111 protein-coding genes and 1 pseudogene (2 of these 112 running past the window's edge) are annotated in these 113,638 nt (G+C 70.9%); 81 read left to right on the plus strand and 31 right to left on the minus strand.

Translation table 11 applies throughout. From position 1 onward, the window contains the following. Both BLV39_RS19020 and cofC read right to left on the minus strand, forming a co-directional pair. On the minus strand, positions 1 to 1,639 hold the 5' portion of the coding sequence (locus BLV39_RS19020) for an RNA degradosome polyphosphate kinase (RefSeq protein WP_090794060.1). Its footprint begins 674 nt before the window's first position; the window shows 1,639 of its 2,313 coding nt (coding positions 1-1,639); its start codon is at positions 1,637 to 1,639; its stop codon lies beyond the left edge, outside the window. 276 nt (positions 1,640 to 1,915) lie between these two features. Further along, positions 1,916 to 2,539: pseudogene (gene cofC / locus BLV39_RS19025) on the minus strand (2-phospho-L-lactate guanylyltransferase); the annotation flags it as partial. A 117-nt stretch (positions 2,540 to 2,656) separates the two neighbouring features. On the opposite strand from cofC, the gene BLV39_RS19030 reads away from it, so the two are divergent. From BLV39_RS19030 to BLV39_RS19040, 3 genes are read left to right on the plus strand one after another with little or no spacing between them, the layout of a single operon-like run. Continuing rightward, on the plus strand, positions 2,657 to 3,424 hold the full coding sequence (locus BLV39_RS19030) for a lysophospholipid acyltransferase family protein (protein WP_090794066.1): 768 nt from the start codon (positions 2,657 to 2,659) through the stop codon (positions 3,422 to 3,424). Continuing rightward, positions 3,421 to 4,416, plus strand: coding sequence for an NAD(P)H-dependent glycerol-3-phosphate dehydrogenase (locus BLV39_RS19035; RefSeq protein WP_090794070.1), 996 nt, complete (start codon positions 3,421 to 3,423; stop codon positions 4,414 to 4,416). Before BLV39_RS19030 ends, BLV39_RS19035 begins: the two co-directional genes overlap by 4 nt. Position 4,417: 1 nt before the next feature. Further along, positions 4,418 to 5,527 (plus strand): cystathionine gamma-lyase, encoded by a 1,110-nt coding sequence (locus BLV39_RS19040; RefSeq protein ID WP_090794073.1) that lies wholly within the window; start codon positions 4,418 to 4,420, stop codon positions 5,525 to 5,527. Between the two features lie 3 nt (positions 5,528 to 5,530). Here the strand turns inward: BLV39_RS19040 and BLV39_RS19045 are convergent, their stop codons facing one another. Continuing rightward, complete coding sequence (locus BLV39_RS19045) at positions 5,531 to 5,791, minus strand: hypothetical protein (RefSeq protein ID WP_373315392.1); 261 nt, start codon at positions 5,789 to 5,791, stop codon at positions 5,531 to 5,533. Positions 5,792 to 5,818: 27 nt separating this feature from the next. Between BLV39_RS19045 and BLV39_RS19050 the strand changes: the two genes are divergently transcribed. Continuing rightward, the gene (locus BLV39_RS19050) at positions 5,819 to 6,922 is read left to right on the plus strand and encodes a D-alanine--D-alanine ligase family protein (RefSeq protein WP_090797537.1); all 1,104 of its coding nucleotides are present in this window, start codon (positions 5,819 to 5,821) and stop codon (positions 6,920 to 6,922) included. Here the strand turns inward: BLV39_RS19050 and BLV39_RS19055 are convergent. From BLV39_RS19055 to BLV39_RS19070, 4 genes are all read right to left on the minus strand, one after another. Then, on the minus strand, positions 6,919 to 7,359 hold the full coding sequence (locus BLV39_RS19055) for an HIT family protein (RefSeq protein WP_090794078.1): 441 nt from the start codon (positions 7,357 to 7,359) through the stop codon (positions 6,919 to 6,921). The two genes, BLV39_RS19050 and BLV39_RS19055, sit on opposite strands and share 4 nt — an antisense overlap. Positions 7,360 to 7,370: 11 nt before the next feature. Next, positions 7,371 to 9,551, minus strand: coding sequence for an ATP-dependent DNA helicase RecG (gene recG, locus BLV39_RS19060; RefSeq protein WP_090794081.1), 2,181 nt, complete (start codon positions 9,549 to 9,551; stop codon positions 7,371 to 7,373). Then, positions 9,548 to 11,143, minus strand: a complete 1,596-nt coding sequence (locus tag BLV39_RS19065; protein WP_090794084.1) for a DAK2 domain-containing protein — start codon at positions 11,141 to 11,143, stop codon at positions 9,548 to 9,550. Before BLV39_RS19065 ends, recG begins: the two co-directional genes overlap by 4 nt. 169 nt (positions 11,144 to 11,312) lie before the next feature. After that, complete coding sequence (locus tag BLV39_RS19070) at positions 11,313 to 12,242, minus strand: NAD-dependent epimerase/dehydratase family protein (RefSeq protein WP_090794087.1); 930 nt, start codon at positions 12,240 to 12,242, stop codon at positions 11,313 to 11,315. 152 nt (positions 12,243 to 12,394) lie between these two features. Here BLV39_RS19070 and rpmB point away from each other — a divergent pair, with 152 nt between their 5' ends. Next, positions 12,395 to 12,586 (plus strand): 50S ribosomal protein L28, encoded by a 192-nt coding sequence (gene rpmB, locus BLV39_RS19075; protein WP_089254979.1) that lies wholly within the window; start codon positions 12,395 to 12,397, stop codon positions 12,584 to 12,586. A gap of 58 nt (positions 12,587 to 12,644) precedes the next feature. Here the strand turns inward: rpmB and BLV39_RS19080 are convergent, their stop codons facing one another. The 4 genes from BLV39_RS19080 to BLV39_RS19095 all read right to left on the minus strand — a co-directional run bounded on the left by BLV39_RS19080 (position 12,645) and on the right by BLV39_RS19095 (position 15,710). Next, positions 12,645 to 13,091, minus strand: a complete 447-nt coding sequence (locus tag BLV39_RS19080) for a GNAT family N-acetyltransferase (RefSeq protein WP_373315396.1) — start codon at positions 13,089 to 13,091, stop codon at positions 12,645 to 12,647. A 73-nt stretch (positions 13,092 to 13,164) separates the two neighbouring features. Then, positions 13,165 to 14,202, minus strand: coding sequence for a hypothetical protein (locus BLV39_RS19085; RefSeq protein ID WP_090794090.1), 1,038 nt, complete (start codon positions 14,200 to 14,202; stop codon positions 13,165 to 13,167). Continuing rightward, positions 14,199 to 14,729 carry an RNA polymerase sigma factor gene (locus BLV39_RS19090; RefSeq protein WP_090794093.1) on the minus strand — a complete coding sequence of 177 codons (531 nt, stop codon included), beginning with the start codon at positions 14,727 to 14,729 and terminating at the stop codon, positions 14,199 to 14,201. The genes BLV39_RS19085 and BLV39_RS19090 overlap by 4 nt, the downstream gene beginning before the upstream one ends. A 39-nt stretch (positions 14,730 to 14,768) precedes the next feature. Continuing rightward, complete coding sequence (locus BLV39_RS19095) at positions 14,769 to 15,710, minus strand: thiamine-phosphate kinase (protein WP_239083839.1); 942 nt, start codon at positions 15,708 to 15,710, stop codon at positions 14,769 to 14,771. A gap of 79 nt (positions 15,711 to 15,789) precedes the next feature. Between BLV39_RS19095 and BLV39_RS19100 the strand changes: the two genes are divergently transcribed. From BLV39_RS19100 to BLV39_RS19115, 4 genes are all read left to right on the plus strand, one after another. Continuing rightward, positions 15,790 to 16,023 (plus strand): Lrp/AsnC ligand binding domain-containing protein, encoded by a 234-nt coding sequence (locus BLV39_RS19100; RefSeq protein ID WP_089254975.1) that lies wholly within the window; start codon positions 15,790 to 15,792, stop codon positions 16,021 to 16,023. Beyond that, positions 16,024 to 16,587: a DUF3515 family protein gene (locus BLV39_RS19105; RefSeq protein ID WP_090794099.1), complete on the plus strand. Its 564-nt coding sequence runs from the start codon at positions 16,024 to 16,026 to the stop codon at positions 16,585 to 16,587. It begins immediately after the preceding gene. A gap of 61 nt (positions 16,588 to 16,648) precedes the next feature. Further along, positions 16,649 to 16,879 carry a hypothetical protein gene (locus BLV39_RS19110; RefSeq protein ID WP_090794102.1) on the plus strand — a complete coding sequence of 77 codons (231 nt, stop codon included), beginning with the start codon at positions 16,649 to 16,651 and terminating at the stop codon, positions 16,877 to 16,879. Between the two features lie 291 nt (positions 16,880 to 17,170). After that, the gene (locus BLV39_RS19115) at positions 17,171 to 17,716 is read left to right on the plus strand and encodes a hypothetical protein (RefSeq protein WP_090794107.1); all 546 of its coding nucleotides are present in this window, start codon (positions 17,171 to 17,173) and stop codon (positions 17,714 to 17,716) included. Between the two features lie 14 nt (positions 17,717 to 17,730). Here BLV39_RS19115 and BLV39_RS19120 read toward each other — a convergent pair whose 3' ends face one another. Both BLV39_RS19120 and BLV39_RS19125 read right to left on the minus strand, forming a co-directional pair. Then, entirely contained in the window at positions 17,731 to 18,354 is a 624-nt protein-coding gene (locus BLV39_RS19120) for a YceI family protein (RefSeq protein WP_090794110.1), read from the minus strand. Between the two features lie 186 nt (positions 18,355 to 18,540). Continuing rightward, on the minus strand, positions 18,541 to 19,608 hold the full coding sequence (locus BLV39_RS19125; RefSeq protein ID WP_143049811.1) for an LPXTG cell wall anchor domain-containing protein: 1,068 nt from the start codon (positions 19,606 to 19,608) through the stop codon (positions 18,541 to 18,543). 308 nt (positions 19,609 to 19,916) lie between these two features. Here BLV39_RS19125 and rsmD point away from each other — a divergent pair, with 308 nt between their 5' ends. The 10 genes from rsmD to BLV39_RS43045 all read left to right on the plus strand — a co-directional run bounded on the left by rsmD (position 19,917) and on the right by BLV39_RS43045 (position 27,090). After that, complete coding sequence (rsmD, locus tag BLV39_RS19130; protein ID WP_090794116.1) at positions 19,917 to 20,480, plus strand: 16S rRNA (guanine(966)-N(2))-methyltransferase RsmD; 564 nt, start codon at positions 19,917 to 19,919, stop codon at positions 20,478 to 20,480. After that, the gene (gene coaD, locus BLV39_RS19135; protein ID WP_090794119.1) at positions 20,477 to 20,965 is read left to right on the plus strand and encodes a pantetheine-phosphate adenylyltransferase; all 489 of its coding nucleotides are present in this window, start codon (positions 20,477 to 20,479) and stop codon (positions 20,963 to 20,965) included. The genes rsmD and coaD overlap by 4 nt, the downstream gene beginning before the upstream one ends. A gap of 160 nt (positions 20,966 to 21,125) precedes the next feature. After that, positions 21,126 to 21,623, plus strand: coding sequence for an SPFH domain-containing protein (locus BLV39_RS19140; protein WP_089254969.1), 498 nt, complete (start codon positions 21,126 to 21,128; stop codon positions 21,621 to 21,623). Between the two features lie 80 nt (positions 21,624 to 21,703). Then, positions 21,704 to 22,267: a YceD family protein gene (locus BLV39_RS19145; RefSeq protein WP_090794122.1), complete on the plus strand. Its 564-nt coding sequence runs from the start codon at positions 21,704 to 21,706 to the stop codon at positions 22,265 to 22,267. Positions 22,268 to 22,272: 5 nt separating this feature from the next. Then, a complete protein-coding gene (rpmF, locus tag BLV39_RS19150; protein WP_090794126.1) occupies positions 22,273 to 22,446 on the plus strand; it encodes a 50S ribosomal protein L32 in 174 nt (57 codons plus the stop codon). Between the two features lie 22 nt (positions 22,447 to 22,468). After that, entirely contained in the window at positions 22,469 to 23,470 is a 1,002-nt protein-coding gene (locus tag BLV39_RS19155) for a phosphate acyltransferase PlsX (protein WP_373315395.1), read from the plus strand. Continuing rightward, positions 23,467 to 24,213, plus strand: coding sequence for a ribonuclease III (gene rnc, locus BLV39_RS19160; protein ID WP_090794132.1), 747 nt, complete (start codon positions 23,467 to 23,469; stop codon positions 24,211 to 24,213). Before BLV39_RS19155 ends, rnc begins: the two co-directional genes overlap by 4 nt. Positions 24,214 to 24,222: 9 nt before the next feature. Further along, a complete protein-coding gene (mutM, locus tag BLV39_RS19165) occupies positions 24,223 to 25,083 on the plus strand; it encodes a bifunctional DNA-formamidopyrimidine glycosylase/DNA-(apurinic or apyrimidinic site) lyase (RefSeq protein WP_090794136.1) in 861 nt (286 codons plus the stop codon). 119 nt (positions 25,084 to 25,202) lie between these two features. Beyond that, complete coding sequence (locus BLV39_RS19170; protein WP_090797539.1) at positions 25,203 to 26,168, plus strand: S1C family serine protease; 966 nt, start codon at positions 25,203 to 25,205, stop codon at positions 26,166 to 26,168. Between the two features lie 109 nt (positions 26,169 to 26,277). Continuing rightward, positions 26,278 to 27,090, plus strand: a complete 813-nt coding sequence (locus BLV39_RS43045) for a hypothetical protein (protein WP_176984976.1) — start codon at positions 26,278 to 26,280, stop codon at positions 27,088 to 27,090. A gap of 42 nt (positions 27,091 to 27,132) precedes the next feature. Here BLV39_RS43045 and BLV39_RS19180 read toward each other — a convergent pair whose 3' ends face one another. From BLV39_RS19180 to BLV39_RS19195, 4 genes are all read right to left on the minus strand, one after another. Then, complete coding sequence (locus BLV39_RS19180) at positions 27,133 to 27,828, minus strand: spherulation-specific family 4 protein (RefSeq protein WP_090794144.1); 696 nt, start codon at positions 27,826 to 27,828, stop codon at positions 27,133 to 27,135. Beyond that, a complete protein-coding gene (locus tag BLV39_RS19185) occupies positions 27,825 to 29,222 on the minus strand; it encodes a hypothetical protein (RefSeq protein WP_090794148.1) in 1,398 nt (465 codons plus the stop codon). The genes BLV39_RS19180 and BLV39_RS19185 overlap by 4 nt, the downstream gene beginning before the upstream one ends. Continuing rightward, positions 29,219 to 30,652 carry a GT4 family glycosyltransferase PelF gene (pelF, locus tag BLV39_RS19190; protein WP_176984977.1) on the minus strand — a complete coding sequence of 478 codons (1,434 nt, stop codon included), beginning with the start codon at positions 30,650 to 30,652 and terminating at the stop codon, positions 29,219 to 29,221. The genes BLV39_RS19185 and pelF overlap by 4 nt, the downstream gene beginning before the upstream one ends. A 97-nt stretch (positions 30,653 to 30,749) precedes the next feature. Then, complete coding sequence (locus BLV39_RS19195) at positions 30,750 to 31,553, minus strand: CAP domain-containing protein (protein WP_176984978.1); 804 nt, start codon at positions 31,551 to 31,553, stop codon at positions 30,750 to 30,752. A 267-nt stretch (positions 31,554 to 31,820) separates the two neighbouring features. Between BLV39_RS19195 and BLV39_RS19200 the strand changes: the two genes are divergently transcribed. The 5 genes from BLV39_RS19200 (at position 31,821) to BLV39_RS19220 (ending at position 37,344) form a co-directional block, all read left to right on the plus strand. After that, positions 31,821 to 32,015: a hypothetical protein gene (locus BLV39_RS19200; RefSeq protein WP_089254960.1), complete on the plus strand. Its 195-nt coding sequence runs from the start codon at positions 31,821 to 31,823 to the stop codon at positions 32,013 to 32,015. Positions 32,016 to 32,481: 466 nt separating this feature from the next. Beyond that, the gene (gene smc / locus BLV39_RS19205) at positions 32,482 to 36,060 is read left to right on the plus strand and encodes a chromosome segregation protein SMC (protein ID WP_090794160.1); all 3,579 of its coding nucleotides are present in this window, start codon (positions 32,482 to 32,484) and stop codon (positions 36,058 to 36,060) included. Then, positions 36,057 to 36,680: an HAD family hydrolase gene (locus BLV39_RS19210; protein WP_090794164.1), complete on the plus strand. Its 624-nt coding sequence runs from the start codon at positions 36,057 to 36,059 to the stop codon at positions 36,678 to 36,680. The genes smc and BLV39_RS19210 overlap by 4 nt, the downstream gene beginning before the upstream one ends. A gap of 44 nt (positions 36,681 to 36,724) precedes the next feature. Continuing rightward, positions 36,725 to 37,003 (plus strand): hypothetical protein, encoded by a 279-nt coding sequence (locus BLV39_RS19215; RefSeq protein ID WP_143049812.1) that lies wholly within the window; start codon positions 36,725 to 36,727, stop codon positions 37,001 to 37,003. Next, positions 37,000 to 37,344: a type II toxin-antitoxin system PemK/MazF family toxin gene (locus BLV39_RS19220; RefSeq protein ID WP_090794170.1), complete on the plus strand. Its 345-nt coding sequence runs from the start codon at positions 37,000 to 37,002 to the stop codon at positions 37,342 to 37,344. Before BLV39_RS19215 ends, BLV39_RS19220 begins: the two co-directional genes overlap by 4 nt. 6 nt (positions 37,345 to 37,350) lie before the next feature. Here BLV39_RS19220 and BLV39_RS19225 read toward each other — a convergent pair whose 3' ends face one another. Together BLV39_RS19225 and BLV39_RS19230 are read right to left on the minus strand one after the other, a co-directional pair. After that, positions 37,351 to 37,866 carry a DinB family protein gene (locus tag BLV39_RS19225; RefSeq protein WP_090794173.1) on the minus strand — a complete coding sequence of 172 codons (516 nt, stop codon included), beginning with the start codon at positions 37,864 to 37,866 and terminating at the stop codon, positions 37,351 to 37,353. 7 nt (positions 37,867 to 37,873) lie between these two features. Beyond that, positions 37,874 to 39,652 (minus strand): alkaline phosphatase D family protein, encoded by a 1,779-nt coding sequence (locus tag BLV39_RS19230; RefSeq protein WP_090794176.1) that lies wholly within the window; start codon positions 39,650 to 39,652, stop codon positions 37,874 to 37,876. Between the two features lie 136 nt (positions 39,653 to 39,788). Between BLV39_RS19230 and ftsY the strand changes: the two genes are divergently transcribed. The 9 genes from ftsY to BLV39_RS19275 all read left to right on the plus strand — a co-directional run bounded on the left by ftsY (position 39,789) and on the right by BLV39_RS19275 (position 49,560). Continuing rightward, positions 39,789 to 40,934 carry a signal recognition particle-docking protein FtsY gene (ftsY, locus tag BLV39_RS19235; protein WP_090794178.1) on the plus strand — a complete coding sequence of 382 codons (1,146 nt, stop codon included), beginning with the start codon at positions 39,789 to 39,791 and terminating at the stop codon, positions 40,932 to 40,934. Positions 40,935 to 40,940: 6 nt separating this feature from the next. Continuing rightward, entirely contained in the window at positions 40,941 to 41,771 is an 831-nt protein-coding gene (locus BLV39_RS19240) for a phosphotransferase (protein ID WP_176984979.1), read from the plus strand. A 157-nt stretch (positions 41,772 to 41,928) separates the two neighbouring features. Then, positions 41,929 to 43,302 (plus strand): ammonium transporter, encoded by a 1,374-nt coding sequence (locus BLV39_RS19245; protein ID WP_090794181.1) that lies wholly within the window; start codon positions 41,929 to 41,931, stop codon positions 43,300 to 43,302. A 26-nt stretch (positions 43,303 to 43,328) separates the two neighbouring features. Then, a complete protein-coding gene (locus tag BLV39_RS19250; protein WP_176984980.1) occupies positions 43,329 to 43,667 on the plus strand; it encodes a P-II family nitrogen regulator in 339 nt (112 codons plus the stop codon). 5 nt (positions 43,668 to 43,672) lie between these two features. Beyond that, the gene (locus BLV39_RS19255) at positions 43,673 to 45,919 is read left to right on the plus strand and encodes a [protein-PII] uridylyltransferase (RefSeq protein ID WP_090794184.1); all 2,247 of its coding nucleotides are present in this window, start codon (positions 43,673 to 43,675) and stop codon (positions 45,917 to 45,919) included. A 77-nt stretch (positions 45,920 to 45,996) separates the two neighbouring features. Further along, positions 45,997 to 46,887: an ABC transporter ATP-binding protein gene (locus BLV39_RS19260; RefSeq protein ID WP_090794186.1), complete on the plus strand. Its 891-nt coding sequence runs from the start codon at positions 45,997 to 45,999 to the stop codon at positions 46,885 to 46,887. Beyond that, a complete protein-coding gene (locus BLV39_RS19265; protein WP_090794188.1) occupies positions 46,877 to 47,698 on the plus strand; it encodes an ABC transporter permease in 822 nt (273 codons plus the stop codon). The genes BLV39_RS19260 and BLV39_RS19265 overlap by 11 nt, the downstream gene beginning before the upstream one ends. A gap of 15 nt (positions 47,699 to 47,713) precedes the next feature. Next, on the plus strand, positions 47,714 to 48,886 hold the full coding sequence (locus BLV39_RS19270; protein WP_090794190.1) for a sensor histidine kinase: 1,173 nt from the start codon (positions 47,714 to 47,716) through the stop codon (positions 48,884 to 48,886). Between the two features lie 5 nt (positions 48,887 to 48,891). Next, a complete protein-coding gene (locus BLV39_RS19275) occupies positions 48,892 to 49,560 on the plus strand; it encodes a response regulator transcription factor (protein WP_239083838.1) in 669 nt (222 codons plus the stop codon). Between the two features lie 408 nt (positions 49,561 to 49,968). Here the strand turns inward: BLV39_RS19275 and BLV39_RS19280 are convergent, their stop codons facing one another. Then, positions 49,969 to 50,916: a prenyltransferase/squalene oxidase repeat-containing protein gene (locus tag BLV39_RS19280; RefSeq protein WP_090794194.1), complete on the minus strand. Its 948-nt coding sequence runs from the start codon at positions 50,914 to 50,916 to the stop codon at positions 49,969 to 49,971. A 541-nt stretch (positions 50,917 to 51,457) separates the two neighbouring features. Here BLV39_RS19280 and ffh point away from each other — a divergent pair. From ffh to BLV39_RS19300, 4 genes are all read left to right on the plus strand, one after another. Then, on the plus strand, positions 51,458 to 53,020 hold the full coding sequence (gene ffh / locus BLV39_RS19285; protein ID WP_090794196.1) for a signal recognition particle protein: 1,563 nt from the start codon (positions 51,458 to 51,460) through the stop codon (positions 53,018 to 53,020). A 70-nt stretch (positions 53,021 to 53,090) separates the two neighbouring features. Then, complete coding sequence (locus tag BLV39_RS19290; protein WP_090797543.1) at positions 53,091 to 53,681, plus strand: Uma2 family endonuclease; 591 nt, start codon at positions 53,091 to 53,093, stop codon at positions 53,679 to 53,681. Positions 53,682 to 53,732: 51 nt separating this feature from the next. Next, entirely contained in the window at positions 53,733 to 54,161 is a 429-nt protein-coding gene (locus BLV39_RS19295; RefSeq protein ID WP_090794198.1) for a VOC family protein, read from the plus strand. Continuing rightward, positions 54,158 to 55,240, plus strand: coding sequence for an amidohydrolase family protein (locus tag BLV39_RS19300; RefSeq protein ID WP_239083844.1), 1,083 nt, complete (start codon positions 54,158 to 54,160; stop codon positions 55,238 to 55,240). Before BLV39_RS19295 ends, BLV39_RS19300 begins: the two co-directional genes overlap by 4 nt. 164 nt (positions 55,241 to 55,404) lie before the next feature. Here the strand turns inward: BLV39_RS19300 and BLV39_RS19305 are convergent, their stop codons facing one another. After that, positions 55,405 to 55,791, minus strand: coding sequence for a carboxymuconolactone decarboxylase family protein (locus tag BLV39_RS19305; protein ID WP_090794200.1), 387 nt, complete (start codon positions 55,789 to 55,791; stop codon positions 55,405 to 55,407). A gap of 336 nt (positions 55,792 to 56,127) precedes the next feature. On the opposite strand from BLV39_RS19305, the gene proS reads away from it, so the two are divergent. The 7 genes from proS to trmD all read left to right on the plus strand — a co-directional run bounded on the left by proS (position 56,128) and on the right by trmD (position 61,186). Next, a complete protein-coding gene (gene proS, locus BLV39_RS19310; RefSeq protein ID WP_090794202.1) occupies positions 56,128 to 57,534 on the plus strand; it encodes a proline--tRNA ligase in 1,407 nt (468 codons plus the stop codon). Next, positions 57,534 to 58,184 (plus strand): ribonuclease FAU-1 family protein, encoded by a 651-nt coding sequence (locus BLV39_RS19315; RefSeq protein ID WP_090794203.1) that lies wholly within the window; start codon positions 57,534 to 57,536, stop codon positions 58,182 to 58,184. Before proS ends, BLV39_RS19315 begins: the two co-directional genes overlap by 1 nt. 38 nt (positions 58,185 to 58,222) lie before the next feature. Next, positions 58,223 to 58,870 (plus strand): ribonuclease FAU-1 family protein, encoded by a 648-nt coding sequence (locus tag BLV39_RS19320; protein WP_090794205.1) that lies wholly within the window; start codon positions 58,223 to 58,225, stop codon positions 58,868 to 58,870. 292 nt (positions 58,871 to 59,162) lie between these two features. Further along, positions 59,163 to 59,690 carry a 30S ribosomal protein S16 gene (gene rpsP / locus BLV39_RS19325; RefSeq protein WP_090794207.1) on the plus strand — a complete coding sequence of 176 codons (528 nt, stop codon included), beginning with the start codon at positions 59,163 to 59,165 and terminating at the stop codon, positions 59,688 to 59,690. Then, positions 59,665 to 59,925, plus strand: coding sequence for an RNA-binding protein (locus tag BLV39_RS19330; protein WP_176984981.1), 261 nt, complete (start codon positions 59,665 to 59,667; stop codon positions 59,923 to 59,925). Before rpsP ends, BLV39_RS19330 begins: the two co-directional genes overlap by 26 nt. Next, entirely contained in the window at positions 59,925 to 60,455 is a 531-nt protein-coding gene (gene rimM, locus BLV39_RS19335; RefSeq protein WP_090794211.1) for a ribosome maturation factor RimM, read from the plus strand. Before BLV39_RS19330 ends, rimM begins: the two co-directional genes overlap by 1 nt. Continuing rightward, the gene (trmD, locus tag BLV39_RS19340) at positions 60,455 to 61,186 is read left to right on the plus strand and encodes a tRNA (guanosine(37)-N1)-methyltransferase TrmD (RefSeq protein WP_090794215.1); all 732 of its coding nucleotides are present in this window, start codon (positions 60,455 to 60,457) and stop codon (positions 61,184 to 61,186) included. Before rimM ends, trmD begins: the two co-directional genes overlap by 1 nt. 7 nt (positions 61,187 to 61,193) lie before the next feature. Here the strand turns inward: trmD and BLV39_RS19345 are convergent, their stop codons facing one another. After that, on the minus strand, positions 61,194 to 61,802 hold the full coding sequence (locus BLV39_RS19345; RefSeq protein WP_090794218.1) for a TetR/AcrR family transcriptional regulator: 609 nt from the start codon (positions 61,800 to 61,802) through the stop codon (positions 61,194 to 61,196). Between the two features lie 104 nt (positions 61,803 to 61,906). On the opposite strand from BLV39_RS19345, the gene BLV39_RS19350 reads away from it, so the two are divergent. From BLV39_RS19350 to BLV39_RS19385, 8 genes are all read left to right on the plus strand, one after another. Then, on the plus strand, positions 61,907 to 62,872 hold the full coding sequence (locus tag BLV39_RS19350) for an NADP-dependent oxidoreductase (RefSeq protein ID WP_090794221.1): 966 nt from the start codon (positions 61,907 to 61,909) through the stop codon (positions 62,870 to 62,872). 1,003 nt (positions 62,873 to 63,875) lie between these two features. Continuing rightward, positions 63,876 to 64,232: a 50S ribosomal protein L19 gene (gene rplS / locus BLV39_RS19355; RefSeq protein ID WP_090794224.1), complete on the plus strand. Its 357-nt coding sequence runs from the start codon at positions 63,876 to 63,878 to the stop codon at positions 64,230 to 64,232. A gap of 206 nt (positions 64,233 to 64,438) precedes the next feature. Further along, positions 64,439 to 65,281: a signal peptidase I gene (lepB, locus tag BLV39_RS19360; RefSeq protein WP_373315391.1), complete on the plus strand. Its 843-nt coding sequence runs from the start codon at positions 64,439 to 64,441 to the stop codon at positions 65,279 to 65,281. Then, positions 65,278 to 65,931, plus strand: a complete 654-nt coding sequence (lepB, locus tag BLV39_RS19365; protein WP_090794230.1) for a signal peptidase I — start codon at positions 65,278 to 65,280, stop codon at positions 65,929 to 65,931. Before lepB (BLV39_RS19360) ends, lepB (BLV39_RS19365) begins: the two co-directional genes overlap by 4 nt. Before the next feature lie 85 nt (positions 65,932 to 66,016). Continuing rightward, positions 66,017 to 66,475: an NUDIX hydrolase gene (locus BLV39_RS19370; RefSeq protein ID WP_090794234.1), complete on the plus strand. Its 459-nt coding sequence runs from the start codon at positions 66,017 to 66,019 to the stop codon at positions 66,473 to 66,475. 6 nt (positions 66,476 to 66,481) lie between these two features. Further along, positions 66,482 to 67,261, plus strand: a complete 780-nt coding sequence (locus tag BLV39_RS19375; protein WP_090794237.1) for a ribonuclease HII — start codon at positions 66,482 to 66,484, stop codon at positions 67,259 to 67,261. A 298-nt stretch (positions 67,262 to 67,559) separates the two neighbouring features. Further along, positions 67,560 to 67,883 carry a DUF2469 domain-containing protein gene (locus tag BLV39_RS19380; RefSeq protein WP_011905215.1) on the plus strand — a complete coding sequence of 108 codons (324 nt, stop codon included), beginning with the start codon at positions 67,560 to 67,562 and terminating at the stop codon, positions 67,881 to 67,883. A 315-nt stretch (positions 67,884 to 68,198) separates the two neighbouring features. Beyond that, positions 68,199 to 68,783, plus strand: coding sequence for a murein hydrolase activator EnvC family protein (locus BLV39_RS19385; protein WP_090797547.1), 585 nt, complete (start codon positions 68,199 to 68,201; stop codon positions 68,781 to 68,783). Positions 68,784 to 68,790: 7 nt separating this feature from the next. Here BLV39_RS19385 and BLV39_RS19390 read toward each other — a convergent pair whose 3' ends face one another. After that, on the minus strand, positions 68,791 to 69,966 hold the full coding sequence (locus BLV39_RS19390; RefSeq protein ID WP_090794242.1) for an aminotransferase class V-fold PLP-dependent enzyme: 1,176 nt from the start codon (positions 69,964 to 69,966) through the stop codon (positions 68,791 to 68,793). A gap of 72 nt (positions 69,967 to 70,038) precedes the next feature. Here BLV39_RS19390 and BLV39_RS19395 point away from each other — a divergent pair, with 72 nt between their 5' ends. Then, positions 70,039 to 70,536: an NUDIX domain-containing protein gene (locus BLV39_RS19395; RefSeq protein ID WP_090794245.1), complete on the plus strand. Its 498-nt coding sequence runs from the start codon at positions 70,039 to 70,041 to the stop codon at positions 70,534 to 70,536. A gap of 31 nt (positions 70,537 to 70,567) precedes the next feature. Here BLV39_RS19395 and BLV39_RS19400 read toward each other — a convergent pair whose 3' ends face one another. After that, the gene (locus BLV39_RS19400) at positions 70,568 to 71,500 is read right to left on the minus strand and encodes a tyrosine recombinase XerC (protein WP_090797549.1); all 933 of its coding nucleotides are present in this window, start codon (positions 71,498 to 71,500) and stop codon (positions 70,568 to 70,570) included. Between the two features lie 65 nt (positions 71,501 to 71,565). Next, positions 71,566 to 72,414 (minus strand): hypothetical protein, encoded by an 849-nt coding sequence (locus tag BLV39_RS19405; RefSeq protein ID WP_090794248.1) that lies wholly within the window; start codon positions 72,412 to 72,414, stop codon positions 71,566 to 71,568. Between the two features lie 190 nt (positions 72,415 to 72,604). Between BLV39_RS19405 and BLV39_RS19410 the strand changes: the two genes are divergently transcribed. The 10 genes from BLV39_RS19410 to BLV39_RS19455 all read left to right on the plus strand — a co-directional run bounded on the left by BLV39_RS19410 (position 72,605) and on the right by BLV39_RS19455 (position 83,774). Continuing rightward, on the plus strand, positions 72,605 to 72,964 hold the full coding sequence (locus tag BLV39_RS19410; RefSeq protein WP_090794251.1) for a YraN family protein: 360 nt from the start codon (positions 72,605 to 72,607) through the stop codon (positions 72,962 to 72,964). Positions 72,965 to 73,058: 94 nt separating this feature from the next. Further along, on the plus strand, positions 73,059 to 74,591 hold the full coding sequence (locus tag BLV39_RS19415) for a YifB family Mg chelatase-like AAA ATPase (RefSeq protein WP_090794254.1): 1,533 nt from the start codon (positions 73,059 to 73,061) through the stop codon (positions 74,589 to 74,591). Continuing rightward, positions 74,584 to 75,771, plus strand: a complete 1,188-nt coding sequence (gene dprA / locus BLV39_RS19420; RefSeq protein WP_090794257.1) for a DNA-processing protein DprA — start codon at positions 74,584 to 74,586, stop codon at positions 75,769 to 75,771. Before BLV39_RS19415 ends, dprA begins: the two co-directional genes overlap by 8 nt. Before the next feature lie 704 nt (positions 75,772 to 76,475). Then, positions 76,476 to 77,363, plus strand: coding sequence for a 30S ribosomal protein S2 (gene rpsB / locus BLV39_RS19425; RefSeq protein WP_090794260.1), 888 nt, complete (start codon positions 76,476 to 76,478; stop codon positions 77,361 to 77,363). A gap of 72 nt (positions 77,364 to 77,435) precedes the next feature. Then, on the plus strand, positions 77,436 to 78,272 hold the full coding sequence (gene tsf, locus BLV39_RS19430; protein ID WP_090794264.1) for a translation elongation factor Ts: 837 nt from the start codon (positions 77,436 to 77,438) through the stop codon (positions 78,270 to 78,272). Positions 78,273 to 78,444: 172 nt separating this feature from the next. Beyond that, the gene (gene pyrH, locus BLV39_RS19435) at positions 78,445 to 79,215 is read left to right on the plus strand and encodes a UMP kinase (protein WP_089254563.1); all 771 of its coding nucleotides are present in this window, start codon (positions 78,445 to 78,447) and stop codon (positions 79,213 to 79,215) included. A 31-nt stretch (positions 79,216 to 79,246) separates the two neighbouring features. After that, on the plus strand, positions 79,247 to 79,804 hold the full coding sequence (frr, locus tag BLV39_RS19440) for a ribosome recycling factor (RefSeq protein WP_090794266.1): 558 nt from the start codon (positions 79,247 to 79,249) through the stop codon (positions 79,802 to 79,804). 116 nt (positions 79,805 to 79,920) lie between these two features. Beyond that, positions 79,921 to 81,069 carry a phosphatidate cytidylyltransferase gene (locus BLV39_RS19445; RefSeq protein WP_239083837.1) on the plus strand — a complete coding sequence of 383 codons (1,149 nt, stop codon included), beginning with the start codon at positions 79,921 to 79,923 and terminating at the stop codon, positions 81,067 to 81,069. 361 nt (positions 81,070 to 81,430) lie between these two features. Further along, on the plus strand, positions 81,431 to 82,549 hold the full coding sequence (gene rlmN, locus BLV39_RS19450; RefSeq protein ID WP_090794269.1) for a dual-specificity RNA methyltransferase RlmN: 1,119 nt from the start codon (positions 81,431 to 81,433) through the stop codon (positions 82,547 to 82,549). 43 nt (positions 82,550 to 82,592) lie between these two features. Next, positions 82,593 to 83,774: a DivIVA domain-containing protein gene (locus tag BLV39_RS19455; protein WP_090794274.1), complete on the plus strand. Its 1,182-nt coding sequence runs from the start codon at positions 82,593 to 82,595 to the stop codon at positions 83,772 to 83,774. A 741-nt stretch (positions 83,775 to 84,515) separates the two neighbouring features. Here the strand turns inward: BLV39_RS19455 and BLV39_RS19460 are convergent. Then, positions 84,516 to 84,740, minus strand: a complete 225-nt coding sequence (locus BLV39_RS19460; RefSeq protein WP_089254568.1) for a hypothetical protein — start codon at positions 84,738 to 84,740, stop codon at positions 84,516 to 84,518. Positions 84,741 to 84,873: 133 nt separating this feature from the next. On the opposite strand from BLV39_RS19460, the gene BLV39_RS19465 reads away from it, so the two are divergent. Then, a complete protein-coding gene (locus BLV39_RS19465) occupies positions 84,874 to 86,472 on the plus strand; it encodes a Rieske 2Fe-2S domain-containing protein (protein WP_090794278.1) in 1,599 nt (532 codons plus the stop codon). 339 nt (positions 86,473 to 86,811) lie between these two features. Here the strand turns inward: BLV39_RS19465 and BLV39_RS19470 are convergent, their stop codons facing one another. Beyond that, positions 86,812 to 87,300: a GyrI-like domain-containing protein gene (locus BLV39_RS19470; RefSeq protein ID WP_090794282.1), complete on the minus strand. Its 489-nt coding sequence runs from the start codon at positions 87,298 to 87,300 to the stop codon at positions 86,812 to 86,814. An 88-nt stretch (positions 87,301 to 87,388) separates the two neighbouring features. After that, positions 87,389 to 88,102, minus strand: coding sequence for a TetR/AcrR family transcriptional regulator (locus BLV39_RS19475; RefSeq protein WP_176984982.1), 714 nt, complete (start codon positions 88,100 to 88,102; stop codon positions 87,389 to 87,391). 100 nt (positions 88,103 to 88,202) lie between these two features. Here BLV39_RS19475 and BLV39_RS19480 point away from each other — a divergent pair, with 100 nt between their 5' ends. Beyond that, on the plus strand, positions 88,203 to 90,380 hold the full coding sequence (locus BLV39_RS19480) for an MMPL family transporter (RefSeq protein WP_090794289.1): 2,178 nt from the start codon (positions 88,203 to 88,205) through the stop codon (positions 90,378 to 90,380). Between the two features lie 185 nt (positions 90,381 to 90,565). Here the strand turns inward: BLV39_RS19480 and BLV39_RS19485 are convergent, their stop codons facing one another. After that, the gene (locus BLV39_RS19485; protein WP_090794292.1) at positions 90,566 to 91,411 is read right to left on the minus strand and encodes a YhjD/YihY/BrkB family envelope integrity protein; all 846 of its coding nucleotides are present in this window, start codon (positions 91,409 to 91,411) and stop codon (positions 90,566 to 90,568) included. A 50-nt stretch (positions 91,412 to 91,461) separates the two neighbouring features. On the opposite strand from BLV39_RS19485, the gene BLV39_RS19490 reads away from it, so the two are divergent. The 5 genes from BLV39_RS19490 to ispG all read left to right on the plus strand — a co-directional run bounded on the left by BLV39_RS19490 (position 91,462) and on the right by ispG (position 96,289). After that, the gene (locus BLV39_RS19490) at positions 91,462 to 91,998 is read left to right on the plus strand and encodes a GNAT family N-acetyltransferase (protein ID WP_090794295.1); all 537 of its coding nucleotides are present in this window, start codon (positions 91,462 to 91,464) and stop codon (positions 91,996 to 91,998) included. Between the two features lie 82 nt (positions 91,999 to 92,080). Then, the gene (locus BLV39_RS19495) at positions 92,081 to 92,605 is read left to right on the plus strand and encodes a YcxB family protein (protein ID WP_176984983.1); all 525 of its coding nucleotides are present in this window, start codon (positions 92,081 to 92,083) and stop codon (positions 92,603 to 92,605) included. A 47-nt stretch (positions 92,606 to 92,652) separates the two neighbouring features. Continuing rightward, positions 92,653 to 93,846 carry a 1-deoxy-D-xylulose-5-phosphate reductoisomerase gene (gene dxr / locus BLV39_RS19500; protein ID WP_218137088.1) on the plus strand — a complete coding sequence of 398 codons (1,194 nt, stop codon included), beginning with the start codon at positions 92,653 to 92,655 and terminating at the stop codon, positions 93,844 to 93,846. After that, positions 93,846 to 95,081 carry a M50 family metallopeptidase gene (locus BLV39_RS19505; protein ID WP_090794304.1) on the plus strand — a complete coding sequence of 412 codons (1,236 nt, stop codon included), beginning with the start codon at positions 93,846 to 93,848 and terminating at the stop codon, positions 95,079 to 95,081. The genes dxr and BLV39_RS19505 overlap by 1 nt, the downstream gene beginning before the upstream one ends. A 35-nt stretch (positions 95,082 to 95,116) precedes the next feature. Next, positions 95,117 to 96,289 (plus strand): flavodoxin-dependent (E)-4-hydroxy-3-methylbut-2-enyl-diphosphate synthase, encoded by a 1,173-nt coding sequence (gene ispG / locus BLV39_RS19510; RefSeq protein WP_090794308.1) that lies wholly within the window; start codon positions 95,117 to 95,119, stop codon positions 96,287 to 96,289. 109 nt (positions 96,290 to 96,398) lie between these two features. Here ispG and BLV39_RS19515 read toward each other — a convergent pair whose 3' ends face one another. After that, positions 96,399 to 97,010: a PadR family transcriptional regulator gene (locus BLV39_RS19515; RefSeq protein WP_090794312.1), complete on the minus strand. Its 612-nt coding sequence runs from the start codon at positions 97,008 to 97,010 to the stop codon at positions 96,399 to 96,401. Positions 97,011 to 97,165: 155 nt separating this feature from the next. Between BLV39_RS19515 and BLV39_RS19520 the strand changes: the two genes are divergently transcribed. From BLV39_RS19520 to BLV39_RS19540, 5 genes are all read left to right on the plus strand, one after another. Next, entirely contained in the window at positions 97,166 to 98,005 is an 840-nt protein-coding gene (locus BLV39_RS19520; protein WP_090794316.1) for a GNAT family N-acetyltransferase, read from the plus strand. A gap of 102 nt (positions 98,006 to 98,107) precedes the next feature. Then, the gene (locus BLV39_RS19525) at positions 98,108 to 98,623 is read left to right on the plus strand and encodes a patatin-like phospholipase domain-containing protein (protein ID WP_176984984.1); all 516 of its coding nucleotides are present in this window, start codon (positions 98,108 to 98,110) and stop codon (positions 98,621 to 98,623) included. Between the two features lie 92 nt (positions 98,624 to 98,715). Beyond that, the gene (locus BLV39_RS19530) at positions 98,716 to 99,531 is read left to right on the plus strand and encodes an SAM-dependent methyltransferase (RefSeq protein ID WP_090794319.1); all 816 of its coding nucleotides are present in this window, start codon (positions 98,716 to 98,718) and stop codon (positions 99,529 to 99,531) included. A gap of 2 nt (positions 99,532 to 99,533) precedes the next feature. After that, positions 99,534 to 101,684: a putative bifunctional diguanylate cyclase/phosphodiesterase gene (locus BLV39_RS19535; protein WP_090794322.1), complete on the plus strand. Its 2,151-nt coding sequence runs from the start codon at positions 99,534 to 99,536 to the stop codon at positions 101,682 to 101,684. Between the two features lie 220 nt (positions 101,685 to 101,904). After that, a complete protein-coding gene (locus tag BLV39_RS19540; protein ID WP_090794324.1) occupies positions 101,905 to 103,203 on the plus strand; it encodes an MFS transporter in 1,299 nt (432 codons plus the stop codon). Positions 103,204 to 103,779: 576 nt separating this feature from the next. On the opposite strand, the gene BLV39_RS19545 is transcribed toward BLV39_RS19540, so the two are convergent. Then, positions 103,780 to 106,185, minus strand: a complete 2,406-nt coding sequence (locus tag BLV39_RS19545) for a GcvT family protein (RefSeq protein ID WP_090794327.1) — start codon at positions 106,183 to 106,185, stop codon at positions 103,780 to 103,782. Positions 106,186 to 106,320: 135 nt separating this feature from the next. Between BLV39_RS19545 and BLV39_RS19550 the strand changes: the two genes are divergently transcribed. The 6 genes from BLV39_RS19550 to BLV39_RS19575 form a co-directional block, all read left to right on the plus strand. Beyond that, entirely contained in the window at positions 106,321 to 107,265 is a 945-nt protein-coding gene (locus BLV39_RS19550) for a choline/ethanolamine kinase family protein (protein WP_090794330.1), read from the plus strand. Between the two features lie 21 nt (positions 107,266 to 107,286). Next, positions 107,287 to 108,861 carry an amino acid permease gene (locus tag BLV39_RS19555; protein ID WP_090794333.1) on the plus strand — a complete coding sequence of 525 codons (1,575 nt, stop codon included), beginning with the start codon at positions 107,287 to 107,289 and terminating at the stop codon, positions 108,859 to 108,861. A 533-nt stretch (positions 108,862 to 109,394) separates the two neighbouring features. Continuing rightward, entirely contained in the window at positions 109,395 to 110,066 is a 672-nt protein-coding gene (locus BLV39_RS44245) for a FadR/GntR family transcriptional regulator (protein WP_204082859.1), read from the plus strand. 65 nt (positions 110,067 to 110,131) lie between these two features. Next, on the plus strand, positions 110,132 to 111,499 hold the full coding sequence (locus BLV39_RS19565) for a glutamine synthetase family protein (RefSeq protein WP_090794340.1): 1,368 nt from the start codon (positions 110,132 to 110,134) through the stop codon (positions 111,497 to 111,499). Positions 111,500 to 111,512: 13 nt separating this feature from the next. Next, positions 111,513 to 112,868 carry an aldehyde dehydrogenase family protein gene (locus BLV39_RS19570; RefSeq protein ID WP_090794344.1) on the plus strand — a complete coding sequence of 452 codons (1,356 nt, stop codon included), beginning with the start codon at positions 111,513 to 111,515 and terminating at the stop codon, positions 112,866 to 112,868. A 23-nt stretch (positions 112,869 to 112,891) separates the two neighbouring features. Then, a protein-coding gene (locus BLV39_RS19575) for a 3-oxoacyl-ACP reductase (RefSeq protein WP_090794348.1) crosses the window boundary here: on the plus strand, positions 112,892 to 113,638 show its 5' portion. Its footprint extends 18 nt past the window's final position; the window shows 747 of its 765 coding nt (coding positions 1-747); it begins with the start codon at positions 112,892 to 112,894; its stop codon lies beyond the right edge, outside the window.

The following is a 113,638-nucleotide window of genomic DNA, read 5'->3' on the forward strand; positions in this document are numbered from 1 at the left end:
ACCTCGCGGTCTTCGGGTGGTAGTTGCCGGTGCCGATGTGGCAGTAGCGACGGATCTGGTTGCCCTCCTGGCGCACCACCAGGGCCGTCTTGCAGTGCGTCTTGAGCCCGACCAGCCCGTAGACCACGTGGCAGCCGGCGCGTTCGAGCATCCGGGCCCAGCCGATGTTGGCCACCTCGTCGAACCGCGCCTTGACCTCGACCAGCACCACCACCTGCTTGCCGGCGGTCGCGGCGTCGATCAGCGCGTCCACGATCGGTGAGTCACCGCTGGTGCGGTAGAGCGTCTGCTTGATGGCCAGCACGTTCGGGTCGGCCGCGGCCTGCTCGATGAACCGCTGCACGCTGGTCGAGAACGAGTGGTACGGGTGGTGCACCAGGACGTCGCCGTCGCGCAGCACGGAGAACACGCTGCGCGGCACCTCACCCTCGACCAGCCGCGGGTGGGTGGCCGGCACGAACGGCCGGTCCTTGAGGTTGGGACGGTCGACGTCGCCGTAGATCTGCCACAGCGACGCGAGGTCGAGCAGGCCGCGCACCCGCAGCACGTCGCTGGCCTCCATGTCGAGCTCGCGGACCAGCAGGTCGAGCACGTGGTCGGAGATCGACGCCGCCACCTCGAGGCGCACCGGTGGACCGAACCGGCGCCGGGCCAGCTCGCGCTCCAGCGCCTGCAACAGGTCTTCGTCGCGGTCCTCGTCGACCTCGACGTCGGCGTTGCGGGTCACCCGGAACAGGTGGCACTCGACCACCTGCATGCCGGAGAAGAGCTGGCTCAGGTGAGTGGAGATGAGCTCCTCGACCGGCAGAAACCGGTTGGTGCGGCCGATCCGGACGAACCTCGGCACGTTGTTGGGCACCTTGACCCGGGCGAACAGCACCTGGCCGCCGTCGGGGTCCTTCACCGAGACGGCGAGGCTCAAGGACCGATTGGAGATGTACGGAAACGGGTGCGCCGGGTCGACCGCGAGCGGGGTCAGCACCGGGAACACATGGTCGCGGAAGTAGGTGCGCATCTGCTCGCGCTCGTCGGCGGCGAGATCATCCCATTGGAGCAGCTCGATCCCCTCGGCGCTGAGCTTGGGCAGCACCTCGTCGACGAAGCAGGCCGCCTGCCGCGCGACCAGGTCGGCGGTCTTCTCGGCGACGAACTCGAGTTGGGTGCGCAGGGGCATCTGGTCGCCACCGCGGACCGGCAGGCCGGCCTGGAGACGACGCTTGAGGCCGGCGACCCGGACCATGTAGAACTCGTCGAGGTTGCTGGCGAAGATGGCGAGGAACTTGGCCCGCTCCAGCAGCGGTGTCGACGGGTCCTCGGCGAGGGCCAGCACCCGGGCGTTGAAGTCGAGCCAGGACAGCTCGCGGTTGAGGAAGCGATCCTCGGGCAGCGGGTCCGAGCCCAGCGGCGGCACGTCGTCCGGCGGAGGGCCGTCCACGTGGTCGTTGGCGGTCGGCGGGGCCGGGTTCTCCGGCGCCGGCCCGTGGCCGGCGCGGGGTGCGCCCCGGCCGTGCGGAGCGGGCGCGCTGCGGGTCTCGGTGGGGCCGGCGGTCGGCAGGTACGCCGGGGACACCAGGGCGGCAGGTTCACTTGACGCGGTGATCTGGAGGAACCGCCCGTCGGTTCCCCGCGGTCGTGGCATGCGTCGGCCGGGAGGTGTCTGGGTCACCCCATCATCATTACCTGATCGAGCTGAACGTGAAATGCACTTCAGTCGACTGGTGGCGGCTCAGGGCATCGTGGGGATGGTGAGGCGGGTCACCACTCCCGACGGGTCCTGTTCGATGCTCACGCGCTGGCCCAGGCGGAGCAGGCGCAACCCCGAGGCGTCGAACGCGGCCGCGGGGTAGCTGAGCTGGCTGCCGTCGTCGAGCAGCACCGTGCCGGAGCGGCTGTCCGGGTCATAAGTGGCGACGGTGCCCTGCATGCCAGCACCGTAGCCCACGAGGCGCGCGGTGTGCGGTCCCAGACCGAGGGCGGCCGCCGCGGCGAGATCGGCGGCCGTGTCCACGTCGCGGCGCAGGGTGGGCCAGCGCCCGTCCAGGGGCACCGCGCCCGACGCCGCGTGTGCCGCGGCGGACCCAGGACCGAAGCGCGGATCCAGCGGTACGCCCGGCGGCGCGGTCAGCAGGACGGTGCCGGTGCCGGGGGAGTCGGCGGCGTACCGCCGGAGGGTGCCCGCTGCCCTCAGTGCCTCCGTGAGCTCCCGCTGGTCCAGCGCGGGCAGGTCGGCCTGCAGCGCGGCTATCGGGCGCCCTGCCGCCGCTGCCGCGCCCCGCGCGAACGCGGGGTTGAGCCCACCGCCGGCCGGCTCGGGCACCGTGCGGACGCCCAGCGCCGTCAGCGCGGCCGCGGCGCCCGCGTCGCCGGTGACCGCGACCACCTCGGCGACCTCGGGGGAGGCCAGCGCCGCGGTCGCGGTGTCCAGCGCCAGCGCCAGGGCGAGGGCCTCGTGCGGGACACCAGCCAGCGCGCCGCGCAGGCGGCTTTTGCCAGCGGCGGGCGGCTTGACCGCCAGCACCACCGCCCAGATCCCACGCACCCGCCTATGGTGCCAGGCACGCTGGCTGTCCCTGGCTGGCCCTCCGCGCCCCGGAGCAGGCATGATTTCGCTGCGGGCCGCGCTGGCGGGCGCGGTCGGCGGCGTCGAGGAGGCACGGTGGCACGGCGGAGGCTCGGGTTCTGGCGACGGTTCGTGGTCGCCCTGGTCAAGCCGGTCCTGACCGGCTGGACCAAGCGCACCTGGACCGGGATGGAGCACATCCCGACCACCGGCGGCGCGATCATCGTGGCCAACCACCTGTCGCACGCCGACCCGGTGGTCATCGGGCACTACGTCTACGACTCCGGCCGGTGGCCGAGCTTCCTGGCCAAGGCCAGCGTGTTCCGGGTGCCGGTGGTCGGCTACATCATCAGCCGCTGCCAGCAGATCCCGGTCGAGCGCGGCTCGGTCGACGCCGCCCGGTCGCTGGACACCCTGGTCACGGCCGTCAAGGACGGCAGCAGCGTGATCATCTACCCCGAGGGCACCACCACCAAGGAGCCGGACCTCTGGCCGATGAAGGGCAAGACCGGCGCCGCCCGGCTGGCCCTGATCACCGGCGCACCGGTGATCCCGGTCGTGATGGACGGCCCGCAGGCGCTGTTCGACCCGCGTACCGGCAAGGTCGGCCTCAAGGCCCGGATCCCGGTGCGGGTCAACGCCGGCGCGCCCATCGACCTGAGTCAGTGGGCCGGCGCGGCGCCCACCCGGCAGACCCTCGACGCGATGACCGAGACGATCATGCTGCACCTGCGCGACATGCTCGCTGACCTGCGCGGCGTGACCGATCCGCCGCCCCTGTGGTCGCCGCCGCGCAAGCCGGCCGCCCGCACCGCGACGCAGGACGCGCCCGCCGACACCGCGACGGGTGGTGACCCCGCATGAGTCACGTCGCTGTCCTCGGCGCCGGCTCGTGGGGCACCGCGTTCGCCAAGGTCCTCGGCGACGCCGGCCGGGACGTGACCATCTGGTCGCGCCGGGAGACCGTCGCCGCGGGCATCCGGGAGACCGGACGCAACCCCCACTACTTCCCCGACGTGCGCCTGCCGGAGCGGGTCACCGCCACCGCCGACGCCGGCAAGGCGATCGCCGGCGCGGAGATCGTGGTGCTCGCCGTGCCCTCGCAGACGCTCCGCGGAAACCTCGCCGACTGGCGGCCCTTCCTCGAGTCCGACGCGACCCTGGTGTCGCTGATGAAGGGCATCGAGCTCGGCACCACCAAGCGGATGAGCGAAGTGGTGATAGAGGCCGCCAACGTCCCGGCCGACCGGGTCGTCGTGGTCTCCGGCCCCAACCTGGCCCCGGAGATCGCCGCCGGGCAGCCGGCGGCGACCGTGGCGGCCGGCATCGACCTGCGCCGCGCGACGCTGGTGCAGGACGCGATCACGACGCCCTACATGCGTCCGTACACCAACGACGACGTGGTCGGCGCCGAGCTTGGCGGCGCCGTGAAGAACGTGATCGCGCTGGCCTACGGCATCGCCGAGGCGATGGGCCTCGGCGACAACATCAAGGCCACGCTGATCACCCGCGGCCTGGCGGAGACGGCCCGGCTCGGCGTGGCGCTCGGCGCGGACCCGCTGACCTTCGCGGGCCTGTCGGGGCTCGGCGACCTGGTCGGCACCTGCCACTCGCCGTACTCGCGCAACCGGACGTTCGGCGAGCGGCTCGGCCGGGGCGAGACGGTGGAGCAGGCGCAGGCGGCGGTCGGGCAGACCGCCGAGGGTGTCAAGAGCTGCCTCGCGATCCGGGACCTGGCCCGCAAGAACAACGTGGAGATGCCGATCACCGAGCAGGTGGAGCGGGTCTGCCACGAGGGCGCCGACCCGCGGGAGGCGCTGACCATCCTGATGACCCGCACCACGAAAGCCGAGTGAATTGAGCGAGTACGGCGACGGCACGCGGTCCGTGCACGCGGGGCTGCCGCCGGCGGTCCCCGGTGAGCCCTTCCTGCCCGGGCCGGTGTTCGCGGCCCCGTACCACCTTGATCCGGCGGTCGGTCCGGCCGCGTCGCCCAACGGCTACGGCCGGCCCGACAACCGCACCCGGCGGCTGCTGGAGGCGGCGATCGGCGAGCTGGAGGGCGGTCCGACGCTGGCCTTCGCCAGTGGCCAGGCCGCGGTGACCGCGGTGCTGCTGTCGATCCTGCGGCCCGGCGACACCGTGGTGCTGCCGTCCGACGGCTACTACCCGGTGCGCGGCTTCGCCACCTCGACGCTCGCGGAGCTAGGCGTCACGGCCGTGTTCGCGCCGACCGCCGGCCCGCACCCGGACTACACCGGCGTGCGTCTGGTGCTGGTGGAAACGCCGGCCAACCCCGGCCTGGACGTCTGCGACGTCGCGGCACTCGCCGACCGTGCGCACGCCGCCGGTGCGCTGCTGGCCGTCGACAACACCGCGGCGACCCCGCTGGGTCAGCGCCCGCTCGACCTGGGCGCGGACCTCTCGCTGGCGTCGGGCACCAAGGCGCTGACCGGGCACTCCGACCTGCTGCTCGGCTATGTGGCGACCCGTTCGCCGCAGTTGCTGGAGTCGCTGACCGGGTGGCGCAACACGACCGGCTCGATCCCGGGCGCGTTCGACGCGTGGCTCGCCCACCGCTCACTGTTCACTCTGGACCTGCGGCTGGCCCGCCAGTCCGCCAACGCCGCCGCGGTGGTCGAGGCGCTGGCCGGGCGCACGGACGTGACCGCGCTGCGCTGGCCGGGCCGACCGGGTGACCCGGCGCACGAGGTGGCGTCCCGGCAGATGCGCCGGATCCCCGGCATCGTCGGGTTCGACCTGGGCTCCGCCGACCGGGTGGCCCGCTTCCTGGCCGCGTCCCGGCTGGTCGCGGCCGCGACGTCGTTCGGCGGGGTGCACACCAGCGCCGACCGCCGCGAGCAGTGGGGCGACGACACCGCTCCGGGCTTCGTCCGGCTGTCGTGCGGCATCGAGGACGCGGCCGACCTGGTCGCCGACATCACCGCGGCGCTCGACTCGCTCTGACCGCTACTCCCTCGGCCGGCGTACCCCGCGCGAGCCGCCGCCGAGCCGGGACCGCGGGGCGGGCGCCGGTGCCGTCCGTTTGAGGTGGTAGCGGTGCAGCTCGGAGTTGCCCTCCAGGCTCGGGTTCTCGCTCACGGAGACGAGCTCCCAGCCCTGCTCGCCGGCCCGGTTGAGGTGGGCCAGGGCGGTATCGCGGGTGTTCCCTGTGGGGCAGGTTGGAAAACGGCGCGCACGCAGCGTGATCGCCGGACCAGCCCGCCTCACGTGCCACGGCAGAGTAGGGTCCTGACCGTGACAAGACCTACGAAGATCCGCGTCGCGGTCGTGTTCGGCGGCCGGAGCACCGAGCACGCGATTTCGGCCGTCAGCGCCGGGAGCATCCTGCGGGTGCTGGACCCCGACCAGTACGAGGTCATTCCGGTCGGGATCACCCGCGAAGGTCAGTGGGTGCTCACCGACGGTGACCCTAGTGCCCTCGCGATCGAGGGTGCCCGGCTTCCCGAGGTCACCGCCGCCGCCGGCACCGCGGTCGTGCTGCCCGGCGACCCGACCTCACGCGGGCTGATGGTGGTCGAGCCGTCCGCCGGGCTGAGCGCGCTGGGCGATGTCGACGTGGTCTTCCCGGCGCTGCACGGCGCCTACGGCGAGGACGGCACCATCCAGGGGCTGCTGGAGATGGCCGGCATTCCCTACGTCGGTGCCAACGTGTTCGCCAGCGCCGCCGCCATGGACAAGGAGTTCACCAAGAAGCTCGCGGCGGCCGAGGGCATCCCCGTCGGCCCGTACGTGGTGCTGCGCAACGGCGTCTCGCTCAGCGAGGCCGACAAGGAGCGGCTCGGGCTGCCGGTGTTCGTGAAGCCGTCGCGCGCGGGCTCGTCGTACGGCATCACCAAGGTCTCCGACTGGGCCGACCTCGACACGGCCGTCGCGACCGCCCGCCAGATCGACCCCAAGGTGCTGGTCGAGGCCGCGATCGTGGGCCGCGAGATCGAGTGCGGCGTGCTGGAGGCCGAGGCCGGCGGCAGCGCGGAGGCGTCGGTGCTCGCCGAGATCCGGGTGACCGGCACGGGCCACGACTTCTACGACTTCGAGGCCAAATACCTCGGCGAGCAGTGCGAGTACGACATCCCGGCCGGGCTGCCGGAGCCGCTGACCCAGCAGGTGCGCGACTACGCGGTGCGGACGTTCGCCGCGCTCGACTGCGCCGGCCTGGCCCGCGTCGACTTCTTCGTCACGGACGCCGGCGAGGTGCTGCTCAACGAGATCAACACGATGCCGGGCTTCACCTCGACCTCGATGTTCCCCAGGATGTGGGCGGCCAGCGGGCTGGAATACCCGAAGCTGGTCGACCGGCTGATCCGCACGGCGCTGCGCCGCGGCAGCGGCCTGCACTAGACCCCTGTGAAATACCGGCGGAGGCGGTCGGCCAATGCGGTCACCTCCGCCAGATCGCCGCGCGGCGCCTCGGGCGCGTAGGCGCTCTCGTGCCACGGCGTCTCCTCGGGGACGCCGCGGTGGCGCGGGAAGACGTGCTGGTGGAAGTGCGGGATGCCGCGGCCGATGACGGCGGAGAAGACGTGTTCCGGGTCCAGTTCGGCGCGCACCGCCATCGCGGCCCGGCGGGCGGCCGAGCCGACCGCCGCGGCCTCCACGTCGGTCAGGGCGTCCAGGTATGGAGCGTGCCGCAACGTCTCGACGAAGAGATAGCCGAGCAGCACCCCGTCGTCGCCGGGCGAACCGTGCGAGACGGCGACGAGGTCGTCCCGCCAGATCTCCGGACCGACCAGCGGACCCTCACCCCGATGCTTGGCACAGATGAGACAGTCATCCATGCAGCGGGAGGTTAGCCCTTCTCGAGGTATTCGGCGCGCTCCTCGTCGACCAGCAGCGCGACCGACTGGGCCAGGAGCGGGTGTGCGGTCAGTTCCGGGTCCTCGGAGACCAGGTCGATGGCCTCCTGCCGAGCCTCGCCGATCAGCTTCTCGTCCTTGAGCAGCGAGAGCAGGCGCAGGTGGGAGCGGCGGCCCGACTGGGTCGCGCCGAGCACGTCGCCCTCGCGGCGCTGCTCGAGGTCTAGCTCGGCCAGCTTGAAACCGTCGGTGGTGGACGCCACCGCGTCGAGCCGTTCGCGTGCGGCGGAGCCTTCCACCGCCTCGGTCACCAGCAGGCACAGCCCGGCGGCGGAGCCCCGGCCGACCCGGCCGCGGAGCTGGTGTAGCTGGGAGACGCCGAACCGGTCGGCGTCCATCACGATCATCACGGTGGCGTTGGGTACGTCGACGCCGACCTCGACCACCGTGGTGGCCACCAGCACGTCGAGGTCGCCGGCCGCGAACGTGCGCATGACCGCGTCTTTCTCGTCGGCCGGCAGCCGGCCGTGCAGCACGCCGATCCGCAGCCCGTGCAACGGGCCCTCGGCCAGCAGCGGTGCCACCTCGGTCACGGCCAGCGGCGGCCGGCGGGCGGTGCCGTCGTCGTCGGGCGGCGGCTCGTCGGCGTCGGAGGCCGAGCCGTCACCGATCCGCGGGCAGACCACGTAGGCCTGGTGGCCGGCGTCGACCTCTTCGCGCACCCGGCGCCAGGCCCGGTCGAGGAAGGCCGGTTTGTCGGAGGCCGGCACGACGTGGGAGGCGATCGGAGAACGGCCGCCGGGCAACTGGTCGAGGATCGAGATCTCGAGGTCGCCGTAGACCGTCATGGCCACCGTGCGGGGGATCGGCGTCGCGGTCATCACCAGCGTGTGCGGAGGCTGGTCGGCCTTGGCACGCAGGGCGTCGCGTTGCTCGACGCCGAAGCGGTGCTGCTCGTCGACCACCACCAGGCCGAGGTCGTTGAACTCGACGCTCTCGTAGAGCAGGGCGTGGGTGCCGATCACGATGCCGGCGGCGCCGGAGGCCACCTCGGCCGCCGCCGCGCGCCGGGCGGCCGCCCCGAGCGAACCGGTGACCAGCGCGACCTGGGTGCCGGCCGGGTCGCCGTCGAGCTCGCCGGCGCGGCCGAGCGGGCCGAGCAGGGCCGAGATGGACCGGTGGTGCTGCGCGGCGAGCACCTCGGTGGGCGCCAGCAGGGCCGCCTGGCCGCCGGTGTCGACCACCTGGAGCATCGCCCGCAGCGCGCACACCGTCTTGCCGGAGCCGACCTCGCCCTGGAGCAGCCGGTGCATGGGATGGCTGGTGGCCAGGTCCGTGGCGATCTCCGTGCCGACCCGCCGCTGGCCCTCGGTCAGCTCGTAGGGCAGCCGGGTGTCGAACGTGGACAGCACGCCGGCGGGGGTGGCCGGGCGCGGGCGGGCCGGCAGGGCGGTCGCCCGGAGCTTGCGCCGCACCAGGGTGAGCTGCACCGCGAACGCCTCGTCCCACTTGAGCCGGCGGCGGGCTTTCTGCAGGTCTTCGCGGGAGCCCGGGCGGTGGATCTCGCGCAGCGCCGTGTCGAGCGGCAGCAGGCCGCGGCCCGCGCGGACGGTGGCCGGCAGCGCGTCGTCGACGGGGGCGAGCGTGTCGAGCACCACCCGGACGCAGCGGGCGATGGTCCAGGTGGGCACCGAACCGGCCGCCGGGTAGACCGGGATCAGCGCGCCGGCGAACTCCTCGATCTCCTCGGAGGCCTCGCCCTCGTCACCCAGCAGGACGTAGTCAGGGCCGTTGAGCTGGCGCTTGCCCCGGAACTCGGTGACCTTGCCGGCGAACAACCCCCACCGGCCCGGCCGCAGGTCGCGCTCGCGCCACGCCTGGTTGAAGAAGGTCAGCGTGAGCATGCCGCCGGTGCCGTCCTCGACCAGCACCTCGAGCAGCCGGCCGCTGCGCTGCCGCATCGGCCGGGTGGTGGCCCGCCGCACCTGGCCGAGCACGGTGACGTCTTCGCCGACCGACAGCGAGCGGATGTCGGTGTGCTCGCCACGCTCGTCGTAGCGGCGCGGGAAGTGATAGACCAGATCGCCGACGGTACGTAGCTCGAGGTGCTTGTCGAGCGCCTTGGCGGTCTTGTCGCCGAGCAGCTTCTTGAGCGGCTCGTCCAGCGTGGTCATTCGACACCCACCAGCAGCGGATAGTGCGGGTGCCCGCCGGGGAAGACGTGCACCTCGACGAAGGGCCAGTGCGCCGCGGCGTGCGCGCGCAGCCCGTCGGCCAGCCCCGGTGGCGCGTCGGCCCCGGTGATCAGCGTGACCAGCTCGCCGCCGCCGCCGAGCAGCCGGTCGAGCAGGTCGCGGCAGGTCTCGGCCAGGTCGGCGCCGATCAGGTGCACCTCGCCCTCGACGAGCGCGAGCACGTCGCCGCGCCGGCACGGGCCGGCGACCGTCAGCGCGTCGCGGCTGGCGTGGCAGACCTCGGCGTAGCGGCAGGCACCGGCCGCCTCGGCCATCGCGATGACGTCGTCGTCGAACTCGCGTGCCGGGTCGCGCACGGCCAGCGCGGCCAGGGCCTGCACGGGCGACCGGGTGGGCACGACCCGCACGGCGGCGGTGGACTCCCGGGCCGCGGCGGCGGCGACCGTTTGGGTGTTGGGGTCGTTGGGCAGCACGACCACGTGCGCGGCGCCCGTGGCGGTGATCGCCGCGAGCAGCTCGCGGGTGGACGGGTTGGCGCCGACCACGGCCGCGCCCTCGCTCGCGAACAGCTCCGCGATGCCCTCGCCGGCGGCCACGACCACGGCGGCGCGGTCAGGCCCGTCCGAGGCGACCTGGTCGGCGAAGCGGGTGACGGTGATGCGGTGCGGCCGGCCCGCCTCGACGCCGGCCTCGATCGCCGCGCCGACGTCGTTGACGTGGACGTGCACGTTCCAGGTGGACTCGTCGCCCTCGCCGGTGCCGACCACGACCAGCGAGTCGCCGAGCTCGCTCAGCCGGGCGCGGAGCTTCTCGACGGCCGGCTCGGGACCGTCGAGCAGGAACTGCACCTCGTAGCCGAAGTCGGGGGAGCCGCTCTCCCGTGCCGCGACGAGCGGCCGGCTGGCCCGCGGGGCCGGCAGCAGCCGGGTCTCGGCCAGCACCTCGCCGGTCACGACCTCGGCCAGGGCGTCGAGCACCACGCAGAAGCCGCGCCCACCCGCGTCGACCACACCGGCCCGCGCCAACGCGGGCAACTGCGAGGGCGTGAGCGCCAACGCCTCAGCCGCAGCAGCGGCAGCGGCCCGCACCACCTCAGCCAACGACCCGGCAGCGGCGGCCGTGGTCTCGGCGGCCGTGGCGGCGGCTGCGGCGACGGTGAGCACGGTGCCCTCGACCGGATCGGCGACCGCGTTGTAGGCCGCGTCGGCGCCGGCCCGCAGCCCTCGGGCGAGGGCCGGCCCGTCGACCGCCGGCCGGGGCGAGGTGGCGTCGGCCAGGCCGCGCAGGATCTGCGAGATGATCACGCCGGAGTTGCCACGGGCGCCGAGCAGGGCACCGCGGGCCATCAGCCGCAGCACCTGGCCGTGTGGGGTGGGGTCGCCCTCGGCGATCGGGTCGAAGACCAGCGCCTCGTTGGCCGAGGTCAGCGTGAGCACGAGGTTGGTGCCCGTGTCACCGTCGGGGACCGGATAGACGTTGAGCGCGTCGATCTCGCTCTGGTGACGGCGCAGCGCCGCCAGGGCACCCGCGCACCAGCGGCGCAGCGCCGGGGCGTCGAGGCTCTCCAACACGCCCCGAGCCTAACGGTTGGGCCTGACAACTCCGTCGATCCCGACCCGGTGCTCAGCACTGTCGGTTCGAGGGAGATCACCCCTGGCGGCCGAGACCTACCATGTCGATGGATCTCTCGATCGGAGGCGACGCGGTACGCCGCCGGCCGCACCAGGATCGAGGTCTGAGCTACTCCGTGGCGACCATCCGCAGGCCCTGCTTGTAGTCGACGACCGCCGGCGACCAGCCGAGCTCGTTCTGGGCCCGGTCGTTCGAGACCCGCATCGAGGTGGTCATCGCCGTGTAGCCGTACGGCGCCGTGTAGCGCAGCACCGGTGCGGGCACCCGCATCGGTGGCTTGGCGTCGACCAGGCTGGCCATCTCGTCGAGAAACTCGCCCCAGGTCACGGGAACACCATCGACGATGTTGTACGCGCTCCCCGCCCGCCCCTTCTCCATCGCCGCCACGGTGGCCGACGCCGCGTCGTCCAGGTGGACCATGGGGATCTCGCCGCCGCCACCCTTGATCACCGGGAAGCGCCGCTTGCGTACTGCGTCGATCATCCGTTTTGTCCCCGGATCGCCCCCGTAGAAGAGGCCGTACCGCAGCGCGATGCCCTCCAGCCCGGCCGTGTCGTACGCCGTCGACTCGGCCTCGTGGAAGGCGTCCATGATCGGGCCGAGCGGGCCTTCGGCCGGCACGCCGAACGGGTCGGCCTCGGTCAGCGGCGTCGTGCCGTGGTCGCCGTACCCGTAGCCGTACACGATCGACTGGGTCAGGAAGCGCTTCGCGCCGACCTCGCGGGCCGCGGCGACCAGGTTGGCGCTGCCGACCGTACGCAGCGAGTTGGTCTTGTCCATGTCGTGGAAGCGCAGTGGCGGCCGGGTCAGGGCCGTGCACTCGTGGATCACCACGTCGGCCTGCAGCCCGGATACGGCCCGCAGCAGGTCTTCTCGGTCCAGCACGTCGGCGACCAGCGTCTTCGCGCCGAACGCCTCCAGTCGCCGGGTGTTGGCCAGCAACCGCGTGATCCCGATGACCTCGTGGTGGTAGGCGACCAGTCGCTGGATCAGCGGCGTCCCGATGGCGCCCGTGGCGCCCGCGAGCAGTACCCTCATGACGACCTCCCGCCCTCCAGTCAACCCCGCCGCGCGCTGCGGTGGGAGCCGATTCGCCGGGTGCGACAGGGGTCGGGTATTCTCGACAGGTTGCCTGGTCGGCGTGGACCCACCAAGCAACCCCCAAGGCGACCAGATCCCAGGAGTAACCCGTGGCTAGCGTGTGCGACGTCTGTGGCAAGGGGCCGGGCTTCGGCCACAACGTTTCCCACTCGCACCGGCGGACCAACCGCCGCTGGAACCCCAACATCCAGACGGTGCGCACCCCGGCCGGTGGTGGCAACACCCGCAAGATGCAGGTCTGCACCTCGTGCATCAAGGCGGGCAAGGTCACTCGCGCCTAAGGCGCGATCGAGATCTCTCACAAGCCGCCGGGTCCATGGACCCGGCGGCTTGTCATGCTCACAACTTGCGGCCGAACGACCTGACCCCTGGCTCGTCGCGGTAGTAGCCGAAGTCCGGGATCCGCTCGTAGCCGTTGGCGACGTAGAACGCGATCGCCTCGGGCTGCTTGTCGCCGGTCTCCAGGATCACCCGCTTGCGCCCCGCCTCCCGGGCGGAGTCCTCGATGGCGCGCAGCACGGCCCGGGCCACGCCTCGGCGGCGGCCGGCGGGCGCGGTGTACATCCGCTTGAGCTCGGCTTCCTCGGTGCCGTGACCGCGCCAGCCCGCGCAGCCCACCGGCTCTCCGTCGAGGAACGCGACCAGGAAGTCGCCGCCGGGCGGATCGAAGTCGGTCGGGTCGACCGGGGTGTCGTCACCCGAGCTGCCGTAACGGGCGCCGAGGTCGGTCATCAGTTCGGTGACCAGCGCCGCTGACTCGGGCGCGGTGAACGGCAACCGCCGTATGTCCAGATGCTCCACGGACACGACGGTACGGCGGCGACCGGTGGGTAACCGGCCGCCGCCGCTGTAGCGACGATCACTCCGAGCGGTCGCCGGCCTTCGCGACGATCTTGTGGGTCCAGAGGACCTGATAGCTGACCGTGCCGCCGATCCCCGACGCCCGCCCGACGGCCCGCCCCGTGGTCGGGTCGAAGAGCAGTTCGTCGAAGCGACCTTGCTCGGTCTGCCGGATCGCCCAGACTCGCTTCCCGTCGAAGACGGTCTCGCGGGCCGACAGCCCCTTCCAGCTCTTGATCGACTTGAGCATCGCCACCCGCACGTCGGCCGGGAGCAGCAGCTCGGAGCTGACCAGCAACTCGCCGATCTCCTTGGCCAGCAGGTGGTCGTCGCTCCACTTGTCGTTCCTGATGCCCTCCAGCAGCTCGTTCCGCAGCGCGGCCGGCTGCGTCGGCAGCGCCGCCAGCCACTCCGGCGTCGGTTGCCAGATGTACGGCTTGTCGACCGTCGCGCCCGTGTCGGCACTCGTCGGGTTCTCCGCGCCGTTCTGAATGACCTTGACGGCGGTCATGCCCTGCGGTGTGAACCAGAACTCGGCCTCGTCAGCGGCCAGCACCGGCGCCGAGTCCTCGCCGATGTTGACGCTCGAGGTCACCCCGTACATCCGGGTGTAGATCAGTTGACCCGGCTGGACCGTTCGCGTCGGCGAGCCCGCCACCTTGGCGGCGAGCCGGTCGAGCGACTGCCGGGCGTTGATCGACTTGCTGGAGCCCAGCGGGAGCGGGGGCGCGGCCTTGTCGGCACCGCCGGTCGGGGCGCCGCCGCCCTTGGGCCCGGCGGCCGAAGGATCAGCCACCTTCGGGCTCGACGGCGCGCTGCCGACCCCGATCCCCGGGTCGGCGCCACCGCCCTGGAGGGCCACCACGCCGGTCGTGGCCAGGCCGGCGACCACCAGCGCGGCGGCGGCCGGCACCCAACGGCGGAACCGGGACCGGGCCGGTGGCACCTGGCGGCGGGTCATGGCGTGCCAGGTGCGGGAGACCGACTCGTCGGTCGGTTCGACGCTGCCCGGCGGCAGGTCGCGGATGGCGATGATGTCGGGATCGGCGCGGTTCACGGCTTATCTCCTTCTGGGGTGAGGGCGGCGCGAACCTTCGCGCGCGCCCGGTGCAGGGCCGACCGGACCGTGCCGGGTGGGATGTCGAGGGCCGTGGCGATCTCGGCGTAGTCGAGCTCCGCCACCGCGAACAGGAGCAGCACGTCGCGCTGGCGCCGGGGCAGCCCGGCGAGCACGGCGGCGAGCTTGCGGACGGTGCGCTGGGCGTCGACCCGATCCGTGGCCGCGTCCGGCCCTGGCTCGGTGTCGGCGAGCGCCCGCAGCGCCCGGATCTCGGTGCGCCGGTGCCGCCGCAGCAGGTTGGTCGCGATGCCGTAGAGCCATGGCAGGACACCACCCCGGCTGGGGTCATAGCGGAACCGCTGCTCGTACGCGACGAGGAACGTTTCCGCCACGACGTCTTCGGCGACGTGCTCGCCGACCCGGCGGGTGCAGTAGCGCAACAGGTCCCGCCCGTAGGCGGTGAACATGCCGGCCAGATCCGCCGGGTCGGCGCCGATGTCGGCTCCCGTGGTCGTCGTGGTCATACCCCTACTTGCCACGACGCCCCATCGAGGTTCCCCTTTTTACGAAGCGAAGTGGTCCCAGCCGAGCGGGCCCTTTGGCGGCTTGCCGTTGACCGTGACGCCCGTACCCTCGCCGACCCGGCCGATTTCCCGCCAGCCCTCCGGGAGGGTCCGGTCGGACGGGAAGGTCGCGGCCAGCGCGTGGTCGTCGCCGCCGCCGAGCACCCAGTGGTACGGGTCGACGCCGAGTGCCTGCGCCGCGTCCCGCATCTGCGGCGGCACCTCGAACGCCGAGCGGTCGATGTCGATCGCCACCTTGCTCGCCCGCGCGATGTGCCCGAGGTCCTGGAGCAGGCCGTCGGAGACGTCGAGCATCGCGGTCGCGCCGGCCCGCGCGGCCGCCGGCCCGGCGGCGTACGGGACCTTCGGCCGCCGGTACGCATCGACGAGCAGCACCGGGGTGCGGAAGCCGCGGCTGAGCACGGTGTAGCCGGCCGCGGCGTAGCCGACCCGGCCGCAGAGCGCGACCACGTCGCCGGCCCGGGCGCCGTCGCGGGTCACCGGGCGCCGGCCAGCCAGGTCGCCGAGCGCGGTCACGGCGATGGTCAGCGTCGGGCTGCCGGCCATGTCACCGCCGACCACGGCGGCGCCGACCGTGGCGGCCTCGGCGGCCAGCCCGTCGGCCAGGTCCTCGGCCCAGCGGGCGTCCAGGCCCGGCGGAGCGCAGAGCGCCACCAGCAGCGCCGTCGGCGTCGCACCCATCGCGGCGATGTCGGCCAGGTTGGCCGCGGCCGCGCGATGCCCGATCTCGACCCCACTGGCCCAGTCGCGACGGAAGTGGCGACCTTCGACCAGAGCGTCGGTGGACGCCACCACGCGACCGTCGGGCGCGGCGACGATCGCGGCGTCGTCACCCGGGCCCAGCAGCGTGCCTGGGCCGGGCTGAAGCCGGGCGGTAACCCGGGCGATCAGCCCGAACTCGCCCGTGCGAGCCACACTCACCAGTAACCTCCGGGTTCGGTGCCTGCTCCGTTGCGGTAGTTTCACTTCTCGTGCCGTTGGCGGCGATTGGAGACGGGTCGTGGTCCAGGCGTACATCCTCATCCAGACCGAGGTAGGAAAGGCGCGTGACGTGGCCGCGTCAATCTCGGATATTCCGGGCGTGGTCCGGGTCGACGCCGTAACCGGACCATACGAGGTGATCGCGTTGACCGAGGCACACACCCTTGACGAGCTCGGGAAGATGATCGTTTCCCGGGTGCAGCTCGTTCCCGGAATCACCCGCACGATCACCTGTTCGGTGGTGCATCTCTGAGTGGACCGTTCGACCCGCCAGGCCGCCCTGCTAGCGACCGCGGTTGCCATTCCGCTGGCCGTAATCGTGGTGCTGCTGTCCTTCTGGCGCTTTTCGCCTGACGAGCCCAAAGCCGCGCCGGCCACCTCAGCCCCGGCGCCGCAGGCGACGACACCGGTGACGATGACCGCGCCGACGCTGTCGCCCCGTGCCACGACTCTATGTCGCGCCCTGCTCTCGCAGCTTCCGCAGGCGCTCCGCGACCGGGCCCAGCGACCGGTGACGGCGGGCACGGAGCAGAACGCCGCCTACGGTGACCCGGCGATCACCCTGGCCTGCGGCGTCCCGGCGCCGACCTTCCCGCAGACCGACCTGGTCAGCCTGCTCGACAAGGTCTGCTGGCACGACGTGGTCACCCCGGACGCGACGGTGCTGACGACCGTCGACCGCGAGGTCACGATCCAGGTCACAGTGCCGAAGTCGTACGAGGCCGCCGGCCAGTGGGCGATCGTGTTCTCGAACCCGATCATCGAGACGGTCCCGAAGCTGGCCACCCCACCCGCGGGCTGCGCCGGCTCGGCCTGAGCGGCGAGATCGCCTCGATTGGGCGACTTCCGCCCCATCTCGGGCGGTGGGACCATGCGGCGTGACCACTCCGCCGCAGCGCGGCAGCACGGAGCAGACCGAGTCAATCGAGACGACCGACCCGTCCACGGGCTCGGACTCCGACTCGGGGGTCCAGCCTCCGGGCGACTACCAGGCACGGCACCGTTGGCCATCGCCCTGGTGGCTGGTCGTGGCGGTGCTGTTCCTCGTTCTCCTTGGTGTGCGGATCGCGCTGGTCCAGAACGGGTGGCTGTTCGGAGCGGGCGGCTGAGCCCAGCCGCGTGCGTCGGTGCTCCGGTGTATGGCTGGGAGTACTACGGCGTCACGACCGGTCCGATCGGAAACTACGCCCGCAGCGGGCCAGGTCTGTCGTTCCCACAGACGGATCGGTTCGACAGCGGATGCACCCTCGGCTTCGTCGGGTACTGCCTGGGCGACCCCCGTCGAGGAGGCTTACACCAAGTGGCTCGAGACGCGCTGGCTGCTCGTCGGTCGGCACACCGAGGAGCCCGCCCGCACCGGGGCGCGCCTGCTGTCGCGGGAGACCCCGGAGCAACGGTTCGTGAGCCACTCGTACGTCGCGCCCAAGAGCCCGGAAGGAAAGCTGGAGTACCTCGGCGCCGAAGCGTGTAAGGACGGCCGGCCCGCTCCCGGCACCGTGTCGATGACCGCTCCGGTCGGCGAGACCGGTGTCACCTTCAGTCTCCAGGTCGACCACGCGGAACGGGTCGGCGTCGCGATCGCCTTGCCCCGCCACCAACTGCGTCGGGGCAGCGCCATTCGCCGCGTCTATTCGGAGCCGACCGACGCGGCAGGCAAGGCCGAGGTCACCTGGCGGTATCCGTTGACGGTGGCCCAACTCGCCGCGAACCGTGCGCGACCCGCCTCGGTCGTCGCGCTGGCCGTCGCGTGTCTCGGCCCGGTCGCCCCGGCGGACAGCGACACCGCCGCGGTGCTTGGTTTCGAGGTCGCACCGGACGGCAGTGTGCGGCCGGGACCCGCACCGCCGCTCGACGTCGCTCTGCGCGACAAGCTCCGGCGTGCCGCCTGCGACAGTGAGGCGCAACCGGGCGCCGCGCCGTCCCCATCCGCGTCGCCGTCTCCCTGACGCGTGGAACGGCGTCAGTCGGCGCGGAGGGCCTCGCCGGCGATCTCGATGTGCACCGTCTTGCCGACCAGGACGCCGCCGCTTTCGAGGGCTACGTTCCACAGCAGGCCGTAGTCCTCGCGTTCGATCTCGGCGCTCGCGCTGAAACCGAAGATGTCCTGGCCGTACGGGTCGCGACGGGCGCCGCCCCACTCGACGCGCAGGTCGACCGAGCGGGTCACGTCGCGGACCGTGAGCTGGCCGTGCAGGGTGAAGCGGACCGGTCCCGGTGTCGGCTCGGGGCCGGTGACCCGCCGGTTGAGCTTGTTGTTGCGGAGCCTGGCCCACAGGAAGATCGGGTCGTCGGCGCCCTTCCAGGACATGCCGGTGCTGCGGTAGCGCATCAGGGGGAAGCGTTCGACGTCGAGGAAGTCGGGGCCACGCAGGTGGGTGTCCCGGTCCGCGTTGTGCGTGGTCAGACTGCCCGTGTTGATGATCGCGGTCACCGATGACGCCAGCGGATCCTCGCCGACCACGATCTGCGCGTTGGCTTCGCGGAACTCGCCCCGGACCGGGCTGACCATCATGTGCCGCGCGAGGAAGCCCACGCGCTTGTGCGCTTGGTCCAGTTTGTAGACACCAGCACTCGGGATGGACATGCCTTCCCAGGTTCTGGTCGCAGATGTGGACACGGTTTTACGAGCTCCCCCCAGATCGACCCAACCAGAATAAGGACGCCTGGCTGGAGGTCGGGGTTCGCTGACGGCAACGTGTCAGTGGACACAGACAAGCGCGCCACCCCTGGTAGTGAGGGGTGGCGCGCTGTGTCGACTAACTAGTCAGCCTCAGGCGGTGAAGCGGAGGCGACGACGACGGGCGACGTAGAACACGGCGCCGCCGAGGACCAGCAGGCCGCCCGCGCTGCCGGCGATGGCACCGGTGTTGGCGCCGGTCAACGGCAGGGTCGGGGTGTCCTCGTCGCAGCCTTCCGGCTTCGTCCAGGCGATCGGGTCGAGGTCCTCGCCACCGATGCTCGGCGTGACGGTCAGGCCGTCGGAGGCCGGGAAGGTGACCGTCGCGGTCTTGCCCTTCTCCACCTTCATGGTCTGCGGCTCGCCGGTGCTGGGGGTGAACACGACCTCGAACTCGAGGCCCTCCGGCGGGTTCGTGACCGAGATGCTCAGGTCGTCACAGGTCTGGTCGACGGCGACCTCGGGCTCGCAGCCGCCTTCCGGACCCTCCCACGTGTGCTCGCCGATCACCTTGTCGCGGCTCGTGACCACGACCTTGACGGGCGTCTCGTCCTCACTGGCCGGCACCACGAACGGCTCGGAGGACTTGCCGATCTCGACGATGCCCTTGGTGATCTCCTTGTCGCCGACCAGCACCTTGTAGCGCAGGCGACCGGTCGCCTCGCTGCCGTTGGACACCACCACAGTGACCTGACCGGCGCAGTCGTCGGTGAACGCCACCGCCGGCTTCGAGGTCCGGCAGCCGCCCTTGGGGATGTTGACGGTCGCGCCCCTGGTCGCCGAGTGGTCCTTGCGGCCGCGCTTCCAGTGCGCCTCGACGCTCAGCGAAGCCTTGGTCACGTTGGCGTCGAGCGTCTGGGTGGCCTTGAGCAGGCTGGCGTCACCAGCGAACGCCGGCAGGGTCGCGCCGGCCTTGATGGTGTCGCTCTCGAAGGTCGGGTCGAAGGTCGCGCTGACGATGTCGCCGGCGAGGTCCTGCTCGCTGTTGGCGACCTCCCACGCGACCTGCCACTTGCCGTCGACGCACGTCGCGGTGCCTGAGACCTCAGGGTGGTGGGCGCTGGCCGGGGCCTGGCCGAGGACGACCGCCGCGGCGAGGCCGACGACGGCGGCCCCTGCGACGGCGAGCGGTCGCCGCACTGTGGATGGGATGTGGAACACGCGTACTCCTGACAGGTGGGGGCTTGCAGGCAGGGTCAAGGCACCCGCGGCCACCGTCGACATAGGTCGGTCGTGGCACGGTTCGAGGCCTCACACGTTTCGCGTCGGCTGGGCGGCAGCCGGCACAGGCGGAGACCTTAGCGGTTTCTAAAACGGACACGCCGTTATCAGCTGGACCTAAGGATGGTGATATCGATTCGTGACCGTTGATATACGACACGTCACTTTTCGATCCCCGAAAGTCGCGGTGCGGGACGCGGTGCCTCCCCGACCGGACGAGTAGCCTGCACGGTTATGGGCAGGCAGTCATGACCCGCATCGTCGCGGGCACGCTGGGCGGGCGCCGGCTGGCGGCACCGCCTGGCGAGGGCACCCGGCCCACCTCTGACCGGGTACGCGAGGCATTGTTCAGCAGCATCGACTCGATGGTCGACCTCGACGGCGCCCGGTTCGCCGACCTCTACGCGGGCTCGGGCGCGGTCGGGCTCGAGGCGCTGTCGCGGGGTGCCGCCCACGTCCTGCTGGTCGAGTCCGACGGCCGGGCGGCGCGCACGATCCAGGTCAACCTGACCACGCTGCGCGCCGAGCCCGCCGCGCGACTGGTCGTCGACCGGGTCGCCACGGTCCTCGGCCGCGGGCCCGATGGCGAGCCCTACGACGTGGTGTTCGCCGACCCTCCGTACGCGGTGACCGACGAGGAGATCGCCGAGACGGCGACCGCGCTGGTCGGCGGCGGCTGGCTGGCCCCGGACGCCCTGGTGATTTTCGAGCGCTCCTCGCGGAGCGGGCCGCCGCCGCAGGTGGAGGGGGTCACGTCGGTGCGCAGTCGACGTTATGGGGAGACGACGCTTTGGTACGGTCGCCGATCATGAGGCGTGCGGTGTGTCCCGGATCGTTCGACCCGGTCACCAATGGTCACTTGGACATCATCGGCCGGGCGAGCCGGCTGTTCGACGAGGTGATCGTCGGCGTGTTGATCAACCAGTCGAAGACCGGGTTGTTCACCGTCGACGAGCGCATCGAGATGCTCCGCGAGGCGACCAGCGGTTACGGAAACGTCCGGATCGAGTCGTTCCAGGGTCTGCTGGTCGATTTCTGTCGGACGGTGCAGGCGGCCGTCGTGGTCAAGGGCCTGCGGGCGGTCAGCGACTTCGACTACGAGCTCAAGATGGCGCAGATGAACATCGGGCTCGCCGGGGTGGAGACCCTGTTCATGCCGACCAACCCGCTCTACTCGTTCCTTTCGTCGAGCCTCGTCAAAGAGGTGGCGAAATGGGGCGGTGACGTGTCCGCGCACGTGCCCGACCACGTCCTGGACGCTCTGCGCGACCGACTCGCCGCCAACGGGGTCCGCTGACCTACCGGTCGACCGATCGTCGTGGTTCGATACCTGGTGCGTAGGCCCCTCGATACATAGGGCGACGCGCCGATCCGGAATGGGCACGGTGTCGCCTCCGGGCCGCATCATGGATGGAGCAGCCGTCCGGCCGCCGGCCGAAAGATGACAGGAGAGTGCGGTGGATCCGTTCGAGCAGATCGACGAGATCATCGCGATTGTGGAGCACGCGCGTGCGGTCCCGATGTCGCGAAACAGCGCCATGGTCGATCGCGGTCCCATGATCGCCAAGCTTGACGAGCTCCGCGCCGACCTGCCCAGCGAGCTGCGGCGGGCGGCCGCGCTCCTCGACGAGCGCGACAAGATCATGGACGCCGGCAAGCGTGAGGCCGACCGGATCATCAGCGAAGGCGAGGCCGAGCACGCCCGGCTGGTGTCGGTCAACGAGATCACCGTCAGCGCCGAGCACGAGGGCGCCCGGATAATCTCCGAGGCCCGGGCCGAGGCGCAGCGGCTGCGGGAAGAGGTCGACGACTACGTCGACACCGCGCTGGCCAACTTCGAGCAGTTCCTGACCCGCGCGCTAGCCTCGATCGAGCGAGGGCGCGACAAGATGCACGCGCTGCGCGAGATCGGCACCTTTGTCGGCGAGGAAAACGAACGTCCGCTGCCCTTCTGACCGGTTGCCGGCCCGGTTGGCCCTGTCCGGCACGCCTCGGGTAACCTGGCATGTCGGCCTCGCTAGGCCGGAGTCTGACTATGCCAAAAAACACGCAGAACAACCTCGACCCCCGCGCCCCGCTGGTTCTCGATACTCGAGAACTGCCCCGGCGTCCTGGTGCGCTGCGCACCATCGAGCGCGTCGTCTCGGCACCGTCCGACCTCGGCCTGGAGATGATCGGTGTGCCGGCAGGCGCCGAGTTGGGTCTTGATCTGCGACTCGAGTCGGTGTCCGAGGGCGTGCTCGTCTCCGGGACGGTCCATGTCCCGGTCACCGGCGAGTGCGGCCGCTGCCTGCGCCCGATCAGCGACTCGGTGGAAGTCCCGATCCAGGAGCTGTTCGCCTACCAGCACAGCACCACGGACGAGACGAGCGACGAGGACGAGATCGGCCGGGTCCAGGGTGATCTGATCGACCTGGAACCGGCGGCACGGGACGCGGTGGTGCTGGCACTGCCGACCAACCCGGTGTGCCGTGCCGATTGCCCTGGGCTGTGCCCCGAGTGTGGGGGACTGCTCGACGAACTGCCCGCTGATCACAATCACGAGCAGGTCGACGCGCGCTGGGCGGCGCTGTCTGAACTTAACCGTGAAGGGAAGTAACTACCGTGGCCGTTCCCAAGCGCAAGATGTCGCGGAGCAACACCCGGTCGCGCCGGGCGCAGTGGAAGACCACGGCGGTCGCGACTGTGGCTTGCCCGCAGTGCAAGTCGCCGAAGCTGCCGCACACCGCGTGCAGTGTCTGCGGCACCTACAACGGCCGTCAGGTCATCGAGGTCTGATCTCGGCGTGACGCACCCGACCCTGGGTCGGGCAGCGTCGGCGCCCGGCGACCCGGTTCCTGGACGTTCCCCGGAACCGGTCGCCGTGCGGATCGCCGTTGACCTCCTCGGCGGGGACGGAGCTCCCGCCGTCGTGGTTGACGGCGCTCTGCGAGCGTTCGCGGCTGACCCCGATCTGCACCTGCTGCTCGTCGGCCCCGCTGAGGTGGCCGACGAGTTCATCGCGGCCATTTCGGCCGCCGACCGCCACCGGGTGTCCGTGCGACCCCTGTGGGGCGCTGTCGGCATGGCCGACCCGCCACAGCGCGGTGGACGCTTCGACACCACCGTCCGCGGTGCCGCCCTGGCCGTCGCCGAGGGTGCGGCCGACGCGCTCTTCTCCGCCGGAGCGACCGGCGCCATCGTCACCGCGGCCGTACTCAGCCTGGGCCGCTGGCCCGGCATCCGGCGCCCCGCGCTGCTCGCCACCATCCCCGCCGTCGCCGGCCCGGTGACGCTGCTCGACGTCGGCGGCTCGTTGGAGGCGCGACCGATCACGCTGGCCGGGCACGCCCTGCTCGGAGCCGCGTACGCCAGCGTCGTGCACGACATCGCCCGTCCGCGGGTCGGCCTGCTCTCCATCGGCACCGAGCCCGGCAAGGGCGACCGTGCCCGGCGGACCGCCGACCCGATGCTGGCGGATCTCAAGCTCGGCGGCGACGCGCACTACGTCGGCCTGGTCGAGGGCTACGACGTCTCGTCGGGCGAGCGGGCCGATGTCGTGGTGACCGACGGCTTCAGCGGAAACATCCTGCTCAAAGGCATCGAGGGCGCGTACGCCATGGCCGGCGGACCGCCGCCGGGTGGCGCCGCGCCCCGAGCCGCCGCACTGCTCGGCGTCGGCGGCACCGTCGTGATCTGTCACGGCGGCGCGACCGGCGACGACATCGCGTCGGGCCTCGCGCTCGCCGCGACCCTGCACCGAAACCGCGCGATCGCCCGCATCGCGACGGCGCTTGCCGACCTTATCGAGGTGACCACATGACAAACGACAAGCGGCGGCGACCACCTGTTGCGCAGTTGGAATCGGCGTTCGGCATCGGGTTCGACGTCGACATGCTGGAACGGGCGTTGACCCACCGGTCCTACGCGTACGAGAACGGCGGGCTGCCGACCAACGAGCGCCTCGAGTTCCTCGGCGACTCGGTGCTCGGCGTCGTGATCACGACCGCCCTCTTCAACAACCACCCCGACCTGCCCGAGGGTCAGCTCGCCAAGCTGCGGGCCAGCGTCGTCAACATGCGCGCGCTGGCCGACGTGGCCCGGCGGCTCGGTCCGGGCGGGCTCGGCCAGTACCTCCTGCTCGGCAAGGGTGAGGAGACCACCGGCGGGCGTGACAAGAACAGCATCCTGGCCGACACCCTGGAGGCGCTGCTCGGCGCGATCTATCTCCAGTACGGCCTGGACACCGCCGCCGTGGTGATCCACCGGCTGTTCGACCCGCTGATGGCGGAGTCCGCCGGCCGGGGTGCCGCGCTGGACTGGAAGACCAGCCTCCAGGAGCTGACCGCGACGCTGAGCCTCGGCGTCCCGGAGTACCGCATCGACGAGGCCGGCCCCGACCACGCCAAGACCTTCACGGCCTGGGTCGTGGTGGCCGGCAACCGCTACGGCGGCGCCGACGGCCGCAGCAAGAAGGAGGCCGAGCAGCGCGCGGCCGAGTCCGCGTGGCGGGAGCTCTCCGTTCGGGTGACGGAGAAGGTGGCCGCGCCCGCCTCGGCCGAATAGGTTTACCCGGTGCCTGAGCTACCCGAGGTCGAGACCGTCCGCAACGGTCTGGAGAAGCACGTCGCCGGCCGGCGGATCGCGTCGGTCGAGGTGCACCATCCGCGCTCGGTCCGCCGCCACCTGCCGGGCCCGCTCGACTTCGCCGGCCAGCTCGTCGGCCGCCGGGTCGTCGACGTCCGGCGCCGGGGCAAGTACCTGTGGCTCCCGCTGGACAGCGGCGACGCGATCGTCGGCCACCTCGGCATGTCGGGCCAGATGCTGCTCCAGCCCGCCGGCGCCCCGGACGAGACCCACCTGCGGATCCGCTTCCGGTTCGACGACGGTGACCCGGAGCTGCGCTTCGTCGACCAGCGCACGTTCGGCGGCCTGTCGGTCTCCTCGGGTGGTGCCGACCTGCCGGACGAGATCGCGCACATCGCCCGCGACCCGATCGACCCGGAGTTCTCCGACGAGGGTTTCGCCGCCGGCCTGCGCCGCCGCCGCACCGAGGTGAAGCGCGCGCTGCTCGACCAGACGTTGATCTCCGGGGTCGGCAACATCTACGCCGACGAGGCGCTGTGGCGGGCGAGCCTGCACGGCACCCGACCCACCGACCGGCTGACCAGGCCGGCCGCGTTGCGCCTGCTGGGCCACGTCCGCGACGTGCTCGAAGAGGCGATCCGCGCGGGCGGCACCAGCTTCGACGCGCTCTACGTCGACGTCAACGGCGAGAGCGGATATTTCGAGCGGGGCCTGAACGCGTACGGCCGGGAGGGCCTGCCCTGCAACCGGTGCGGCGCGCCGATGCGCCGAGAGGCGTTCATGAACCGCTCGTCGTTCTCGTGCCCGAAGTGCCAGCCGCGGCCACGGACGGTCGTCCCGAGCCGCTGAACCGGCGTTTTCCGGCATCTCCGCATTGGTCCCGCTTGATCCACCACGGGTGGCGGGAAGATCAACAAGCGGGTACGTTCCTGCGGGCCATCGAGCCCAGAAGGAGCGTGAACGGCGACATGTCGGCTGACCACAGCCACCCTCCGGCGCCGGCGTGGCCGCCGCCGCAGGCCAACCACCACCCAGCAGGACCACCACCCACGAGCTACTACGGGGCCGCGCCCGGGTTTCCCCCCGCCGCTGGTCCGGTGTCCGGGATGCCGTTGCCGGGTGTGCCCGGTTCCGCACCGCCGCTGATGTCCGGGACGGCGCGGGGGCGTCGCGGGCGTTCGGTGGTGGTCGCGGTGATCGCGGCGCTGGCCGTCGTCGTGGCGGCCGAAGGCGCCTGGGCGCTGCATCTGTCGAGCCGCCTCGGCACGGCGGAGCGGGCGCTCGACTCCGACCGGGCCGCCGCGAGCGACCGGCTGGCCGCGCTGGAAAGCCGCGCGGACAAGCTCGAGGAGCGCGCCGGCAGCGCGTTCGACGCGCAGGCGATCGCGACGGCCACCGTGCCCAGCGTCTTCCGGGTCGCCGCCGGTCCGGTGACCGGCACCGCGTTCGCGGTCGGTGCCAAGGCCGGCGGCGGCACCAACCTGATCACCAACTTCCACGTCGTCGAGGACGTGTACGACGACGGTGGCCGCGAGGTCTTCCTGGAGCGCAAGGACGCCCGCTGGCCGGCCACCATCGTCAAGGTCGACAAGGCCAACGACCTGGCCCAGCTCTCGTCGAAGGCCTCGTTCGCGGGCCTCGCGACAGCCGCGAACGGGGTGCGGACCGGCCAGCAGATCGCCGTCGTCGGTGCCCCGCTCGGGCTCACCGACTCGGTGACCACCGGCGTGGTGAGCGCCATGCGGCCCATGGACGACTCGCCCGGACCGCTGATCCAGTTCAGCGCGCCGATCAACCCCGGCAACTCCGGCGGACCGGTGATCAACTCGGCCAAGCAGGTGGTCGGTGTCGCCACCGCCAAGGCGCAGGACGCCGAGGGCATCGGCCTGGCCGTGCCGATCGACGTCGCCTGCCGCCTGTTCCCCGTCTGCTGACTGCTTCCTGCTCGCGCTCCGGGTCGGGTGTCCACATCCGACCCGGTGGCACGAGCGATTCCACAAACCCCTCCGGAGCAACCCTCCGGTGCACTATCTGGAGTTCACGATGACGCAAACCCCTGACCACGAATCGACCACGCCGATGGCCCCGGCCACTCCGGAGCCGCCGACCGTTCCCTTCAGCGCTACCCCGCCGGCCACGCCGCCGACTTCCCCGTACGCGGCACCGACCGCGCCGTACGCCGCACCGACCCCGCCGTACGCCGCGCCGGCCGCGCCCTACACCGCACCGGCGCCGGCTCCCTACGCCGCACCGGCCCAGCCCACGGCGTCGCCGTACGCGGCCCCGGCCACCCCGCAGCCGTACGCCGCGCCGGCCCCGGACGGCAGCCAGCCGCCCGCCAGCCCGTACGCGGTCCCGGCCGTCCCGCCGGTCTCGGGCCAGCCCGCCTACGGCCACCCGTACACCGACCAGCCGTTGTCGGCCCCGCCCTACGGCATGCCCGCGGTGGCGACGGCGCGCAAGCCTCGGCGTACCGCCGTCATCGTCCTGTCGATCCTCGCCGGGTTGCTGTTCATCAGCAGCGGTGTGCTCGGCGGCATGTTCGTGGTGCAGCGTGGCGAGACCGACCGCGGCAACGTGGAGATCGCCGCACAGAACGCGGACCTCACCGCCAAGGCCAAGAAGATCGAGGAGCTCCAGACCAACCTCGACTCGGTCAACTCGGCGAACATCCTCCAGCAGCAGGAGCTGGACGGTTCCAAGAACGACCGGAACGAGCAGGAGCGGCAGAAGAAGGTCGTCAGCAAGTGCCTCGACCTGCTCCTGGAGGCGTTCGCCGCGGACACCGAGTCGCAGTTCGACAAGAAGATCCGGGCCGCCGAGAAGACCTGCGACGAGGCCGACAAGTACATGTGACCCACCGGCGCCGCCGGCCCCGCACCAGCGGGGCCGGCGCGCTCAGCCGGGTACGACCGCCAGCGGGCGCGGTGAGTCGGACGGCAGGCCCTGCCACGGGCTCGGCGGCCAGCGGTCGGTGACCAGGCCGAAGCCGGCACCGCGCCAGGCCATCACGCGGCGCGCGTGTTCGAGCTGCCACGGCGGCACGCTGTGGATCAGGTGGCCGTCGCCGGGCAACGAGCCCTCGCCGGTCCAGTCCTGGTAGTTGTCCCAGGCACCCTCGAACACGCAGATCGGCACGCCGAGGTCCCGGTAGACCGGCTCGGGCGGCGTGCCGGGGTTGAGCACCGTCGCGAACAGGCCGGCCCGACGGGCGACCCGCACGGCCAACGCCACCGGACCCATCCCGAACGCGCCGGTCGGGCACCGGTCGAGGAAGACCCCCGACATCGGGTACGCGCTCCAGCGGTCGACGTCGTCGAGGATGTCGGCGATCGGCCGTGCCGAGTAGCCCAGGTCGACGTAGCCGAGCATCGGCACGCCGTCCCGCGCGAGCCGGGCGGTCGCCGAGAGGTAGGACTCGTCGGGCACGGCACCCGGCCCGTCCTGCACGTTGACGACCACGGTGGTGCCGACCAGCGCGTCCGGGTCCCAGGCCTGCGGGTCCTCGTGCGGATGCACGTAGAGCGGCACCAGCCTGGTGGGCGCCGGCCCGGCGGTGGAGGCGCCGGGTACCCGGCGGGGCAGCTCGATCATCGGTAGCTCCCGGAATGGAAGACGGTGTGTGCGGTGGCGGCGAGGCCGAGCACCGAGGTCGCGGCGAGGCCGGCCACCGTCGCGGGCAACAACACCTGGATCAACGAGTCGGCGCCACCCGTCGGCACGGCCACCAGCAAACCCGCTACCGGCGCCACTGCGAAGGCGACCGGCGCCAGCGCCAGCAGCGCCGCCAGCACCAGCCGGCCGCGGGTGGCGAGCAGCAACGTCGCCGCCCACGCGCCGGCCAGCAGGACGCCGGCCGCGGCCGACAGCACCAGTGCGCGGGCGTCCGGGTGGCGGGACAGCTCGTAGGGCAGCCGGAACGCGGCGACCACCAGCGCGGCGCCGATCGCCAGCGGTGGCACCAGCGCCGCGAGGGTGACCACACCCAGCGCGCGCAGGTGGCGGCGGTAGGCGGCGACGTCGTCGTAGAGGTCCAGGCCCGCCGCGGCGCCGGCGGCGTGCCAGCCGACGAACAGCTCGATCAACGGCACGGCCAGCAGCAGCGGGACCGCCGCCGCCCCGGCGCCCGGCTCCAGCCGCGAGACCAGCAGGAACGCGCCCGCCTGGCCGGCTCCGACGAGCAGGTACGCGATCATCGCGCCGACCGGCGTACGCACCGGGACCCGGGCGCCGGGTGGGTCGCGGCGCAGCGCCGGTGCGAAGGCCCGGGCGGCGGCGAGCCCGACCGCGGCGCCGAGCGCCCAGGGCGGCACCATTCCGGCCAGCAGCGCGAGGCTGACCCCCCAGACCGGCACCGACCAGCGCAGCACCGCCCCGACCCGGTCCCCGATCAGGGCAGCCGCGACGGCGGCGAAGGCGACGAGCACGACACCGCAGACGGGGTACGCGACCGCGCGCGAGCCGACCAGCCAGCCCGGACCGAGGGCGACCACGACGCCGCACCCGGCCGCACCGACCAGCAGGCCGAGCCCGAGCCGGCGCAGAGCCGCACCGGTCGCACCGTGCCCGGCCCGCGCGTACCCGGCGCAGGCCAGCGCCTGACCGCCCGACCAGCCGAGCACCAGCGTGATCGCGAGCAGTGGCCAGCCGACCCGGTCCAGCGTCGCGTCGGAGGCGATGGCGGCCAGCGCCGGCGTCAGGAACAGCGCCGCTCGGGCCAGCGCGGCGCGGGCGAACGGCGCCATCACCCGTCGCGGCGGGAGCGCACCCGGCTGGCCGCGCCTGGCCCAGAGCTGGGCCAGCACCGCCTCACCCAGCGCGAACACCGTCGGCACGCCGTACTTCACCTGCGCCTGCTTGTCGCTGATGCCGGCCGCCTCGATCGTCGCGACCAGCTCGTCGACGTCGACCACCACGGCGCTGCCGGCGAACCGCTCCGCCAGGTCGGCTATCGACCGCGGCGGCGGACCGACCGTGGGTGCGCTCATGCCGCCACCGCCGCTCGGACGTCGGTGTAGAGCTGGCGGTAGGCGGCCAGCATCCGGTCGACGGTGAAATGCGCCAGCGCCCGGTCCCGGCCGTGTGCGCCAAGGGTCCGTCGCCGCTCGCCGTCGCCGAGCAGCTCCAGGCAGGCCTGGCCGAACGCGACCGGGTCGCCGGGCGGCACGATCAGCCCGGTGCTGCCGACCACCTCGGACACCCCGCCCACGTCGGTGCTCACCGTCGGCCGGCCGCACATCATCGCCTCGATGATCGTGTACGGCAGGCCCTCGGAGATGCTCGACAGCGCGACCAGGTGACCGTCCGCGTATGCCTGGCGGCTGCAGGTCACCGGGCCGGACAGGTCGACCGCGTCGCGCAGGCCCAGCCGTTCGATCAGGGCGAGACAGCTCGCCGCGTACTCCCGGCCGGTCTCCGGCACCGGGCCGGCCAGCCGCAACCGGGCCAGCGGTTCCGCGTCGCGGATGGTGCGCATCGCCCGGATCAGCGTGTGCAGGTCCTTGAGCGGGTCGATCCGGCCGACCCAGGTGACCGTCGGCACCGTCGGCTCGGTAGCCAGCGGCGGGTAGCGCAGCGGCTCGACCCCGTTGGGTACCACCACGACCTTGGCCGGATGGGCGCCGAGCCGCAGCTCCCAGCGCTGGTTGAAGCGGCTGACCGCGGCGACGAGCGCGGCCTCCTCGTAGCCGAGCCGGGCCAGTGCGCGGTAGAACCGCAGCACCACGGTCTTGACCGCGAGCGGCATCCCGGTGCCGTGCTCCAGATAGCGTTCGCGCAGGTAGACGCCGTGTTCGGTGAGCAGGAACGGCGTGCCGGCGCGCCATTTGGCGGCCAGCGCGACCAGCACCGGCAGGCCGGCGGCGGCCGGGTGGCAGAGATCCACCCGGGGGGTGCGGCAGGCCAACGGGCGGACGGCGTGCTCGAGCAGCACCGCGGCGGAGCGGGCGTCGCGCAGGGACAGCCGGGGCAGCGGAGGCCGGCCCGCGGCCGGTCCGGCGGAAGCCTGCCAGGCGTCGAGCAGCACCTCGGGCAGTTCCGTGCCGAACAGCGGGTGCGTGCCGTCGCCGGACAGCTCGGTCAGCCGGCGCAGGCCGTCGGCGAACATGCCGGCGCTGTGCGGGTCGTCCCCGAGCAGCCCTCGGCAGAGCAGCACGGCCGCGGCGGACGCGGCGCGCCGGCGCCGGTGCCGGGCGATCCCGCCGGAGACGGTGATCGGTCGGTCCCACACCGGGTACGTGTCGACCGCGGTGACGGAGCTCGGCACCGGGTAGGCGGGCTCGCGTGGGCCGCCGTGCCCGGTGAGCGCGACGACGTGGAACTCGTGCCCGTCGAGCCCGTTGAGGATCTGGTGGCACCAGGTGCCGACGCCTCCGGGCGCGTACGGGTAGGTGCCTTCGTTGATCAGTGCTACGCGCACGACGGGACTCCGTGCGCCGCGGCGGCGGCGGTCTGGGTCATGCAGAAGGCAACGACCCACCGCCGCGCCGACGCGCCGCCTGTCGACTAAGCGACAGCTACTTCACTGATCCGAACATCTGGGTCCAATACGGGCTGCCGTCGCTCGCCTTCGCGAGCCCGACTCCGATCGCCTTCGCGTCGCAGTTGAGGATGTTGGCCCGGTGGCCGGGGCTGTTCATCCAGCCGTCCATGACCGAGGCGGCGTCGCGGTAGCCCATGGCCACGTTCTCGCCGATCGCGTTGTTGTAGCCGGCGGCCTTGGACCGGTCCCACGGGCTGCTGCCGTTGCTGCCGTCGTGCGACATCGTGTTGTGCTGCGCCTGGTCCACGCTGTGGAGCTGGGCGGCCTTCGTGAGCTTGGCGTTGACGGTCACCGCGCCGCAGCCGTTCATCGCCCGCTGCTTGTTGGTCTCCGCCACCACCTTGGCCTGCTCGGACCCGCCGGCGCCGCTGGTCGAGACCTTGGTGCCGCCGCTCGAGGTCGGCCGCTTGCTCGTGGGGGCCGTCTTCTTCGGCGTGGTCGTGGCCTTGCGCAGCGTCTGCTTGGGCGACGGGGGAGCGGTGGGGCTGGCCTCCACCGGCGTCGGCGACGGCTCGGACAGCGTTTCGTCGCCATAGGCGTCGCCGTCCGGGCCGTCCTCGCCACCGCTGGTGTCGGCGTCGAAGGCGCTATCGCCCGGGCCGGCGATGGCGCCCTGGGTGGAGCTCTTGGAGGTGCCGATAAAGCTCGATGGCAACAATGCCGCGCCGGCGCCCAGGCCGCCTAAAATGATCATTACTACGAACGCCAGGCCGAGAGGGCCGAAATTACGCCGTGCGTTTCGGTGCTTTGCCGTGCCGGCGTGATCGGTGTCCTGCACTCGGTCCCTCCAAACGCGACCCCTTTGGGGTCGAACCTGTTGCATCAAGCTGGTCGGGACGCTATACGTGACCTGCTGAATCGGGCAATCTGCCTAAGGAATTCCTAAGGCTTTCTTGTTGCGCTTGACGAACGCGGGCCGCAGGCGGAACATGGAGGTGTCGCCAGTCGCGCCCGATCGTGCCCACTTGTGCCCGTGGGCAGACGTCGCGAGGCATAGGGCGCGCGTTGGCCGGCCATTTCCGGCTGCGCTTTACAAGGAGACGATATGGCGAAGGCCCTCTACGGCCACGTGGGTTCGGCGCCCGACCGGCGTCTACTCGACGAGGTCACCCGATTGCGTGCCCGGGTTCAGGCGCTCGAGTTCGAGATCACCAGGTTGCGTGCCGAGAACGACCGGCTCGCGGCGGCGGCCGCCGAGGCAGACGGTCTGCTCCGGCTCCCGGAACCCGCACTGACCTGATCTTGACGGTCGGCAACAGCCGGCCCGCGTGACCCGCACGCACCACCAGAAGCGCGCCGCCACTCATGTGTCGGCGCGCAGCTTTTTGCCCTGCTGACTTGCCCGTCCTCAGTCGTCGCGATGCTGCCGCCTCGCGACGCCTTCCGGTCGTTCGGCGTGTCGCCGGCATCACCCGGACGGTGGACCCATACTGCCGGGAAGCAACCGGGCCCGCCGGAAGCGGCCGGGTTACGCTTGCCCCGAAGACGTCGGGACGTGAGCACGTCCCGACGTGCGCAGGACCTGGGAACCAACGCCGGGGGCGGCCTCAGAGACGCGAGAGCGTCTCGACGGCCTAGGGCCGGCAAGCACACACGAGCGGAAGGCGCCGGGGCGCGGGAGCGTCACGGCCACAGAGGATCTGTAACGAACAGCCGGAAACCCACGTGAGCCCCGACGGCGGGCCGTCGGACGAGGATTCGATTAGGTGCATCTCAAGAGCTTGACCGTGAAGGGCTTCAAGTCCTTCGCCTCCGCGACGACGTTGCGGCTGGAGCCGGGCATCACCTGTGTCGTGGGGCCCAACGGCTCTGGCAAGTCCAACGTGGTCGACGCGATCTCCTGGGTGCTGGGCGAGCAGGGCGCCAAGGCCCTCCGCGGCGGCAAGATGGAAGACGTCATCTTCGCCGGCACCGCCGGCCGCGCGCCGCTCGGTCGCGCCGAGGTCACCCTGACGATCGACAACCAGGACGGCGCGCTGCCGATCGACTACACCGAGGTGTCGATCACCCGCCGGATGTTCCGGTCCGGCGAGAGCGAATACGAGATCAACGGCAACTCGTGCCGGCTGCTCGACATCCAGGAACTGCTCAGCGACTCCGGCATCGGCCGTGAGATGCACGTGATCGTCGGCCAGGGCCAGCTCGACGCCGTGCTGCACGCGAAGCCGGAAGACCGCCGGGCGTTCATCGAAGAGGCGGCCGGCGTCCTCAAGCACCGCAAGCGCAAGGAAAAGGCGCTGCGGAAGCTCGACGCGATGCAGGTCAACCTCAACCGGCTCACCGACCTGACCGCCGAGCTCCGCCGCCAGCTCAAGCCGCTGGGCCGGCAGGCCGAGGTGGCCCGGCGTGCGGCCGGCATCCAGTCCGACCTGCGCGACGCCCGGCTCCGGCTGCTCGCCGACGACCTGTTCACGCTGCGCACCACCCTCGACAAGGAGGTCGCCGACGAGGCGGCCCTGCGCGAGCGCCGCGAATATGTCGAGGACGAGCACGAGCAGGTCCAGCGCCGCCTGGCCCAGCTCGAGGCGGCCCTGGCCGAGGACGCGCCGCTGCTCGCGGCCGCGCAGGACGCCTGGTACAAGCTGTCCGCGCTGCAGGAGCGCTTCCGGTCCACCGAACAGCTCGCCAGCGAGCGGCTGCGCCACCTGAGCGCCACCCCCGACGACGAGCGCCCCGGCCGCGACCCGGACGAGTTGGCCGCCGAGTCGGAGCGGGTCCGCGCCCAGGAAGACACGCTGCGCGCCGCTCTCAAGGACGACCAGGCCCACCTCGCCGAGGCGGTCGAGTCCAGGCAGGCGCTGGAGCGTCAGCTCGCCGCGGCCGAGCAGGCGCTGCGCGCCGCCGCGAAGGCGATCGCCGACCGTCGCGAAGGGCTGGCCAAGCTCACCGGCCAGGTCAACGCCGCCCGCGCCCGCAGCAACAGCGGCTCCGAGGAGATCGAACGGCTGGCCACGGCCCACGCCGACGCGCAGGCCCGGGCACAGCGAGCCCAGGCCGAGGTCGACGCGGTCGCGGCGGAGTCGTCGGAGGCCGACCTGGCCGACGCCGACCTGGACGCCCGGCACGACGAGGCGGTGGCCGCGCACGAGGTGGCCGCGGCCGAGGTCCGCGAGCTGACCAACCGCGAGCGGGTCGCCGAGAAGGACGCGGCGACGTGGAAGGCCCGCGAGGAGGCGCTCTCCCTGGGCCTGCGGCGCAAGGACGGTGCCGGCGCGCTGCTGAGCCGCGCGGACCAGGTGCCCGGCCTGCTCGGCAGCCTGGCCGGCATGCTGACCGTCGAGCCCGGCAACGAGGCGGCGCTGGCCGCCGCACTCGGCGTGCTCGCCGACGCGGTCGCGGTCGCCGGCGTGGACGAGGCCGCCGAGGCGATGCGCTACCTCAAGATCCAGGACGCCGGCCGCGCGTCACTGCTGGTCGGCACGCCGGCCGGCCCCGGCATGATCGGCTCGCCGGACGCGCTGCGCCCCGCGCTGCCGGAAGGCGCGCGCTGGGCGCCGGACGTGGTCCGCTGCGACGAGCGCATCCGGCCGGCCGTGCACTGGGCGCTGCGCGACGTGATCCTGACCGGGAGCCTGGAGCTGGCGACCCGCGCGGTGGCCGACAACCCCCAGCTCCGCGCGGTCACGCCGGACGGCGACGTGGTCGGTGCGTACGCCGCCGCGGGTGGCTCGGCCAAGGCGCAGAGCTTCATCGAGCTGCAGGCGGCGGTCGACGAGGCGGCGACCAACCGGTCCACCGCCGAGGAGCAGATCGAACTGCTCCGCACGCAGCTCGCGACCGCCCGGGCCGCGGTCGCCGGCCGCAAGGAGGCCGTGCAGGTCACCGAGCGCGAGAAGCGGGCCGCCGAGGGCCAGCGCAACGCCGCCGCCCGCCGGCTCGCCGAGCTCGGTGCCGCCGCCCGGTCCGCCGCCGCGGAGACCGAGCGCCTCGGTGCCTCCCGGGCCCGGGCGCAGCAGGCCCGCGACCAGGACCTGACCGCGCTGGCCGAGCTGGAGACCCGGCTCGAGCTGGCGGAGACCACCCCGATCGACGAGGAGCCGTCGACCGAGGAGCGCGACCAACTCGCCGCGATGGTGCCGCAGGCGCGCCAGAACGAGATGGAGGTGCGGCTGTCGGTCCGCACCGCCGAGGAGCGGGTCGCGTCGATCGCCGGCCGGGCCGAGTCGCTGGCCCGCCAGGCCGCCGCCGAGCGCGCCGCCCGCGAGCGCACCGCCGCCCGCAAGGCCGCCCGGGTCCGCGGCGCCGGCATCGCCCGCGCCGTCGAGGTCGGCGCCCGCGAGGCGCTGGCCCGGGTCGCGGTCTCGCTGGCCGCCGCCGAGGAGACCCGCGACGCGGTCGCCTCCGCCCGGGCCGCCCGGGAGGCCGAGTTCCAGGAGGTACGCGCGGCGGCCAAGCGGCTCGCCAGCGACCTGGAGCGGCTGACCAGCGCGGTGCACCGCGACGAGGTCGCGCGGGCCGAGCAGCGGATGCGGATCGAGCAGCTCGAGGTCAAGGCAGCCGAGGACTTCTCGCTCGACGTCGAGACCTTGGTCGCCGAGTACGGCCCGGCGCAGCCCGTACCCCCGACGCAGGTTGCTCTGGCCGCGGCCGCCGCGGCGGGTGAGCCGGAGCCCGATGCGTTGCCCTACGACCGGCCGACCCAGGAGAAGCGGGCCGCGAAGGCGGAACGCGAGCTGGCCCTGCTCGGCAAGGTCAACCCACTGGCGCTGGAGGAGTTCGCGGCGCTCGAGGAGCGGTTCAAGTTCCTCTCCGACCAGCTCGAAGACCTCAAGAACACCCGGCGTGACCTGCTCACCGTGGTCAAGGACGTGGACGACCGGATCCTCGAGGTGTTCGCCAACGCGTTCCACGACACGGCCCGCGAGTTCGAGCAGGTCTTCACGGTGCTGTTCCCGGGCGGCGAGGGTCGCCTGGTGCTCACCGACCCGGAGGACATGCTGACCACGGGCGTCGAGGTCGAGGCCCGCCCGCCGGGCAAGAAGATCAAGCGGCTGTCGCTGCTGTCCGGTGGTGAGCGCTCACTAACCGCGGTTGCCATGCTGGTCGCGATCTTCCGCGCCCGGCCCAGCCCGTTCTACATCATGGACGAGGTCGAGGCGGCGCTGGACGACGTCAACCTCGGCCGGCTGATCACTCTGATGGCCCAGCTCCGTGAGAAGAGCCAGCTCATCATCATCACCCACCAGAAGCGCACGATGGAGGTCGCCGACGCCCTGTACGGCGTGACCATGCGCAACGGCGTCACAGAAGTGATCAGCCAACGACTCGGCGGCGAGGAGGACTGATGCGCCCGAAGGCCACCGCGCTGCTGGTCGACCTGGACGGCACCCTGCGCCGCTGGGACGCGGCCGTGATCCACGGCATCGAGGCCGCACACGACCTCAAGCCGGGCGCGCTCTACCAGGCCGCGCTCGACTGGTCGCGGCTCATGCCGGCGATCATCGGCGAGATCACCCACGACGAGTGGGCCGACGTCATCGCCGCGGAGCTCGCCGACCAGACGGGCGATCCGGACCGCGCCCGGGCCGCGGTCAAGGAGTGGGAGCAGTACCGGGGCTCGGTGGAGCCGGGCCTGCTCGCGCTGATCCGGGACGCCCGGGCCGCCGGCATCAAGGTCGGCCTGGCCACGAACGCCACGGACCTGCTCCCGGCCGACCTGCGCACCCTGGGCCTGGTCGACGAGTTCGACGCGGTGATCAACTCCTCGGAGCTGCGCATCCCGAAGCCGGCCCCCGAATACTTCGGCGCGGCCTGCCTGGCCCTGCACACGCCGCCGCGCAACGTCCTGTTCATCGACGACAGCGAACGCTTCGTCCTGGGGGCACGCGCCGCCGGATTGGCCGCCTACCGCTGGACCGGCCCGGAGAACCTTCCGTACATCCGAGCGGCACTCAATCTGGCATAGCGAATGGCATGCGATCATGCATGCCATTCACTACCATCATCGATATGGGCAAGACCACGATCAGCGTCGAATCTCGCACCCGTGACCGACTAGCGGCGTGGGCAGCCCGACATGGTCGCCCAATGGGGGAGGAGATTGAGGTGTTGCTGGACATTGCTGAGCGCAATGAGTTCTGGGAGAAGGTTTCGATCGGCTATGCCGGCGGCTATGCCGGCGGCGACGATGATGAGTTCCCCGAGTATGCCGACCTACCGGCCGTCGGTCCGTTCCCGACGCCGCCGGAGATGATCGACGACATTCCGTCGACCGTGCATGACCGGTGAGGGCGGGCACCCTCTACATCGCCGACCTCGGCGAACGACACATCCGCGGCGCGGAGCAGGTCGGGCGGCGTCCCGTCCTGATCGTCCACAGTCATGACTACGCGCGCATTCCCAACCTGGCGCTGATCTGCCCACTGACCTCGACCAACCGCGGCGTCCCGAATCACGTGCCGCTGGTCCCGGACGCGGAAAACGGCCTGCGTACCCCCTGCTTTGTGATGACCGAGCAGATCCGGGCCATTGATCTGGGCTACCTACACCGGCAGGTCGGCCGCATCGGAAATGCCGTGCTCGCCGAGGTCTTGACCATCCTCACCGAGCGGCTGATCGCTCGGCGCTGAGCCAGGTCAGTCGCCGGTTTTGCCGTCCAGGCGCTCGCGGAGCAGGTCCGCGTGGCCGTTGTGGCGGGCGTACTCCTCGATCATGTGGGTGTAGACCCAGCGCAGGTTGATCGTGCGGCCGCGGGTCGTGTCGAAGGTGTGGTCCAGCGACAGATCGGCCGCCAGGGCGTCGGCCTTGGCGCACTCCTCGCGGAACGTCGCGAAGTCCGCCTCGGCCGACTCCGCGGTGCCGTCGTTGAAGTCGCCGTCCAGGTTGTCGTCGCTGTAGTAGAGGTCCTCGTGCGGCGCGCCGGCCGCGCGGTGGAACCAGCTTCGTTCGACGGCGGCCATGTGCCGCACCAGGCCGAGCAGGCTCAGCGTCGACGGCTCGACCGTCTGCCGGGTCAACTCCTCCGCGCCCAGCCCTCGGCACTTCCAGAGCAGCGTGTCGCGGTGCCAGTCGAGCCAGCCTTGCAACATCTCGCGCTCGTCGGCGACGTAGGGCTCGTTGCGGCGGTCGATATCAGGGGCGATCCAGGTCATCGGGGCATCATGCCGGTTCGTTCGCCGGGACGCCGCCCGGTTTCTGCGCCGGCACCGGGGGCTGCTGCTCTGCCGGCTCGGTCAAGGGCAGCGACGCGACCCGGGTGAGGACGCCGTCCGGTCGGGTGCCTTCGATGGTGACCGCGGCCGACAGCCCGGATAGGGACAGCGTGCTGACCGCGTTGCCGAAGTACGGGCCGGCCAGCTTGCGCCAGCCAATGCTGTTCTTGCGTACCCGCGCCGTCTTGGCCAGCGCGCGGACCAGCGTCGACGGGCCCCGCCACCAACCGAGCGTCATCACCGGCTTCATCACGGCCGGCACCGCGTTGTGGATCGGCGAGCAGGTCAACTGGTGCACCGGCGTGCTCACCTCGCGGTCACGGAAGCGGACCCGGGCCACATAGGAATGGTGTACGTCGCCGGAGAGCACGCTGATCGACGCCGGTGCCGGATAGGCCGGGCCGGCGCCGACCCGCTCGTTGCCTGACGTCCGCGGGCCGGAGCCGATCCGGGCGAACAGCTCGGCCAGGTCCTCGAACGAACGCTGGAAAGCCGCCCAGTGCTCCAGGTCGACCGCGCGGCGCAGCCGCTCGGCGCCGGCAGCCACGAAGCCGCGGTCCGACGCGGCCAGCCGCTCGTTCCAGGCTTCCAGGTGGTGGATGCCGTGCGGCAGCAGCCATGGCAGCGACGAGCCGACCACCAGGTGGTCGTAGTCGCCGTGGGCCTGGTCGAGGAACCACGACCACTCGCCGGGCGGCAGCATCGCCCGGTGGTCCGGGTCGAGCACCCGGCTGCACCGGTTGTCGAGCACGACCAGCCGGGTCCGGCCGAGATCGACGCGGTAGGACCACTGGTACTGCGTCGCCCGCCAGCGCTCGGTGTCGTGCGCCGCGTCGGCCTCGCGGTCGACCCGCTGGCCGAAATCGCGCAGGATCTCGGTCGCGTCGTCGGAACCGACCACCTTCGGGTAGAGCGCGTCGGCGGCCAGCTCGTCCGGGTGGAGGTTGCCCAGGTGCTGGTAGACCCAGTAGGAGGCCAGGCCGCTGGTGATCCGCTCGCCCCACCAGGGCTGCTCCCTGGCCGCCACCCGCCAGGAGGCCGAGGAGTTCCAGTCGTCGATGATCTCGTGGTCGTCGAAGATCATCACGCTCGGCACGGTGGACAGCAGCCAGCGGATCTCCGGGTCGCGCCACGACTCCAGGTAGAGCTGGGTGTACTCGTGGAACGTGACGACCTGGTGCGGCGGCGCGTCGGTCAGCTTGGCCTTGCGCCGCTTGCGCTGCTTGCGGAGGAACCGGCGTACCTCCTTGGAGGTCATGTCGGCATAGACCTGGTCGCCGAGCAGCACCAGCAGGTCGGGTCGGACACCCTCGTCGGCCATCAGCCGGCGGGCGAACGCGTCGAGCGCGTCCGGGGGAAGTTTGTGCCCGGTCGAGCGCGGTGTCGCCTCCCGGCACGATCCGAAGACCAACTTGACCGGCTGGCCGCCGTCGTCACCCATGCGGGTGCGGATCACACTCCGGGGGTACGCGGAGTCGGGCTCCGGCCACACCTTCTCCTCGTCGACGAACACCTCGTACGGGGTGACCGCGTCCGCCGGCAGCCCCTCGACGACGACCAGGGCGTAGTGGTGGTCGAAGGCGGTGAAGGTGTGTGCCCTACCTTCCGCACCTCCCTCCGCACGCACTGTGACGACAGCAGGCGTCGCCGTCTCGACCCAGATCGTGGCCCGGGTGTCGACGACCCGGCGGAGCACCGGACCGATCAGCAGACGTGCGGTCGACATGCGTTTCCTACCTCCAGGACGGGTGAGTGGCCGGGACCATCCTTTCTACCCAGGGTGCCCCGGCGCCATAGTCGAAGGCGCGACACCTCACACCGGCCGCCGCATGGGTCCGCGCGCGGCATGTCAGGATTTCGGTATGGAATACGTGATCCTCGGAATCGTCCTGGCCGGCGTGCTGCTGCTCGCCGGGGTTGGCCTGCTCGTGCCCCGGATTCGCCGCCGGGCCGTGCCGCCGGCCCCGCCACGCCCGACCGGAGCGCCCGAGGAGCCCGCCGAGGAGGCCGGTGGTGTCGGCATTCTGGCACCCGAACGCCCGACCGAGGCGCCCGAAGCACCCGCGCCTCCCACGATCGAGACCCCGGCACCCACCGCCGGGCGGCTGGTCCGGCTGCGCGGGCGGCTCTCCCGCTCGCAGAACGTGTTCGGCAAGGGCCTGCTGTCCGTGCTCTCCCGGGACCGGCTCGACGACGACGCCTGGGAGGAGATCGAAGACAGCCTGATCGGCGCGGACGTCGGCGTCGAGGCCACCGGGGAGATCGTCGGACGGCTCCGGGACCGGGTCAAGGTGCTCGGCACCCGCACGCCGGCCGAGCTGCGGGCGCTGCTGTCGGCCGAGCTCGTCGAGGCGCTCGATCCCACGTTGGATCGCTCGCTCAAGGTCGGCGGCAAGCCCTCGGTGCTGATGGTCGTCGGCGTCAACGGCTCCGGCAAGACCACCACCTGCGGCAAGATCGCCCGGGTGCTGATCGCCGACGGGCACACCGTGCTGCTGGGTGCCGCCGACACCTTCCGGGCCGCCGCCGCCGAGCAGTTGACCACCTGGGCCGGTCGGGTGGGCGCCGAGGTGGTCCGCGGCGCCGAGGGTGCCGACCCGGCCAGCGTCGCGTTCGACGCGGTCAAGAAGGGCGTCGACACGGGCGTCGACACCGTGCTGATCGACACCGCCGGCCGCCTGCAGAACAAGGTCGGCCTGATGGACGAGCTGAGCAAGGTCAAGCGGGTGGTCGAGAAGCACGGCCCCGTCGACGAGACGTTGCTGGTGCTCGACGCCACCACCGGCCAGAACGGCCTGGAGCAGGCGCGGGTGTTCACCGAGGTGGTCGACGTGACCGGCGTGGTGCTGACCAAGCTCGATGGCACAGCCAAGGGCGGTATCGTGATCGCCGTGCAGCGCAAGCTGGGGATTCCGGTCAAACTGGTGGGCCTCGGCGAAGGTCCCGACGACCTGGCGCCGTTCGAGCCGGCCGCCTTCGTCGACGCGCTTGTTGGCACGGACGCGTAACCTCGGGTGACCTACCAGCCGCAGGCCTCCGGACTCGGGAGACCGTACGTGACGCAGCAGGAAGTTCCCCTGCGTGGGGGAAACGTCAGCACCGTCGTGCGGGTCGGCGACACCGTCCGGCGCAACGCCGGGCCGTGGACCCCGTCCGTGCATGCCCTGCTGCGTCATCTGGAATATGTCGGTTTTACCGGGTCACCCAAGGTGCTCGGCATGGACGAGCGCAACCGTGAGGTGCTCTCGTACCTCGAAGGGGAGTGCGGCGAGTACCCGCTGGCCCCGCACTGGGTGACCGACGAGGCGCTGATCACGGTCGCGACGATGCTGCGGATGTTCCACGACGCGCAGTACGGCTTCGCGCCGGAGCGCAACGCGGTCTGGCGCTCGTTCGGCCCGCCGCCGCCGGACACCGAGGTGATCTGCCACCACGACGCCGCGCCGCACAACGTCATCTGGCGCCCGGACGGCACGCTCGCCCTGATCGACTTCGACTTGGCCTCGCCCGGCGCGCGGATCTACGACGTCGCCTACGCGGCCTGGACCTGGGTGCCGCTGTTCTCCGACCGCGACTCCTACACGCTCGGCTGGAAGCGGCCCAACCGGCCGCAGCGGCTTCGGATGTTCGCCGACGCGTACGGGCTGATCCCGCGCGACCGGCACCGGCTGGTGCGCACGATCCGCAAGCGGATCGTCGACCACGTGGAGGGCATCCGCCGGATGGCGGCCGCGGGCGACCCGGCGTTCGTCCGGATCGTGCACAAGGGTCACCTTCGTCGCCCGATGCGTGATCTTCGCCTGCTCGACTACGAACGCCACACCTTGGAATACGCACTGCGCTAAGTGCGGGTTTCTTCACACGTACGAAACAACCCGTCACGACGCGGTAACCGACTCGCGACCTTGCGCGAAACAGCGGCCCGGGAAGCTTCCCCCGAACCGGCTGTCGGGCAGCGCTGCTCTGCCTGCCGGGGGGAGGAATCTACCGAGAGGAGGCGGCGTGGAGATCGACACCGGGAACACCGCCTGGCTGCTTTTGTCGTCCGCGCTGGTGCTGCTCATGACACCGGGTCTGGCCTTGTTCTACGGCGGCCTCAACCGGTCCAAGGGCGTACTGAACATGATGATGATGAGCTTCAGCTCCATCGGGCTCATCTCAGTGCTTTGGGTCATCTACGGCTTCACCTTGTCATTCGGCTCCAACGGAAACTCCGGCCTCAACAACGTGATCGGCAGTTTCACTCAGTACCTCGGCACCGAGACGAACTTCCTCGGTGACATCTGGGGAACGACCGGCATTCCGGTGTACGTGTTCCTCGTGTTCCAGATGATGTTCGCGGTCATCACCGTCGCTCTGATCAGCGGCGCGGTATCCGACCGGATGAAGTTCGCCGGCTGGCTGCTGTTCGCGGGTGCCTGGTTCACGCTGGTCTACATCCCGGTCGCGCACTGGGTCTGGGGCGGCGGCTTCATCGGCACCAAGATCAAGGCATTGGACTTCGCCGGCGGTACGGCGGTGCACATCAACGCCGGTGCGGCCGCGCTCGGCCTGGTGCTGATCCTCGGCAAGCGGATCGGTTGGCCCAGGGAGAGCACCAAGCCGCACAACGTGCCGCTGGTCGCGCTCGGCGCCGGCCTGCTGTGGTTCGGCTGGTTCGGCTTCAACGCCGGCTCCGAGCTCACGGTCGACGGCACCACGGCGGTGGCGTTCCTCAACACCCAGGTGGCGACGGCGGCCGGCGTACTCGGCTGGATCATCGTCGAGTGGATCAGAGGAGGTAAACCGACGCTGGTCGGTGCCTCGTCCGGCGCGATCGCCGGTCTGGTCGCGATCACTCCGGCGTGCGGCTTCATCGCCCCGATCCCGGCCGTGATCGTCGGTGCCATCGCCGGTGCGGTCTGCGCCCTGGCCGTGAGCCTGAAGTACAAGCTCGGCTTCGACGACTCGCTCGACGTGGTCGGTGTCCACTTCGTCGGCGGCTGGATCGGCTCGCTGTCGATCGGCTTCTTCGCGACCACGCAGGTCAACTCGGCCATCACCGATGTGCTGGGTGCCAGCAACGGCATCTTCTACGGTGGCGGGGCGACCCAGCTCGGCCGCCAGTTCGCGGGCAGTGCGATCGTCACGGTCTACTCGCTGGTGGTCGCGATGGGCATCGCGTGGGTGATCAAGAAGGTCATCGGCCTGCGCACCTCGCCCGAGGCCGAGGTCGAGGGCATCGACGTGGCCGAGCACGCGGAATCGGGCTACGACCTGCAGCCGGCCAGCGGCAGCAGCGGTGGTGGTGCGTTCCAGCTCGCCGGCATCGGCGCCGCGAAGGCAAATAGCGACGTGCCAGATGAGAAGCCGGTCAGCGAGAAGGTCTCAGGCTAAGTTTTCTAGCGATGGAGGGGTTGGATATGAAGCTGGTGACCGCGGTCATCAAGCCCTACCAGCTGGACGCGGTCAAAGAGGCCTTGCACGCCCTCGGCGTGGCTGGTCTGACCGTCAGCGAAGTACAGGGCTACGGCCGGCAGAAGGGGCACACCGAGGTATACCGGGGTGCCGAGTACACGGTGGAGTTCCTGCCGAAGATCCGGGTCGAGGTGCTGACCGACGAGATCGACGTCGACAAGGTGGTCGACGCGGTGGTCACGGCGGCACGGACGGGCAAGATCGGTGACGGCAAGGTCTGGGTGACGCCCGTCGAGGACGTCGTCCGGGTCCGCACCGGCGAGCGCGGCCTCGACGCGCTCTGAGTGGCATGACGACGACCGGGGGATCGACGCCAGTTTCGACTGGAGTCGGTCCCCCGGTCATTCCTGTCGGGATCGGGGCGGCTGCTCGGTCGGCTCGCGCGGCCGTTCTGGACGCGTGGCTGCGGGAGTTGTTTCCCGCCTCGGCTTCCGGCGTGGCGCTCGTGGCCGTTGGTGGCCTCGGGCGTCGTGAGTGCGCTCCGCACGGCGACCTCGACCTGGTGCTCCTGCACGCGGGCGTGCCCGGGATGGACGAGTTGGCCGCGTCCCTCTGGTATCCGATCTGGGACGCCAAGCTCGGCCTCGACCATTCTGTGCGCACGCTGCCCGAGGCGCTGTCGGTGGCGCACGACGACGTGAAGGTCGCGCTCGGACTGCTCGATGCCCGGCACATCGCCGGCGACGAGTCGCTGACCGGGCAGCTCGCCGAGGCCGCCTCCGACCAGTGGCGGCGCACGGCGATCCGGCAGTTGCCGGCGCTGCGTGCGGTCACGACCGCCCGCTGGGAGGCGCACGGCGAGCTCGCGTTCCTGTTGGAGGGCGACCTCAAGGAGGCGGCCGGCGGGCTGCGCGACGTCGGTGTGCTGCGCGGCATCGCGCGCTCCGGCGTCACCGACGCGCTGCGGCCGGCCGTACGGGCCGCGCACCTGCGGTTGCTGGACACCCGCGACGCGCTGCACCTCGCGGTCGGCCGGCGGGTCGACCGGCTCGTCGCACAGGAACGCCTCGCGGTGGCGGGGCTGCTGGGCCTGGAAGACGGCGACGCGCTGCTGCGGCGGGTGGCGAGCGACGCCCGTACGGTCGCCAACGCGCTCGACGACGCCTGGCGGGCCGCCGACCGGGTCCGGGTGGTCCGCCGGCGCGGAGGTGACGGCAAGCCGGTGCGCCGCCCCGTCGCCCGCGATGTGGTCGAGCAGGACGGCGAGCTCGTGCTGGCCCGCACCGCGATCGGTGCCCGGCCGGACCCGTCGCTGTCGCTGCGGATCGCCGCCGCGGCCGCCACGACCCGCCTGCCCATCTCCAGGGCGACCTGCGAGTGGCTGGCCGCCTATTGCCCGCCGCTGCCCTCGCCCTGGCCCGCCTCCGCGCGGGCCGCGCTGGTCACCCTGCTCGGGGCCGGCAGCGGGCTGGTGCCGGTCTGGGAGACCTGTGACCGGTACGGGCTGGTCGACGGCTGGCTGCCGGAGTGGGCGCGGATGCGCAGCCTGCCCCAGCACAACCCGGTGCACCGGTTCACCCTCGACCGCCACCTGGTGCAGGCGGCGGCCGAGGCGACCGGGTTCACCCGCGAGGTCGACCGGCCCGACTTGCTGTTGCTGGCTGCCTTCCTGCACGACGTCGGCAAGGGCCTGCCCGGCGACCACAGCACCGTCGGTGCCCCCGTCGCGGCCGCCGTGGCCGCCCGGATCGGGCTGCCGCCGGCCGACGTCGCGCTGATCGAGAAGCTGGTCCGGCTGCACCTGCTGCTGCCCGAGGTGGCCACCCGCCGGGACCTCTCCGACCCGAAGACGATCGCCGCTGTGGCTCTCGCGGTGGGCGACGCGACCACCTTGGACTTGCTGCACGGGTTGGCCCGGGCCGACGCGATGGCGACGGGACCGGCCGCCTGGTCCGACTGGAAGGGCCGCCTGATCGACTCGCTCGTGCGCCTCACGCACACCGCGTTGGACACCGGCGTGCTGCCGGCCCTGCCGACACCCGACCCGGCGCTGGTGGCCGGGCCGCTGCCGGCCGTACACCTCGACGGCGACCGGGTCGCGGTGGCCGCGGCCGACCGGCGTGGACTGCTGGCCGCGGTGGCCGGGTGCCTCGCGCTGCACCGCCTCGACGTGGTGAGCGCCGACGTGTCCACGGTGGAGGACCGGGCGCTGGTCGAGTTCCTCACCTCCCCGCGCTACGGCGCGCCGCCTGATCCGATCGCCCTGGCCAACGACCTGCGCCGCGCCGTGGCCGGCGACGTGTCCGTGACCCAGCGGCTGCGCGGTCGAAGCCGCTCGGGCGGCTCCGGCGCACCGCCCCGGGTCGTCTGGCACCGGGACGCGGCCACCGACGCGGTCGTGCTGGAGCTTCGGGCCGCCGACTCGCCGGCGCTGCTCTACCGGGTGGCCAGCGCGCTCGACGAGGCCGGGGCGTCCGTGCGGGCGGCTCGGATCTCCACCCTGGGCGGTGACGTGGTGGACGCGTTCTACCTGGTCGGCATCGGAGCGGGGGAGCAGGCCGTGGAGGCCGCTGTGTTGGCCGCCGCCCAAGCCTGATCTACGTTCCCGGGCGTACGCCGGCTGCCGCTCTGGCGCGGACGCGGTTCTGCCGGGCGCCGGGCAGCGTATGGGGCATGGAACCGGTGGTGTGCGAAAAGCTGACGAAACGGTACGGCGAGGTGGTCGCTGTGCAGGATCTGGATCTCTCGGTCCGGGCCGGTGAGGTGTACGGCTTCCTGGGCCCCAACGGCGCGGGGAAGACGACCACCCTGCGGATGCTGCTCGGCCTGGTCCGGCCGACCAGCGGGCGGGTGCTGCTGCACGGCCGGCCGCCCGGCGACCTGTCCGGCGTCGGCGCGCTGATCGAGGGCCCGGCGTTCTATCCCTACCTGAGCGGGCGGGACAACCTGCGGGTGCTGGCCCGCTACGCCGGCGTCGACGACCGGCGGATCGACGTCGTGCTGGACCTGGTCGACCTGACCGACCGGGCCCGGCACAAGTTCGCCACGTACTCGCTGGGCATGAAGCAGCGGCTCGGCGTCGCTGCGGCCCTGCTCAAGGACCCACAGTTGTTGATCCTGGACGAGCCGACCAACGGGCTCGACCCGGCCGGCATGGCCGACATGCGCACGCTGATCCGCCGACTCGGGGCGGCCGGATCCACCGTGTTGATTTCCAGCCATCTACTCGGTGAGGTCGAGCAGATCTGCGACCGGGTCGGCATCGTCGCGCGCGGCGCGCTGGTCGCCGAGAACACGGTCGCCGAGCTTCGCAGCGGTGCTGGGCTGCGGATTTTTGCTGAGCCGGTCGACGACGCGGCTGCCTGGCTCCGGCTGCTGCTGGGGACTTCGGCGGTGGCGGTCGTCGACGGGGCGCTGGACGTCACGGTCTCGCCGGCGCGGGCGGCCGAGATCAACGAGTCGATGGTCAAGGCGGGAATCGCGGTCAGTGGGCTGCGTACCCGCGAGCGCGACCTGGAGCAGGTCTTCCTCGAGCTCACCGGAGGCGAGAGCAATGGTCGGTAGTTTCCGCGCGGAGCTGATCAAGCTGAACAAGCGGCCGGCGACGTGGCTGCTGCTGGGGATCGCGTTGACGCTCGGTGCGCTGTTCGCGTACGTGATCCCGTATCTCGGTGCGACCAGTGGGACAACAGGAGCGACCGCCGACCGTGGTCTGGCCGCGACCTTGCCGGCGAACATCGTCGGCAACACGCTCGGTGGCTACCCGGTCTTCCTCGGCGCCCTCCTGGTCGTGCTGGGTGTGCTGTTCGTCGGCGGCGAGTACGGCTGGGGCTCCTGGAAGACCGTGCTGACCCAGGGTCCGTCGCGGACGACGGTGCTTTTCGGCAAGTTCGGCGTGCTCGCGCTGGCCGCGCTCGGCTTCGTCTTGGCGATCTTCCTGATGGGCACGGTGGCAAGCGTGCTGATCGCGGCTGCCGAGAACGCCTCGATGACCTTCCCGTCGGCCTTCGACATCGTGCGCGGCATCGGCGCGGGCTGGCTGATCGCGACGATGTGGGCGATGTTCGGCGCGGTGCTGGGCATCCTGCTGCGCGGCGTCGCGCTCGCGGTCGGGCTCGGTCTCGTGTGGATGCTGGCGGTGCAGAACCTGATCTCGCAGTTGGCCGCGCCGCTGCTGCCGTGGGTGGACAGCGCGCAACGGGGGCTGCCCGGGCCGGGGGCCGGGGCGCTGGTGGCTTCGCTGGGCGCGCCCACCGGGACGCCGGGCGTGGAGGCGTTGATGGGCGGCGGGCCGGCGACGCTGGTGGTCGCGGCCTACCTGGTCGTCTTCGTGGCGCTAGGTGCGGTGGTCCTGCGCCGCCGTGACATTCTCTGACGTGTGGAGGCTGTGATGAGCTCGTCGGCCCGCCGTGGCGCTGTGCGTCGCTGGGTGGCGGACGGGCTCGTCACGGCGTTTCTGCTGCTCATCGGCGTGTTCGGTTCGCATTTCGCCCAGGAGAACCAGGCGGCGACCGGGACGCTGCGGACGCCGCTCGACGCACTCGCGTACGGGCTGGTCATCGGCGCGGCGGCGGTCTCCATCGTGCGGCGGCGCTGGCCGGTGAGCACGCTCGTCGTCGTGGCCGGGATGTCGGCTGCGTACCTGATCCTCGGGTATCCCTACGGCCCCATCCTGATCACGTTCGCGGTGGCGGTCTACACCGTGGCGGAGGAACTGCCGCTGCGCCGGGCGGCCTGGTTCGGGGGCGGTGCCTTCGTACTCCTGGCGCTCCACGCCTTCGTGCCCTTCACGGACCCGACCAACACGAAGTTCGGCGGGCTGTTGCCGGCCGCGGCGTTCGTGGCGGTGCCGTTCGCGATCGGGGTGACCGTCAAGGTGAGCCGGGAGGCGGTGCAGCGGTCCCGGGCCGACGAGGCGCGCCGGATCGCGGACGACGAGCGGCTGCGGGTCGCACAGGAGGTGCACGACGTGGTCGGGCACGGGTTGGCCGCGATCAACATGCAGGCGGAGATCGCGCTGCATCTGTTGCCCCGTAAGCCGGAGGAGGCGGAGGCCGCGCTGACCCGGATCAGCCTCAGCAGCAAGGCGGCGCTCGACGAGCTGCGGGTCACGCTGTCGGTGCTCCGCGAGCGTGGCGACCGCGCGCCGGCGCCGGGGCTCGCGGAGGTGCCGGCGCTGCGGGACCGGCTGGCCGAGTCGGGGTTGCCGGTGTCGCTGTCGGTGGTGGGCACGGCGGGGGAGCTGCCGCTGGCGGTGGATCTCGCCGCCTATCGGGTGGTGCAGGAGTCTCTGACCAACGTCCTGCGGCATGCGGGCGCGGCGACTGCCGCGGTGGTGATCACGTACCTGCCGGCGTCGGTGGTGGTCGAGGTGACGGACACGGGCCGGGGCGGCGTCGTCGGTGTCGTCCCTGGCCATGGGCTCCAGGGGATGCGGGAGCGGGTGACGGCGTTGGGCGGCACGCTCACGGCCGGGCCACTGAGCGCCGGTCGGGGCTGGCGGGTGCATGCCGAGTTGCCGGTGGCGCCGTCCGGCGCCGCGTTACCGGATGGGGAATGGTGAGTGGCGTGGCTGCGGACGAGATCGGTGTGCTGATCGCCGACGACCAGGACCTGGTGCGGATCGGGCTGCGTTCGCTGGTCGAGGCGGAAGACGGGATGCGGGTGGTCGGCGAGGCCGCCGACGGCATCGAGGTGGTGGCGGCCGCGGCGGCCACGTCCCCGTCGATCGTGCTGATGGACGTGCGCATGCCCGGCATCGACGGCATCGAGGCGACCCGGCGGATCGTGGCCGACCCGGCGCTGGAGCAGACCCGGGTGATCGTGCTGACGACGTTCGAGCTCGACGAGTACGTCTTCGACGCCCTGCGGCACGGTGCCAGCGGCTTCCTGACCAAGGACACCAAGCCGGCCGAGTTGCTGCGGGCGATCCGGCTGGTGGCGGCGGGTGAGGCGTTGCTGTCGCCGTCGGTGACCCGGCGGGTGGTGCGGGAGTTCGCCACCCGGCCGTCGCGCACGCTGAAGCCGCACCCGCAGTTGGGCACGCTGACCGAGCGCGAGCGCGAGATCGTCGGGCTGGTCGGCGAGGGCCTGTCCAACGAGGAGATAGCCGCGCGGTTGGTGGTCTCGCCCGCGACGGCCCGGACCCACGTCAGCCGCGCAATGATCAAGCTGGGCGCGCGGGACCGGGCGCAGTTGGTGGTCTTCGCCTATCAGTCGGGGTTGGTATCGCTCTGAACGTCGCAGCCGGTCGTTTCTAACCGTGCCAGCGCCTGGCGATCGTCAGGCCAAGGAAGTCGATGGTCCCCGCAACGGCTGAGCCATTGGCATGGGCAGTCCGAATCGGACCGCCCATGCCGAGCCACGCGTGTTCAGCCCTTCCGCTCCGACCGTCGCACCAACCGATCGAGGACTGCGCATGACGCTATGAAGGTCAGCGCTGCGTCACCGGTGTCCGGCATTCGCCAAGCCACAAGGGCGAGGCAGACTGACAGGAATGCGATGACGAGTGTCCTCGTCGAGACGGTGCCGGTCGTCTGTGGTTGGGCCGATTTGGCCATTTCATTTGTTCCTTTCGCGTGGTCCCTCCCACAAACGTCGTGAGCCTAACGGCAGCAGGTCCCCGGTCGCGTCCCACTCCCGAGTTCAACTTTTTCGCGCTGCCCAGGTGAGCACCCGGGTGGCTCGTAGGGTGTTCCAGCGGCTGGGTTGGCCGTCGCCCGCTTCCATGGAGAAGAAGACCAGCCCTGGGTGGGTGTTCTCCAGCAGCCAGGTGCCGTCTGGCTGTCGCTTGCGCCGCAGTAGATCGACGGCCTCCTGGATGCGTGCGTCGGGTGGTTGGGCGGTGGCTCGGAAATAGTCGAGCGCGCGGAGGACGTCGTAGTGCCAGCGGAACGGGAACGAGAAGCTCAGCCAGTCTTCGTCGACCACGGCGCCGGTGCTCTTGCGCCGGAACAGGCCGCGCTCGAGGAGGTATTCCTCGCCGCGCCGGCGGGCCGGCTCGACGTCGAGCGCGCCGCCGGTCTGTTGGTAGGTGAGTAGGCCGTCGAGCACGTTGATTGTGCTGGCGAACGAGGAGACCTCGGCGCCCCTTTCCAGCTCGCAGTTCCAGCCGCCGTCGGCGTATTGCTCCCCTAGTAGTCGTTCGACGATGCCGTCGACGGGCTGGCCGAAGTAGGCGCCGATCCGCACCGTGCGCCCGTTGATGCAGGCCTCGACCTCACCGTCGAAGAACGGCTGGGCCTCGTGCTCCCACCGGACGGTGTCGCGCACGTCGGTGACGGCCTTCTGGACCTGCTCGTCGGCGGGGTCGATGCCTAGCTCGACCAGCACGTCGAGCGTCGGGAGCGTGGAGACCCACGGTTGGCCGTCGCTCTCGTCGTCAGGTGGTGGCTCGTGGTTGGCGGGGAAGCATGCGCCGCCGGCCCACCCGCCGCCGTCGTCCCGCTGCGCGAGCAGTTGGGCACCCCACCCCTCGCGGGCTACTTTGGCCCGCTCCGCGGCGACGACCTCGGGCGAGGCGCCGGCTAGATCGCGCAGCACCTGCCAACGGATCGCCGGGTCACTGTCGAGCAACCAATCCATGGCGGTCATAGGCGGAGGCTAACCCGCCCCACCGACAACTCTCGTCCCATGGACCTCGCCCTCAGGCGGACTGCCACCGGGCACGCCGTATGCCTCAGCCCGGAGCAGGATCGCCAGCGCAAATGGCCGGTGGCGTTCCGGGGGAGGTCTGCCGGCCGGCAGACGGCCGTCGCTGGTGGGCTTGGGTTCCTCGCCCAGTGGCCTTGCCTGCGGCTGGTCAGCGGCCTTGCCTGCGGCTGGTCAGCGGCCTTGCCTCTGGCTGGCCATTGTTGGTGGCGGGCTGCGGCGCGGTGTGGGGGCGACACGCCGGGGGTTGATGGCGGGGTGAGGGGGACCGGCGGCGGGGCTGGCAAGCGACGCGTCAGCGAGCGATCCCCGGCGGGAGCGACGGTCGCGCCCACGGCGAACCCGGGCAATGTGTTTGCTGGTGTTCTTGGTTGTCGGTCACCCGGCCGTTGGTGGATCGGCCGGAGCGGGCTGAGCCGGATACCCTAACGAGGGCTCTCATGGCCTGCTTCGCCCACAGAACTATGACAAACGGGATGTTTACGTGTTCGACACCCTGAGCGACCGCCTCAACGGGATCTTCACCAAGCTCCGTGGCAAGGGGCGGCTGACCGATGCTGACATCGACGCTACGGCGCGCGAGATCCGGTTGGCGCTGCTCGAGGCCGATGTAGCGCTGCCGGTGGTTCGTGGCTTCATCGCCCGGATCAAGGAGCGGGCGCGTGGGTCCGAGGTCTCCCAGGCGCTGAACCCGGCGCAGCAGGTCATCAAGATCGTGCACGAAGAGCTGGTCAACGTGCTGGGTGGCGACACCCGGCGGTTGCAGCTCGCCAAGCAGCCGCCCTCCGTGATCATGCTCGCCGGTCTCCAGGGTTCCGGTAAGACGACGCTCGCCGGCAAGCTGGCGCGCTTCCTGGCGGGGCAGGGGCACCAGCCGCTGCTGGTCGCGGCCGACCTTCAGCGGCCCAACGCGGTCACGCAGCTTCAGGTGCTCGGCGAGCGGGCCGGTGTCGAGGTGTTCGCGCCCGAGCCGGGCAACGGGGTGGGCGACCCCGTCGACGTGGCGCGGGCGTCGATCGAGCACGCCAAGCGGGTGGCGCGTGACATCGTCATCGTCGACACTGCCGGCCGGCTGGGCATCGACGCCGAGATGATGGCGCAGGCCGCCAACATCCGCGACGCGGTCGACCCCGACGAGGTGCTGTTCGTCATCGACGCGATGGTCGGCCAGGACGCGGTCAACACCGCCGAGGCCTTCCGTGACGGCGTCGGCATCACCGGCGTCGTGCTGTCCAAGCTGGACGGTGACGCCCGTGGTGGTGCGGCGCTGTCGGTGCGCGAGGTGACCGGGCAGCCGATCCTGTTCGCGTCCACGGGCGAGAAGCTCGAAGACTTCGACATCTTCCACCCCGACCGGATGGCGAGCCGCATCCTCGGGATGGGCGACGTGCTCACGCTGATCGAGCAGGCCGAGCAGGCCTTCGACGCCGATCAGAAAGAGAAGATGACCGCCAAGCTCATGGGCGGTGAGCAGTTCACGCTCGAGGACTTCCTCGACCAGATGGTGGCGATGCGGCGGATGGGCCCGATCGCCAACGTCCTGGCGATGATGCCCGGCATGGGCCAGGTCAAGGACCAGTTGGCCGACCTCGACGACAAGCACTTCGACCGTGTCACCGCGATCATCCGGTCGATGACCCCCAACGAGCGGGTCAACCCGAAGATCATCAATGGCTCGCGCCGGGCGCGGATCGCGAACGGCTCCGGCGTCACGGTGATGGACGTGAACCAACTGCTCAACCGCTTCGTCGAGGCGCAGAAGATGATGAAGCAGATGGGCGGGATGATGGGCCTGCCGGGCTCCCGCCGCAAGGCCACGAAGAGCCCGAAGAACAAGCGCAAGGGCACGAAGGGCGGCTCGCGTCCCCGTCCGGTCGGCGGCGCCGGCATGCCTGGCGGGTTCCCGGGTGGGATGCCGGGCGGGATGCCGGCCGGCTTCGACCCGTCGGCGTTGTCGGGCGACGGCGCGCAGGGGCTGCCGCCGGGCTTCAAGCTGCCGAAGATCGACTTCAACAAGCTCCGCCGCCAGGAGGGCAACGAGAAGTAGGCATGTTCCGGGACAGCGGGCGATCTTAGGAGCACTTAGCGTCATGGGCGACTACTCAGAGGAGGAGCCCATGACCGCGGCACCGACCCTGCCCGAGCGGCAGGAGTGGACGGTCGACGACCTCGGCGAACTGCCCGGGGACCTCCGCTACGAACTGATCAACGGAAGGTTGATCGTGGCGTCGCCCACCCACCCCCATCAGGACCTTTGCGTCCGCATCCTGCTCGCCCTCGAGGCCAACTGTCCGGAAGACCAGTACTACGTCAGCCTGGACACCTCGCTGCGGATTGATCGACGCAGCGAGCCACGTCCGGACATCGCCGTGATCGTTCCCGATCACAACACGACCAGCCCCATCCCGATCGAAGACGCGATCCTCGCCATCGAGGTGATCTCACCCGATTCGACCTTCCGCGATCTCTACGACAAGGTCCGCCTATACGGCCGCGCCGGCGTACAACGCTATTGGGTGGTCGACCCGCAGCACGACGACATCACGTTGTCCGAGTTCACGCTGTCGGCGAGCGGTGAGCTGGTGCCGTCAGCGCACACCGCGGAGGTCTTCACCACCGAGTGGCCGTGGAAGGTCACCATCGACCTACCGGCGCTCACTCAGCGGTGGAAGGCGAAGGTCGCGCGCGACGTGCGCAATCGCGGCTAGAGCCCGTCGATCGGCGGTGCCAATGTCATACGGCGCGCTTAGGATCGCCGGGTGGCATACGAGTTTCAGGTGACCGTCGACTGCGCGGAGCCGCATGTGTTGGCTGACTGGTGGGCCGACGCGCTCGGGTGGGACGTCGAGGCGCAGGACGAGGCATTCATCCGCCGCATGGTCGAGCAGGGGCACGCCACCGAGGACGAGACCGCCCGGCACAACGGTGCGCTGGTGTGGAAGAGCGGCGCGGCGATCCGGCACCCCGAAGGGCTCGAGCGCGCGCCACGCCTGCTCTTCCAGCAGGTGCCCGAGCCCAAGACGGTGAAGAACCGGGTGCACCTCGACGTCCGCACCGGCGACGACCGCGACGCCGTAGTGGCCCGGCTGATCAGCAAGGGTGCCACGCACCTGCACGACGGGCGGCAGGGTCCGCAGAGCTGGGTGACGCTCGCCGACCCGGAAGGCAACGAGCTGTGCGTGAGCTGACGCCGCTGCACGTCCGCGGGGTGGTGCTTCCCGACGACACCACCCGCGATCTCTGGCTGGTCGGCGACCGGGTCACGTTCGAGCCCGTGGCCGGCGCCGAGACGATCAGCGACGGCGGTTTCGTGCTGCCGGGCCTGGTCGACGCGCACTGCCACATCGGCATCGCGGCCGGCGGCGCGGCGATCTCCACCGTGGAGCAGGCGCTCGCCGCCGCCGTGATCGACCGCGACGCCGGCACGCTGGCGATCCGCGACGCGGGCTCGCCGTTCCCCTACCCGGAGCTCGACGACCACCCCGACGCGCCGCGGCTGTCCCGGGCGGGCCGGCACCTGGCCGCGCCGAAGACCCACCTGAAGGGGATTCCGGTCGAGTGCTCGCCGGAGGAGCTACCCGCGGCCGCGGCCGAGCAGGCCCGGGCCGGCAACGGCTGGGTCAAGCTCGTCGGTGACTGGCTGGACCGCTCGCTGGCCGACCTTGGCCCGACGTTCGAGCCCGAGGTGCTGGCCGCCGCCATCGACGCCGCGCACGCGGCCGGTGCGCGGGTGGCGGTGCACACGTTCAGCGAGACAGCGGTGTCCACATTGGTGCGCGCCGGGGTGGACTCGGTCGAGCACGGCACGGGCCTGTCCCTCGACAACGTCGACGAGATGGCGCGACGCGGCACGGTGCTGGTGCCGACAATGATCAATATCGAGACCTTCGACGACATCGCGGCGCGGGCGCAGGAGAAGTTCCCTGGATACGCGGCCCACATGCGCGACCTGCACGCCCGCTTCCCTGAGGTGGTCCGCGCGGCTCACGAGGCCGGCGTCCCGATCCGCGTCGGCACCGACGCCGGTGGCGCCATCCCGCACGGCGTCTGCGCCGACGAGATGCTGATGCTGCACGAGCGGGCCGGCATGTCGGCGATCGACGTCCTGGCCGCCGCTTCGTGGGAGGCCCGCGACTGGCTCGGCTTCCCCGGGCTGGTCGAGGGCGGCCTGGCCGACCTGGTCGTCTATGACGCCGACCCGCGCGCGGACCTACGGGTGGTCCGCGACCCGCGCCGGATCGTCCTACGGGGTCGCGTCATCCGTTAGGCGGGAGGCGGTTTCAAGCAGCGTCCGGGCGCCGAGCATGGGACACCCGCGGTCGTGGGACTCGCCCTGCCTATTGACGCCGGTCGGCGTGACCTCGACGCAGATCACGGCGCCGACCCGACCTGGCATCGGTCGGTTGACGCGGGACCGGCTCGGGATGGGCGCTAGGTGGTGTCGGCTTGTTCGGCGAAGACCGCCAGGGCCGTCTGGTAGGAGTCGAAGGCTCGGGCGGCGCCCGCGTACGCCTCCAGGTGGATGAATAGCTCGACGATCTCGGCCTTGGTCACCCCGCTGCCCAGGGCGATCCGCACCTGGCCGCGCAGCGGCTCGTGGGTGCCCAACGTGGCCGCGATCGTCACGGAGATCAACGCGCGGGTGCGGTCGTCCAGGCCCGGCCGGCTCCAGGAGTCACCGAACGTGTGCTCGGTCGCCAACCGTCGGAACTCGGCGCCCGTGGCTGGTTCCCCGGGGCCGAGCGGCAGGTTCAGCGGCTGGCCGAGTAGCCGCTCCGCGGTGTCCAAAGCCTGCCGGTGAGCATCAGGTGTCGTCATCAAGGCTCAGCGTAAGTCGCCGAACACTGCATTTCGCCCAAAAGGCCCGGCCCAGGGCGGCCCGTCGCTGGCGCGTTTGCTCTGCACCCATCTACGCACCACCCCGTGCGGAAGGTGGTGCGTATATGGGTGCAGAGCAAAGCCTGCGATTTTGGCCTACCGCGGACCTGGCAGGGCCGGCCCCTTGTGGGGCCGCCCGGTGCGCGCGGGAGCGAGCGGTCGTGCCCACGACGGACGCGCGCACATGACTTGGATCCGCTCAGGTCAGATGATCAAGTCGGCGTACCCGCATTCCGGTCGCGATGATCAAAGACCCCCTCGCTAGGATTCTCGGTTATGGCTCGCGTGCTTACTCCCCGTGCGGAGGACTTTCCCCGCTGGTACCAGGATCTGATCGCCAAGGCCCAGCTTGCCGACAACGGCCCGGTGCGCGGCACGATGGTGATCCGACCGGCCGGGTACTCGATCTGGGAGCGCATGCAGGCCGAGATGGATGCGCGGATCAAGATCGCGGGTGCGGAGAACGCGTACTTCCCGCTGTTCATCCCCGAGAGCTACCTCAAGCGCGAGGCCCAGCACGTCGAGGGCTTCTCGCCCGAGCTCGCCGTCGTCACCCACGGTGGTGGCAAGCAGCTCTCCGAGCCGGTCGTCGTGCGGCCGACCAGCGAGACCGTTATCGGCGAGTTCATGGCCAAGTGGGTGGACTCCTACCGCGACCTGCCCCTGCTGCTCAACCAGTGGGCCAACGTCGTGCGCTGGGAGCTCCGGCCCCGGATCTTCCTGCGGACCAGCGAGTTCCTCTGGCAGGAGGGCCACACCGCGCACGCCACCGAGGAGGACGCGCGCAGCTACGCGCGCAAGATCCTGCACGAGGTGTACGAGGACTTCATGGTCGGCGTGCTCGGCATCCCGGTGGTGGTCGGGCGCAAGACCAACCGGGAGCGGTTCGCGGGCGCGACCAGCACCTACACGCTCGAGGGCATGATGGGCGACGGCAAGGCGCTGCAGATGGGCACCTCGCACGAGCTCGGCCAGAACTTCGCCAAGGCGTTCGACATCAGCTACTCCGCGGCCAGCGGCGGGGTTGAGCACGCCTGGACGACCTCCTGGGGCACGTCGACCCGGATGATCGGCGGGCTGATCATGAGTCACGGCGACGACAACGGCCTGCGGGTGCCGCCGCGACTGGCGCCGATCCAGGCGTACGTGATGGTCGTCAAGGACGGTGACGGCGTGACCGCCGCGGCGCACAAGCTGCGCGACGCGCTCCGGGACGCCGGCGTGCGGGTCGGGCTCGATGACCGGGTCGACACGGCGTTCGGGCGGCGGGCGGTCGACGCCGAGCTCAAGGGCTACCCGGTGCGGATCGAGGTCGGGCCGCGTGACCTGGCGGCCGGCAACGCCGTCGTGGCGCGGCGGTACGACGGCAGCAAGACCCCCGTGCCCGTGGCCGACGTGGTTGGTCGCGTGCTCGCGGTGCTCGAGGAGGACCAGCAGAGGCTGCACGACGAGGCGCTGGCGTTCCGTGAGTCGCACACCGTCGAGGTGTCGAACCTGGCCGACGCGATCGCGGCGACGGCGACCGGCTGGGCCCGGGTGCCGTGGTCGGCGATCGGCGTCGACGGTGAGGCACAGGCCAACGGCCAGGGCGTGACCGTGCGCTGCCTGGTCCGCGCCGACGGCTCCGTGCCCGGCTCGCAGGAAGAGCCGGAGCTGGTCGCCATCCTCGGCCGCTCCTACTGATGGGTTTCGCTCCCGGCAGCCTGATCGTCCACCGCAACGCCCGGCACGACCGCCTGGGCTGGGTTCGCCCGGTCCGGGTGGTCAGTGACGACGAGCGCGGGCTGCTGGTCTGGATCGCCTCCGGCTCGGTGGTGGCCTCCGAGGTCGCGGCCGACGGCCGGGGCATGCGGGCGATGCCGTTCGCCGAGTGGGTCACGCTGTCCTACGGGCTGAAGCTGCATCCGTGGCTGGGCAACGGCGTGCTCAAGTTCCATCCGGTCGGCGAGGACCACTCGGTCTGGTGGTTCCGGAACGCCGAGGGCGGCTTCGCCAACTGGTACGTGAACCTCGAAGAGCGCGCGGTCCGCTGGGACGACGGCGACCTCGCCGGGATCGACGTGGTCGACCAGGACCTCGACATCGTGGTCGACCCGGACCGGTCGTGGCGCTGGAAGGACGAGGACGAGTTCACCGAGCGGCTGGCGTTTCCGGACCACTATTGGGTACGCGATGAGGCTGCCGTCCGCGCCGAAGGCTGGCGGGTCGTCAAGCGGATCGAGGCGGGCGAGTTCCCGTTCGACGGCACCTGGATCGACTTCTCGCCGGACCCCGGCTGGGTGACTCCTACTGAGCTGCCGTTGGGCTGGGACCGGCCGGTCGTCGTTCGCTGAGCCCCGCAGGCGGGGGTGCGGCTCGTAGGCTGCTGATCATGACGCTTGCCCCGGGCCGTACCGTGCTGCGGCGCTACTGGCGCGCCGGGCGAATCAGCTTCCTCGTCCCGACGGTCGTGGTCGGCGACGACGCACAGGGCCTGCGGCTCTGGCATCCGGCCGGCGCCACCTTCTGGCGGCTGATGACGCCCGACGGCCGCACCCATCACGACGGCACGCTGGACGAACTTGGCCCGACGGAGCTGACCCCGCAAACCTGGATCGGCGGCCCGCCGCTGTACTTCCACCCCGCCGACGGCTCACCCTGGTCGGTCTGGTGGTTCTTCGACCAGCACACGGGCGAGTTCGACGGCTGGTACGTGAACCTCGAAGACGCGGTTCGCCGCTGGGACGACGGCACTCTCGCCGGGATCGATACCGCCGACCACGCCCTCGACATCCTGGTCGAGCCGGACCGCAGTTGGCGCTGGAAAGACGAGGACGAGCTGGCCGCCAAGACCGACAAGTCGGACTACTGGGATATTGCGGGCGCCGCCAAGATCCGCGAGAACGGCGAGGCGGTGATCGAGCTGATCGAGGCCGGCAAGTTCCCCTTCGACGGCACCTGGTGTGATCTTCGCCCGGACCCGTCCTGGCGGATCCCCGCTGAGCTGCCGCCCGGTTGGGACCGTCAACGGACTGTTTGACCGGTTTTGTAGTGACCGCGACCAGTGGCGAAGCTGGCAAGCGGAGCGCAGCGGAGCGATCCCCGGCGGGAGCGACGGTCGCGCCGACGGCGGACCCGGGACACGGAATTTCATCTCTTCTGACCCGGCGTGGGCATTCGTAGACCGTCTGGCAGAATGGGTTGTTGGTATCCGGCATGTGTTCGGCGCCCTCTACCCCGAATGCGTTGCCAGTCCACGAACGGTCCTCGGCTCAAACCCCACTGCGTCGGCCGACCGATCACCCACGTATCGCAACAGGAGCGAACAGACTGTGGCCGTAAAGATCCGGCTTCTGCGGATGGGCAAGATCCGCAACCCGCAATACCGCATCGTCGTCGCCGACTCGCGCACCAAGCGTGACGGCCGGGCGATCGAGTACGTCGGTATCTACCACCCCAAGGAAGATCCGTCGCTGATCGAGGTCAAGTCCGACAGGGTGCAGCACTGGCTGTCCGTGGGTGCCCAGCCGAGCGAGGCCGTGCAGCGGATCCTTGAGAAGACCGGCGACTGGCAGAAGTTCAAGAACCTGCCGGCTCCTCCGCCGCTGCTGGTCGCCGCCCCGCGCGTCGACAAGCGTGAGGCCTACGAGGTCGAGGCGCGTGCCGCGGCCGGGCTGGGCGAGGCGCCGGCGCCGACCAAGGCAGCCAAGAAGTCCGCGAAGGCCGCTGAGCCCAAGGCTGAGGCCGAGGCGCCCAAGGCTGACGCACCCAAGGCTGACGCACCCAAGGCTGACGCACCCAAGGCTGACGCACCCAAGTCCGAGGAGCAGGCGGTTGCGGACTCCGGCGAGCAGGCCTGACGTGGCACTCCGGCCCGCGCTGGAGCATCTCGTCAAGGGCATCGTCGATCACCCGGATGACGTTCGTGTCCGGCTGGTCGACTCACGTCGTGGCAAGCGGCTCGAAGTGCGTGTCAACCCCGAAGACCTGGGCACGGTGATCGGCCGGGGCGGGCGCACCGCCAAGGCGCTCCGCCAGGTCATCGGTTCGATCGGCGGCCGGGGCGTTCGGGTCGACATCGTCGACGCGTACTGATGCTTCTCGTCGTCGGCCGGATCGGTCGGCCACACGGCATTCGCGGTGAGGTCACCGTCGAGGTCCGGACCGACGAACCCGAGCAGCGGTTCGCTGCCGGGTCGGTGCTGCGCACCGACCCGGCAGCGGCCAGCGTCTCTTCCATCGTGCCCGACACGCTCACCATCGAAGAGGTGCGCTTTCACCAGGGGCGCCCGCTCGTGCTCTTCGACGGCTACTACGAGCGTGACCTGGTAGAAAACCTGCGCAACGTGCTGCTCGTCGTCGACTCCTCCGAGATCTCCGTCCCCGACGATCCGGACGAGTTCCTGGACCACCAGTTGGTGGGTCTGTCCGCGGTAAGCCCCGGCGGTGAGGTGCTCGGCACCGTCACCCGGATCGAGCACGCGCCGTCCTCGGATCTGCTCGTGCTTTCGCGGCCGGACGGTCGTTCCGCGCTGGTGCCGTTCGTCAAAGAGATCGTGCCCGCGGTCGACCTGGCCGGCGGTCGCGTGGTCGTCGACGCTCCGGCGGGCCTGCTGGACCTGTGATGCGGGTCGACGTAGTAACGATCTTTCCCGACTACCTGGCGCCGTTGTCGCTCTCGCTGATCGGCAAGGCCCAGGCGACCGGGCTCCTCTCCGTCGGCGTGCACGATCTGCGGTCGTGGACCTCGGACGTGCACCGGACTGTCGACGACACGCCCTATGGCGGCGGACCCGGCATGGTCATGCGGCCCGAGCCATGGGGTGCGGCGTTGGACTCGCTGGCCACGCCCTCTTCCCGGCTGGTCGTGCCCACACCTGTCGGTGCTCCGTTCACCCAGGCCACGGCGCACTCACTGGCGGCGGAGTCTCAGCTGATCTTCGCGTGCGGCCGGTACGAGGGCATCGACCAGCGGGTGATCGACCACGCCTCGTCCCGGATGCCGGTGACCGAGGTCTCGCTGGGCGACTACGTGCTGTTCGGCGGCGAGGTCGCGGTCCTCGTGATCATGGAGGCCGTGGTCCGGCTGCTGCCCGGTGTGCTCGGCAACGCCGACTCGCTGGCCGAGGAGTCGCACGCGGCCGGGCTGCTGGAAGCGCCCGTCTATACGAAGCCGCCGGCGTGGCGGGAGCTCGCCGTTCCGGACATCCTGCGCTCCGGCGACCATGGCCGCATCGCCCGCTGGCGCCGGGACGAGTCGCTGCGCCGCACCGCTTCGCGCCGCCCCGACATGCTCGTCGGCCCCAACGCACCGGAGCTTTCCAAGGCTGACCGCGCGGTTCTCGACGAGGGCTGACGGCTCCTCAGGCCGTCGTTGCCGGTGGTGGGTGCGGGAGGGGTTGCGCCCCCTCGGGCCGCAGTCCGTCGAAGATGATCGCCAGGTAGCGGCGCCACAGGTCCGGCGGGGCGTTGGGGACGTAGCTGACCACGTAGTTGGGCGCGCACATCAGCAGGATCACGTCGGTGCCGGTGACGTCTTTACGCACGGCTCCGCTCTCGTGGGCGTGGTCGACGAGCTTGTCGATGGTGTCGTACATCCGGGTGCGGACGGCGGTTACCTCCGGAGACAGGTCGCCGGCCTGTTGGAGGAACGAGAGGTCGCGTTGCTGGCGCTGCTCGGCGGCCGCGGCGAGGAACCCTCTCAGCGCGACGCCGGCGTCGGGTTCCTCTCGCAGCAGTCGCTCGCCTTCGGCGTTCAGAGCGTCCATCCGGTCGATGACGATCGCCGCGAGCAGGTCGTCCTTCGTCGCGAAGTGGCGGAACACCGTGCCCTTGCCGACGCCCGCGCGGCGGGCGATGTCGGCGATCGAGGCGTCCAGGCCGCGCTCGGCGAACTCGTCCGCGGCCGCGGACAGCAGGGCCCGCCGGTTGCGTACGGCATCGGCCCGCTGTGGTCGCGGCGTCTCGGTCATCCGGGGACTCTAACAAGTTGACCGCCCGGTCCGTTTATTGCTAGCTTCGCCTCCGTCGGAGAAAGTGACCGAGCGGTCCGTTTAGTGCGGGTGGGTGCGTGGTGATGAAGGCAGTGGTGGCGAGCGGGTACGGGCCGCCGGAGTCGCTTTCGGTCGCCGAGGTTCTGGTGCCGGTGGCCGGGCGTGGGCAGATCCAGGTGCGGATCGCGGCCGCCTCGATCAATCCGGCCGATGTGCGGCTGCCGAGCGGCGACTTTCGTGACGCCGTGCCGTTGGAGTTCCCGCACGTGCCGGGGAACGACTTCGCGGGGACGGTGAGTGCGGTCGGTGCTGGGGTTACGGGGTTCGTCGTGGGCGACGAGATCTTCGGCCAGGCGGTGCCGCGGGCGCTGCGAGCGATGGCGGGTCAGGCGCGGCCGTCGCTGAGCACGGGATCGTTGGCGGAGTACGCGGTTTTCGAGGCGGATACGCCGTTTCTCGCCCATCGGCCCTCGGGTCTGGGCGTGGCGGAGGCGGCCGCGCTGCCGACGGTCGGTCTGACCGCGCGGGCGTTGCTCGCGACGGCGTTGATCAGGCCGGGGGAGCGGGTGCTGGTCGTCGGAGCCACCGGTGGCGTGGGAACGGCGGTGGTGCCGCTGCTCTTTGCCGCCGGCGCACAGGTGATCGCGACCGCGACCGCCGTGGACGCGGACCTGCTGCGGGCACTCGGTGCGGCCGAGGTGATCGGCTACTCGGACTATCCGTCGGGGGTCGACGTGGTGATCAACGCGGTACTGCCGAGCGACGAGCTCGGTCCGGTGGCGAGGTCGCTGCGACCCGGGGGACGGCTGTTGACGATCACCTACCCGGTGCCGGAGCGGGCTTGGCTCGGCCGGGACGACGTCGACCTGCACTTCGTGCTGGACATGGACGGTCGGCTGGGCGGGATGCGCGAGGTGGCCGAGGCGGCGGTGAGCGGCGAACTGCCAGCCACGATCGGCCGCCGCTACACCCTGGCCGAAGGCCCGCAGGCATGCGTCGACTTCGCGCGCCTACACACAACCGGCAAGCTGGTCGTATCGGTTGCTTGACGGGCCAGGCCGGCTGCGGCCTGGGTGTCCGCCTCTGAGAGGCGGCGCTGGCGCCGCCAGCGGCCGGTTGTGTCAGTTGATTGACGGGCGGGGTCGGCTGCGGTCTTGGCGTCCGCCTCCGGGAGGCGGCGCTGGCGCCGCCGGCGGCCGGTTGTGTCAGTTGACCTGATGGCCTGCCGGCCGCGGGCCCGGGCGTCCGCCTTGAGGGGCAGCGCTGCCGCCGCCGGCAGGCTGGTTGTGGTCTGTTGCCTGATGGCCGGCCGCTGTCCTGGGCGTCCGCCTTAAGGGGCCGCACTCCCGCCGCCGGCAGGCTGGTTGTGTCAGTTGCCTGATGGCCGGCGGCGGACCTGGGTGCCCGCCTCTGGGAGAGCGGCGCTGCTGCCGCCGGCAGGCAGATGGCAGGCTAGTTGCGTCAATCGCCTGCGGGGCCGACCGTCCGCGGACCTGGGTGCCCGCCGCCGCGGAGCGGCCTTGCCGCCGCCGGCAGGTTGGTTGTGTCAATTGCTTGATGGCCGGCCGGCTGCGGGCCGAGGCGACACGCTCTGAGAAACGCCGTTGCTGCCGCGGCGGCTGGCAGATCTAGGTAATTCGTTGCTGCTCCAGCAGGAACGAAATACCTAGATCTCGAACGCCCGACCCACCGCGGACCTGGCAGCGCAGCGGAGCGGAGCGGTCCCGGCGGGAGCAACGGTCGTGCCTCCGGCGGGCCCGGGACATCTGCTCGATATTGATCTTGCATCTGCGGTCGCCGACGGGCCCGGGACGTCGCGTTGCATTGATCTTGGATCTGCGGTCTCCCTGGCTGACCCGGGACATCCGCTTGGTATTGATCTTGTTCGTGGGGTGATTTCCGGTGGCGGGCGACGATATGGCAAAGTAGTGGGGTTGCTTGCCGCAGTCGGCCACGCCGTGGACGGGCTGCGAGGATCTCCTGTAGTCGTGGGGGATCAGGATCACCCGTCGCACGCCGGTTCTGGTGTGCCGTCATATCGAAGGATGAGCGATGAACACCCTGGACGCCCTCGACGCCCAGTCGCAGCGGTCCGACATTCCCGATTTCCGCGCCGGTGACACCGTCAAGGTGCACGCGCGAGTCGTCGAAGGTGCCCGGTCGCGTGTGCAGATCTTCCAGGGCGTGGTCATCCGCCGCCAGGGAGCCGGTCTGCGTGAGACCTTCACCGTTCGCAAGATGAGCTTCGCTGTTGGTGTCGAGCGCACCTACCCGATCAACAGCCCGGCCATCGACCGGATCGAGATCGTGACCCGCGGTGACGTGCGTCGCGCGAAGCTCTACTACCTCCGTGAGCTGCGCGGCAAGAAGGCCAAGATCAAGGAGAAGCGCGAGAAGCAGCCCAGCTGACATCTGTCACTGCTGTGCCGTGGCCTCGTGCGGTTACGCTAGCCCCCACGAGGCCTCTCGATCGGGAACCGCCTCGGGCAGTATTGCCGTCGATGGACGGCGGCGCCCGCGTGCGGGCGCTTGGCTGACCTGGGGAGAGGCGCGGCGTGGATCGAGGCGATACCAGCCAGGAACGTCGGCGCCGGTTTCCCCGGCGCCGAATGCAAATGCCCCTCTGGCAAGAGCTGCCGCTCCTGCTGATCGTGGCGTTCTGCCTGGCCGTGCTGATTCGCAGCCTGCTGCTGCAGGCGTTCTTCATCCCGTCCGGCTCGATGGAGAACACCCTGCTGGTCGGCGATCGGGTGTTGGTCAACAAGATCGTTTATGACGTACGGGATCCGAAGCGCGGCGAGGTCGTCGTGTTCCGGGGTCCCGAGGCCTGGGCGCCGCAGCCGGTCGACGGCGGCGACCCGGGCCTGTTCAGCAAGTTGGGCCGTACCTTCGGCGACCTCATCGGGATCAGCCGGCCGGGCGCCAAGGACTTCATCAAGCGTGTGATCGCCGTCGGTGGCGACCGGGTGAGCTGTTGCGACGACCAGGGTCGCGTGATGGTCAACGGTAAGGGCCTCGACGAGCCGTACATCTTCGACAACTCGCCGCTCGACGTGCCGCCGGTGGCCGGCGAGTGTCGGTCGCGCCAGTTCGCCGAAGTGGTCGTGCCGCCCAACCAGTTGTTCGTGATGGGCGACCACCGCGGTGTCTCGCAGGACGCGCGTTGTCAGGGCCCGGTGCCGGTCGACAACGTGGTCGGGCGCGCGTTCGTGGTGGTCTGGCCCCAGGACCGGTGGGCCAACCTGTCGGTGCCCGACACCTTCGACAGCGTCCCGCCGCCGATCAACGGTGACGAGGGCGGCGAGGGCGGCGGCACCGGCGTTCCGATTCGTGGAACTGATTCGCCTCTGTCGGGAAAGGGAGACATTGTCGTCACAATGCCAATCTTCGCGTCCGTCCTTTTTCTGGCGCGTTCTCGACGCGGACTCCCAGACCGGCAACGTAGGCTCCGTCCGTGATTGAGGAACAGACCCCCCAGAAGTCACCGCGCAGCTCGTCGTTCTGGAAAGAACTGCCGATTCTGCTCGGCGTCGCGATCCTCGTCGCCGTACTGGTACGGGCATTCCTCCTACAGACCTTCTACATCCCGTCGCCCTCGATGGAGCACACGCTCAACGTCAACGACCGGGTGCTGGTCAACAAGATCGTCTACAACTTCCGCTCTCCCGAGCGCGGCGAGATCATCGTGTTCCGCGCGCCCTCCGAATGGCGCAGCGGCCTCGACGACGAAGACTTCATCAAGCGCGTGATCGCCGTCGGCGGCGACCGGATCGAATGCTGCGACGAGCAGAAGCGGCTGCGGGTCAACGGGCACTCGATCGACGAGCCGTACCTGTTCAACGAGAACGGCATCAGCGACCCCGCCGCGGACCAGCCCTTCGACTTCACCGTGCCCAAGGGCCGCATCTGGGTGATGGGCGACCACCGGGCCGCGTCCGGCGACTCACTGGAGCACTGGAAGCAGAGCGACGGCGACCCGCTGATCTCGACCATCACCGAGGACTCGGTGGTCGGCCGGGCGTTCGTGGTCTTCTGGCCGGTGGGCCGGGCGACGTGGCTGTCGGTACCCGAGACCTTCAACACCGTGCCGGACCCGTCGGCGGGCTAAGCCCTGTTGGACTCGGCCGCGTCCGGCCTCAGTCGCGAGACAGGGGCCGGACGGGCTTGTCAGCCCGGCTGACTAAGCTGGCGCGGTGACCGAGTTTCGGCCGCGCCGTGCCGCGCGCGTGTTGCTGGTCGACGACGGTGAGCGAGTGTTGTTGTTCCATGGCGTCGACCCGGCGCGGCCGGCCCACGACTACTGGTTCACCCCCGGCGGCGGCCTGTCTTCGGGTGAGGCTCCGGCGGCCGGTGCGGTCCGTGAACTGGCCGAGGAAACCGGTCTCGTGCGCGGCGTTGCCGATCTTGGTGAGCCGGTGTTCCAGGAGACGACGGAGTTTCCGTTCGACGGCGTCTGGTACCGGCAGCAGCAGGAGTTCTTCCTGCTGCGCGTGCCGACGTGGGTGGTCGACACGACCGGCTTCGACCAGGTCGAGCAGGAGTCGATCACCGAGCACCGGTGGTGGTCGATCGAGGAACTGGAGCGTACGAAGGAGCGGTACTACCCCGACGTGCTCACCGCCGTCCTGCGCCGGGTGCTGGGGAAGGACTGATCAGCCGTGCTGACACCACCGCGCACCGTGGTACGCCGAGAAGGCGGCCTCTACGCCCTCGAGCGGGCGTTGCAGCGGCGCGGCTTCCGCCATGTGGCCGGTGCTGACGAGGCCGGCCGGGGTGCCTGCGCTGGGCCGCTCGTGGCCGCGGCCGCCGTGTTGCCGGAGGGCAAGCGCGGGGAGATCGAGGGCCTGGCCGACTCGAAGCTGCTGACCCCGCTGGCCCGGGAGCGGATCTACGCCGAGGTGGTCAAGCGGGCCTTGGCCTATTCGGTGGTGATCATTCCGGCGGCCGAGGTCGATGCTCGGGGGCTGCACGTCTGCAACCTGCTCGCGATGCGGCGGGCTTTGGCGTCGCTGCCGGTGGGTCCCGAATACGTGCTGACCGACGGGTTCCCGCTCGACGGCATGGGCGTGCCCGGGCTGGCCGTCTGGAAGGGCGACCGGGTGGCCGCGTGCGTGGCGGCTGCCAGCGTGCTGGCCAAGGTGACCCGGGATCGGATCATGGTCGAGCTCGACGGGCAGTTTCCCTCCTACGGCTTTTCGGAGCACAAGGGGTACGTGACTCCCGAGCACAACGCGGCCCTCAGCGAGCACGGGCCGTGTGCGGAGCACCGGTTCTCGTATATCAACGTGGCCAATGCGTCGGGGCGGGACTCGCGCCCACCGCGGAGCCGGCGGCCTCGGTCGTTGACGGATCCGTCCAGGTTGGGCGGTGAGGTCGTACCGGACCTGGATCCGGAGGCCGCGGAGTCGTTGGCGTCCGAGTTGGGCGCCGGATCCTGATCGTGGTTGGCCCGTTTGGTAGATCGGCCGACGCGGACCTGGCAGCGCAGCGAAGCGGAGCGGTCCCCGGCGGGAGCGACGGTCAGGACCACCGCGAACCCGGGTCGTCGCTACTTTTTGGCGGTCTTGGTAGTGGTCTGGATCACTGCGGCGGGGGTCCTTCGGGTGACGTTCACGCCCGTCCGGATCCGGTAGGGCGCGCGGAGCCCCCAGGGGGTACCGTCGGCGTGGCGTCCGGCGAGCGGCTTCGGCCGTCCACGCCGGTGGGGGAAGATGGTGCCATGAAGGGCGGAGTGCGATGAGCGCAGAGGATCTCGAGAAATACGAGACCGAGATGGAGCTGCAGCTCTACCGGGAATACCGCGATATCGTCCGCCAATTCTCCTATGTCGTCGAGACCGAGCGCCGCTTCTACCTGGCCAACCAGGTTGACCTGCATGTCCGCAATTCGGACGGCGAGGTCTACTTCGAGGTCGAGATGCACGACGCCTGGGTCTGGGATATGTACCGTCCGGCGCGTTTCGTCAAGAATGTCCGAGTGATGACCTTCAAGGACGTCAACGTCGAAGAGCTCGAGAAGCCCGACATCTCCCTCCCGGCCGACTCCGGCTTCGGCAGCTAGCGGCGCCTACCACAACGCCACCCCCGGCGGGCGTTATCCACAATCCACAGGCCGCTCTACGCCGCGTTGCCGCTCGCCCCGGCCGCGACGAGGCTGCCATGCATGAGTCGGTACGCACTCCGTAACGCCCCGTTGTACTTCGCGGCCGTCGTCCTGGTGGTCGCGGTCGCGATCCTCGTGCCGGTCGGGAGGCTGTCCCCGCCTGCCGCGGCCAGGTTCGGTCCGGCCGTCGGCGCGGTTCTAGCCAGAGGCTTTCCGGCAGCGGTCCGGGCCGGCCCACCGGCCACCGTCGCGGTCGCCTTCCGGCCTGTTGTCATGCCGCAGCGCCCGCTATCGGCCGATCTCGCACTCGGCCGGTCCACGTTGCTTGACCGGTCGCCCGGCGGTGCTGTCTTGCTTGACCGGGCTTCCGGCGGAGTTGCGCTGCTCGATCGATCGCGTGGTCGGGCGCCCGACCTCGGCGAGCCAGGTCCGGTTGTCCGTTCGGCACCTGCTGGTCGCTTCAGACCGCCCGTCGCGCCGCCGCTGCGGGTCACCCGGCGGTTCGAGGAGCCGCCCAGACCCTGGCTGCCGGGCCATCGCGGCGTCGACCTGGCATCGGCGCCCGGCGCCACAGTGTGGGCGGCCGGCTCGGGCGAAGTCGTCTTCGCCGGCCGTGTGGCGGACCGCCAGGTCGTCAGCATTCAGCACGCGGGTGGGCTGCGCACCACCTACGAGCCGCTGATCCCCGCGGTCCGCCAGGGCGACCACGTCGCCACCGGTGACCCGATCGGCATGGTCGCCCCCGGACACCTCGGGTGCCCGGCGCCCGCCTGCCTGCACTGGGGGTTGCGGCGCGACGCCGACTATCTCGATCCGATGCTCCTGCTCGGCTTCCGAGTGCGGCTGTTGCCGCTCTAGCCGGGGCTCACCGCAGCAGGGAGGGGAGGCTTTCGGCGAAGCGCTCGTACTCGCCGGCGTGGTTGTAGACCTGGCCGCAGATCCGCAGCCAACCACGGCCGTTCCAGGAGTTGAGGCTGACCTCGGTCTTGAGCTCGTCGGAGATCCGCTCCCGCAGCGTGACGGCTTCGGGTTGGGTGGTGGCGACGCCCTCGGGCAGTGGGATGAGGCGCATGGGCACGTCGGGGCCGCCCTGGTCGGGCAGCTCCTCGGGCGTCAGTCCGAGAGCCGTGCCGATCACCCGCTGCCCGTAGGCGGCGAGGGCCGCGTTGTGCTCCCGCACCCGGTCGAGACCGAGGCCGCGCAGCGTGAACAGGCCGACCGGCGCGGCCAGCCACGGCGTGTAGTCCAGCGTGGCCTGGAACTCGACGTTGTCGGGGAAGCCATTAGGTTGCTGCCACGACACGACGAGCGGCTCGATCTGGTCGACCCAGCGCTGGGCGACGCTGAGCACGGCGGTGCCGCGCGGCGCGTAAGCCCACTTGTGGAAGTTGCCCACCCAGAAGTCGGCGCCGATGCGGTCGACCTCGATCGGCAGCATGCCGGGGGCGTGGGCACCGTCCACGAGCACCGCGACGCCCAGCCGGGCGGCGACGGTGGCGATGGTCGCGACCGGAAGCTGGTACGCGGTCGCCGACGTGACCTGGTCGACGATCAGCAGCTTGGTGCGGTCCGGACGCAACGCGGCGCCGATCTGCGCGACGAGGTCGGTCTCCCGTGCCCGCAGCGGCAGGGTGACCAGGCCGGCCGTCGCGCCGGTGCGGTCGCACTCGCGCTGGACGGCGTACGAGATCGACCCGTACCCGTGGCTGGTCGTGAGGATCTCGTCGCCCGGCCGGAGCCGCAGCGACTGGAGTGCGATCGCGATGCCCGTGGTCGCGTTGCCGACCAGCGCGGTCCGGTCCGGGTCGGCGCCGAGAAACGACGCGAGGTGGCGGCGGGTGTGCGCGATGCGGTCGAAGAAGCCGCGGTCGAAGAACCGCAGCGGGTTGCTCTCGACCTCGTCGCGCAGCCGCTGCTGGGCGCGCTGCACGTTGATCGGCACCGCACCGAACGAGCCGTGGTTGAGATGCGCGACGCCCGGGTCGAGCGAGAACAGCAGCCGGGCGCCGGGGATCGGGGTGGGCGGTTGCGGCTCAGCCACGCGCGGACCTCATACCGATGATCGTACGAGTCGTCCCGGTGATGGGGGCGGGGTCCGCCGTAGGCTGCGGGAATGGCCTCCCGCGACTCGCACTGCTCGTTCTGTGGCGCCGCCTACGCGCAAGACCAGCCCTGGCCCCGAGTCTGCGCGGCGTGCGGCCAGACCACCTACCGCAACCCGGTCCCGGTCGCCGTCGCGGTGCTGCCCGTCGACGACGGCGTCCTGGTGATCCGGCGGGCGATCCCGCCGCGGGTCGGCCTGCTGGCGCTGCCGGGCGGTTTCGTGGACCACGGCGAGTCGTGGCAACGGGCGGTGACCCGCGAGCTGTTCGAAGAGACCGGCATCGTGGTCGCCGAGACCGACGTGTCGCTGTTCGACGTGCACAGTGCCCCGGACGGCACGGTGCTCATCTTCGGCCTCCTGGCGGCGACCACCGCGGCCGCGCTGCCGGCTTCGACGCCGAACGCCGAGGTGGCCGGCTGGCAGGTCGCCGGCGACACCACCGACCTGGCCTTCGACCTGCACGCGCGGGTCCTGACCCGCTACCTGTCGGACCGAATCTCCGCCTGACCCACAAGATCTCGCCGCGGCGATGCGCTGGTCAGGCGCGCGGGTGGGCCTGGCGATAAACGGCGCGGAGCCGCTCCATGGAGACGTGTGTGTAGATCTGCGTCGTGGCCAGCGACGCGTGCCCGAGCAGTTCCTGCACCGCTCGCAGGTCGGCGCCGCCCTCCAGCAGGTGGGTGGCGGCCGAGTGGCGCAGCCCGTGCGGCGTGGTGTGCGGGAGGCCGGCCGCCCGGGCGTAGCCGCTGACGAGCCGTCGTACCACCGTCGCTTGCAGGCGGCCACCGCGCGTGCCGAGGAACAGCGCGTCGGCACTCGCTCGGGTCGACAGCGACGACCGGCCCAGCCGGAGCCAGTCGTCGACCGCCTCCTGTGCCGGTTGTCCATAGGGGACCGAGCGTTCCTTGTCGCCCTTGCCGACCACGCGGACCACCCGACGGCCGGCGTCGACGTCGACCCGGTCCAGGCCGCACAGCTCGCTGACCCGGATGCCGGTGGCGTACAGCAACTCCAACACCGCGCGGTCGCGCAGCAGCGTCGGCGCCGCCTCGTCGCCCGGCGCCAGCACGAGCTCGGTCGCCTGGTCGGCGCGCAGCACGGTGGGCAGGTCGCGGTTGGCCTTGGGCGTGGCCAGTCGAGCGCCGACGTCGCTCTCCAGCAGCCCACCGCGGTGCGCCCAGGCGCTGAACGTGCGGGCCGCGGCGGCCCTGCGGGCCAGGGAAGCGCGGGCGCCGCCGAGGGTACGCAGGCGGGCCAGCCAACTGCGCAGCACGGCGAGGTCGAGGTCGCCCGGCGTCGCGCTGCCCATGCGCACCGCGTGGTCGAGCAACGAGACGACGTCGCCGACGTACGCGCGTACGGTGTGGGCCGATCGATTTTCGACGTGTGACAGATGCCGGGCGAACTCGTCGACCGCTTCGCGCATCGCGTGCGGAAGCGACTCGTGCAGTGCCTGCGTCGACCGGCCCATCACCGCGACGGTCACCGCCCCGGGACCTCTCGTCAAGTCGCCGCGCCGTCAGTCGGCCGCCGTCGTCAGGCGGCGGCGAGGCCCGCGGCGATCAGCAGGCCGAGGCCGACGACCAGGTAGACCGCCGGCGGTCGCAGCCAGCCGCCCGGACCCTCGGCCCGCGCTCCGCCCGTCGTGGCGGCGTAGAGGCCGGCCGCGAGCAGGGGCAGGCCGGCGATCAGGAACATCCCGGAGACGATGCCCGAGATCACCAGTGCGCCGCTGAACATCGAGTCGAAGAAGATCCGCAGTGCGCCGATCTCGAAGATGGCGGTGAGTACGCCGTAGGCGAGCAACAGGCCCGGCCGGCGGGTGCGGTAGACGCCGTCGGCGGGTGCGCCCGGTGCGGCACCGGGGCGGCGCAGCGGATCGGTCGGGAAGCGTTGGGTCTCGTCACGCGGCGCGATCGGCGGCATCAGCCCGGTGGGGGCGTTCAGGCCGGCCGCGCTGTCGCCGGGCATTCCCGGCCCCGGGTCGGGGAGGGCCAGCGGCGGTGGCACCGGCTCGCCGACCGGGATGCGCGGTTCCATCGGCGTGGACCGGGGAAGCTCGCCCGTCGCCGGTCCGGCCGAGTCGACGGCGTACAGCCGCGGCGGTGCGTCGTCCATCGGGCGCCGCATGCCGTCGGCCGGCAGCGGGCGCGCGGAGGTGTTCCACGACGGCTGGTCCGGCTGGCCCTCGCCGACCCACCGAGGGTCTCCCGGCGGGCCGCCGTAGCCGCTCACGAACCCGTTGAACGACGGCTCGCCACCGCGGTCGCCGCCGGCCTCGCGCGGGTAGCCACCCTCGCGCCAGCCGCCACCGCCCGCGCCCTGGTCGTCGTCGTTCCACCGCTGTTGCTGCTCGTCGTCCGGGTATCCGCGTCGTCCGTCCACGCGCCGCACGGTAATTGAGGTGCCCGCGAACCGGCCAGCCGAGTATCCGAAATGCGAATTTAAGCGTGGTGATTCCGGTCCCCGTAGAGTGATGTATCACGCTCCGTGGTGTTCACCACCGGTTTCCACAGGCCGGCGTTGTCCACAGGGGAAGATGCGGCGCCGCTGGTCGGTCACGCATGGTCGGCCCATGACGGTGGTACGACAGGCGGTCGGCGCCTGGGGTGAACGGCGGGCGGCCCAGCATCTGGCCGACGAGAGCTTCCGGATCGTCGCGCGCAACTGGCGCTGCCCGCTCGGTGAGATCGACATCATCGCGTGGGACGGCGACGCACTGGTCTTCTGCGAGGTGAAGACCCGGCGCGGGCTCGGCTTCGGTGTGCCGGCCGAGGCGGTGGTGGCGGCCAAGGCACGGCGGCTGCGCCGGCTCGGTGCGCGGTGGCTGGCCCTCAACAGCGTGCATCCGCGCGAGATCCGGTTCGATGTGATCGCCGTCCTGGTCCGCCGGCCGGGCACCGTCGAGATCGACCACATCCGTGGCGCCTTCTAGCACAGCCTGGGCGCGGTGTGTGCGTTGTCCACAGCCGAGAGTTGTCCACAGGCGTCGAGCGGGATCATGCCTTCGCACGGCACCGTCCTACCTCGTGAGCTACGCGAAGGTGCTGTCCGTCGGGTTGGTCGGTGTCACCGGACATCTGGTCGAGGTCGAGGCCGACCTCTCCGCGGGGCTGCCCGCCGTCGTGATGTCCGGCCTGCCGGACACGGCTCTCAACGAAGCCCGCGATCGGGTACGAGCGGCGGTCGTCAACTCCGGTGAGCGTTGGCCCAACCGGCGGATCACCGTCAACCTGCTGCCCGCGACCCTGCCCAAACACGGCTCTGCCTTCGACATGGGCATCGCGGCGGCGCTGTTGGGGGCGGCCGGCGAGCTACCGCTGGCCGCCCTCGACGGCGTCGTGATCCTGGGTGAGCTAGGTCTCGACGGCAGCGTGAGGCCGGTCCGCGGCGTCTTGCCGATGGTCGTCGCGGCCCTGCGCGCCGGCATCCACCGCGCGGTGGTGCCGCTGGCCAACGCCGCCGAGGCCGCGGTGGTGCCGGGCATCACGGTCAAGGCCGTCGAGACGCTGCACCGCCTGGTCGCCTACGTCCGCAGCGGCGGCGCGCTGCTCGACCCGCCCTCCGACCACCCGCCGCCCGAGCCCCTGATGCTCGACCTGGCCGACGTCGCCGGCCAGGCGCTGGGCCGGCGGGCGATCGAGGTCGCCGCGGCCGGCGGGCACCACGTGGCGATGTTCGGCCCGCCCGGCGCGGGCAAGACGATGCTGGCCGAGCGGTTGCCGTCGCTGTTGCCACCACTCGACGACGAAGCGGCGCTCGAGGTCTCGGCGCTGCACTCGGTGGCCGGTCTGCTGCCGGAGGGCGGCCGCCTGGTGCGTCGCCCACCGTTCCAGGCCCCGCACCACTCGGCGACCCTCGCCGCGCTGGTCGGCGGCGGTTCCGGCCTGGCCCGACCGGGAGCGGTCTCGCTCGCGCACCGAGGCGTGCTCTTTCTGGATGAAGCCCCCGAGTTCGCCACCAGAGCGCTCGAAGCACTGCGCCAGCCGCTGGAGTCCGGCCGGGTGCTGCTGAGCCGCACGGGCGGCACGACCGAATACCCGGCCCGCGTCCAGCTCGTCGTCGCGGCCAACCCCTGCCCCTGTGCCAAACCGCAGGGCGACGCGCACTGCGAGTGCACGCCGTTGGCCCGGCGCCGCTACCTGGGCCGGCTGTCGGGTCCGCTGCTCGACCGCATCGACGTCCAGATCGAGCTGATGCCGGTCACCGCCGCCGACCTGTTCGTCACCACCAGCGGCGGCGAGCCGTCGGCCGACGTCGCCGAGCGGGTCGCCAAGGCCCGGGCCGCCGCTTTCGCACGCTGGTCGGCCGAGCGCTGGCGGGTCAACGCCGAGGTGCCCGGCCCGCGCCTGCGCCAGCCGCCCTGGCGGTTGCCGTTGCGCGACACCCAGCCGTTGCGGCGCCGGCTCGACAGCGGGTCGTTGTCGGCCCGGGGATTCGACCGGGTCCTGCGCCTGTCGTGGTCGATCGCTGACCTCGACGGCCGCGACCGGCCGACCGTCGACGACGTCGAAGAGGCGCTGGCGCTGCGCACGGGCGGCGGGAGGCGGTTCGATGGCTGAGACCGACCTCCGGCTGGCCCGGGTCGCGCTGACGCTGCTCGCCGAGCCCGGCACCCGGGCGGTGCACCGACTGGTCGCCCGGCACGGGCCGCACGAGGCATTGTCGATGGCGTTGGCGGGCGAGATCCCCGACGAAGCGGCGCGCGACGCGGTCCGCGCCCGCCTGGGTGCCGGCGACCCACGCCCGGCGGCCGAGACGGCCCTGGCGACGGGGGAGCGACTCGGCGCGCGCGTGGTGATCCCCGAAGACGACGAGTGGCCCGCGCAGCTCGCCACGCTCGAGCACGTCCAACTCGCCGGCACCGACCGCCGGGTCGACCGTGAGCTGGCTCCACCGCTGTGCTTCTGGGTGCGCGGGGCGTGGCCGTTGGCCGAGGCGTTCGACCGCTCGGTGGCGATCGTGGGCTCGCGGGCGGCCACCCAATACGGCGAGCACGTCGCCACGGATCTCGCCTACGGCCTGGCCGAACGTGAATGGACGGTGGTGTCGGGCGGCGCGTTCGGCATCGACGCGGCGGCACACCGGGGTGCCCTGGCCGCCGGCGGGCTGACCGTGGCAGTGCTCGCGTGCGGCATCGAGCGCGCTTACCCGGTCGCCAACACGGCCCTGTTCGAGCGCATCGCCGACACCGGCCTCCTGATCACCGAGTGGCCACCGGGCGCCGACCCGCTGCGACCGCGCTTCCTCATCCGCAACCGGGTGATCGCCGCCGTCACCCGCGGCACGGTCCTGGTCGAGGCCGCGGCCCGCAGCGGAGCCACCCAAACCGTGCGGCGCGCGATCGCCCTGCGCCGTCCGGCCATGGTCGTGCCGGGTCCGGTCACGTCGGCCATGTCGGTCGGCTGCCACGAGATCCTGCGGCTGCACGACAGCGCACGCCTGGTCGCCAACGTCGGGCACGTCCTGGAAGAGGTCGGCCGGATCGGCGCCGACCTGGCGCCGACCGCCCAGGGCCCGGAGAACCCGCGCGACCAGCTCGACGACCAGGCGACCTTCTTGCTGGAGTCGATACCCCGGCGCGGCGCCATCAGCCCCGACGCGCTGGCCGTCCGGGCCGGCGTCGACATCCGCACGACCCTGCGCAAGCTCACCCTGCTGGAAACGCTGGGCTTCGTCACCCGCCGCGACGGCGGTTACGCCCTCGTCCCACTCGCCCTCCGCCGACGCGAGCCGCCATGACCGCGCCGCACTTCGCGGCCGGGCGCGCGGCCGCCGGGTTCCGTGTGGGTAGCCACCGTTGCCTGCCCACGCTGGTGGTCCGCGCGCTGGCTACGCGGGCGGTGATCGTCGAGGTGATCGAGCTCGTGTGCGTGGCCCGGCCTCCCCGACCGCAGACCCCTCCTCCGGCGTCAAGGAGAACGCGCGATGACCTATCCGACCGAGGACGAGCTGAATGAGCGGCTGCGGGCTGCCGTGGACGCGGCCGCCCGACGAAGATCGGAGCGCCTTCGGTTCCGGGCTGCCTTCGCTGCTACCCGCTGGGCCGGCCTACAAGAGCGCCATGCGACCAAGCTCGCGCGCCTGGACCGAGAACTCGCGGACGTCCCCGACCCGACCCCACCGCCATGACGGCAGGCACCCGCGAGGCGCGCGGGGCGGTAGTGGCGGATGCGCTCCGAGATGTGGCGGCCGCCCTGCGGTCGTGGTCCGCGGAGGTGGGGAAGGGGGGCGACTGCAGACGGCGTACACTTGGGTTTTGGCGACCGCCGCAGGGCGGTCGACCTCGCGCGCCCTTCTCGCGTTCGCGTCCTTGTGGCTCGAGGTGAGCGACGGTCCCCTGGTCCCGATTTTCATTGGGCCCACCATGACTGTCGACCGGGCGCCAGGACGCTCGGCCGCCCGGCCGGCGTGACAACCAGGGACAACACGAGGAGTACCCCACCATGGCCGTTGTGACCATGCGCCAGCTGCTGGAGAGCGGTGTCCACTTCGGGCACCAGACCCGGCGCTGGAACCCGAAGATGAAGCGCTTCATCTTCACCGAGCGTAACGGTATTTACATCATCGACCTGCGCCAGACTCTCGAGTACATCGAGAAGGCGTACGAGTACATCCGCACCACCGTCGCCGAGGGCGGCAGCGTGCTGTTCGTCGGCACGAAGAAGCAGGCGCAGGAAGCCATCGCGGAGCAGGCGTCGCGGGTTGGCATGCCCTACGTCAACCACCGCTGGCTGGGCGGCATGCTCACCAACTTCCAGACGGTCTACAAGCGGCTGCAGCGGATGAAGGAGCTCGAGGCGCTCGGCGACCTCAGCGGCACCGCCGCCGGCTACACCAAGAAGGAGACCCTGCAGCTCTCGCGCGAGAAGATCAAGCTGACCCGCACCCTGGGCGGCCTGCGCGACATGCAGAAGATCCCGGCCGCCGTCTGGATCGTCGACACCAAGAAGGAGCACATCGCGGTTGACGAGGCCCGCAAGCTGGGCATTCCGGTCATCGCGGTGCTTGACACCAACTGCGACCCGGACGAGGTCGACTTCCCGATCCCGGGCAACGACGACGCGATCCGGTCGGCCGAGCTGCTGACCCGGGTTGTCGCGGCTGCCGTGGCCGACGGGCTGATCGCCCGCTCGGGCCGTGGTCGTGGCGGCGACGACAAGCCGGAGCCGGGCGTTGTCGGCACCGACGAGCCGCTGGCCGAGTGGGAGCGCGAGCTCCTCGAGGGTGCTGACAAGAAGGCCGACGACAAGCAGGCTGACGAGAAGCCGGCCGACGCCGCGCCGGCTGACGCGAAGCCGGCCGACGAGACCGCAACCGTCGCCGCGGAATGAGCTGGTCCCGGGTCCGCCCCACCGGGCGGGCCCGGCCACCACGACCCCCACTAACCATCAAAAGAGAGAGTCATGGCTGACTTCACCGCCGCGGACGTCAAGAAGCTCCGCGATCTCACCGGCGCCGGCATGATGGACAGCAAGAAGGCGCTCACGGAGGCCGACGGCGATTTCGACAAGGCCGTCGAGGTGCTGCGCATCAAGGGTGCGAAGGACGTCGGCAAGCGTGCCGGGCGTACGGCCGCCAACGGCCTGGTGGCGCACTCCGGCAAGGCGCTGCTCGAGCTCAACTGTGAGACCGACTTCGTCGCCAAGAACGCCGACTTCATCGCGCTCGCTCAGCAGCTCGTCGAGCACGCTGAGTCCGCTGGCGTGACCGACGTCGAAGGGCTGCTGGCCAGCACGCTGGCCGACGGCCGCACCGTCGCCGACACCGTCCAGGAGGCCTCGGCCAAGATCGGCGAGAAGCTGGTGCTCAACCGCTTCGCCGTGCTGGACGAGAACGGCTCCGTGGCCGTCTACCTGCACCGCAAGAGCCAGGACCTGCCGCCGGCGGTGGGCGTGCTCGTGCAGTACACCGGCAAGAGCGACGAGGCCGCCGACGCCGACGCGCGTGGCGTCGCGATGCAGATCGCCGCGATGCGTCCGAAGTACCTCACGCGTGACGAGGTGCCGGCCGACATCGTCGAGTCCGAGCGCCGCATCGCCGAGGAGACCGCTCGCGAAGAGGGCAAGCCCGAGGCCGCGCTGACGAAGATCGTCGAAGGCCGCACCAACGCCTTCTTCAAGGACTTCGTGCTGCTCGAGCAGGCTTCGGTCGCCGACAACAAGAAGTCCGTCAAGCAGGTCGTCGGCGAGGCCGGCATCGACGTGACGCGGTTCGTCCGCTTCGAGGTCGGCCAGGCCTGACCGGCTGCCGCGCCCCCGTCCTTCGGGCGGGGGCGCGCCACCGGCCGGGGCGCCGGTGGCCCGCGTGGGCAATACGCTCCAGGCGGCACCGGATCGGTGCCGAAGCGACGCGCACCGGATCGGTGCCGGGAAGCGATGCGCACCGACTGGTGCCGAGGCGAGAGGCGGTCGGATGACGGACGTGGCAGGCGAGTCGACGCAGGTGGTCGAGGATCCCACCGCACCTCCTCCGGGCCGGCCCCGCCGGGTCGTACTCAAGCTCTCCGGTGAGGTCTTCGGCGGCGGCATGGTCGGTGTCGACCCCGACGTGGTGCAGGCCGTCGCCCGCCAGATCGCCTCCGTGGTCCGCCGCGGTGTCCAGGTCGCCGTCGTCGTCGGTGGTGGCAACTTCTTCCGGGGCGCCGAGCTGCAGAAGCGCGGCATGGACCGGGCCCGGGCCGACTACATGGGCATGCTCGGCACCGTCATGAACTGCCTGGCCCTCCAGGACTTCCTGGAGAAGGAGGGCATCGAGACCCGCGTGCAGAGCGCGATCACGATGGCGCAGGTCGCCGAGCCCTACATCCCGCTGCGGGCGATCCGCCACCTGGAGAAGGGTCGCGTGGTCATCTTCGGCGCGGGCGCCGGGATGCCGTACTTCTCCACTGACACCGTCGCCGCCCAGCGCGCGCTGGAGATCCGTGCAGACGTGGTGTTGATGAGCAAGAACGGCGTCGACGGGGTCTACACCGCCGATCCGCGCACCGACCCGACGGCCAGCAAGTTCGACTCGGTCACGTTCGCCGAGGTGCTCCGGCGCGGGCTGCGGGTGGCCGACGCGGCCGCGTTCAGCCTCTGCGAGGAGAACGGCTTGCCGATGCTGGTGTTCGGCGCCGAGGGCGACGACACGATCATGAGGGCCGTCGCCGGCGAGCGCATCGGCACCTTGATCACAGCCAACTGAGCCACATCCCCAGAAGGAGGCGACGGACCCGGTGATCGACGACACACTCCTCGAGGCCGAGGAAAAGATGGATGGCGCGGTCAACCACGCCAAGGAGGAGTTCGCCGTGATCCGCACTGGGCGGGCCAACGCTGCGATGTTCTCCAAGATCGTCATCGAGTACTACGGCACCCCGACGCCGCTGACCCAGATGGCGTCCGTCGGCACGCCGGAGCCTCGGATGGCGATCATCAAGCCGTACGACAACTCGCAGCTCGGTGCCATCGAAAAGGCGATTCGCGACTCGGACCTCGGTGTCAACCCCAACAACGAGGGCACCCAGCTTCGCATCGTCCTCCCGCAGATGACCGAGGAGCGCCGCCGCGACATGATCAAGGTGGCGCGGCACAAGGCCGAGGAAGCCAAGATCGCGGTGCGCAACGTGCGGCGCAAGGCCAAGGAAGAGCTCGACCGCCTGGTGAAAGACGGCGAGACCGGGGAAGACGACGGTCGACGGGGCGAGAAGGAGCTCGACGACCTGACCCACCGGTACGTCACCCAGATCGATGAACTCCTTAAGCACAAGGAAGCCGAGCTGCTCGAGGTCTGAGTCGGAGGGCCGCGCAGGTGCAGTAGGCTCGGCACGATTCCTCCTGGTCAGGAGATCGATGGGCGAAGGGGGCTCGGCGACATGAGACGTTCGACGGCGGGCTCGATTGCGGCGTGATGTCCTACTCCGACCCCTATTCGAGCGCTGATCCGCCTCGGGCGCGACACTCCGGTGTCGCGCCCGAGAAGTACGACCCAGGGTTCCCGGCCAACCTCGATGTCCCGGGTTGGGCCGGCCCCACGCAGCCCGGCATCGGGCTGCCGGAGCCGGACCCGCGCCGGGAGCCGGAGGTCAACGGCTACACGGCCGAGACGACCCAGCTCCCTCTGGTCACGCCGCGCGCCCAGCACCAGCCCGGCGACGACGATGCCGACGAGGACGCGACGCCGCCGCGGCGCCCCGGCCCCGGCAGGCGTCGCGCCGGCCCCGGGCGGCCGCCGACCGTCCAGAAGACCAGTCGCGCCGGCCGCAACCTGCCCGCCGCGATCGGTGTCGGGCTCACCCTCGGCGCGGTCCTGCTCGTCTCGCTGTACGCGTACAAGCCGGCCTTCCTCGGTGTTCTCGCGGTGGCCGTCGCGGTCGGCATCTGGGAGGTCAGCCGCGCGACCCGCGAGGTCAAGGCCAACCCACCGACGATCCCGTTGATCGCGGGCGGGGTGTTGATGGTCGGCCTGGCCTGGTACGCCGGTGCCGACGCCCTCATGCTCGGCCTGGTGGCGACCCTGCTCGCGGCGACCGTGTGGCGGCTCGCCGACGGGCCGAAGGGCTTCAAACGGGACCTGACCGCGTCCGTGCTGATCGCGGTCTACGTGCCGTTCCTCGCCGGGTTCGCCGCGCTGCTCGCGGTGCCGCAGGACGGCGCCGACCGGGTGCTGGTCGTGCTGATCGGCGTCGTCCTCTCCGACACGGGCGGTTACGCGGCCGGTGTCTTCCTGGGCCGCCATCCGATGGCGCCGACCGTGAGCCCGAAGAAGTCGTGGGAGGGCTTCGGTGGCTCGCTCGTCGCCGCGGCCATCGGCACTGCCCTGAGCTGTTACTTCCTGCTCGGAGTCGACTTCTGGTGGGGCGCGTTGATCGGTGCCGCGATCAGTGTCGCGGCGGTCCTCGGCGACCTCGGCGAGTCGATGCTCAAGCGCGACCTGGGCATCAAGGACATGAGCCGGCTGCTCCCGGGCCACGGCGGCCTGATGGACCGCCTCGACTCCATCCTGTTCGCGGTGCCGACCGCCTACCTGCTGCTTGCGATCTTCGCCCCGGTGCGCTGACCCTCGGGTCCGGCGGTGGGTGGGGAAAGCGACGTTTCGGAAATCACTTCATGTGAGCCGGCGTACGCGGATCGGAGCGTTCGCGGCGCGGTCCCGACGGTCCCTGGGGGCATTTGATCGGCTTGAGGCCGCGCATCACCTTCCCGTACTTTCGGTGGTGCCTAGCGGGATGCGGGCGCAAATGTGGGCTTTTGGCGGCGCGCGGACCCGGCAGCGAAGCGCAGCGAGCGGTGCGCGCGGGAGCGAGCGGTCGTGCCCACGACGCACGTGCGTCGATGAATTGACGTTTGATCTTCTTATTTCCGTCCCGGCGCCCGGGCAGGTGAAGGTGATCGAACAGCCGTGGGAGACTTGAGCCGCCATGACGAGCCTGCCCATTATTCAGTCGGCCGCCACCGCCGGGCGGCGGCCGGCGATGCCGCCGCGCCATCTTGCCGATCTCGACATATCGGGGCGTGAGGCCGCGTTGGTCGCGCTCGGTGAGCCCAAGTTCCGTGCGCGGCAGTTGTCCACGCACTACTTCGGCCGGCTGGAACGCGACCCCGAGGCGATGACCGACCTGCCCGCGGCGACGCGCGCGAAGATCGCGGACGACCTGCTGCCGCAGTTGCTGACGCCGGTACGCGAGATGGCCACCGACGACGGCGCCACCCGCAAGGCGTTGTGGCGGCTACACGACGGCTCGCTCGTCGAGAGCGTGCTGATGGGCTATCCGGATCGCGTCACCGTCTGCATCTCCAGCCAGGCCGGCTGCGGCATGGCGTGTCCGTTCTGCGCGACCGGCCAGGCGGGGCTGACCCGCAACCTGTCCACCGCCGAGATCGTCGACCAGGCGGTCTACCTCGCGGGCGTCGCGGCTTCGGGTGTGATCGCCGGTTCGCCGTCGCGGCTCTCGCACGTGGTGTTCATGGGCATGGGCGAGCCGCTGGCCAACTACAACCGGGTCGTGGCCGCCGTCCGGCGCCTGACCTCGCCGGCGCCCGAGGGGCTCGGGCTCTCGCAGCGACACATCACGATCTCGACGGTCGGCCTGGTGCCGGCGATGCGCAAGCTTGCCGACGAAGACCTACAAGTGACTCTTGCGTTGTCGCTGCACGCGCCCGATGATGATCTGCGCGATGAACTGGTGCCGGTCAACCAACGGTGGAAGGTGGCCGAGGTGCTCGACGCCGCGTGGCATTACGCGGATCGCACGGGGCGCCGTGTTTCCGTCGAATACGCGATGATCAAAGACGTGAACGACCAGCCGTGGCGAGCTGATCTGCTCGGACGTCTGCTGGCCGGGCGGCAGACGCACGTCAACCTCATCCCGCTGAACCCGACTCCGGGCAGCAAGTGGGATGCGAGTGCCAAGCCGGTCGAACGCGAGTTCGTCCGGAGGCTGCGCGCGGCGGGCGTGTCGACTACCGTGCGTGACACCAGGGGTCGCGAAATCGACGGCGCGTGCGGCCAGCTCGCCGCGTCCGAGGTGACGACATGACCGCGTTCGGGGCCGCGGCCGAGCGAACTAACCAGGAGACATAGTGGCGAGCCAGGGTCAACGATTCCGCCGTCGGGCACTGCGTCGCGGCTACAAGGTCGACGAGGTCGACGCCTTCCTGGACCGCGTCGAGGCGACCCTCGCCGGCGATCCGGTCGGCCAGCCGGTCGGGGCGCAGGAAGTCCACGACATCGTCTTCCGGGTCCGGTTCGGCGGGTACGACGAATGGCAGGTCGACCTGCACCTCGACCGCGTCGAGCGGCAGGTCGGCGAGCTCGAGGAGCGCAACGGGCGCTCCGGGGGCCCCGACCGGATGGGCCTGCCGGACCGGATGGGCCCTCCCGGCCAGTTCGGCCCGCCGCCCGGTGATCGGATGGGACCGGGGGACCGGATGGGTCCGCCGATCCCGGCGCCGCCGCCGGGCTCCTTCGGCCCGCCGCCGGACCGTCGTGCCGCGGCGATGGGCGGCAACCCGCTGCCGACCCGGCCGACCCCCAACGACGACCCCTACGCGCGCCCCGGCCCGCCGCCGCCTTACGGCTCCGGGTTCGATGGCCCGCGTGGGTACGACGGCCCTGGTCAGCAGGGTGCCGGACCGCTGCCTCCGGGCGCCGGCCAGGGCGCGCCCCCGATGCGGGGTGGCGGCTTCCCGCCGCAGGACGACGGCTACGACGGCCCGGAGCAGCCCGGTCGCCGCGGCCGGATGGACATGACAGCCGAGATCCGCATGCCGGAGCGCGGTGACCCGGGCCGTGGTGGTCCGGTGCACCCGGGCGGCGGCGGTCCCGGCATGGGTGGCGGTCCCGGCATGGGTGGCGGCCCCGGCATGGGCGGTGGCCCGGGCATGGGCGGTGGCCCCGGCATGGGCGGTGGCGCACCCGGCATGGGTGGCCCCGGCCTCGCGATGGGTGGCGCGCCCGGTGGTGGCATGGGTGCCCCCGGCATGGGTGGCCCGCCGCTGATGGGCCCGCCCGGCAGCGATCTCGCACGGGTCGACTCGATGCGGCGGTCGTTCCAGGTGCGCCGGTTCGGCAGCGGCTACGACCCGATGCAGGTCGACCGCTTCTTCGAGGACGTGCTGACGGGCATGACCGGCCGCGGCCCGATCCCGACCACCGACGCGGACTTCGACGCGGGCCAGTTCGGGCTGGTGCCCGGGGGCTACTTCGAGGCCGAGGTCGAGCAGGCCCTGCTGGAGATCCGCGACATCGTTCGTCGGCGCTGAGCCTTCAGTCGTTTCGCTGTCCCGCCCGCTGGTCTTTTCTGACCGGTGGGCGGGACTGTTTTGTAGGCGGCTCGTCCGGCTGGCGGTCGGAGCGTTTTGATCGACCTCGCGGAACTTGAGCGCAGGCCACTGCCCGGGGTGCCGCGCTTGTTTCCTGTCGGCTGCCTCGCCGATGGCCGGGAGCTGGAGTCGCGCGCCGGCGGACCACGCCGACGGCACGGCCGTCGGACTCGGGGTCGGCATCGGCATCGGGGATACGGGCGACGAGGCGCTTGGCGGTCGTCGCGGTGCTCCGCTGGCGGGAGATGTCCGCATTCCAAGCTGCTGGAGCGAACGGGTGAGATCTGCGAGTTGCCGCCGGTGACACGATCCCGCCGTTCGTGCCGGCAGCCCGCGACCACATCCTGGCCTGCCACGCACACGGCACCCAGGGCGGTTTCCACGCGATCGGCGACGCGGCGCCGCCCGACGTCCTGGAGGGCCCGGGGTAGTTCTTGTGCCGCGGGCCTGGCAGCGAAGCGGAGCGAGCGGTCTCCGGCGGGAGCGACGGTCGTGCCCACGACGAATCCGGGAAATCCTGGTTCTGGGCTTACGCGGATCTACAGCAGACCCCAGCTAAGGCCGAGGCTTTGGCCGGCGGTCCGGTCGGCGGCCCCGGCTAAGGCCGAGGCTTGGGCGACGGTCCGGTCGACGACCCCGGCTAAGGCCGAGGCTTTGGCCGACGGTCCGGTCGGCGTCGGCTTAGGAGCGCAGGCCGTTGCGGCGGAGGACGGAGTCGCCGATGACCGCGAGGATCAGGGCGGCGGCGATGCCGTTGAGCCAGATGCGCTCGACGCCGGTGACCTCGTTGTTGCAGAACTGCATCAGCACCAGTGAGATGGCGACGACGATGGCACCGATCCGGCCGCCCTTGCGGTGGCCCGGCTTCCTCTGGTCAGGGGCGATGACCGGCTCGTGCTCTGCCACCTCGTGGCTCCTCCCTCGGCTGCGTGCGGAGATCAGTGTGGCATGTCCGTGGCGTCGAGGATCGGGCACCCCGGCTCGTCGGGTAGCGTTTTCGCCGTACCTGACGAGCTTTTGATCTTGGGGGTTTGCTGCCGTGCGAGTGACCGGGACGGGACATGCCTCTATGCGGATCGACACCCCAGCGGGGAGCATCCTGTGTGATCCCTGGGTGAATCCGGCCTATTTCGCGTCGTGGTTTCCCTTCCCCGACAACTCGTTGCTCGACTGGGAGACGCTCGGGCAGGTCGACTACCTGTACCTGAGCCACCTGCACCGCGATCACTTCGACGCCGCGCACCTCAAGCGCTTCGTGTCGAAGAAGGCGCGCGTGTTGCTGCCGGAGTACCCGACCAGCGAGCTCGAGGACCAGCTCCGCGAGTTGGGGTTCACCGACTTCATCAAGACCGTGTCGGAGGAGGTCCTCGAGCTCGACGGCGGTCTGAAGATCATGATCCAGGCGTTGACGTCGCCGACGGACGGGCCGATCGGTGACTCCTCTCTGTGGGTCGAGTACGACGGCGTGCGGCTGCTCAACCAGAACGACGCCCGGCCGACGGACCTGGCGCTGTTCACCTCGCTGGGCCACGTGCACGCGCACATGCTGCAGTTCTCGGGCGCCATCTGGTACCCGATGGTCTACGAGCTGCCCCAGTCCGCCAAGACCGCCTTCGGCAAGCAGAAGCGGGACCGGCAGTTCGACCGGACGTGGCGCTACATCGACGACCTGAAGGCGACGAACGTCTTCCCGATCGCCGGGCCGCCGTGCTTCCTGGACGACGAGTTGTGGCAGTTCAACGACATCTTCGGCGACGAGGGCAACATCTTCCCGGACCAGTCGGTCTTCATGAAGGAGTACGCCAAGGTCGGCGGCACCAACGGCGTCGTCCTCCTGCCCGGCAGCGTCTCGGAGATCACCGAGACCTCGATCGAGACGACCCACCCGACCGACGTCGATGAGTTCTTCGCCAACAAGGTCGCGCACCTCGAGGAGATGCGGGAGCGCAAGCGCCCGGTCATCGAGGCCGAGAAGGCGTCGTGGCGGCACCCCGAGATCGATGTGCTCAAGGAGATGAAGCGGCGGATCGAGCCGCTCCTCGAGGAGTCGATCTACCTGGCCAAGGGCGTCGGGGGTCCGGTCCGCTTCGACCTGGTCGGCTACGACGGCGACGCGGTCGAGTCGATCGTGGTGGACTTCCCGGGCAAGGAGGTCCGGCGGTACGCGGACGAGAAGGTCCGCTACCGCTTCCGCACCGAGCGCGCGCTCATCGAGCACCTCCTTTTCATCGACGAGGTGGACTGGGTCAACTCGCTGTTCCTCTCCTGCCGCTTCTCGGCGGCGCGGATCGGGCAGTACAACGAGTTCGTCTACGCCTTCTTCAAGTGCCTGTCCGAGGAGCGGCTGCAGTACGCCGAGGGCTGGTACGACGAGCACCAGCGCACCACCGACGCCGAGGACATCACCCTTGGCGACTGGGTCGTGCAGCGGCGCTGCCCGCACCTGAAGGCGGACCTCACCCGCTTCGGGATCGTCGACGGCGACCAGCTGACCTGCCAACTGCATGGGTGGCGGTTCGACCTGCCGAGCGGGCGTTGCCTGACCGGCGTCGGCCACCAGATCCGCGCGCGCCGGGCAGGCGAGCCCGCACCGACCGCGGACGGCGACGCACCCGAAGCCGCCGCCACGCCGGCCTAGCCGGTCTGGCTTCCGGCCCGGACGGCGCCGAGGGGCCGCTGCGCGGCGAAGGCCGGGCACGCCGGCGCCGGTCTGGATTCTGACCCGGACGGCGCCGAAGGGCCGCTGCGCGGCGGAGGCCGGCTACGCCGGCTAGCCGGCCGGGATTCTGACCCGGACGGTGCCGAGAGGCCGCTGCGCGGCGAAGGCCCGCCGCGCCGGCCTAGCCGGCCTGGCTCCTGGCCTGAATGGCCCCCGAGCGCCGGCCGCGCGGCGGCGGCCAGCCACGCGGGCCTGTCTGGCCTGGACGGCGCCGAGAGGCCGCTGCGCGGCGACGGCCGGGCACGCCGGCCCGGCGGGTCAGCGGAGTAGGAAGGCTAGCTCCGTCTCCCATTTGTCGACCGGGACCTCGGCCGGGTTGGACTTGTAGATCTCCAGCCGGCAGCGCCATACGTCGCCGGCGGGGGAGTCGTGGTGGTCGAACTCCAGGTCGCGGCCGTGTGCCCAGCCGAGGAGGTTGGTGGTCACGTCGAGGAGCTCGTCGGGGTGGCCGACGTGCGTGACGGTCGCGTAGCGGCCAGCGGGCAGAACGTCGGCGAAGATCTCGCCGCTGCCGCCGACGGGCATGTTGACCGGGACGCCTGCCTCGATCTCGAGCTCGGCCGCCATGTCGATGACGTTGTATTTGAGGAACGGCGCGCCGACCGCCGCGATGCGGCGTTGAGCTAGGAACGCGAACAGGTCAGGGATGCGATCGGCGATGTCGGCGATCGAACTCATGGTCACCGTGCGCTTGATGGCGATGTAGTCCTGCGCCGGACGGTCTGTCACGGTGGGCTCGGTGGTCACGGCCGGTCCTTTCTCGTGGCTCGATGCGACGGAAACAGTATGTGCGGGGGCTCCGACAGAAACGCGGCCGTGCGTACGCCGGAGCCGGTCAGCTCTTGTCGCTGCGCCCCGTGAACTGGCCGACGTAGGAGTGGAGCTCCATCTCGAACAGCGCCCCGGGGTCGGACACCGCCCACCTCAGGTGGTGGAAGACCTCCATGGACACCAGCCCGTAGAGCCGGGTCCAGCCGCTGAGGAAAGCCCACGCCACCTCGATCGGCACCTCTTCGCCGTGGCCCGAGCGCAGCGGCTCCAGGTGGGCGGCGAGGCGTTCCTCCATCAGCGAGCGTGGCGGGGTGGGGTACTGCTCGCGGAGCCAGAGCGCGTTGATCGTCTCCATGAACGGGCGCCCGAACTCGACGCCCGGATGGTCCGCGTCGTCGCAGCTCTCTTGGAACGCGACGATTCCGGGCAGCGGGCTGCCGAGGATCAGGGCGAACTCGGCCGGGTGCGCGACCGACCACTCGCGGAACGCGCGGGCCATCGCGATGATCTGCGTGACCGGGTCGTCGCCGGCATCGTGCTTGGCCGCGCTGACGATCTCGGAAAGCTCGATGTAGAGATCTCCGGCGAGCGCCTCGACGAGTGCGTCGAGGCTGTCGAAATACCGATAGATCGCGGGCGCGGTCATGCCCATCTCGCGGGCGATCGCGCGCAGGGAGATGGCGTCCGGGCCGCCGGTGACCAGCAGTCGACGGGCCTCGTCCTTGATCTCGGTGAGAGTCGAGGTGCGGAGGCGCTCGCGGCGTGTCGGCGCACTCAAACGCGAACCTCCTTGACTCCCGAGAACGCCGTTGCCATAGTTAACGGCGTTCATTCTCCTAACGCTGTTCGTAGTTTGGCACAGATCTCTGGGGGGATCCATGTTCGCGTGGTGGGGGCGGGCGGTGGTCCGGTTCCGTTGGTTCGTGCTGGCGGCCGCGGCAGCGCTGGTGCTGGTCGGCGCGGCGTGGGGCACGGGGGTGTTCGGCGCGCTGACCGGCGGCGGGTTCGACGACCCGAAGTCCGAGTCGACCCAGTTCCGGGACCGCACGATCGCCGAGCTCGGCAGCCAGGACGTCGACGTGCTGGTGCTCTACTCCGACCCGGCCGCGGCGGTCGACGACCCGAGTTTCCGCGACCCGGTGACCGCGACGCTGGCCAAGATCCGGGCGTTGCCCGAGGTCGCGTCGGTGACCAGCTTCTACGACACGCAGTCGCCGGCGCTGGTCTCGGTCGACCGGCGCGCCACCTACGCGATGGTCCAGCTCAAGGCCATCGACCCGGACGGGAAGACCAGCGCGTACGAGACGATCGAACCGGCGTTGACCGCACCCGGCATCACCACGCAGACGGGCGGCACGGTCCCGTTCCTCCACGAGGCCAACAAACAGACGAGCGAAGACCTGGCGCGGGCCGAGATGTTCTCGCTCCCCGTCCTGCTGGTACTGCTCATCCTGATCTTCGGTGGCCTGGCCGCCGCTGCCACGCCTCTGATGATCGGCGGCATCGCGATCCTGGGCTCGCTGGTCGTGGTGCGGCTGATCAACATGCTCACCGACGTGTCCGTCTTCGCGGTCAACATCATCACGTTGATCGGGCTGGGCATGGCGGTCGACTATGCGCTGTTCATCGTGAGCCGGTTCCGCGAGGAGTTGGCCGCCGGTCACGAGCCGCCTGCGGCGATCGGGCGCACGATGGCCACCGCCGGCCGCACGGTGTTGGTCTCCGGGCTGACCATCGCCCTCGCGCTGGCCAGTCTGTTGATCTTCCCGCAGTCGTTCCTGCGCTCGATGGGCTTCGGCGGCCTGGCAGCGGTGCTGGTCGCGATGCTGGCCGCACTGACGGCGTTGCCCGCGCTGCTGGCCGTGCTCGGCCACCGGGTCAACGCGCTGCGCATCCCGCTGCCCTGGCGGCGCGGGCCGGAGCACGCCGGCGGCGACGGCGCCTGGGCCAGGATCGCGCGGAGCGTGATGCGCCGACCCATCGTGTACGCGGCCGGCGTCATCGTGATCCTCGCCGTGCTCGCGTCGCCGGTGCTCCGGATCAGCTTCGGCGGCTTCGACGAGCGGGTGCTCCCGCCGGGCTCCGAACCGCGAGTGGTGTCCGACGCGATCACCGCCGACTTCGCGGGTGGCACGGTCGGGCCGATCGAGGTGCTGGTCTCCGGTGGTGGCCAGGCCGAGGCGCAACGGCTCGCGTCGACCGTGACCGGCCTGCCCGATGTGACCGGGGTCCAGGTGACCGCGTCGGAAGGGGCGTCGTCACTGCTCACCGTCACCTACCCGGGCGAGTCGACCGGCGACGCGGCGCAGGGTGTCGTGCGGGCGATCCGCGACCTGCCGGCGCCCGCGGGCGTCGACGTCCTTGTCGGTGGCCGCACGGCGGCCGACATCGACCTGATTGACAGCCTCGTCGCGCACCTGCCGTGGATGGCATTGATTATGGCGTTGGCGACACTGATCCTGCTGTTCCTGGCGTTCGGCTCGATCGTGCTGCCGATCAAGGCGGTCCTGATGAACCTGGTCTCGATCGGCGCCTCGTTCGGCGTGGTCGTCTGGGTCTTCCAGGACGGTCACTTCGCCGACTTCCTCGGCTTCACGCCCACGGGCTTCATCGAACCCAGCAACCCGATCCTGATGCTGGCCGTCCTGTTCGGACTGGCGACCGACTACGAGGTCTTCCTGCTGTCGCGGGTACGCGAGGAGTGGGACCGCACCGGCGACAACACGGCGTCGGTGGCATCCGGCCTCCAACACACCGGCCGGATCATCACCGCGGCCGCCCTGTTGCTGACGGTGGTCGTTGCCGGCTTCGCCAGCGGTGGCATCGCCTTCATCAAGCTGATCGGCGTCGGCATGATCGTGGCCATCATCGTCGACGCGACGCTGGTGCGACTACTCCTCGTCCCGGCGACGATGCGACTACTCGGCCGCTGGAACTGGTGGGCGCCAGGGCCCTTCGGCGCGGTCTACCGCCGGTTCGGCATCCGTGAGCTCGACCCGCATCCTGACGCGGCGGCCAAGGAGGAAGCCCTGGCCGGAAGCAGCCGCTCCACCTGACGATCCGGCCAACGACGGAATGCCGCCGGTGGACGCACGTCGTCGGGGCGCGCACCCGGCAACTCACGGGCGAGCAGCAGAAGCTCGCCCAGCCTGCGGGCGACCGCCCGGGTGCCCGTCAGGGCGCCGGGCAGGACGGCGGCGGCAGCCCGCCGGTCTGCGGGGTCCTGGCCCAGAGCACCCGTTCACTGGGTGCGCGCCAGAGGAGCCGCTGAGGAGCGGCGCGCGGCGAGGGTGCTGCTGAGGACGAGCGTTGCCGAATACCCCGCCAGCACAATGACGTGGAACAGGTAGAGCCAGAGCAGCACCGCGACCACAGCCCCGACCGGGTCGAAGCCGCCGAAAGGGATGCCGAGGTCCAGCGGGAAGGAGGTGAACAGGACGAACCCGTGCAGGAAGCCCGACAGGTTGGCGGCTGTGAACGAGGCGACCAAGCAGGTCGGGCGCCAATCGGGGCGGCCTGGGCCGACGATCCGGTACACCCAGATCAGCACCGGCGTCAGGACCAGCCAGACGGCCAGGAACGACAGGACCACGCCCAGCACCACCGACCAGCCACCGCGGCGGACCAGGCCCGTCGTGTACGGGAGTGCGGCGATCGTGGCCAGCACCAGTGCGGGCGCCGGCGCCAACAGCGGCAGCAACAGCAGACGGCCGCGCCAGCCCACCAGACGTTCCGTGCCGGGCTCGGCCACTGACACGAACGCCCGCCGCAGGCCCTCGCCGTAGAACGACGCCGGCAGTAGGGACGCGAGGGCCAGCCACGGTGTCAGGGTGAGGCCCGCCTCGACCAGCGCGGCCGCGGCCCGGTCGGCGCCGATCGACGACGGCAGGGTGTCCGTCGCGTACGCGGTCAGCCGCCGCACCCGGTCCGCACCCGCCACCAGGCCGGTGAGCCAGAGGGCGAGCAGCGAGACCGGCACGATCGCGATCGCGCCGTAGAACGTGATCGCGGCGGCGTGCAGCGACAGGTCCCGGCCACGCAGGGGCGCGAACGCGGCTCGCGCCACCCTTCTCAGGCCCTCGACCATGCCCTCACTTTCCCTGGAAGGGCGCCCGACACTCCTTAGCATCCGTGGACATGACGGTCTTCGAGACGGATCGCCTGATCGTTCGGCAGTGGACGGAGAGCGACGCCGACGTCGCCCGGGTCTTCGACATGCTGTCCCGCTGGGAGGTCGCCCAGTGGCTCGGTGCCCGGCCGCGCGTGCTGGAGAGCCCGAGCGAGGCGCTCGCCGCGATCCGCCGGTGGCGCGCCCGGGCCGACGACCTGCACGGGATCTGGGCGGTCGACGTCCGCGACACCGGCATCACGGCCGGCTCGGTGCTGGTCGTGCCGTTGCCCGACGTCGACCATGAGCCGACCGACGACATCGAGGTCGGCTGGCACCTGCATCCGGACTCGTGGGGGCACGGGTACGCGACGGAATCAGCGCGCGCCGCCATCGATCGGGTGTTCTCGGCCGGCCTGGATCAGATCTACGCGGTCATCCGGGAGGGCAACGTGCCCTCGATCGCGGTCGCCCGCCGGCTCGGTATGGCCTCGATCGGAACCCGGACCACCTGGTACGGCGGGATCGAGCTGGACACCTACCGGCTCGCGGCCGGCGATCGCTGACCGGGCAACCGGCGGCAGGCACCTCGCGGCAGATCGCTGACCGGGCACCCGGCGGACCATGCCGCCGATCTACCCTCCTCCGGTGCGCATCGTCATCGTCGCCACCCCGGATCCCCGGCGGCCCGTCGCGGCCCTCCGCCACGTGTCGCGGTGGGTCTTCCGCAGCTTCTGGGCCGTGGGACTCCTGGTGCTCGCCCTCGGAGTCGTCGGCATCGTGGTGCTGGACGGCGGCGACCCGGCGCTCGACGCCGCGATCATGGTCATCGGGTTGCTGCTGCTCGCCTCGCCCAGCTTCATGGTGGCGTCCGTGCGACGGCAACAGCGCGCTACCGCGGGCATGACCATCGAGTACGAGTTCGACGAGGACGGCGTCCTGCAACGCTACGAGGACGGCGAGTCGCGAATGCCGTGGTCGACCCTGCTGCGCGCGGAGATCTTCTCGAACACACTGCTGCTCTTCCAGGCGAGGAACCGGTACATCCCGATCCCGATCGGGGCGCTCTCCCCGACGGACCGCGCCGACCTGCGCGACCTCTTGGAGCGGCACGGGCTTCTGCCACCTCCGCGCGCCGACCTGTGGACAACTTCGGACCCCGCATCCCGATAGGGGAGAATGACCGAGTGACCCAAGCAAACCGGACCGCGCCGCGCGAGATCGTCCTGCTCGGCAGCACGGGTTCGATCGGCACTCAGGCGGTCGACATCGTGCGCCGCAATCCCGAGCGGTTCCGGGTGGTGGCGCTCGGCGCCGGCGGCGGCAACGTCGGGCTGCTCGCCGCCCAGGCGCTCGAGCTCGGTGTCGAGGCCGTCGGCGTGGCCAGGGCGTCCACCGCGCAGGACCTCCAACTCGCCTTCTACGCCCAGGCGGCCAAGAAGGGCTACGCGACCGGCGACTTCCGCATCCCCAAGATCCTGGCGGGGCCGACCGCGATGGCCGAGCTGGCGGAATGGCCGGCCGACCTGGTGCTCAACGGCGTCGTCGGCTCGCTCGGCCTGGCGCCGACCCTGGCCGCGCTCAGGGCCGGCCGCACCCTCGCGCTCGCCAACAAGGAGTCCCTGATCGCCGGCGGCAGCCTGGTCAAGGCGGCGGTGACGCGGCCCGGGCAGATCGTCCCGGTCGACTCCGAGCATTCCGCGCTGGCCCAGTGCCTGCGATCCGGCGCCGAGCGCGAGGTGCGCAAGCTGGTGCTGACCGCCAGCGGCGGGCCTTTCCGCGGGCGGCGGCGAGCAGAGCTGACCGAGGTCACGCCCGACGAGGCGTTGGCGCACCCCACCTGGAACATGGGGCCGGTGGTCACGATCAATTCGGCCACCATGGTCAACAAAGGGCTAGAAGTGATCGAGGCCCACGAGCTTTTCGACGTCGACTACGACGACATCCAGGTCGTGGTGCACCCGCAGTCGGTGATCCATTCCATGGTGGAGTTCATCGACGGCTCGACGATCGCGCAGGCCAGCCCGCCGGACATGCGGCTGCCGATCTCGCTGGGCCTCGGTTGGCCCGACCGGGTGACAGACGCGGCAAAGCCGGTCGACTGGACGACCGCACACACCTGGACCTTCGAGCCTCTCGACGACGCGGCGTTCCCGGCGGTCGAGCTGGCCAAGCAGGCGGGCCGGGCGGGGCGGTGCCGGCCGGCGATCTACAACGCGGCCAACGAAGAGTGTGTGGCCGCCTTCACGGACGGCCGTTTGCCCTTCCTCGGCATAGTGGACACCGTGGAGCAAGTCCTCACGGCCGCACCCGACTTCGCCGAACCAGGTACCGTCGATGACGTGCTCGCCGCGGAAACCTGGGCCCGGAGGCAGGCGCGGGATCTGATCGGGTCAGCGGTGAGGGGAGCTTAATGTATCTGATCGGTGTGGCGCTTTTCGCCCTTGTCATCCTGATATCGGTCAGTTTGCACGAAGCCGGGCACATGCTTACCGCCAAGGCCTTCGGCATGAAGGTGACCAAATACTTCGTCGGCTTCGGGCCGACGTTGTGGTCGTTCAAGCGCGGCGAGACCGAATACGGGCTCAAGGGCATTCCGCTCGGCGGCTTCTGCAAGATCGTCGGCATGACGCCGCAGGACGACGACGTCGACCCGGCCGACGAGCCCCGCGCGATGTGGCGGTTCCCGCTCTGGAAGCGCACCGTCGTGATGAGCGCCGGCTCGATCACCCACTTCCTCCTGGCGATCGTCACGCTCTGGCTCGCCGCGATGTTCATCGGCCTGCCCAACCCGGCACTGGCCGAACCGCAGCCGGCCTACGTCAAGATCACCAATTGTGTGATCGTCGGCGCGACCGCCAACCGTGACTGCATCCCGGGTGACCCGGCGAGCCCGGCCAAGCAGGCCGGCCTCCAGGACGACGACAAGATCACCGCCATCAACGGCGTCCCGGTGGCGACCTACACCGACCTGGTCAGCGAGATCCGCAAGCTCCCGGCGGGCTCCCAGGCGACGATCAACTACCAGCGCGGTGGCGCCGACCAGCAGGTCAACGTCAACCTCGCCTCGGTGCAGCGGCCTCCGGTCGACAACCCCGAAGGCCCGGTCGGTGCCGTGAGCGCCCTCGGCGTGCAGGGCCCCATTCCGCCGCCGGGCGTGCCGGTCATGCTCAAGTACAACGCGATCGAAGCCGTGCCCGCGACCGCCGACTACACCGGCAACCTCGCGGTCGGCACCGTCCAGTCGCTCCAGCGGATCCCGCAGAAGATCCCGGCCCTCTGGGACGCGGTCACCGGTGAGCCGCGCGACGCCGACACCCCGATCAGCGTGGTCGGAGCCAGCCGGCTCGGTGGCGAGGCCGTCGAACACAGCGCATGGGAAATCTTTGTCCTGCTGTTCGTCTCGTTGAACTTCTTCATTGGTGTGTTCAACCTGCTGCCGCTGCTACCTCTTGACGGTGGCCACATCGCGATCTCGTGGTTCGAGCGGGCCAGGTCCTGGGTAGCCGCACGGCTGGGCAAGCCCGATCCAGGGCGCGTCGACTACTACAAGCTGATGCCCGTTACGTACGTCGTTATCCTGATAGGCGGGGCTTTTACCCTGCTGACGATCACTGCTGACATCATCAACCCCATCACGCTCTTCTAGAACCCGCGCACAACCGTTCCGAGGTGAGTGTTCCCGTGACCGCGATCAGTCTCGGCATGCCGGCCGTTCCTCCCCCGCCGCTGGCCCCGCGCCGGCAGAGCCGCCAGATCCAGGTCGGCTCGGTGGCGGTGGGTGGTGGTGCCCCGGTGTCGGTGCAGTCGATGACTACCACGCTGACCGCCGACATCAACTCGACGTTGCAGCAGATCGCCGAGCTCACGGCGTCGGGCTGCCAGATCGTGCGGGTAGCGGTGCCGTCGCAGGACGACGTGGAGGCGCTGCCCGCGATCGCGAAGAAGTCGCAGATCCCGGTCATCGCCGACATCCACTTCCAGCCGAGGTACGTGTTCGCGGCGATCGACGCCGGCTGCGCGGCCGTCCGGGTCAACCCCGGCAACATCCGGCAGTTCGACGACAAGGTCAAGGAGATCGCCGTCGCGGCGTCGGGCGCGGGGGTGCCGATCCGGATCGGGGTCAACGCCGGCTCGCTCGACAAGCGGCTGCTGCAGAAATACGGCAAGGCCACCGCAGAGGCGCTGGTCGAGTCGGCGCTGTGGGAGTGCTCGCTGTTCGAGGAGCACGGCTTCCGCGACATCAAGATCTCGGTGAAGCACAACGACCCGGTCGTGATGATCCGGGCGTACCGGCAGTTGGCCGAGCAATGCGACTACCCGCTGCACCTCGGTGTGACCGAGGCCGGCCCGGCGTTCCAGGGCACGATCAAGTCGGCGGTCGCGTTCGGCGCGCTGCTGGCCGAGGGCATCGGTGACACCATCCGGGTGTCGCTGTCCGCGCCGCCGGTCGAAGAGGTCAAGGTCGGCCAGCAGATCCTCGAGTCGCTGGGCCTGCGCGAGCGCGGCCTGGAGATCGTCTCCTGCCCGTCCTGCGGTCGGGCCCAGGTCGACGTCTACAAGCTCGCCGAAGAGGTCACCGCCGGGCTCGAGGGCCTGCCGGTGCCGCTGCGGGTCGCGGTCATGGGCTGCGTGGTCAACGGCCCGGGCGAGGCCCGCGAGGCCGACCTCGGCGTGGCGTCCGGCAACGGCAAGGGCCAGATCTTCGTCAGGGGCAAGGTCATCAAGACGGTGCCCGAAGGCCAGATCGTCGAGACCCTGATCGCCGAGGCCGTCCGCCTGGCCGAGGAGATGGGCGCCGAGCTCCCCGACGAGCTGCGCGAGCTCGCGATCGGCCCGACGGTAACCGTCCACTAGCTGTCGTCGTAGCCGGCGCCGCCGCCCAGCGGCGGCAGGGTTCGCCCTAAGGACAAGAAACGGAAAGGCTCCACGAGATCACATCTCGTGGAGCCTTTCGCGTGAACCGTCACCGGGTCTCGGGGTCTTCGGCCAGGATCGCGTAGAGCTTGCGCCGGGCCTCGTCGAGCACCTCGGCCGCGCGGTTGCGCTGGTCGTCGCTGCCGGTGCGGAGCACCTGGCGAAGTGCGTTCATGGTGCCCATCGCCGCTTCGCGGATGTCCTGCCAGCTATTGACGGCACCGGCGGCCTCGAAGGCGCTCCAGGGCGCCTGTGCGGCGGCGTCGGTCGCCTCGGCCTGGCCGGCCTCCGTGAGGGTGAAGCTCTTGCGGCCGCCCTCAGTGGTGCTGACGATCAGGCCCTCGTCCTCCAGCAGTTGGAGCGTGGGGTAGACCGAGCCGGGGCTGGGTCGCCACATGCCACCTGTGCGCTGCTCGAGCTCCTGGATCATCTCGTAGCCGTGCATCGGCCGCTCTGTGAGCAGCGCGAGCAGTGCGGCCCGGACGTTGGGCCGGCGTCCGCCCCGACCGCCGCGCCCGCGGCCACCGGGGCCGCCGCCGAAGCCGCCGGCGCCGCCCCAGCCGAAGCCACCGAAGTCGCCTCCGGGGAAGCCGTGCCCGCGCATCCGTGAGTCATGGCCACCGTGATGGCCGCGATGAAGATTTTCGCGTTGGAACCTCATGGGGTCCTCCTCCGATCTGTTGTCGATACGTTGACGATATATCGGCAATGCATCGCCGACAACACGCAGTGACCTGGGTCACGTCGGAAAGTTGGTCGATCTAGGGGCCAAACCGGGGGAAGCCGTTCGCACCGCGATCTGGCACGCTTGAGAGCGTGTTGATGGTGCCCGTCCGGCAGCTCGGCGAGACCGAGCGGGGAGCGGTCGAGCGCTTGCTGGACACCGACCCCTATGGCGGGGCGCAGGTGGCCGAGCGGGTCGCCGCGCGCGGGCTCGCCTGGTGGCGGGCCGACGGGCGCGTCTTCGGGTACGGGTCGCGCCGGCACGTCGAGGCGCTCTGCTGGCTGGGCGGCCACCTGACCCCCGTCCATGCCGGCCCGACGGCGGTGGCCGCGTTCGCCGAGCGGCTGGCCGCCGAAGACCGCACCTGCTCGTCGATCGTCGGGCGGGCCGACGCCGTCCTCGGGCTCTGGGAGCGGCTGTCCGACCACTGGGGGCCGGCCCGTGACGTCCGGCCGCACCAGCCGCTGTTGATGGCCGACTCGATGCCCGACGTGAGCATCGACAAGGCCGTCCGGGTCGTCCGCACCGAGGAGACCGACCTGCTCTTTCCGGCCGCGGTGTCGATGTACACCGAGGAGGTCGGCGTCTCGCCGATGCTCGACGACGGTGGCGTCGGCTACCGGCGTCGGGTGGCAGACCTGGTCCGGGCCCGCCGCGCGTACGCCCGGATGGTCGATGGTGAGGTGGTCTTCAAGGCCGAGCTCGCGGTCGTCACCAAGCAGACCGCGCAGATCCAGGGCGTGTGGGTCGCGCCGAACTGGCGGGGCAAGGGGCTCGCGGCGCCGGCACTGGCCGCGGTGATGCGCGACGCGCTGCGCCGGGTCGCCCCGACGGTCAGCCTCTACGTCAACGACTACAACGAGCCGGCCCGTCGGGCGTACGACCGCTGCGGGTTCCGTCCTGTCGGTGAGTTCGCGACTGTGCTGTTCTGATCCCACCTGGTGGGAGGCGTCAGCTAATCTCCGATTGCCGGAATCGGCCCGACCTCTACGCTAAGTGACGAACAAGACACCAAACGTCACTGGAGGTCCTCGGTGGGCAGGATCGAGAAGCAAGTCTCCGAGGGCACGGTCAAGTACTACTGGTACCCGGGCGACAAACGCGAGTGGAAGCGGGCCGCCATCTCGGTCGGGATCGGTCTGGGCGCCTTCCTCGTGCTCTACATGATGACCCGCGACCTGTTGCCGGCCGTCGTCGGCGGCACCTCCGTGACGGCGGCCGTCTCCGGCGTGAACTTCGGCCGACGGGACGCGCGCGCCCTCACCACCTTCCCCACCCTCACCGGACGTTCCGCGCGCATCGCTGCCGTCACGCAGACCGGCCGGGCCGCCTGGCGCGGTCTCGTGCACGGGCTCGGCGGGGCGACGGCGGCCGTGCTGATCCTCAACCTCCCGCACGCCGGCGTCATCGCTGACTGGATCCTGCCCGTCGTGCCCGCGGTCGTCGGCGCGCTCGCGCACCAGGCCGGAATGTTGGCCGAGCAACTGCCCGCGGCGAAGCCCGAAGCCCCGGCGGCCACCGCCGTGCCCGCTGCCGAAGGAGCAAAATAGGAGGTGCGACGCGGGTAGCACCGCACGGCCGCACGGAAGAAGTATGCTCGGGCGCGACCATGAGCCCCAGCGACATCGAACGAAGGCGGACGATGGAACAGTCGAGGGCGCTACCGACGGAGGTCGATCTCAGCCGGCCGAGCGCCGCCCGGGTCTACGACTACTTTCTGGGCGGGGCGCACAACTTCGAGGTCGACCGGCAGCTCGCCGAGCAGATCGCGGCGATGACGCCGAACCTGGCCGACACCATGCGCGCCGGCCGGGCGTTCCTGCGCCGCGCGGTCGCTGAGCTCACCCGCCTCGGCGTCGACCAATATCTGGACATCGGCTCCGGCATCCCGACCGTCGGCAACGTGCACGAGGTGGCCCAGGGCATCAACCCACAGGCCCGGATCGTGTACGTCGACATCGACCCGGTCGCCGTCGCGCACAGTCGCTCCATTTTGGAGGACAACCCGCTCACGGCCGTTATCCAGGCCGACGTGCGCGACCCGGCACACATCCTGGCCGAAGCGCGCGACACCGGCCTGCTCGACTTCACCAAGCCGGTCGGTGTGCTGCTCGCCGGGGTCGTCCACTTCGTACCCGACAGCGATGAACCCGACCGCCTCATGGCGACGTTGCGGGCCGCTGTCCCGCCCGGCAGCTACCTGGTGATCTCCCACTCGACCTTCGAGGACCAGCCGCAGGAGATGCTCGACGCGCAGAAGCTGTCGGCGCGCACCGCCACCGAGATCACGCTGCGGTCCAAGGCCCAGGTCTCCGCCTTCTTCGGTGATTTCGAGCTGCTCGAGCCTGGCATCGTCCACATGCCACTGTGGCGTCCGGACTCGCCCGGCGACGTCGACGACCGGCCCGAGCGGTTCGGCGCTTTCGGTGGGGTCGGCCGAAAGCCGGCCGCGGGCTGACGATGGCACTCTCCGCTTCGGAGATCAGCACCTCGGGCGCACAGCGTTATGCCGGGCGATGGACGCATGCCGTCACCCGGCGGGCGTTCGTCACGATGTCCGGCGAACAGGTCGAAGAGCTGCTGACCGCCCACGCGGTCCGGCTCGCGCAGGCCCTGTCCGCCGAGGAGTTCAGCGCCGACCCCGCTCGCGAGGTCGGTCGGGCGCTGGTCGAGGCCAACCTCACCGAACCCGACACGCTCGGCTGGTCGCTGCGCGCACTCGGCGAGCATCTGGTCGACGACGTCGTGCCTGGTCTGCGGCTGCCGGACCAGGCGACGCGGCTCACCGAGTTGCAGGCCGCGCTGGCGGAAGGCTTCGCCCTGGCGTTGCGCGACCGCACGTTCGCTCAGCAGGAGCGGATCAGCCGGTCGGCGTGGGAGGCGCGCAACGAGGCGGAGCAGGCGCTGCGCGACAGCGAGGCCCGCTTCCGCGCGGTGTTCAGCGGTGCGGCCATCGGCATCGGCATCGGCGACTTGACCGGTCAGATCGTCGACGTCAACCAGGCCTTCGCGGACATGCTCGGCTACTCGCGCGACGAGTTGCGCGAGATCAACGTCAGCAACCTCTTCCACGCCGAGGACAGCCCGGGGATCTGGGAGCTCTACGAGGACCTGATCGAGGGCAAACGCGATCGGGTACGGATCGAGAAGCGCTACTTCCGCAAGGACGGCAGCGAGCTCTGGACCGACCTCGCGGTCACGCTGATCCGCCACGACGACGGACGGCCCCGCTTCACGGTGGCGATGGTCCAGGACATCACCGAGCGGTACGCGTTGCAGCAGCGGCTGCGTTTCCAGGCGCTACACGACCCGCTGACCGGCCTGCCCAACCGCACGCTCTTCTTCGAGCGGCTCGAAGCGGTGCTCCAGGACCGCCAGCACGACCGCCGCGTCGGTGTCTGCTTCCTGGACCTCGACGGCTTCAAGGCGATCAACGACACCCTCGGCCACGACGTCGGCGACAAGCTGCTCATCGTCGTCGCACGCCGGCTGGCCGAGGCGGTCTCCAGCGCCGGACACCTGGTGGCCCGGATGGGCGGCGACGAGTTCGTCATCCTGGTCGCCGACGTCGACCAGGACGGCACCACGGTCGAGGTGGCCGAGTCGGCGCTGCGGGCGGTCGCCGAGCCGGTCTACATCGGAGCGAACCAGCTCGCCGTCTCGGCGAGCGTGGGCATCGTCGACCGGTTCGTCGACGACGGCACCGCCACCGACCTGATGAAGGCCGCCGACACCACGCTCTACTGGGCGAAGGCGGAGGGCGGCCGCGGTCGCTGGGCCCGCTACGACCCGGAGCGTGCGGCCCGCGAGGCGACCAGCACCGCGCTGGCGGCGGCACTGCCGTCCGCGCTGGCCCGCGACGAGTTCGTGGTGGAATACCAGCCGATCGTCTCGCTCGGCAACGGTGGGATGCGGGCGGTGGAGGCGCTGATCCGCTGGCAGCACCCGACGCTCGGGCTGCTCTCGCCCGACCAGTTCATCGGGCTGGCGGAGGAGACCGGTCTGATCATCCGGCTCGGCCAGTGGGTGCTGGAGCGGTCCTGCGCCGAGGCCGGCCGGTGGCACAAGGAGTTCCCGCGCGCCCGGCTGATGGTCAGCGTCAACCTGTCGGCCCGCCAGGTCAGTGACCCGGAGATCGTCGACCAGGTGGCCGGCGCGCTTCGGAACAGCGGCCTGCCGCCGGACCTGCTCCAGCTCGAGCTGACCGAGAGCGCCGTGATGGCGACCGGGGGCGAGCCGGTGCGGGCGCTGCGGCGGTTGGCCAGCACCGGCGTACGGCTGGCCATCGACGACTTCGGCACCGGCTACTCGAACCTCGCGTACCTGCGCCAGCTCCCGATTCACACCCTCAAGCTGGCCGGCCCGTTCGTCGACGGGATGCGCGCGCACGACCCGGCGAGCGTGGTCGCCGAGCGGATCGTCGACGCGCTGGTGCGGCTCGCGCACGCGCTCGGGCTGTCGGTGACCGCGGAGTCGGTGGAGACGCCGGAACAGGTGGAACGGTTGACGGCACTGGGTTGCGACAGCGGGCAGGGCCGGCATTTCGGCACACCCGCGGCGCCCTCGGCGATCACGGCGCTGCTGCGTTCGGCGGAGATGCCGGGCAGTTGATTTGACGGGCAGGCGGGCGCACGTTGGCACGCGCGCCCGCCCGCCGCCTCGCGCCGGTGCGATGAGAGAGGTAAACCGCACCGGTGCGTCGCGCGTTCCGAGTGCGCGGTGTTTTTGGAGCGTGGTGTCTTTGGGGCCCCTCTTGACCTGAGACCAATCATGCGGTACGGGCATCGAAGCAGCAACGTATTTTGTCGGTGCCGACCGGCATGATGTCCGCGTGACCCTCCTCGCCGACATCGACTTCCGCCGCTACTGGCTGTCCCGCATGGTGTCCGTCACCGGCTCGCTGGTCACCTACGTCGTGCTGCCGGTGCTGATCTACTCGGTGACCCGGTCGAGCCTGTGGACCGCGTTGGTCGTCGTCGCCGAGGGCCTGCCCTACCTCTGCTTCGGCCTGTTCGCCGGCGCACTGGCCGACCGCCTCGACCGCCGCCGCGTGATGGTCACGGCCGACCTGGTCAACGCGGTCGTGCTGGGCTCGATCCCGGTCGCCTACGCGTTCGGCGTGCTGACCGCGCCACACGTGCTGGTCGTGGCCTTCCTGACCCAGATCTTCTTCGTCTTCTTCGACGCCGCCAACTTCGGCGCCCTGCCGGCCCTGGTCGGTCGGGCCCGCATCGCCGCGGCCAACTCGGCCGTGCACGGCGGCGGCACGGTGCTCGAGCTCATCGTGCCGGGCATCGCGGGCGTGCTGCTCACGCTGGTCGCGCCGGGGCCGCTGCTGGTGATCGACGCGGTCTCGTTCGTGGTGTCGGCATTGCTGGTGCGGGCGATCGCGGCGCCGTTGCAGGTCGGCGTTTCCGGGCCGTCGCCCGGGTTGTTCCGCGACATCCGCGAGGGTGTCGTGTTCCTGAGCAGGCAGCCCATCGTGCGCACGCAGACCATCGTCGGCTGCCTGCAGTCGATGACCGGTGGGGCGTTCATGGGCCAGTTCGTGCCTTGGCTCGACCAGACGCTGGGGGTGCGTCCGACCAACGACGCTCGGCTTGGTGTCCTCTATGGAGTCTGGGGTGCGGGCGGCATCGTGGCCGCCCTGATCTTTCCGCGCCTGGCCCGTCGCTTGGGGGAGCCGCGGGTGACGTTGTGGGTTTTGCCTTTGTCGGCGCTGTTCGGTCTGGCTTGTGGGCTCGCCACCAGTTGGGTGGTGGCGGCGGTGTTGCTGGCTCTGTGGGCGATCGTCTATTCCGTGGTCATTCTTACCGCTATCACGTTGCGGCAGCGGGTTACGCCGGACCGACTACAGAGCCGGGTCAACACCGCCGGGCGGATGCTGTCGTTCGGGGTGGGGTGGCCTGTGGGGGCGCTCATCGGTGGGGTCGTTTCGGATGCGACCAGTCCTCGGACGGCGATCGTCGCTACTGCGGCGATGAGTGGGATCGGGGTGTTCGTCGCTTGGTTCTCGCCGCTGCGGCGGTTGGCGGGTGAGCCGATCCCGGACGCCGAGGACGTGGGCACGCCCGCGGACGGGGGCGCCGCCGATCGCGCGCGTGAGGAGACGGATCGCGTGGGGGCGTAGGAAGGCTGTGGCTGTTCGTGCCGGTCGCGCGGCGGTGCTTTGGCGGGTGCCGTGGATGGGCCGACGCGTGCCGACGGTGCTTTGGTGGACGCCGGCGCTGCGCTCACGCGCTGCGCTCACGCGCTGCGCTCGCGCGGGACGGCGCTGCGCTCGCGCGGGACGGCGCTGCGCTCGCGCGTGACGGCGCTGCGCTCGCGCGGGACGGCGCTGCGCTCGCGCGGGACGGCGCTGCGCCTGCGGGTGCCGTGGTTGCCGGATGGCGTTTATTCAGCTCGACCAGGAGTCCGGCGAGTTCGGCTTGGCTTCTGGCCTTCGACCGGGGGGTGGATCGGCGCTTTCGGCGGGGCGGAGTTTGAGGTTTGCGCTGAGGTGGGGATTTCTCCGGGGCTTTGCCCCGGACCCCGCCCGGGCTTCGGGGATCCTGGGGGAGGAGCGGATCCCCTCGTCGGGCTTCGCAAGGGCATCAGGATCTCTGGGCGGTGACAAGGTCGGTCGTCCGGTGGGGCGCTCCACCTTGTCACCGCCCAGAGATCCTGCTTGTCGGGCTGCGCCCGACGAGGGGATCCGCTCCTTTAGCTAGCCGCGGATTCGGGTGTTCTTGGGGTCGTACAAGGGGTCTTGGGTGACTGTGGCTTGTTGCCAGTCGCCGAAGATGCCTACTTCTACCCGCTCGCCTTCGTTCACCGTGGTGGGTAGGTAGGCGTAGGCGATTGACGCCTCTACTCGGTGGCCGTAGCCGCCTGAGGTCACTCTTCCCACCGGTTTGCCTTTAACCCTTACCGGTTCTGTGCCTAGGCAGACTTGGGACGGGTCGTCCATCACCAGGCAGCGTAGGCGGCGTTCTGGGGTCGCCGCCCTTAGCGCCTCGCTGCCCAGGAAGTCCTTGTCGTTGCGGACGGCGAACGACAGACCGGCCTCGTCCGGCGTTGTTTCGGGGGTGATGTCGGAGCCCCAGACCCGGTAGCCCTTCTCCAGCCGCATCGACTCGATCGCGCGGTAGCCGGCCGGCCGCATCCCGTGTGGCGTTCCCGTCTCGACCAGCAGGTCCCACAGCGTCAGCATGTATTCGGTGCTGGCGTACAACTCCCAGCCGAACTCGCCGACGAAGGTCACCCGCTGGGCCAGCACCGGCACCGGGCCTAGCGTGACCCGGCTGGCCCGCATGAACCGCGCGTCTAGCTCTCCGTCGACCAGGGGGGCCACGATCTCCCGCGCTGCTGGACCCCACAGGCACAGGCAGCCGTACGCGCCGGTGACGTCGTCGATCCGGACCTCATCGGGGGCGTGGCGGCGCAGCCAGGCTGCGTCGCGTACACCTGAGGCCGTGCTCGTCACCACGCGGAAGTGGTCCTCTGCCAGGCGGGTCACCGTCAGGTCCGCCTCGATGCCCGCGCGGGCGTTGAGTAGCTGGGTGTAGGCGACACCGCCTACCGGGCGGTCGATGTCGTTGGCGCACATCCATTGCAGGAACTTCGCGGCGTCGGCGCCTCGGACGTCGAGTTTCGCGAACGAGGATTGGTCGAACAGGCCGGCCGCTTCGGCGGTGGCCCGGCACTCCGCGGCGATGGCGGGCGACCAGGTGCGGCCGGCCCAACCCGCGGGGCGCGTCGCAGCGGGGTCATCGGGCCGCGGTGCGAACCAGTTGACCCGTTCCCACCCGGCCTTCTCGCCGAGTGCCGCCTCGCCGGTGCGTGGCCAGACGGCCGAGCGACGCAGCGGGCGTCCGGCCGTCCACTCGGTGTGGGGGTAGACGACGTCGTAGTAACGCGAGTACGCGTCCAGCGCCTTGGCCGTCGCCCAGGAGCGGCTGGCCGCGTGCGGTCCGAAACGGCGGATGTCCATGTGGGACACGTCGTACTCGGGCTGGCCGTCGACGATCCACTCGGCCAGCACCTTGCCCACTCCGCCGGCGGCGGCCAGGCCGTGTACGCAGAAGCCTGCCGCCACCCAGAAGCCGCGCACGGCGGTCTCGCCGAGCAGGAACTCGCCGTCGGGGGTGAACGCCTCCGCGCCGTTGACCACTCGGGCGATCGACGCCGTGCGCAAAGAAGGCACTCGGTGCTGGCCGGCGGCCCAGGACTCCGCGAACAGGTCCAGCTCCGGCGGGAACAGCGCGCGTGGCGACGCCAGCGGTGGGCCCGACTCGGGCCAGCACACCGATGGCGTGCGGATGTAGCCGCCGATCAACAGGCCGTCGGGGGTGTCCGGGTCGTCGGAGCCCCGGAAGTAGACGATGTGGTCCGGGTCCCGGACCGTCGGCAGCGCGGGCACGTCGGAGAGCGGCAGTGGGGAGCTGACCACGTACTGGTGCTTGATCGGGACGACCGGGATCGGGACCCCGGCGAGCCCGCCGATGTGGCCGGCCGCCGCGCCCGCCGCGTTGACCACGATCTCGGTGGCTACCCGGCCCTGCGACGTGTGCACCCCGCGTACCCGGCCGTCGACGACCTCGATCCCCGTGACCGCGGTGCCGGTGGCGAACGTGACCCCGAGCGCGCGGGCGCCCGCGGCGAGGGCTCCCGTGAGCTGTGCCGGGCGCAGGTAGCCGTCGCCCGGGAGCCAACCGGCCAGCCGTACGTCGGCGACCTCGAGCATCGGAAGACGGTCGGCGAGCGAGGTGGGGGAGAGCAACTCGAGTTCCAGCCCGTACGTCGTCGCGGACGATGCCTGGCGCAGCAGTTCCTCGACGCGCTCCGGCGTCGTGGCCAGGCGGACGCCGCCGACGCCGCGCCAGCCGGGGTCGAGGCCGGTGCGGTCGGCGAGCTCCGCGTAGAGGCCCGACGAGTACATGATCATGCGGGTTTGGCTGATCGTGGAGCGGAGTTGGCCGACGAAACCCGCCGAGTGCCAGGTGGTGCCGTCGGTGAGCTCGTGCTGCTCGACGACCAGGACGTCGGTCCAGCCAAGGCGGGCCAGGTGGTACGCGATGCTGCAACCCGCGACCCCGCCGCCAACGATCACTACGCGCGCATCAGTCCGCACAGGCGCAGGTTTACCACCAGAAAAGGTATGACCAAATCAGCTATCCGGTCAGTGAACTTTTACCCTCGTGAGTATTGACCACGGTGATCACGGAGGTCGACACTCCCGCCTAGGACACGGCATGCGGAGGCGGGCATGCGGATGGCGGAACGACCCCAGGCCGGCGAGGTGCTGCGCCGTGTGCCGCGCTTCGCTGGGCGGCCCGTGCGCACCACGCCGGTGACGGGTGGGCTGTCGCACCACATCTGGCGGGTCGACACCGGCGGACGCAGCTACCTGCTGCGCGTACTCGATCCGGCGGTCTCCGCCGCGGGTCTTGGCGTCTCGCCCGAGCAGGAGATCGAGAACACCCTGCGGGCGGCCGAGAGCGGGGCCGGCGCCCGGGTGATCGAGGTGGTGCCGGACGTGCCGGCGCTCGTGCTGGAGTTCCTGCCCGGCCGCACGCTGCACGCCGACGACGTGCGCGACCCGGCGACCATCACCAAGATCGCGGCCGCCTGCCGGAGGTTGCACGACGGCCCGCGGTTCGACAACGACTTCGACATCATCGCCAAGCGGCGGGACCTGCTCGACCTGTGCGCGCGGCACGACCTGCGGGTGCCGGCCGGCTACCACGATCGGCAGTCCGAAGTGGACGCGATCGCACAGGCCGTGGCTGGACAGCCCACCCGGCCCTGTCACAACGACCTGCTCCCCGAGAACTTCATCGACGTGGCCGGCGAGGTACGCATCGTCGACTACCAGCTTTCCGGCAACAACGACCCGGCTTTCGAGCTGGGTGACATAGCGGCCGAGGCCGACTTCGACCCCGACCGGACGGCGGCCCTGACGGCCGCCTACTTCGGCACAGAGAGCACGCCCGCCCTGCACGCGCGGGTGCGGCTCAACCTGATCCTGTCCAACGTCACCTGGACGCTCTGGTTCTCCGTGCACCACGGACTGCTCCGGGCGCCCGGGTCGACGTTCGACTACTGGAACGAAGCGGCCGACAAGTGGGCCCGCGCCATCCACGATCTCGACGCACCCGACCTGGGTCGCCTGATCGACACCGCCGCGGGCCGCACGGCCACCCCGTTATGACCACCTCAGGGAGGTGTTGCAGTGACGACCACGTCGCCCGAAACGGGTGAGCAGCCACTGGACGACGATGCCCAGCGGCTCGCGGAGCTCGGCTACAAGCAGGAACTCCGGCGCAAGTGGAGCGGATTCTCCAACTTCGCCATCTCGTTCTCCATCATCTCGATCCTGGCCGGCTGCTTCACCACCTTCGGCCAGGCCTGGAACAACGGCGGCCCGATCGCGATCTCCTGGGGCTGGCCCCTGATCTCGATCTTCATCCTGATCATCGGGCTCTGCATGTCGGAGCTCGTCTCCGCGTACCCCACCGCGGGCGGCATCTACTGGTGGGCCGCGAAGATGGGCAAGCCGGTGCACGGCTGGTTCACCGGCTGGCTCAACCTGGTCGGCCTGGTCGCCGTCACCGCGTCGGTCGACTACGGCTGCGCGACGTTCCTCAACCTGACCCTGTCGGCGCTCTTCGACGGCTGGGCCGGCACGCTCAACCAGGCGTTCCTGTTGTTCGTGATCATCCTGGCGCTGCACGGGATCATCAACATCTACGGCCACGCCATCATCGACATCCTGCAGAACATCTCGGTCTGGTGGCACGTCGCCGGCGCGGCAGCGGTCGTGCTGATCCTGATCGTCGTGCCGGACGAGCACCAGAGCTTCCAGTTCGTCTTCACCGAGCGCTTCAACAACTCCGGGTTCGGCGACGGCGAACACAACGGCCTGATGTTCTGGTTCTTCATCCTGCCGCTCGGGTTCCTGCTGACCCAGTACACGATCACCGGTTTCGACGCCTGCGCCCACGTCTCGGAGGAGACCCGCGGCGCGTCGCACGCGGCGGCCCGCGGGCTCTGGCAGTCGATCTTCTATTCGGCGATCGGTGGCTGGATCCTGCTGCTCGCATTCCTGTTCGCGGCCACGGACGTCGACGCGATCAACGCGGCCGGCGGCTTCTCGGGCGCGATCTTCGAGTCGGCGCTCACCCCGGTGATGTTCAAGATCGTCATCATCATCTCCACCATCGGCCAGTTCTTCTGCGGCATGAGCTGCGTGACCTCGATGTCCCGGATGACGTACGCGTTCAGCCGTGACCGCGCGGTCCCCGGCTGGCGCCTATGGTCGAAGGTCAACCGCGACGGCACCCCGGTGTACGCGATCATCGCCGGCACCGTCGCCGGCGGCGTGCTGACGCTGCCGGCGCTCTACCAGTACAACGGCATCCCGGTCGCGTTCTATGCGGTCGTCTCGGTCGCGGTCATCGGCCTGTACCTGGCATTCCTGATCCCGATCGCGCTGCGCCTGCGCCTGGGCGACGCGTTCCGCCCGGGGCCGTGGACGCTGGGCCGGCGCTACAAGGTGCTCGGCTGGATCGCGGTGATCGAGATCGCAGTGATCTCGGTCTACTTCATCCTGCCGTTCACCCCGGCCGCGGTCCCGTTCAGCGACGACTTCACCTGGAGCGCGGTCAACTACGCCCCGCTGGCCATCGGCGGCGTGCTCCTGGCGGTCTGGATCTGGTGGCGGGTCTCGGCACGGCATTGGTTCACCGGCCCCCGTCGTACAGTCGACGAACCGGATACGACTGACGCCAGTACGCCCGCGCCCTGACCCTCGGGCCTTCGGCTCCTCCGCGACCGGCACCCCGCCGGTCGCGGGGGAGAGGCCACACCTTTTTGGGGGTACGCACGATGCCCACCGACGCCGCCCGCAAGCCGCCCCGGCGCCCACGCCCGGCCAAGGCCGCCCTGGCCACCGCCGCCGCGCCCGCCGACGGCCTGCCGGACGCCGCCGCGACTTCGACCGGCTCGCGCAAGCTGGTGGTGCCGGCGGACAGCGGCGCTGCACTCGCGGCCGGACGTGGGCGGAAGTCAGTTGCTGCCGCGGACGCATCTGCGGCGGTCGTCCCGGGTGCAGCGGATGCGCAGCGGCCGTCCGCTCGATCTGTGCGAAAGCCGGCGGCCTCCGCAGACGTGTCCGGCGCGGCGGTCCCGGCCATCGCGAAACCGCGGCGCCCGCGCGACCCGGACCCCGCGACTCAGCCCGATCGGCCGGTTAGGCGGCGCGGGGATCCGGCGGTTACGGGGGTGCCGTTGTGGCGGCCCGTCCGGGGTGGCAACGCTTTCGAGATCACCGTGTCGCGGTTGGCGCAGGCCATTCGGTTGGGTCTGGTCGGGGCCGGTGACCGGCTGCCTGCCGAGCGGGAGCTGGCCGAGAAGCTCCAGGTCAGTCGGGTCACGCTGCGGGAGGCGATCCGGGCCCTGCGCGAGGCCGGCTTCCTCGAGTCACGGCGGGGCCGCACGGGCGGCACGTTCGTGGTCTCGCCGGTGACCGACGATGTCGACAAGGGACGGAAGACAGCGCCCAAGGTGACGGGCGCCGCCGAGCTTGCCCGGCAGATGGGTGACACCCTGCACGACGCGCTCGACTTTCGGCGGGTGCTCGAGCCCGGCGCCGCCGGCTTGGCCGCTACCCGCACCCTGACCGCACAAGAGCGGCAGCAGCTCGTCGCCTGTCTGGCCGCCTCCCGCGACCGCGACCCGACCACCCGGCGGGTGGCGGACTCCCGGTTGCACCTGGCCATCGCCGCTGCCGGTGGCAGTCCGTCGTTGGCCGCCGCGGTCGCCGACGTGCAGCTCGCGCTCGACCGGCTGTTGGCCGCCATTCCGGTGATCAAGAAGAACCTGGACCACTCGGATCGGCAACATACCCGCGTCGTGGACGCGATTCTTGCCGGCGACGCGGCTACCGCGCGGGCGACGATGGAGGAGCACTGCGACGCGACCGCGGTGTTGTTGCGAGGCTTGCTCGGATGATTGACGCCGTAATGGTTTGCTAGTAGACCATTTCTTTGGAAAGACGAGCTAAGGGAGGCGCGAGGATGACCCGAGTACCGGCGTTCACGCTCGAAGAGCTCGCCGTCGCGGTCGACGGTGGCGAGATAGACACCGTCGCGCTCGCGCTCACCGACATGGAGGGCCGCCTTCAGGGCAAGCGGATCCATGGCCGGTTCTTCATCGACGAGGTCACCGAGGCCGGGGCCGAGGGGTGCAACTACCTGCTGGCCGTCGACGTCGACATGAACACCGTCGACGGGTACGCGATGTCGAGTTGGGACCGCGGCTACGGCGACTTCGCGATGGTCCCTGACCTGGCCACCCTGCGCCGGGTGCCGTGGCAGCCGGGCACCGCCCTGCTGCTGGCCGACCTGGCCTGGCTCGACGGGTCCGGCGACGTCACGGCCAGCCCGCGGCAAATCCTGCGCCGCCAACTCGAGAGACTGGCGGCGCACGAGCTGACCGCGTACGCCGGCACCGAGCTCGAGTTCGTCCTCTACAAGGACTCGTACGAGGACGCCTGGCAGCGCGGCTACCGCGACCTGAACCCGGCCAACCTCTACAACGTCGACTACTCGATGCTCGGCACCGCGCGGGTCGAGCCGCTCCTGCGCCGGATCCGCAACGAGATGGCCGGCGCGGGGCTGGTGCCGGAGAGCGCCAAGGGCGAGTGCAACCTGGGCCAGCACGAGATCGCGTTCCGCTACGCCGACGCGCTGACCTGCGCCGACCACCACGTCATCTACAAGAACGGTGCCAAGGAGATCGCCGCCCAGGAGGGCATGTCGATCACCTTCATGGCCAAGCCCAACCAGCGGGAGGGCAACTCCTGCCACATCCACTTCTCGCTGCGCGGGCCGGACGACCGGTCGGCGATGTTGGGGGAGGGGCCGGCCCACCTGTCCAAGACGGGTGAGCACGCGCTGGCCGGCCTGCTGGCCACCATGCGTGAGTTCAGCGTGCTGTTCGCGCCGAACATCAACTCCTACAAGCGTTACCAGCCGGGCTCGTTCGCGCCGACGGCACTGCGCTGGGGCAGTGACAACCGCACCTGCGCGCTGCGGCTGGTCGGGCACGGCCAGGGCATGCGCGTGGAGAACCGGGTGCCGGGCGCCGACGTCAACCCGTACCTGGCGATCGCCGCGCTGATCGCCGGCACGATCCACGGCATCGAGAACGAGCTTCCCCTCGAACGCGAGTTCACCGGCAACGCGTACGGCGACGACACGTCACCAAGGGTGCCGAGCACCTTGCGCGAGGCGGCGGCGCTTTGGGAGGGCTCCGAAACCGCCCGGGCCGCGTTCGGTGACGACGTGGTCGACCACTACGCCAACCGCGCCCGGATCGAACTGGCCGCCTTCGACGCGGCGGTCACCGACTGGGAGCTGTTCCGCGGCTTCGAACGTCTCTAGGGGGAGAAACACCGTGACCGACCTGGTCAACCCGGCCACCGGGCTGGCGATCGAGACCGTGCCGGCGAGCAGCCTGTACGACACCGACGCGGCCATCGAGCGCGCCCACGCGGCGTTCCCGAGATGGCGGGCGCTCGCGCCCGCCGACCGGGCCCGGCTGCTGCGCCGGTTCGCGGCGACCGTCGACGCGCACATCGAGGAGTTGGCCGAGCTCGAGGTGCGCAACTCCGGGCACACCATCGGCAACGCCCGCTGGGAGGCCGGCAACGTCCGCGACGTGCTCGACTACTACGCGGGCGCGCCCGAGCGGCTGATGGGCCGGCAGATCCCGGTCGCCGGCGGGCTCGACGTGACCTTCCACGAGCCGCTCGGCGTGGTCGGCGTCATCGTGCCGTGGAACTTCCCGATGCCGATCGCCGGCTGGGGGTTCGCGCCCGCGCTGGCGGCCGGCAACACTGTGGTGCTCAAGCCGGCCGAGGTGACGCCACTGACCGCCTTGCGGCTGGCCGAGCTGGCCCTGAGGGCCGGGCTGCCGGAGGGTGTGTTCACCGTCGTGCCGGGGCGGGGATCGCTGGTGGGCGAACGGTTCGTGACCCACCCGGCGGTGCGCAAGGTCTGCTTCACCGGTTCGACCGACGTCGGCAAGCGGATCATGCGGGGCTGCGCCGACCAGGTCAAGCGGGTGACGCTGGAGCTGGGCGGCAAGAGCGCCAACATCGTGTTCGCCGACGCCGACCTGGAGAAGGCCGCGGCGGGCGCTCCGGCCGCGGTCTTCGACAACGCCGGCCAGGACTGCTGCGCGCGGTCGAGGATCCTCGTGCAACGAGGGGTGTACGACCGCTTCCTGGAGCTGTTGGAGCCGGCGGTGCGGGCCTTCCGGGTCGAGGACCCGGCGCTGGAGACCGCGCAGATGGGCCCGCTGATCACGGCGGCACAGCGGGCGACCGTCGCCTCCTATGTAGACGATGACGCGCGGGTCGCCTTCACGGGCAACGCGCCGGAAGGGCCCGGATTCTGGTACGCGCCGACGGTGCTGCTGGCCGACTCGGCGCAGGACCGGCACTGGCGCGAGGAGATCTTCGGCCCGGTCGTCTCGGTGCTGCCGTTCGACGACGAGGCCGACGCGATCCGGCTGGCCAACGACACGGAGTACGGCCTGTCCGGCTCGATCTGGACCCGCGACGCCGGCCGGGCGATCCGGGTGGCCCGCGGCGTCGAGACCGGCAACCTGTCGGTCAACTCCAACTCGTCGGTCCGTTATTCGACCCCGTTCGGCGGCATGAAGCAGTCCGGCCTCGGCCGGGAGCTCGGCCCCGACGCGTTGCTCTCCTTCACCGACGTCAAGAACGTGTTTCTTGCGGCGGAATGACTCGCGACTGATTGAGAGGTTCGATGAACAGGCTCCAAGACCGGGTGGCCGTGATCACCGGTGCCGGCAGCGGCATCGGTCTGGCCACCGCCCGGCGGTTCGCCGCCGAGGGCGCCAAAGTGGTCTGCGTCGACGTCGGCGCTGAGGCCGGCAAGGCGGCGGCCGACGAGGTGGGCGGGGAGTTCGTGCTCTGCGACGTGTCCGACGAGGACGGTGTCCGCGAGCTGTTCGACGGCGTCGCCGAAAGGTACGGGCGGGTCGATATCGCGTTCAACAACGCCGGAATCTCGCCGCCGGACGACGACTCCATCCTGGAAACCGGACTCGACGCCTGGGAACGGGTCATCCGGGTCAATACCACCAGCGTCTATCTCTGCTGCAAGTACGCGCTCCCGCACATGCGCCGGCAGGGCAAGGGCTCGATCATCAACACCGCGTCGTTCGTGGCCCTGATGGGCGCCGCAACCTCGCAGATCGCCTATACGGCCAGCAAGGGCGGTGTCCTGGCGATGACCCGTGAGCTGGGCGTCCAGTTCGCCCGCGAGGGCATCCGGGTCAACGCGCTGTGTCCTGGGCCGATCGCCACGCCGCTGCTGCTGGACCTGTTCGCCAAGGACCCCGAGCGGGCCGCGCGACGGCTGGTGCACGTGCCGATGGGGCGGTTCGGTGCGCCGGAAGAGATCGCCGCGGCGGTCGCGTTCCTGGCCAGCGACGACGCCTCGTTCATGACAGCGGCGCAATTCGTCGTCGACGGCGGAATTACCGGGGCA

Source organism: Asanoa ishikariensis (assembly GCF_900107455.1).
GTDB lineage: Bacteria > Actinomycetota > Actinomycetes > Mycobacteriales > Micromonosporaceae > Asanoa > Asanoa ishikariensis.

Bases quoted from the DNA above. Each gene is read 5' to 3' on its own strand.
- lepB (WP_373315391.1), top strand. From the start codon at position 64,439: ATGCCCCTCTGGCAAGAGCTGCCGCTCCTGCTGATCGTGGCGTTCTGC.
- BLV39_RS19530 (WP_090794319.1), top strand. From the start codon at position 98,716: ATGGAACAGTCGAGGGCGCTACCGACGGAGGTCGATCTCAGCCGGCCG.
- BLV39_RS19270 (WP_090794190.1), top strand. From the start codon at position 47,714: ATGAGCTCGTCGGCCCGCCGTGGCGCTGTGCGTCGCTGGGTGGCGGAC.
- BLV39_RS19305 (WP_090794200.1), bottom strand. From the start codon at position 55,791: ATGACGACACCTGATGCTCACCGGCAGGCTTTGGACACCGCGGAGCGG.
- BLV39_RS19250 (WP_176984980.1), top strand. From the start codon at position 43,329: ATGAAGCTGGTGACCGCGGTCATCAAGCCCTACCAGCTGGACGCGGTC.
- dprA (WP_090794257.1), top strand. From the start codon at position 74,584: ATGGCTGAGACCGACCTCCGGCTGGCCCGGGTCGCGCTGACGCTGCTC.
- BLV39_RS19090 (WP_090794093.1), bottom strand. From the start codon at position 14,729: ATGACCACGACGACCACGGGAGCCGACATCGGCGCCGACCCGGCGGAT.
- rpsB (WP_090794260.1), top strand. From the start codon at position 76,476: ATGGCCGTTGTGACCATGCGCCAGCTGCTGGAGAGCGGTGTCCACTTC.
- BLV39_RS19145 (WP_090794122.1), top strand. From the start codon at position 21,704: ATGCCAAAAAACACGCAGAACAACCTCGACCCCCGCGCCCCGCTGGTT.
- trmD (WP_090794215.1), top strand. From the start codon at position 60,455: ATGCGGGTCGACGTAGTAACGATCTTTCCCGACTACCTGGCGCCGTTG.
- rlmN (WP_090794269.1), top strand. From the start codon at position 81,431: ATGACGAGCCTGCCCATTATTCAGTCGGCCGCCACCGCCGGGCGGCGG.
- coaD (WP_090794119.1), top strand. From the start codon at position 20,477: ATGAGGCGTGCGGTGTGTCCCGGATCGTTCGACCCGGTCACCAATGGT.
- BLV39_RS19180 (WP_090794144.1), bottom strand. From the start codon at position 27,828: ATGATCGAGCTGCCCCGCCGGGTACCCGGCGCCTCCACCGCCGGGCCG.
- BLV39_RS43045 (WP_176984976.1), top strand. From the start codon at position 26,278: ATGACGCAAACCCCTGACCACGAATCGACCACGCCGATGGCCCCGGCC.
- BLV39_RS19215 (WP_143049812.1), top strand. From the start codon at position 36,725: ATGGGCAAGACCACGATCAGCGTCGAATCTCGCACCCGTGACCGACTA.
- BLV39_RS19120 (WP_090794110.1), bottom strand. From the start codon at position 18,354: ATGTCCATCCCGAGTGCTGGTGTCTACAAACTGGACCAAGCGCACAAG.
- BLV39_RS19380 (WP_011905215.1), top strand. From the start codon at position 67,560: ATGAGCGCAGAGGATCTCGAGAAATACGAGACCGAGATGGAGCTGCAG.
- BLV39_RS19445 (WP_239083837.1), top strand. From the start codon at position 79,921: ATGTCCTACTCCGACCCCTATTCGAGCGCTGATCCGCCTCGGGCGCGA.
- BLV39_RS19385 (WP_090797547.1), top strand. From the start codon at position 68,199: ATGCCGCAGCGCCCGCTATCGGCCGATCTCGCACTCGGCCGGTCCACG.
- BLV39_RS19265 (WP_090794188.1), top strand. From the start codon at position 46,877: ATGGTCGGTAGTTTCCGCGCGGAGCTGATCAAGCTGAACAAGCGGCCG.
- BLV39_RS19280 (WP_090794194.1), bottom strand. From the start codon at position 50,916: ATGACCGCCATGGATTGGTTGCTCGACAGTGACCCGGCGATCCGTTGG.
- BLV39_RS19260 (WP_090794186.1), top strand. From the start codon at position 45,997: ATGGAACCGGTGGTGTGCGAAAAGCTGACGAAACGGTACGGCGAGGTG.
- ftsY (WP_090794178.1), top strand. From the start codon at position 39,789: ATGGAATACGTGATCCTCGGAATCGTCCTGGCCGGCGTGCTGCTGCTC.
- BLV39_RS19395 (WP_090794245.1), top strand. From the start codon at position 70,039: ATGGCCTCCCGCGACTCGCACTGCTCGTTCTGTGGCGCCGCCTACGCG.
- rimM (WP_090794211.1), top strand. From the start codon at position 59,925: ATGCTTCTCGTCGTCGGCCGGATCGGTCGGCCACACGGCATTCGCGGT.
- BLV39_RS19185 (WP_090794148.1), bottom strand. From the start codon at position 29,222: ATGAGCGCACCCACGGTCGGTCCGCCGCCGCGGTCGATAGCCGACCTG.
- rnc (WP_090794132.1), top strand. From the start codon at position 23,467: ATGACAAACGACAAGCGGCGGCGACCACCTGTTGCGCAGTTGGAATCG.
- BLV39_RS19480 (WP_090794289.1), top strand. From the start codon at position 88,203: ATGTTCGCGTGGTGGGGGCGGGCGGTGGTCCGGTTCCGTTGGTTCGTG.
- BLV39_RS19550 (WP_090794330.1), top strand. From the start codon at position 106,321: ATGCGGATGGCGGAACGACCCCAGGCCGGCGAGGTGCTGCGCCGTGTG.
- pyrH (WP_089254563.1), top strand. From the start codon at position 78,445: ATGACGGACGTGGCAGGCGAGTCGACGCAGGTGGTCGAGGATCCCACC.
- BLV39_RS19490 (WP_090794295.1), top strand. From the start codon at position 91,462: ATGACGGTCTTCGAGACGGATCGCCTGATCGTTCGGCAGTGGACGGAG.
- rplS (WP_090794224.1), top strand. From the start codon at position 63,876: ATGAACACCCTGGACGCCCTCGACGCCCAGTCGCAGCGGTCCGACATT.
- BLV39_RS19515 (WP_090794312.1), bottom strand. From the start codon at position 97,010: ATGAGGTTCCAACGCGAAAATCTTCATCGCGGCCATCACGGTGGCCAT.
- recG (WP_090794081.1), bottom strand. From the start codon at position 9,551: ATGACCACGCTGGACGAGCCGCTCAAGAAGCTGCTCGGCGACAAGACC.
- tsf (WP_090794264.1), top strand. From the start codon at position 77,436: ATGGCTGACTTCACCGCCGCGGACGTCAAGAAGCTCCGCGATCTCACC.
- BLV39_RS19320 (WP_090794205.1), top strand. From the start codon at position 58,223: ATGACGCTTGCCCCGGGCCGTACCGTGCTGCGGCGCTACTGGCGCGCC.
- BLV39_RS19315 (WP_090794203.1), top strand. From the start codon at position 57,534: ATGGGTTTCGCTCCCGGCAGCCTGATCGTCCACCGCAACGCCCGGCAC.
- BLV39_RS19255 (WP_090794184.1), top strand. From the start codon at position 43,673: ATGACGACGACCGGGGGATCGACGCCAGTTTCGACTGGAGTCGGTCCC.
- BLV39_RS19170 (WP_090797539.1), top strand. From the start codon at position 25,203: ATGTCGGCTGACCACAGCCACCCTCCGGCGCCGGCGTGGCCGCCGCCG.
- BLV39_RS19505 (WP_090794304.1), top strand. From the start codon at position 93,846: ATGTATCTGATCGGTGTGGCGCTTTTCGCCCTTGTCATCCTGATATCG.
- rsmD (WP_090794116.1), top strand. From the start codon at position 19,917: ATGACCCGCATCGTCGCGGGCACGCTGGGCGGGCGCCGGCTGGCGGCA.
- BLV39_RS19535 (WP_090794322.1), top strand. From the start codon at position 99,534: ATGGCACTCTCCGCTTCGGAGATCAGCACCTCGGGCGCACAGCGTTAT.
- BLV39_RS19410 (WP_090794251.1), top strand. From the start codon at position 72,605: ATGACGGTGGTACGACAGGCGGTCGGCGCCTGGGGTGAACGGCGGGCG.
- BLV39_RS19345 (WP_090794218.1), bottom strand. From the start codon at position 61,802: ATGACCGAGACGCCGCGACCACAGCGGGCCGATGCCGTACGCAACCGG.
- BLV39_RS19035 (WP_090794070.1), top strand. From the start codon at position 3,421: ATGAGTCACGTCGCTGTCCTCGGCGCCGGCTCGTGGGGCACCGCGTTC.
- BLV39_RS19070 (WP_090794087.1), bottom strand. From the start codon at position 12,242: ATGAGGGTACTGCTCGCGGGCGCCACGGGCGCCATCGGGACGCCGCTG.
- BLV39_RS19565 (WP_090794340.1), top strand. From the start codon at position 110,132: ATGACCCGAGTACCGGCGTTCACGCTCGAAGAGCTCGCCGTCGCGGTC.
- BLV39_RS19400 (WP_090797549.1), bottom strand. From the start codon at position 71,500: ATGGGCCGGTCGACGCAGGCACTGCACGAGTCGCTTCCGCACGCGATG.
- proS (WP_090794202.1), top strand. From the start codon at position 56,128: ATGGCTCGCGTGCTTACTCCCCGTGCGGAGGACTTTCCCCGCTGGTAC.
- BLV39_RS19350 (WP_090794221.1), top strand. From the start codon at position 61,907: ATGAAGGCAGTGGTGGCGAGCGGGTACGGGCCGCCGGAGTCGCTTTCG.
- BLV39_RS19290 (WP_090797543.1), top strand. From the start codon at position 53,091: ATGACCGCGGCACCGACCCTGCCCGAGCGGCAGGAGTGGACGGTCGAC.
- BLV39_RS19200 (WP_089254960.1), top strand. From the start codon at position 31,821: ATGGCGAAGGCCCTCTACGGCCACGTGGGTTCGGCGCCCGACCGGCGT.
- BLV39_RS19225 (WP_090794173.1), bottom strand. From the start codon at position 37,866: ATGACCTGGATCGCCCCTGATATCGACCGCCGCAACGAGCCCTACGTC.
- BLV39_RS19485 (WP_090794292.1), bottom strand. From the start codon at position 91,411: ATGGTCGAGGGCCTGAGAAGGGTGGCGCGAGCCGCGTTCGCGCCCCTG.
- BLV39_RS19230 (WP_090794176.1), bottom strand. From the start codon at position 39,652: ATGTCGACCGCACGTCTGCTGATCGGTCCGGTGCTCCGCCGGGTCGTC.
- BLV39_RS19055 (WP_090794078.1), bottom strand. From the start codon at position 7,359: ATGGATGACTGTCTCATCTGTGCCAAGCATCGGGGTGAGGGTCCGCTG.